We start from the raw sequence: 113,453 nt of genomic DNA on the forward strand, positions 1-113,453 counted from the left end.
GGTTGATGTCATGCGCAACGCCAATCCTGCCTTCCGGTTCGCTCGGTCACGTTGCCGAAATCACCGGTCACGATCCCGAAACGGCCGGTCACGTTCGGCCGAAATACGCACGTCCTTCTTCGACTTCTTCGTTGCTGACCGGGGATCGGCTGAATGCGCTTGTGGACGATGCCAGGGCGCGTGGCCTGACCGTGACGGATAGGCTCGACCGCCTGGCAGTCGAGACGGGGAGCAAGTCTGACGAATAGGAAAAGCATGACTAGAAGGAACTGAATTGCGATTGCCGACAATACTTGAACGTTTTTCGGCGGAGGACCTTGCACGTGGTCGGAAGGTGATCGAACTGAAGCGACACTTCGAGAGCATTGCAAGGCGATGGCACACGCTCAGCCCCGAGGAGCAAGCCCAACTGCGAAAACAGAACGTCGCCCCTCAACAGCTGAGAGATACCAACGCATTTGTGTACGCGTTCGAGCCCGAGTGGTTCATTTTCGCTGCGCTCGGCCTTCAACGATGGCACCACGCCTCGTACGTGGAGACAGACATCAGTGGTATTCGGGTCGTCCCCCCGTGGATTGTGGCCGGAGGCCTGCGCAAAAGAGCGTGGTTCGACCTGGACTTCTCGACGTTCCTGAACCTCGTTCCCAGCTTAGACGCAGCTACTCTGGAGGGAGACGATGGCCACGGTTCGACTACCTCGTGGCTTAAACCGTTTCCGCTGTTGTGGGCTAAGGAAGGGAAGAATCGCATCCAGTGCTATCAGGACACAGAAACAACGCTGCTAACAGATACTCGCACCTGTGATGCCTTGCCGGCCAGTCTACTGCGACTGTATCGCTCAGTGGTCAGCAGTTCCGTCTGGATTTTGCGCTATGTCGGCGGAGACCCGTTTTGGGACCGCAAAGTGGCGGATATGGAAACGGCCATGCGGAGCGGTCGCCCGTTCCGATCTATCCTACCTTTCCCCGAAGTTGGCGTGCCATTGCTCCTGAACTATGGAGTGAAGGTGGATCGCGGGTGGGATCTGCCTTGGCGAATTGGTGAGGCAGCCAAGCAAGAAGAGAGCAGGCGCGTGCGCGCACACGGATGGATTTAGTAGGAGGGCCGGGCTGAGAGAAAGGCGGCGATAGCATACCTCCGCTGGCCGTTTAACCAGACTGTGTTGGGTGCCAGCCGTGACGTAAGCGCGCCCGTAGAGAGCAGGTGGAATGCGACGTTTCGACACATTATTCCGACCTACGCACCGCATTTAACATAAATTGCGTTCTTATCGGCACATGTGCGAAAGCGATGCCGGACCGTGCCGGCCATGATCGCCGAGCGCTGCGGCCTGCTTCGACGGTGGCCTGCATGCGTCCCCTGCACAAGGAGGTTCGCGTCGCGCTCGACGAGACCGGTGCGGCCGGGCAGCGCGGCCCTAGGCAAGCGACGGCGGTGCCGGTATCAGCGGTCGGCACAGGGAAGATGAGAGGGATGGAGGCATTGCTCGCGCAGCAGATGCGCGCGCCAACATGATGCATGCCGATGCTGCCGGCTTGCCGCAGACGATGATCTACTCCGGCGTTCACGAAATTCTCTGCGGCGACGCGATCGACTCCGCCAAACGGGCCCGCGAGGCAGAGGCAGAGGCAAAGGCAAAGGCAAAGACGAGCTACGCGCTCTCGCACACAGTCAGCGAGCTTGCCCTGGTCACCGGCGGATCACGAGGTCTCGGCGCCGCCACCACGGTAGCCCTTGCGGAATAAGGCGCGGATGTTGCGATCCGCTACTTCGCGTCGGCCGCGAAGGCGGAAGCCGTGGTATTCAACCTCAGGGTGAAAGGCGTCCGTGCTATCGCCATTTACGCCGCTCAGGGAGATCCCGCACCTGCCGAACCGCTGATTGCGAAGATCGTCGAGCAGGTCGGCAAGCGGGACAATCTCGTCAACAATGCAGCCATCGCGCTGCAGGACAAGACCATCGATGACCCGGAGATCGACAACGTCGCAATGGATGGGCAGTGGGCGATCAACACGGCGTGATCGCAGCCATCCGCGCGGCGATAAAAATGTTCCCCGAAGAGGGCAGGATCATCTCGGTCGCTCCTGCGTCGGCACGCGCATGCCTTTCCCGGGCTCATTGAGCGCGACCCGCGCGCCCTCGCATCGCATTGAGACCCTGCGCGGCTGACGCTACGTATAAAGCGAGCGAGATTTGAGGAAGTGAGCCACGCCGATTAATGTTCTGCCGTCAGCGGCGAGGGGAGCGGAGCCTAATGGTGGCAGTCCGACAGCAGACGTTTCGAGCGCTATCGCACAGAAACCCATCTTTCGAAAGTCTATTCTTCGCCGCAGGCGGACGCCCAGGAGGAAGGGTTGGATGCTACAGACATCTGGTGCCGGTGCTCATAACGGTTACCCAGTCCCATGTTCCAGGATACGAGATGTTGCATTCTTACTTTTTTGATTCCGCCGCGAGCCACAGTGACAGCCCAGCGTTATGGGTAAAGGACCGTCTATACAGTTACGGCGAGATTGAAACCCGGGCACGTCGTATCTCTGCAGGTCTTACCGCAATTGCGCGGAACAAGGACATTGGACGATGTCTGCTGTTTGGATATCGTAGCGTCGAAGCCTATGCCGGCCTGCTGGGAATTCTCGATGCAGGGATGGCCTATGTGCCTCTCAATCCGAAGATGCCGGCTTCACGTAGGGCGACGATCATCGCGCAGTCTGGTGCGTCGTTGATGCTCGTTGATCGTCGTTGCGCTAGCGGGCTGGAGGAAGTGCTGTCATTGCTTGACGAGCCTCCGCAAATTTTTCTGCTTGACGAGGACGCGCCCGGTTCGCACCTGCCTTCCTTAGCGTCCACCGTGTCTACGCTGCCTGTCGCGCCCTATGTGCGACGGCAAGGTGCCAAGGGCGACGTCGCTTACATACTCTTCACCTCGGGATCGACAGGGACGCCGAAGGGCGTGCCTATTACGCATTCGAATGCCGAGGCGTATATGAAAGGGCAATTGCAACTGCATGAGCGAACGAGCAATGCACGTCATATCCAGCTCTGTGAGTTGAGCTTCGATCCATCCGTGCATGACATGTTCGTATGTTGGGCGAATGGCGGCTGCCTGTACGTGCCAGAAACTGTCGATCCTGTCTATAACGCCGACTTTATTAGGCGTCATGACATTACGCATTGGAGTAGTGTCCCGTCCGTGGTCGGCTTCATGCAGCAAATGCGCAAGCTGACACCGGGTGCCTTCCCGAGTCTTCGAGTCTCGATGTTTGGCGGTGAGCAGCTGCCTCGCTCTCTGGCGTTGGCGTGGACGCGTGCCGCACCGAATAGCAGGCTGTTCAATATGTACGGGCCGACGGAAGGGACCATCGCTTCGACTTGCTTCGAAGTCAGCGCGGAATTTCTCGACAATCCGCAGCACGCGGTCATCCCGCTCGGGGGGGCACTCCCGGGGGTAGAGTTGATAGTCGTTGACGCAGACCTCAGACCTGTCGCCGCCGAGCAGACGGGTGAGTTGCTGATCGCGGGCCCACAGATCGCCGGGGGCTATTTGTCAGCGGACTGCCAATCTGGCAAGGACAGGTTCGTCTCGAAGAGTTATCCGGGCCGTCATGCGCACCGCTGGTATCGGACCGGTGACATCGTGCGAACGACGGAAGAGCATGGGATTGTATTTCACGGGCGCGTGGATACGCAGGTCAAGATTCGAGGTAACCGTGTCGAACTGGAGGAAGTCGAGCATATCGTCCACGCGAGCAGCGGTGCCGCGCTCTGCGCGGTGATTCCATGGCCCCTCGATGAGGTGGGGCGGGCGGCTGGGCTTGTAGCCTTCGTGACAAATCCTCGAGTAGACATCGAGGCGGTCTTACATGCGTGTCGGCAGTGCTTGCCCGACTACGCGGCGCCCCAGCGGGTTGTGTCCCTCGACGCGATGCCGCTTAACGCGAATGGAAAAATTGACAGGAAAGCGCTAGCGGAGCAGTGCGCGCGCACCAAAATTCCTGCCTGAGGTTGACACCATCCCGAGCAGTACTAATCAGCCAACGCTACGTGGGCGTAGATTGGCTATTCCAGTTGGGAGGGAGTCATTGAAAGCCGCTCTGCGTAATATCATCTCGGAAAATGCATGCCTCCATGTCCCGGTCGAAACATTGGCCGATAGCGATAGCTTGTACGACGCTGGCTTGTCCTCCCTCGGTACGGTCCGTGTCCTGTTGGCGGTTGAAGATGCCTTTGGCATAGAAATACCTGGAGAGTTGATATCGTTCGACTTGTTTCGCTGTATCGATTCGCTGGAAAGGTTTCTCGCCCCCCTCATGCCGAACGATTGCCTGGCGGGCGCTGTGTCTCACCGTAAGGAACACCAATGACTGGCAAGCCTACGATGAGACCGGTCACCTTCAGTGGCTGTTTTGGGTGGCTTCATTTACCTGCGGGCGGCCAGGCTGCCACGGGCCTGGTGCTGTGCAACCCGTTCGGCAATGAGGCGCTATCTGTGCACCGCGGATGGCGCGACTTCGCGGAATCGGTAACGGTAGCCTGTGGTATGCCTGTCCTGCGCTTCGATTATCCGGGGACGGGCGACTCCGAGGGCGACGAGGAGGACCCGGAACGCTTTCGCGCATGGGTTGACAGCATCATAGCTGCGGCGGAGTACCTGCGGACCGCTACCGGTGTAACACGGCTCGCGCTCTGCGGCTTACGTCTAGGTGCGACCTTAGCAGTAGTGGCCGCCGAGCAGCTTGCCAATGTCGACAGTGTGATATTGATGGCGCCGGTCATCTCTGGCAAGCGCTACATCCGCGAACTGCGCATGCAGCATCAAAGCTGCCTCAAGGCCTTGGCTGGCCAGGATGCAATGCAGTCGCGGGAGGAAGTGCCGGGAGTGGGCGCGTTAGGGTTCAATCTGTATGCCGACACGCTTGAGCAGCTCGGTTCAATCGACCTCACAGAGCGCCAGCGGTCTCCCGCGCCCCGCGTGCTCTTGCATGATATTTCCGTCAGCGAGTCTGTGGACAGGCTCGTCCAATACTACCGGGGGCACGGTGCGAGCGCAGACGTGCAGATATTTCCAGAATACGATCGTTTTCTCCTGCCGGACCCGACGTTCTGCGTGCCGCCGCGACTGGCCTTCGATAGCGTGCTTGAGTGGCTCGGCTCTCAGCGCGGCACGACGGCGGCGCCTTCCGTCGAAATTCTGCAACCGCCGGCGGATACAAGGATCGACTTCGCGGCGGGTCATGAAGTACCTGTCGTGTTCGGAAACGGACGCTATGTCGGTGTCATTTGCAAACCCCGCAATCCAAACGAGCATGCCCCAGCTGTATTGATCATGAACACAGCGGGCGTTCATCGCGTTGGCTGCGCAAGGCATTCCGTGTTGATGGCTCGGAGGCTTGCGGCACAGGGAATCACCTCATTACGTATGGACTTGGGCGGCGTTGGGGACAGCTTGAATCACGACGATTCGCCGACCATCGAGGCTGTATATGCCCGTCATGCTGTCGCAGACGCGATAGCAGCAGTGGAATGGCTGATCGCGGCTCGACATCCGGGGATTGTCATGTTCGGCGTCTGCGCGGGCGCATACGTCAGCGTTCATACAACGCTAAAGCATCCAAATGTGGTTGGCTGCATGTCTATCAACCTGCCGTTCTTCTTTTGGGGTGCGCCCACGACGAACCCGCGTGCCCCCAGTCAGGTGTACATGCGGTCCGTCTGGAATCCCCATAAATGGCTTCTACTGTTGACTGGCCGCTCGGATCTGCGCAGGATCGCAGTGAGTCTGATACGTCGATGGTACGAGCGCTCTGCTGTCCGCCGACTCCTCGTGGACCTCGAGCGGAGGGACGTACGAACTTCACTGGTGTACGGTCCGCTAGATGCGGGGCTCGACGAACTCCCGAAAGCTAGTTATCTCGGAAAGTTCAAGAACGTCACGGTGACCGTACTGGAGCAGTTGGACCACTCGCTATATTCAAGAACCGCACGCGACGTTGTATCAAACTATGTCGAGGCATTCTTGCATGAGAGGACTTTTTTGGCCGGGCGAGCCAACGTCCCAGGCCACCAAAGCGGCCGCAGGGACTATCGCAACGAGAAGGCCGGCTGGCGGACCACAAGCGCACCTGGCGCCCGTGTAGCAAGGCCGGACTGAGCGGGCGCCGGCGGCATAGGGAAAACAGTCAGGGCCATCTAGCTCTCCTTCAGGAATTCTGTTGCTCGCGTCTCCAAGTCGGCTCCCTAGCATCGTCCAAGACCGACCGCGCATCTGATACGCCGGCATTGGCCTCCACGTCAACGCGCGGCGTGTTCCGCGTCGCAATCCAGTAGAGCATGGAGCTCAACGCCGCAGCAGCCGTGCCCACGATGGCGAGCGCCGTGGCTAGTCCGTTCTGCGGATCAGCCATTCGCTCATTGATCCAGCCCACCGCGAACGGACCCACGCCACCGCTGATGGCATTGGTGAGAAAAACGAGCAACGCGATGGAACGGCCGCGCATCCGGTTGGGAATGGCAATCTGCAGTGGCACCGGCGCGAGCGCCATCACGACGCTGGCGGCGAACGCGCAGACCCCGTACATGGCGAGGGCAAGCATCGCCGAGGGGGCCAGCGGCGCGATGCACGCGGCCGGAACGAGCGCGGTGGCGGCGCACGCGGCGATGCGCAGCACCTTGCGCAGGGCTCCGCGGTCGGTGACCTTTCCCACGAGCAGCGTGGCAGTGATCACGCCCGCCATCCCGCCGAGCATATACATCGGCCCGGCAAGCTTTCCCACTTCGCTCGCACTGAGACCGAACCGTCGAATGACCATCGTGGGAAACCACGCGGCGTGCGAATAGAACAGCAGGATCAGCGCCACATAACCGAAGAAGTAGGGCAGGCAGAAGCGGTTGCGCACGAATAGTTCTCTCAACACCTCACGTAGCGGCGGCGCATCGCCGGCACCTTTCGCATTGCGCGTGCCCTGCCGCGCGGGCTCCTTGATCGTCAGCGCCACGAGCGCGGCAAGCGCGATGCCCGGGAGTCCGACAGTAAAGAACACCATCTGCCAGGGGTGGAGGTCATGCGCGGACAACCACGCTGCCATCGCAGGTTGCTCCATCCATCCGAGCAACGCTCCCCCGCCGAGTAGCGCGACACCGCCCCCTGCATACGGGCCGAGCATGAACGCGCCGCTTGCACGCGCAACTTTGCGAGGGGGGAAGAGGTCGCTGAAGATCGACAACGCGGCAGGACTCAGCGCCGCCTCGGCGATGGCCGTTCCCGCGCGCCAGAGCAGTAGTTCCCAGAACGTCGTGGCGGTGCCGCACATCGCGGTCGAGATGGCCCAGATGGCCACGCAGGCCGCGCTGAGCAGGACGCGATTGGACCGGTCGACAAGCCGCGCCACGAAGACGCCCGCCGTTGCGTAGCACATCGTGAAGGTGATGCCTTGCAGCAGGCCGATCTGCATATCGCTCAGCGAGAGCGACGCCTTGAGCGGCTGAACCAGAATGCTGACCACCTGGCGGTCGATGTATGAAAACGCGAAGCACAGAAAAAACATCCCGACGATGTACGCATGGGACAAAGCGCCATGCGACGTAGCTTCGGTGGAAGGAGTTTGATTGTTCGGCATGTCGTTTGCGGGGGGATGGGTAACGGCAGCGGGATGAATAACGCAATAGGCGGTTGGCTATTGCCAGCGCGCATCGGCCGCCAGCAGGGCAATGCAGTCGCCGGGTTCCACACGTGCAAACGTACGCGCGCAGACCACCATGCCATCGCCGGCGAAATGCAGTTCGCGCGGAGCCTCCCAAGGTGCGTGCGGATCGAAGAGCCGCCCCGCCAGTTGGCCCGCCGCCACGATATCGCCGCGCCGGAAGCAGGGCTCGAACACGCCATGTCGCGGCGCGAAGAGATAGTGACGAGCGCCGTCGACTCGGATCAGCGTGGTGGGGCGCGCCGCCGCCACGGGCCGATCGTCGCGCGTGAGCCCCGTCGCATGAAGGAACCGGCGCAACCCGTCCTCGACGATCTTCACACCGTCGACGCTGCAGGCGGCGCCGCCGCCAAACTCGCCACACAAAAACAGGGTGCCATGGCGCTCCGCCGCCGCGCCATAGGTACGGTCTTCACCAAGCAGATCCATGATCATCGTGTGCGGCGCAGCGAATGCGTCCACCAGTCGGATGTATTCCGAATGTCGTTCCGCATTACCGGGCAGCGCGGCGAGCAGCGTCGGCATATGGTCGAACGATGCGCCACCAGCGTGCAGATCGAACACGATGTCCGCGCGCGGAAACAGCTCAGTATCAACGTAGTGCGCAATCATCGCCGTCAGCGATCCGTTTCGATCGCCGGGGAACATGCGATTCAGATTGCCGCGGTCGATTGGCGAGGTTCGCGAGCCATTGAGGAAGGCGGGGAAGTTCAGCGCGGGGATGACGATCAGGCGGCCATGGATACGCATCGACGGCATGCGTTGGAGCAGTTTCATCAACGCCACCGGCCCCTCGTACTCGTCGCCGTGGTTACCGCCCGTCAGCAGGACCGTGGGACCGTCGCCATGCTTGAGCACGGCAATGGGCGTGGGGATATGGCCGTAGGCCGAGCGATCATGCGAATACGGAATGCGTAACGTGCCCGTCTGGAAGCCCTCGCGGTCATAGTCGATATCCGTGGAAATCAGCGATTTCTGCGATGGCTTGGGGGTGGAGGTGGATGGTTGTGCGTGCATGGGGGATCTCCTTGAAACGGGAACGGGCATGCACAAACTATTGACGATTTGATGAAGGCGGACAATTGCCGTTGATTGCGGCTGCCGATGCCTTTCAGGCATCGCCTCCAACTTTCCCCAACTATTCCGTGCCGGAAATCATCATCGACGAAACTTCACTAGGCTCCGGGGGCGCGCGGTGGCGATACTCATCGTCGTGACACCAAGGATCGAGGAGAGTGAGAGATGAAGCGTCCGACGAAAAACGTCCTGGCCACCGTGGCCACCGTGGCCATCGGCCTGATGGCGCCAGCGCTGTCGGGAATGAGCGTCGCCCATGCCGCGTGGCCAGAGAAGCCTGTCAGGCTGATCGTGCCAACCGCGCCCGGCGGCTCGCCAGACATCGTGGCGAGGCTGTTCGGGGAAGCGCTTTCCCGGCGGCTCGGGCAACCCGTGGTGGTCGAGAATCGGCCGGGAGCAGGCGGCAACATCGGCATCCAGGCGCTGCTGGCCGCACCGGCCGATGGCTATACCGTGGCCTACGGCAACAACGCCACGCTCGCCACGAATCGCTTCCTGTACAGCAAGCTGCCTTACGACCCTGACAAGCTGCTGCCTATCGTCGGGCTCGTGACGACCTTCAGCATTCTCGCTGTCAATCCGTCGCTGCCAGTCAAGTCGGTTCAGGAGCTGGTTAGCTATGCGCGCGCGAATCCCGGCAAGTTGTCGATGGGATCGGCGGGCAACGGCACCACGAGCCATCTGGGCGGGGAATTGTTCAAGGTCATGACGCAGGTCGACGTCACGCATGTCCCGTACAAGGGAAGCACGCCAGCCTTGCAGGACCTCGTCGGCAACAGCGTTCAGCTGATGTTCGATAACGTGCCCTCGATCGGCCCCTATGTGTCGTCGCATCGGGTGCGGGCGCTGGCCGTGACGTCGCGCAATCGCTCGCCCCGTTATCCCGATCTTCCGACGCTGTCGGAAGGGGGGCTCAAGGGCTATGAGGTGACAGCGTGGGCCGGGTTGGTCGCGTCACCGGGCACGCCTCCGGAGGCGGTAGAGCGGCTGAACAAGGAGGTCAACACGATCCTGCGCGATCCGGAATTCCGCGCGCAGCTGGACCGGTTGTCGTTCGAGCCGCTGGGCGGAACCGCGCGCGACTTTCAGGCGCTCATCGCCGCCGAAACGGTGAAATTCGGCGAACTCGTGCGCAAGAGCGGCGCCAAAGTGGATTGAGGCACAGTATGACCATTCAATTCGACACGATCATTCGCAACGGCGACCTCATCGACGGTACGGGCGCGCCGCGGCGATCCGCCGACATTGCAATCCGCGATGGAGAAATCGTCGCGATCGGCGACCTGCGCGATGCACGGGCTGTCACCGATATCGATGCTACCGGGCTGGCCGTAGCGCCCGGCTTCATCGATACGCACACGCACGACGACTTCCTGGTGTTCCAGTCGCCCGAGATGCTGCCGAAGGTAACGCAGGGCGTGACTACAATCATCGCGGGCAATTGCGGCATCAGCCTGTTCCCGCTCGTGACAGAGACGATCCCACCGGCGCCCCTCGATATCCTGCGCGGCGGCTACCGGTTCGAATCCGTGCAGGCCTACCGGGACACGTTCGCCGCGAGTCCCGCAGCGGTCAACGTGGCGGTGCTGGTCGGGCAGTCCACGCTGCGCGCGCGGCATGTCGGCCAATTGGGCGCGGCTGCGAGCGACGCCGAGATCGAACGCATGCGGGAGGATGTGGAAACCGCATTGCAGCAGGGCGCCATCGGCGTGTCGACCGGCACGTTCTATCCGCCATCCGCCGCCGCGCCCGAGGACGAGATCGTGCGCATGTGCGAACCGATGCGGCGGCTCGGCGGGGTACTGGTGTCGCACATGCGGGACGAGAGCGATCGCGTACGCGAGTCGATCGACGAAACGGCGCGTATCGGCAAGGCGCTGGGCGTGTCCACGGTCATCTCGCACCACAAGCTCGTGGGCAAGCAGAATCATGGTCGTAGCCGCGAAACGCTTGCGCAGGTGAACGCGCTTGCGCAGACCATGCCGCTGTGCATGGACTGCTACCCGTACGCGGCCTCGTCGACGATGCTGCGTCCCGAGCGCGTAGACCAGTGCGACCGCATCCTGATCACCTGGTCGGCCACGCACCCCGATGTGGCCGGCCGCTATCTGGAAGAGATTGCCGAGTCATGGGGACGCACGCGCCGCGAGGTGGCGGAGTCGCTGGTGCCCGGTGGCGCGGTGTACTTCATCATGGACGAGGGCGATGTTCGCGACATTCTTGCCTATCCGGACACGATGGTGGGCTCTGACGGCATTCCTTCGGACGAGACGCCACACCCGCGTCTCTGGGGAACGTTTCCGCGCGTGCTCGGTTTGTACTCGCGGGATCTGGGCCTGTTTCCGCTGGAGCGCGCTGTCCACAAGATGACGGGGCTCGCCGCGCTGCGCTTCGGACTGGAACGCCGCGGGGAATTGCGCGTGGGGCACGTGGCTGACATCACCGTGTTCGACCCCGCGACGATCCAGGATCGCGCCACGTTCGACGATCCGGTGCAGCCGTCCGTTGGCGTTACCCATGTGCTCGTCGCCGGCGAGGCGACGTTGCGCGATGGCGCGCCCACGGGGAATCGCCCCGGACGCTTCGTCGGATCGACGCTTGTGAAGAGCGATGCGGTCAAGGCGCCGACAACTCCTCGGAACGTTGTTCGCGCAGCCATGCAATGAATGTATGCATCGCGGGGTGGGTCAGCTTCTCTTCGAGGCAGACGAAGTAGTACGACTTCGGCGACACGTAAGCGGTGGTCGACAGGCGAATCAAGCGTCCCGCGCGAATATCCTCGCCCGTCACGAAGTCGGGCAACAGCGCGACGCCCATGCCGCCCAGCGCAGCCTGCAGGCCCATGGTCAGCAGGCCGTAGCGTGGTCCGTCGCGCTCGGGTTGCCGGATGCCTTGCTGCTTCAGGTAGGAGGGCCAGGCTTCGAGTGCCGCCATCTGATGCAACAGCGGCAGGCGCTTCTTCGTGGCCGTCGCCAGCGTCGCCTCGGCAGGTAGCAACTCCGGCGCGCAGACCGGAAAGAGCTCGAGCGGCATGACCTTCATCGAGTAATGATGCGGCGGCGGGGCAGAGCAGTACATGATCGCGGCATCCTGCTGGGCGTTCTCCAGATCGATGGGTCCGACCTTCGTCGTCACGTTGAGTTGGATCTGCGGCTGTTCTTTTGCGAACCGGAGCAGTCGCGGCAGCAGCCAGATGTTGCCGAGCGATACCGGCACGGAGATATCGAGCCTCCCTCCGGCGGCCCATCCGGATTGCACCTCGCGGGTAGCCTCCTCCAGCATCGCCAACGCCTTGCGCACGGTCTTCAGGTACTCCTCGCCGATTTGTGTGGCGGCCATTGCGCCCTTGCGGCGATTCAGCAATCGCGCGCCGAGGAAGTCCTCGAGCTCCGTGATCTGCTTGCTGACGGCGCCTTGCGTCAGGCAAAGCTCCTCGGACGCGCCCGTCACGCTGCCCAGGCGGGCAGTGGTCTCCAGGGCGACGAGATTGGCCAGCGCGGGCAGGTGGCGTCCAGTAGTGCTTTTCATGGGAGTCGGGTGGCGGCAGTCGCTTTGGCGGGAAGATACAACGTTTCTGCCTGCTTGCACCATGGCGTGACGGTATCATCGCCAGACGATCGCTCCGTTCGGGAACATCATGGAACTTCGGCATCTTCGTTATTTCAGCGCCGTCGCGGAACTGCGCAGCGTGCGCGCTGCATCGGAACAGCTGCACGTGACGCAGCCCGCGATCTCGCGGCAGATCCAGGATCTCGAAGAGTCGATAGGCGCCGCGCTGTTCGAGCGCACCCCACGCGGCCTCAAGCTGACGCCGGCGGGGCAGGCGTACCTCGAGGAGACGCGGGAGATCCTTGCACGCGTCGATGCGGCCAATCGCCTCGCGCGCAGGATCGCGGAAGGCGTGCAGGGCCATCTGCGTATCGGCTTCGTGGAGAACGCGGCCTGGAGTGGCATCGTCTCGGACGCGCTTCATGCGTTCGAACAAGCGGCGCCGGATATCGCCCTCGAGCTCACGCCGATGAACACACCGGAACAGCTGGAGGCGATCTTGGCGGGACGCCTCGATGGAGGCTTCTGCTATCGCTTCGGCACGCTGCCGGAAGGCATCGCGAGCGTTCGCATCCTCGAGCAGAACGTCGTGCTGGCCGTGCCGGCGGCGTGGCCGCTCGCGAGCCTGGACTCCGTCGCCGCAGCCGAGCTGGCGGGGAAACCCTTCATCGCATTTCCACGGCGCGTCTATCCCGCGTATTACGACCATCTGCTATCCACGTGCGCGGCGGCCGGCCTTACGCTCGATATCCGCCAGGAAGCCTCGACGGAGACTGCGATCCTGTCACTCGTGTCGGCGGGCATGGGCGCCGCCATCGTCAACAGCGCCAATCGTGACCGTCCGCCGGCACGCGTGCGCTTCGTGGCGTTGCGTGATCTGTCAGTACCGTTGCCGCTCGAATTCTGCTTTGCCGCTGCGGAGACGAACGCCGCGCTGAAGCGATTCGCCGCGCAGTTCGGCTAGCCTACTAGCCTGTTAGGCATCACCGTCCGGACTGAAAGGCATTGGTAGCGAGCGGCGTCCTGCACGATAGTGAAGGCATGTTTGTCGCTGCCGAGACGCCGCGAGCGTCCATATGTCCATGATGGCCCTTCCACATGTCCACCGAGTGGGCGCCGCAACCATTACCCGCATTGACGAGACGGTCTTTCCGCTGGCCCCTGAACGCCTGTTCCCGGCATGGACCGAGGACCACGGACGCGCGCTGGGGGAGCGCTTCGCCGCCGAAAGCCTCGACCTCACCCTTCGACGCGTACCGCTGAAAACGCACCTGTGGCTCGTCGAGATCGACGGGCACACGATCGTCATCGATACCGGCATCGGGAACGGCAAGTCGCGCCCGTTCAGCGCGCTGTTCGATTGCCTCGACAACCCAGTGCTCGAGCGCCTCGATGCGGCGGGCTTTCGTACGGAGCAGGTCGATTACGTGCTGCTGACTCATCTGCACGTCGACCACGTGGGTTGGAACACGCATCGCCGGGAGGGCAAGTGGGTGCCGCTGTTCGAGCATGCCACGTATGTATTCGGCGAACGTGAGCGCGACTTCTTCGCGACCCCCGAGGGCGTGCCGCGCCGCATGGTGTTCGAGGACAGTGTCGCCCCGGTCATCAGCGCAGGGCAGGCGAGCACGGTGCCCGATGCGGGCGCGGAAATTCTGGACGGGATCCGGTTCATCCCGACGTTCGGTCACAGTGCCGGGCACATGACGATCGAGATCCGCTCGCGCGGCGAAACGGCGCTGTTCTCGGGGGATGTCATGCACAGTGCGGTGCAGGTGCACCATCCTCACTGGAACTCGATGTTCTGCCAGCATCCGGAGCAGGCCCGCGCCTCCCGCCTCGCTTTGCTCGAGCGCGCTGCGGACACGGGAGCCACCGTGTTCGCCGCGCATTTCGCAGAGACGTCGGCCGGCGTCGTCACACGCGCCGGCGACAGATTCGAGTGGACCTACGCGCGGCCCTTGTCGGCCTGAGTCCCGAGTCCCATCTTCTCCAGCGTCAGCGTCTCGTCGGCGCGCCCCCAGCCGCAGTCCGGGACTTCCTCGACGAGCACCATTGAATAGGGGCGGACGCCCTCACCGAAATACTCGACGAACATCGCCGTGGTGCGGTGAAACCGCGGTTTCTCGGCGTTGCGGGTCTGGAGTCACGCAGACCCATCGTGCTCAGCTGCGCCCCGTCCACGCGGTTGACCTGCTGCGGCATGTCGACCGATGGCACCCAGATGAGTGAACCCGAACCCGGCCGAATACTTCAGGCCATAGCCGAGCGCGCGGTCGAAGCCGATGTGCGCGGTCCAGATGATGCCTCCAACAATCGCGGCCGGCATCGACAGGGTAATTCCAGCTGTCAACACCGCCAAGGGACCGAGGAGCGAGTGCGCAAGGTTGTAGACGATCGCGCCCACCCCGGGGCCGGCCAGGTAGCCGAGGAAAGAGAGGTCCGGCACAAAAAAGAGCAGGCCAAACGTCCCCCAACCGACGCCGAACTTTGCATAGGCCAGCAAACTGGCAGCCAGAATGGCCAGCCCTTCGAGACGCAGGAGAACGCGAACGCCGCCCGATACCGCAGTTGTCATGACAAGATCCTCAGGCCACGCAGAGTGCGTGTATGCCGTCAGGTTAGCGCCGAATGAAAATCGCCGTTATCGCACTTGCCATGCAGAAGGCAGCAACGACCGGAAATATCACCGCGGTCGAGCCCGTATGATCCATCAGTCGGCCCATCATCGGTTCGGCGAGCCCTGCGAACAAATAGCTGACGAAGTTGACACAGCCAGTCGCTGTGCCGGCCAGCTTGCGACCGACGATGTCGGGGCACAGCGCCCAAAACGAAGACGCGGGACCGTACACAAAGAAGCCGCAGGCCATGATCGCCACCAACGCCCACGGACTGCCGTGCGGCAACGCGATCATACCCAAAGCAATGACGGTTGCGATGGCCATGTAGCTCACGATCGACAGATAGCGCTTCGAACCAAACAGTGTGTCCGATAGCCAGCCATTGGTAATCGCGCCAATGGCCATCCCGACCGGCAACGCCAGGGTGATCCACATCGGATCGATGCTGTCGGCGTGGGACTTCCACTGCGGACCGAAAAAGTGCACCGGTATCCAGATGAGGAGCGCATAGCGGGCGGCATTCTGAAAGCCGATCGATAGCGCGGTCACATACAGTCGCCAATGAGATAGCACTGCCTTGTAGCGCGCGGCACTGCTGGCATATTCGCGCTCGGCCATCTCGCCCATCCCGCCGGCTGGTTGCTCTGGCGCATGGCCATCACCCGGGCCTTTCAGGCCGAGATCCTCGGGCCGTTCGCGGACAAAAAAGAACATCACCAGTGCGCCCGCTACCATCAGCATTGGCGCATAGCGAAAGATCTCCCGCCAGCCCAGCCCCAGAAGCTGCAGAATGACGATCGGCAAGACATAGGCAATTACCGACGACAGGCTCGACCCGCCGACGTAAAAGGAATAGACGAAGCCTCGCTTGCCGTGGCCCCACCAGTTCGAGATCAGCCGGCTGCCGGGTGCGAATCCCATCGACTGGAAATAACCATTCATCCCCCAGCAGACGATCAGGGACACCAACCCGCTGGCTTCGCTGGTGGCAAGGTTCGCCAGAAACGAGAGCGCGGCCCCAGCCAGCATCATCACACGCCCCCCGAACTTGTCGCCGAGGTTTCCGTTGATCGATTGCCCGAACGCGTAGGCCCACAGCATCGTCGCGCTGACCCATCCGAGCGCGGACTTCGATAGCCCCAGCTCCGCCTGAATGCCCGGTATCGCGAACCCGAACGTCTGACGGCCGGTGTAGTAGAACAGGTAGCAAAACGTCACGCCAAGCAGTGCGCGCCATTGCCACCTGGCGTACAGGCTGGCGCTTGTTGCCGTCTCCTGCGGCATTGCATTGTGCGGCATCACCTCCGGGGGCCGCTCCCGCTGTTGCAACATGTCCATGGTGTTGTCTCCTGCTTATTTTCTTTTGTGAGGGGCGAGCTGTTCCCGCGTCGCACATGGCGACGCTGCGGGAATGCCAACCGTATGGCGGGCGCCGGGGGAATGGCTCGCCTAGTCGGCGTGATTGAGCGCGAGCGAGAGGACGCTGAAATTGCGCAGGCGGGACGCCGGAAGATTCGCCATCCGGCGATTGAAGAGCAGCGGCACCTTTTGCTCCGACAGGCCGCCGTGCGAGCGCAATGGCACATCGAGACCACTGAGGTCATGACGCGCGGGCGTAGTGCCGATGACGGTCAGCCGATCGCTGACCACGACCAGATCGCCGATGCGGTCGGCTGGCAACTCGAAGCGTTCGCACGCGCTGCGCTTGTCCAGCACAAGCTCGATGCCGGGAAGGGCGGCGATCGCCTGATGCACCGTGCGCTGATCGGTGCCAGCTGGCACATACACGGTTGCGTAGGAACCGAGCGCGCCATGGTGGGCCACGTAGGGGTCGGTAATCGGCAGCAGTACGCGCGTGACATCGGCGCCGAACCGGTCGTCCAGCACCTGCTGCAGGTAGAGAATATTGGCCTTGCCGAGTGCGTCGGTCTTGGCGTTCATGCCATGGTCAGCCGTGACACCGATGACCGCCCCGAGCGCTTCGAGGTCGGACAGGTAACCGTCGATCATGGCGTAGAACGCGTTGGCACCGGGCGTGCCCGGTGCGTGCTTGTGCTGAACGTAGTCGGTGGTGGACAGATACATCAGATCGGGCCGGTCGGATTTGAGAAGCGCAACACCGGCGGCAAACACGAACTCCGAAAGGTCCGCGCTGTAGACCGACGGCAGTGGCAGGCCAACCCGGGCCAGCACATCGTCGATGCCATTCTCTTCCAGCGTTGCCTCGTCAGCTTTCTCGGCGGAAAAACAAATGCCCTGGAGGCCATGGCCAAGCAACGCGCGCAGTTTGTCTTTTGCCGTGACGACGGCCACTTTCGCGCCGGCTTGCGCTGCAGCGGCCAGCACAGTAGGCGCGCGAAGATATCGAGCGTCGTTCATCAGGACTTCTTCGCCAGCTTCCGCGTCGTAGAAGAAATTGCCACAGATGCCATGGACCGAGGGCGGCACGCCGGTCACGATCGATAGGTTGTTCGGGTTGGTGAAAGAGGGCACTACGCAATCGCCGGTCAACACCGTTCCGCGCGACGCCAGGCTGGCAAAGAACGGCGCAACACCGGCTCGGACCGCGAGGTTGATGTACTCCTGCTCGCAGCCGTCGATACAGACGATTACGGTGGGACGGGCGGGCAACTGGTAGGTGTGTCCGTTGACTTCGATGCTGGCGCTCATGGGAATCTCGCTTGAGTGTGGAGAAATAAGGCAGATGGCCGAGGGCTTCCGCTTCGAGTCCATGCTATGTTTCCCAATAAACTCACACAAACGAGTTTATTTCCCAATATCTGTCAGGAAAAATCACAGTGCCGCATAAGTTACCGCCGTTGAATGCCTTGCGCATCTTCGAGGTCGCTGTCCGCGCAGGCAGCTATTCCGCCGCTGCGCGCGAGTTGCATCTCACGCATGGCGCGGTCAGCCGGCAGATCGAAATTCTGGAGCAATCGCTAGGGCAACCGCTGTTTATCCGGCAGGGGCAACGCATGGTTCCAACCGTTCATGCGCAGGCGTTCGGCCGCGAGATCAGCGAAGCTTTCGATCACATCAGCGCTGCGTCGGAGCGCTATGGGCGCATTGCGTCGCGCAAGGTGGTGCGCGTCAACGCGCCGGCCACCTTTGCGATGCGCTGGCTGATTCCCCGCCTCGACGATTTTCGGCAGCGGCAACCTGACGTGGATGTGCGGGTATCGACGGCATTCAGCAATGAGGCGGGATTTCCGGGGACTTTCGATGTTGCGATCCGGCGCACGCTGGAGCGTGGTGAACAGTTCGAATGTGTGCCGGTTTTTACCGAGTACCAGACCGTCATCGTCAGCCCCGCGTTGCTTGCTCAGGCGCCCGTGCGCGACGTTTCGGACCTGGCTGACGCGATGCTGCTATACACCGAGACTCGCCCCGGTAGTTGGGAGTCATGGCTGCAACAGGCGGGCCATGCATCGATGCGGCCGGTGCGCACGCTGCGCTTCGATCATTTTTTTGTCACGCTGCAAGCCGTCGTAGACAGTATGGGCTTTGCCATCGGGACGTTCCCCACGCTTGCCGCGGATTTGGTCGCCGGACGAATTGCCACGCCGTTTGGCGACACCCGGGCAGCCGGAAATACCTATCACGCGCTGGTGCCTCGGGATGCGGACAAGCCGCTGCACCTGCGCGCGTTCGTGGAATGGCTTGCCATGCAAGGCAAGGACGAGAATCCCGGCTGAGGAAAACCTGTGAGGCTTGAGTGTGCCGCACCTCTATCAGGCCTTCGTCACAGCCGCATCATGGCTTCGCATCCGATTTTTTCGGAAAGAGAATCTGTTCCTTGATGACGCTGCCTGGCGTCACGCCCTGACCCCACGGTACCTCCCAGCGGGGGCTGTCCGACGCGCCAAGCAGCGATCTCAACTCTTGCATCTTCGCCGGCATGACGGGAGCCAGAAGGTTGGATACGGCATAGAGTCCTTCGAGCAAGGTATAGAGAACCGTGTCGAGCCGTCCCGCCAAGCTGGGGGACTTTGCCAGTGTCCATGGGGCACTACGCGCCGCGTAAGCGTTAAGGTGTTTCACCAGGGACATCACGTGCTTCACAGCGTCGCCGATCTTCATCTCATCGACCAGACTCAACACGAGATCAGGTAGCTCGCCAGCTCGCGCGATAATCTCGTGCTCGGCAGCGTCATAGGCTTGTGCCGCCGGCACCAGGCCATCGCGATACTTTGTCACCATGGCCAACGTACGGGCTGCGAGATTCCCCAGATCGTCGGCCAAGTTGTGGTTCAACCGTTGTTCGATGACCGCATTGCTGATGATGCCATCGAGCCCGAAACTGACCTCGCTGACCAGCGTATAGCGCAATGCATCGACGCCATAGATCTCGGCTGCCTCGAGAGGATCGACGCCATTGCCCAAGGACTTGCTCATCTTGCGGCCATCGGCGCCGAGCAGGTGTCCCGACACGTGCAGACGCTGGTAGGGCTCGATGCCTAACGCATGGGTCATGCTCAGCCAGAAAAGGGTGTGTGTGCGGAGGATGTCTTTGCCGATCACATGCCGCGTGGAGGGCCAATACTCGGTGAACGTCTGCTGATCGGGATAGCCGAGCGGCGACACGTAGCTGAGAAGGGCGTCGAACCACACGTACGTGACGTGTTTATCGTCCCACGGAATTGGGATGCCCCAATCGAGACGCTCGATCGGGCGGGAGATACTCAGGTCGCCAATCGGCTCCTCCAGCAGCTTGAGTATCTCGTTGCGGTAATGCGGTGGGTGGATCAGGTCTGGACTGCCCTCCAGCAGGTTCCTCATCCATTCACGGTGGGCCTCCATGCGGAAGAAGTAATTCGGCTCGCGCCGCGGTACCGGCGGGTCCTTGTCTTCGGGAAGTTTTCCGTCTACCAGTTCCTTGTCGGTGACAAAGCGCTCCTGACCCACCGAGTAGAGGCCTTCGTACTCCGCAAGATAGATGTCCCCGGCCTGATAAAGCTTGGTCAGACAGTCGGACACGACGCGCGCATGCGCGGGCGAGCTCGTGCGAACGAATTGGTCCGGTTCCACCGCCAGACGTCGCCACGCATCTTCGAACGTGCGTGCATGCCGCGCTGCAAACGCGGCGGGGGGCTCGTTGGCCAGCATGGCAGCCTTGGCAATTTTCTCGCCGTGTTCATCGGCGCCAGTGAGGAGGATGACGTCGTCTCCGGCAGCACGACGATAGCGAGCCATGATGTCCGCGTGAATGCTCGCATAAGCATGGCCGAGGTGGGGGCGGTCGTTCACATAGTAGATTGGCGTCGTGATGTATCGGTGGGGCATATCCTCAGCTCCAATAAAAAAGGGACGCCCGCGGCGTCCCTTTTTCTGAAAAACAAAAGCTCTAGCGCCTGGGAGGAGGTCCTTCCAAGGGCATACGCATCGAGCGAAGAGCTTTGTCAGTTCTAACCAGCATTGAATTCAAATCCAGCCAAGAATCGCGGAAGCGATAGGTGGTTTATCGTGCCAGCTAACTTTGTACTTGTCCAGCGTGGCGGCGGCCTAGGCAACCGGCGGCGTCCCTCGCATAGCCCCCGGGGTACCTACTCTTTGACCGCGCCGGTCATCCCGGACACGTAGTACTCCACAAAAAACGAATACACCACCGCCACCGGCAGCGAGCCGAGCAGCGCGCCGGCCATCAGTGCGCCCCAGTGATAGACGTCACCCTCGACCAGTTCCGTGACGATGCCGACCGGTACGGTCTTCACCTCCGATGACGAGATGAAGGTCAGCGCATAGATAAATTCATTCCATGACAGGGTGAACGCAAAAATGCCTGCCGAGATCAGGCCCGGCACTGCCAGCGGAAGGATGATCTTGATCAGAATCTCCCAACGGGTGGCACCGTCGATAAGCGCGCATTCCTCGAGCTCGTAGGGAATTGACCGGAAATAGCCCATCAGCAGCCACGTGCAGAACGGGATCAAGAACGTCGGGTAGGTCAGGATCAGCGCCCAGCGGGTATCGAACAACCCCAGCTGAAACACGATAGAGGCTAGCGGGATGAACAGGATGGACGGTGGAATCAGATAGGCAAGGAAGATCGCGAGTCCCACCTGTTTCGCGCCCTGAAAGCGCAGGCGCTCGATCGAATAGGCTGCCAGCACGCTGGCGGCGAGGGAGGCGAACGTGGACACCGTAGAAATGATTACGGTATTCAGCAGCCAGGCTGGGTATGGCGTGTCGAACAGCAGCTTCTTGAAGTGGGCCAATGTCGGCTTGATCACGATCAGTGGGTTCGCGCTTTGCATCAACAGCTCGCCGTCGGGCTTGAACGCCGTAATGGCCATCCAGTAGAACGGGAACAGCAATACGAAGAGGAAGATGCCGATGGGGATATAAAGCGTGACCCAGCGCCGCGGAATGGACTGTAGATACTCCATCCCCGCCTGTTCGTTTTCGATGGCCGTCGCTTTCACTTGTCACCCCCTTGTTGCCAGGCGCGTCGCTGCAGTCCGAAGTATGAAAACATGATGGCCGCGAGCAGGAACGGCACCATCATCGTGGCCAGTGCCGCGCCTTCACCGAGGGAGCCGCCCGGAATCGCCCGCTGAAAGGATAGCGTCGCCATCAGGTGCGTGGCATTGAGCGGACCACCACGCGTGAGCACATAGATCAGTTGAAAGTCGGTGAAGGTGAACAGCACCGAAAAGGTCATCACCACGGCGATGATTGGCGTAAGTAATGGTAGGGTGATATAGCGGAATTGCTGCCATGGCGTGACCCCATCGATCGACGCGGCCTCGTACAGCGAAGGGGAAATCGTCTGCAGGCCCGCCAGCAGCGAGATGGCGACGAATGGAATGCCGCGCCAGACGTTGGCGGCGATCGTCGAGAATCTGGCCAGCCATGGGTCTCCGAGAAAGTCGATATAGCGGTCAATGAGCCCCAGCCTGACCAGCGTCCAGCTGATCACGGAAAACTGTGCGTCATAGATCCACCAGAAGGCCAGCGCCGACAGCGCCGTCGGCACGATCCACGGCAACAGCACCACCGCGCGAAAAAACGATTTGAATGGCAGGTTTCGATTGAGCAGCAGCGCGAGCCACAGACCGAGCGCGAACTTCAGCACACTGGCAATCAGCGTATAGAAGACGGTGTTGAACAGCGCAAGCTGTGAGATCGAATCGCTGGCAAGGTAGCTGTAGTTTTCGATGCCGATCCACTCGCCGGCGCGGCCGATCTTGGCATCCGTAAAGCCCAGCCACACGCCGAGTCCGAGCGGGTAAGTGAGGAACACCAGCAGCAACAGCGCGGTGGGCAACATGAACAGCAGCCCCAGCGCATGACGGTTGTTTGACAGGCGGGACAGCATGGCTCTCCTTTGGCTGCCGCTGCGACGCGCAGTGCGTCGCAGCGGGTTCCTCCATGACGCGCGTACGGGCTAAGCCTTGTAGTAGCGCGCGGCACGCTGCGCCGCGCGTGCCGCGGCTTCCTTCGGCGTCCTTGAGCCGCTGGCCGCCTCCGCCACCATATCGAGCACGATATAGTCGGCCATCGACGCCGCCGACGCGGTGCCTAGCGGGCCAGCATGCCCGTTGTCGAGCATCAGCGATGCCGCGTCGCGGTAGACCGTGTGCTTGGGATCAGAGGTCCAGATCGGATTCGATTCGTAGGCCTTGAGCGGCTGGCTCACATATCCGATAGCGGCCTCCATCCACGGGTTGTATTGTTCAGGCTCCATCATGAATTGCAGATAGGCCTTGGCGGCGTTCGGGTACTTGCAGTATTTGAACACCATCATCTGGGTGATCTGCATCAACTCGGTCGACTTGCCGCTGGACCCGACCGGAAAATGAGCGTGCTGGATATCACGCGCCATCTCCTGCAACTTCGGCTCCTTCGAATTCTTGGCCGCGTAGTAGACCGAGATGCCGTTGGCGGTCAGGCTGATCTGACCGTCGAGGAAGGCCTTGTTGTTCGACGGGTCCTGCCAGGACAGCGTGCCTGGTACGAACGTCGCGTATAGCTGTTTGGCGTACTCGAGCGCGGCCCAGGTCTCGGGCGAATTGACCACGACCTTGCCCTTGCCGTCGACGAGCATGCCGCCGTGCGACCAAAGAAGCCAGTGCGCCCAGTTGTTGCCATCACCGACGGCTTTGCCGAGTGCGAAGCCGCACGGCGTGCCTTTGGCTTTCAGCGCCTGGCATAGCTTCAGGAAGCCGGCGGTGTCCTTGGGAATCGCCTCGAAGCCCGCGGCCTTTACGTGGCTCTCGCGATAGACCAACGCGTTCCCCACCACGCCGAGCGGCAGCGCGATCCACTTGCCGCTGTGCATGCCGTATTTCCTGCACACGTCGTACCAGCCGCCATGCTTGCCGCCGAGATAGGTTGCCACGTCGCTGACATCGACGAGCTTGTCGGGATATTGCTGTGGATCATCGAACCATCCCAGCACGATATCTGGACCGGTGCCTACGCTGGCGGCCACTGCTGCCTTGGGGCGCACGTCTTCCCAGCCTTCGTTGTCGACGCGTACCTCCACGCCGGTCTGTTCGGTGAATTTCTTCGTATTCGCCATCCACAGATCTTCGTCGCCCTGCACAAACCGCTTCCAGCGCAGGATGCGTAGCTTGGCGTCCGCTTCGGGCTTGTACTGCAATGCGGTGGCGGCTTGCGCGTGGCCGCCCAGTGTCGCGGTGGCCGCCAGCGCCGCGGTGGATACGATGAAGTCGCGCCTTGAGAAGTTACCGGAATTGTTCATTGCTCTTGTCTCCTCTATGTTGACGGGTCATTGTCGAGGCAGCGCCTGTCCCGTCTCCGCATCGAAAAGATGCGTGTGCTTGTGGTCAGGCACCAGATGCAGCGCCTGGCCCGCTTCAAAATCGTGTCGCTCGCGGAACATCGCGATGAGTTCGGTTTCACCAAAGCGCGAATACACCTCGGTATTGGCGCCGGTGGGCTCCACCACTGCGACGCTGGCCGGAATGCCATCGCCCGGCGCGCCACAGCTCAGATGCTCGGGCCGCACGCCATAGATCACCCGCTGGTCGTCAGCGCCGGCACTCGCTGCGAGCCGCGCCGGTGATGGCACCTGCGTGCCGTCGGCGAACTCCACCTTCACCGTGCCGTTCTGGCGGCGTAATACGCCGGGGATGAAGTTCATCGCCGGCGAACCGATAAATCCCGCCACGAACAGATTGTCGGGATGGTCATAGACGGCCAGTGGCCGCCCGCGCTGTTCCACGCGGCCGTCGCGCATCACCACGATCTGGTCCGCGAGGGTCATCGCTTCAATCTGGTCGTGCGTGACATAGACCGATGTGGTGCGCAGCCGCTGGTGCAATTCCTTGATCTCGGCGCGCATCTGCACGCGCAGCTTGGCATCGAGGTTCGACAGCGGCTCGTCGAACAGGAACACCTGCGGATCGCGCACGATCGCGCGTCCCATCGCTACACGCTGGCGTTGGCCGCCGGAGAGCTGGCGCGGATAGCGGTCTAGCAACTGGCCAAGTCCAAGAATGCCGGAGGCCTTGTCCACCTTCTGCTTGATCGTGTCCCTGGGCATGCCGGCCAGCTTCAGCGAGAACGCCATGTTGTCGTAGACGGACATATGCGGGTACAGCGCATAGTTCTGGAACACCATCGCGATGTCGCGCTCCTTTGGCGGGAGGCGGTTGACCACGCGGTTGCCAATGGCGATCTCCCCTGCGGTGATTTCCTCGAGCCCTGCCAGCATGCGGAGCAGCGTGGACTTGCCGCACCCGGATGGGCCCACCAGCACCGTGAACTGTCCGTCCGGAATATCGATGCTCACCCCGCGAATGACCAGCGTGCCGCCGAAGTTCTTCTTCACCTCCCGAATCTGTACCGATGCCATGCGCTCCGCCTCCTTTGTCTCGCGTGGTCTCGCTCTTCTGGACTGGCTAATGATTGTCTTTGGGTACGCCGGCGCCGCTCTTGCCGACCAGGAAGTCCAGGTCGGCGCCTCGGTTGGCCTGCTGCACGTGGTCGAAGTAAAGCCGCGTCCAACCGCGCTCCATCGGCGCCTGCGGCGGTTGCCACGCGGCGCGCCGCCGCGCCAGCTCGTCGTCGCTCACGTGCAGATGGAGCTTGCGAGCTTCGACGTCGAGTTCCACGAGGTCGCCGTCCTCCACCAGCGCCAGCGGCCCACCGGCGGCGGCTTCCGGAGCCACGTGAAGCACCACGGTGCCGTACGCGGTGCCGCTCATGCGCGCGTCGGAGATGCGTACCATGTCGGTAATGCCATTGCGCAGCAGCTTGGGCGGCAGCGGCATGTTGCCGGCCTCGGCCATGCCCGGATAGCCCCGAGGGCCGCAGTTCTTCAGGACCAGCACACAGTGTTCGTCGACGTCGAGCGTTTCGTCGTCGAGCCGCTCATGCATGTGGTCGCTGTTCTCGAACACCACGGCGCGTCCGGTATGCCTGAGCAAGGCGGGCGTTGCGGCCGAAGGCTTGATCACAGCCCCGTCCGGGCAAAGGTTGCCGCGCAGCACGGCAATTCCCGCGTGGGGCTTGAAGGGCGTATCGAAGGCATGGATGACTTCACGGTTCCAGTTCGGCGCGTCCTTGCAGTTTTCCCACAGCGTCCGGCCATTGACCGTCGGCGCATCGCGCGCGAGCAGCGGCCCCATTTCACGGATCACCGCAGGCAGGCCACCCGCATAGTAGAAGTCTTCCATCAGGTGTCGGCCCGACGGCTGAAGATCCAGCAGGCAGGGCAGGGCATGGCCGAGGTGGTCCCAGTCATCGAGGTTCAGCTCCACACCGATGCGCCCGGCGATCGCCAGCAGATGAATGACCGCGTTGGTCGAGCCGCCGATCGCTGCATTGACTTTGATCGCATTCTCGAATGCGGCGCGGGTCAGGATCTTCGACATGACGAGGTTGTCCTTGACCATCTCTACGATGCGTCGTCCCGACGCCCGCGCGAGAATATTGCGGCGCCCGTCTACGGCCGGAATCGCCGCATTGCCTGGCAGGCTCATGCCGAGCGATTCGACCATGCAGGCCATCGTGGAAGCAGTCCCCATGGTCATGCAATGGCCGTGAGACCGGTGCATGCAGCTCTCGGCGTCAAAGAAGTCCTCCTGCGACATGTGTCCCGCGCGGACCTCTTCCGACATCTTCCACACGTCAGTACCGGAGCCCAGTTCCTGCCCGCGGAATTTGCCGCTGAGCATGGGGCCGCCCGAGACACCAATCGTTGGCAGGTCGCATGATGCGGCGCCCATCATCAGCGCCGGCGTGGTCTTGTCGCAGCCCATCAGCAGCACCACGCCGTCGATGGGGTTCCCGCGAATCGATTCCTCGACGTCCATGCTGGCCAGGTTGCGGAACAGCATGGCGGTGGGGCGGAGCAAGGTTTCGCCTAAGGACATCACCGGGAATTCGAGCGGAAATCCGCCGGCCTCCCACACGCCGGTCTTGACCTGTTGAGCGAGCTCCCGGAAATGGGAATTGCAGGGCGTCAGCTCGGAATAGGTATTGCAGATGCCAATAACGGGTCGGCCATCGAACTGGTCATGAGGAATGCCGCGATTCTTCAGCCACGAACGATAGATGAATCCGTCTCGGTCTAACCGACCAAACCAGGCCTGGCTGCGTAGCGCTGGCCAGCTCCGCTTGTCGTCGTTGTCCACTCGGGCCTCCTGCGTTCTGCTTCTTATGGGATGCAGATCCGGATACCCGCGACCACACCGCTGCGCCGCACGCATGCCGAGTCCAAGGCAGTCTAGGTCACGAATTGGTATTACCAATAATGAGTAGTAACCCGTAGTTGCCTCGTTTACTGGCGGCGCGGGCAGTTCATCGACTAGCGCTAAGCCAAAGCACCCCAATGATTTGTCACCCGCATCAGCGAAGCATGTGGCCCCATTTCGCCGAGCTCGGCGGATAGATGTTCAGCCGCAGCGCGCACCGGTGCAGCCAGGTCGCGCAGGCGTGTCATCTTTAGTCGGGTGTCGGGCCCCGATATGCCGATTGCGGCGATGACCGCGCCGGTGCCGTCGAAGATTGGCGCGGCAAGGCCGTTCACGCCCGGGCGCCATTCCCCGCGGTTGATCGCGTAGCCGGCGCGACGCACGCGCTGCATTTCGTGCAGGAAAGCTTCGGGCTCGGTGATCGTGCGCGTCGTGGCGGCACTCAGGTCGTTCGCGATCTCCGCCAGCCATTGCGGATTGCGGAATGCCAGCATCGCCTTACCCGTGGCGACGCAATGTGCCTGCGAGCGGCCGCCGATCTGACTATAGGCACGAATCGGATTGGGGCACTCCACCTTGTGGACGTAGACGACCTCGCGTCCGTCGAGTACCGAAAGGTGGACGGACTCACCCGTGGACTGCATCAGCGCCTCCATCACTGTATCGGCGTGACGTCGCAGATCAAAACTCCATAGCGCCGCGGACCCCAGTTCCCACAGTTTGATGGACACCGTGTAACTCGCTGGCGGCACGCGTACGACGTAACGCTCGTCCACCAACGCCTGCAGCAATCGGTGGGCGCCACTCTTCGGCATGCCCGCAATGACGGCAAGCTCGCTCACGCCGATGGGCTTGCCATGTCGCGCCATGATGTCGAGTAGGTGAAGACCCTTGATCAGCGTGTTGTTCATGGCTGTGAGCATTGAACACCCGGCAAGGCCCGGGCAACCGTTCCAAATTGTAGAACACCCACGTCAAAATAAGGAACGGCTCTAGACTCGGTTGCAACGGCGTACCCCTCACGTCTCACACACGGACGACGAAGACACCACACCATGACCGACATCCGAACCGAAGACCTGCCCCTGCGTGGCATCCGCGTGCTGGAGTTCTGCTCCGTGGCAGCGGGCCCGTTCAGCGCGATGCTGCTGGCCGACATGGGCGCCGACGTGATCAAGATCGAACCGCCCGGTGGCGACGCATTGCGTAGCTGGCCGCCCATCACGGCCGGCTTCAGTGAGAACTTCGCCTCGCTCAATCGAAACAAGCGTTCGGTGGTGCTCGACCTCAAGAACAAGGACGATCTCGACGCCGCGTTGTCGCTGTGTGCACAGGCCGATGTGTTGATTGAAAACAATCGCCCTGGCGTGATGGAACGGCTCGGGCTTGGCTACAAGCAATTGAGCGCGTTGCGACCGCAACTCGTGTACTGCTCGATCTCCGCCTTCGGCCAGAGTGGTCCCCGTGCGGCAGAAGGAGGGTTCGACCTGACCATCCAGGCGGCCGCCGGCGTCATGAGCGTGACTGGCGACTCCGACGCGCCCGTCAAATGCGGCGTGCCGGTTTCCGATTTTGCGTCGGGCCTGTACGGAGCGTTCTCCATTGCCAGCGCATTGCTTCAGGCGCGTGCCCGCGGCCGCGGCATGCACCTCGATGTGCCGATGTTCGGCTGCACGCTTGCCATCGGCGCGCTGCAGACCAGCGAGTATTTCGGCACGGGTCGCAGCCCCGGTAAGCTCGGTTCCGCCCATCCGCGTAATGCGCCGTACCAGGCTTATCGCGCCGCGGACGGTTACTTTGCCATCGCCGCCGGCAATGACAGCCTGTGGCGTGCCGTGCTGCGCGCGGTACAGATGGAGCCGTTTGCCGATGATCCGCGCTTTCTCACGCCAACGTTGCGCGCTCGCCATCAGGTCGAATTGAAGGAGCTTCTCGAAGACGTCTTCGTGCACAAGGACGTCGCGCACTGGATCGATGTGTTCCGTGACGCTGGCGTGCCGCATTCTCGCATCAACGACTATGCGCACGCGTTGGAAGACCCGCAGGTCGATCACATGCGCTGGGTACGCGACCTCGAGTTGCCCGGCGGCACCCGCACGCGCACCTTTGCATCGCCGGTCCGCATCGACGGCAAATCGATTCCGCTACGCACGGCACCGCCATCGCTCGGCGAGCATTCCTCGTCTGCACGCGCATCCTTCGACAACACTGGCACTGATAAACAGGGGTAAACGATGACCTTGGCATCCGCATTGGACAATCAAGCGCTGGCGCGCTTTATCGGCAAGATGGACCAGATCGTGGCGGACGCCCGACAGCCGGAGGAAGAAACGCTCGCGCGCACCGGCGCGGCCTTGCGCGAACTGGTGAGCAGGGACGACTGGCTCGATCCACAGTTCGCCGTGCCGCATCCGCAGTATTACCGCCAGTACCTGCTGCACGCCGATCCGCAAGGTCGCTACAGCGTGGTGAGCTTTGTGTGGGGTCCGGGCCAGAAGACCCCGATCCACGATCATTGCACGTGGGGCGCGATCGGTATGCTGCGCGGCGCGGAAGTCGGGCAGGCCTATACGCCCGGCGATCGCATGGTCGAGAGCGGCGAATCCGAGCGGCTGGAGCCGGGCGACGTGGCGTTCGTCTCGCCCTCGATCGGCGACATCCACGTCGTCCGCAATGCGTACGACGACCGCGTGTCGATCAGCATCCATGTCTATGGCACGGACATCGGCAAGCAGTCTCGGCATGTGTTCGACGCCGACACGGGCGCCGCGAAGAGCTTTATTTCCGGCTACGCCAACGTGGAAACCGCGCCGACATGAACGCATCACTCGTGCTGCAGCGTTGGGATGGTGACCTGTGCCATCTGACCTTGAATCAGCCCGAACAGGGCAATGCGTTGTCCCGCGCGCTGGTTGACGCGCTCGAGGCCGCGCTCGACAACTGCACGCAGCGAGGCGCCACTGCAGTGGTGATCGAGGGAGCAGGGCGGCATTTCTGCACGGGATTCGATCTATCGGGTCTCGAAGACGAAACCGACGACAGCCTGCTTGCGCGCTTCACACGCATTGAACTGATGCTGCAGCGCATCGTTCGCGCACCGTTCCACACGATGGCCGTGGCGCAGGGACGTGTGATGGGCGCCGGTGCGGATCTGTTTGCGGCTTGCACGCGCAGAGTGGCATTGCCCGGTGCGAGCTTCGCGTTTCCCGGCGCCCGAGGCTTCGGTCTCGTGCTCGGCAGCCGCAGGCTGGCTGCGTGTGTGGGCGTGCAGCGCGCGCGCCGCTGGATCGAAAGCGGTTGCACGATCTCGGACACCGAGGCCCTCGCATCCGGGCTGGTTACGGATTGCGTGGCGAACACTGGCGCGATCCCGCCGATCGCGGGGGATCAAACGCCTGACACATTGCTCGCGCGTGCAATCCTTGGCAATGCCGAACTCGACGATGCACGCGATCTTGCCGCGCTGGTGCGCTCGGCAGCGGTAACCGGCCTGCGGCAGCGAGTGGCGGATTACGTGGAGAGACAGAGGCAGGTGCGCAAGACATCAGGCTGAAGAGGCCTTGGACCGAAACTCACGGGCGCTAACGGACAGAGATCCGAACGCGTACCGGTTGGAGGAGATACGATGTACCCCATCATCAAGCGCAGCGCCCATGTTGTCATGCTCGCCGCGGCAAGCATGGTTGCCGCCAACGCCATCGCACAGGGCGACGGCGCCTTTCCGTCGAAGCCGATCCACCTCGTCGTGGGCTATGCGCCCGGTGGCGGCACCGACATCATGGCGCGGCTGATCGGCCAGCGTATCGGCACGGAGTTGGGCCAGCCCGTGGTCGTCGAAAACAAGCCCGGTGCTGGCCAGAACATCGCAGCGAGCTATGTCGCGCGGTCGCCGGCCGACGGCTACACGCTGTTCCTGAGCTCCAACGCGCTCGCCGTGAACATCAGCCTGTATAGCAAGCTCGATTACGACCCGATCAAGAGTTTCGCGCCGATCGCGGTGTTCGGCCAGAGCCCGAATCTCATGGTGGTACCGGCATCGCTGAACGTGAAGTCGGTTAGCGAGTTTGTCGCCTATGCGAAGTCGCACGAAGCGGCGGGCGTGAATTTCTCGTCGTCGGGCGCGGGCAGTTCCCAGCATCTCGGCGGCGAGCTGTTCCGGCAGCAAACCGGCATCAAGGCGAGCCATGTGCCATACAAAGGGTCGGCGCCGTCGATCGTCGCCATTCTCAGCGGCGAAGTGCAATACACGTTTATCAACATTCCGTCGGTGACGGCCGTGAAGTCGAACAATCGCATGCGCGTGCTGGCCATTACGAGCACCAAGCGCTCGCCGGTGATGCCCGACGTGCCGACGATGATCGAGGCCGGCATGCCGAATATGACGATGGCCGCCTGGTATGGCGTACTGGCGCCCGCAGGTACGCCGGCATCTATCGTCAATCGCCTGAATGCGGCGATCAACAAGGCCGTGACCGATCCCGCATTCCGCGAGCGCATGCAGACCGAAGGCGCCGAAACGATGGCGGAATCGCCGGAATACTTCCAGCGATTCCTGGCCAACGACATCGCGCGCTGGCGCGACGTCGTCAAGGCCGGAAACGTAAAAGCCGATTGAACGGGCGCATGACCGCCCACTCCACTTTCTTGCAGGCCCGCTTGCTTCCCTGACCCTCTCTCATCCAACAGGAGAACCGTATGTCCATGTTCATGAACTGGTCCGATCTGCTCAACACGTTGAAGCGCTCGTACAACCGCCTCGGCAATACGAACCCGAAGATGCTCGAAGCTTATCGCAATCTGGCAGCAGCACAGGGCTCGAACGGTGCGCTCGATGCCAAGACGCGCGAACTGATCGCGCTGGCCGTGGCGGTAACGACGCGCTGCGATGGCTGCATCTCGTCGCATGCGGCGGCGGCGGTCAAGGCGGGTGCGACCGACGCGGAAGTCAGCGATGCGCTCGGCACCGCGATCGCACTGAACGCCGGCGCGGCTTACGTCTACTCGCTGCGCGCGATGGAGGCCGTCGGCCAGCTTCGCGAAGCGGCCTGACCGCGGATACGGATTCGATATCGATAAGGAGGAGACACCATGGGAGCGTATGTCATCGACAGCGCGCTGTTCCGTGACCAGTTCAGTACGGCACAGATGCGCGAGATATTCAGCGACGAGCAGACCGTACAGCGATGGCTCGACGTGGAGGCCGCTTTGGCGAAAGTCCAGGCGCGCCTGGGCATCATCCCGCAGGCTGCGGCCGATGAGATTTGCGCCAAGGCGCGCGCGGAACTGATCGACCTGCCCGACTTGAAGCGCGAGATGGACCGCACCAGCCACCCCATCGTGCCGCTGCTGCGCGCGATGAAGAAGGTGTGCTCCGGCGATGCCGCCGAGTACATCCACTGGGGGGCGACGACGCAGGACATTATCGACACGGGCACCATGCTGCAGGTGCGCGATGCGCTGGATATCATCGGCAAGCGCTATGCCGAGATGGAAGGGCACCTCGTGAAGCTGGCGGCAACGCATCGGGACCTCACCATGGTGGCGCGCAGCCATGGGCAGCAGGCGTTGCCGATCACGTTCGGGTTCAAGGTGGCGGTCTGGGTGGAGGAGATCCGTCGCAATCGTGAGCGCTTCGATGCCATGAAGGCGCGCGTGCTCGTGGGGCAGTTCTCGGGCGCCGTCGGTACGCTGGCGGCGTTGGGCGACAAGGGCATTGCCGTGCAGGAGGCGCTGTTCGAAGAACTCGGCCTGGGCTGTCCGCGCATTCATTGGCACGTGTCACGCGACAGCATCGCCGAGCTCGCATGTGTGCTCGCGATCTGCACGGGCACCATCGGCAAGATCGCCCACGAGGTGTACAGCCTGCAAAAGACCGAAACGGCCGAGCTGGAAGAGCCGTTCGCGATGGGCAAGGTCGGCAGCAGCACGATGCCGCACAAGCGTAACCCGCCGACTTGCGAGACCGTGGTGGCGTTGGCGCGCCTCGTGCGTAACACCGCGCCGATGGCGCTCGAGTCGATCATGGCCGAGCATGAGCGCGACAAGATCGTATTGCAGACGGAACGCGAGTTCATCTCGCGGCTCTGCTGCATGTGCGATGCGGCAGCCCTGAAAATGAACTACGTCTGCGCCAACCTGACGGTCCGTCCGGCCAATATGGAGCGGAACCTGTTTATCCAGCGCGGGCTGCTGATGTCGGAAGCGGTCATGATGGGCCTGAGCGACCGGCTCGGCCGCCAGGAGGCGCACGAGATCGTCTACGAGGTCTGCATGGATGTGTTCGAGCGCGGCGGAGATTTCCGTGAGGCGCTGCTAGCCAATCCGAAGGTAGCGGCAGGTATCGATGCCGAGACCATCGACCGCATGCTCGAGCCGCATGGCTACACCGGGATGGCCGGGCTATTCGTGGATCGCGTGGTCGGGAAGGTTGGGGCCGAGTAAAGACTGAGGGGTCAAAAGCTAAAGCGGGTGCGCGAAGATTGTTCGCGCACCCGCTTTTTCCTTGGCGAGATTGTCGTGCAACTAAACCGGTGCGAGGCAGGGGGAGAAGCAGGCCGTGACATCGTCAAGCGCGTCGCACGCCAGCACTGTGCCAATAAGCGCTTCGGCGCGATCGCTGCCCAGCACGGGCGTCAGAAGCGAACGCGCCTTGCTGGCGATGCGGACCTCCTGTCGTGCGAGATCGGTCTTGGCGCGGCTGGCATCAGAATGGCTCGCATATGTACCGCCGTGGGCCAACGTCACCTCTGCGCGCGCGTTGGCACGTGGCATCGCGGCCTCGGCACGCACGACGATGCGGCGGCGTAGCGCGGCGAGCGCGGGGTCATCGAGGGCTGTAGTAAAGCTCCCGGCGTCCACCGTGCTGCGGCCCAACAATGCCAGCGCTGCCATATGAGCCACGCTGAATTTCGCTTCGGACGGCGTGCTCGGATTGGCAATGCAGCAGACATCGAGATATTGCGCTTCGACCGTAATCTCGACCGTGCGGATCTCGTCGGAACTGAACGCGTGATCCTGACGAAGCTGCAGGCAGGCCTCGATGGGCGCCTGCGTGCCATAACAGGACGCGTGGTATTTGTAGACGATGCCATGCACGCGCGGCACCGATGCATCGTGCCAGACGCGGTCGGGTTCCCACTTGCCTGCATACAGCGACGCAAAACCCTGCTCGCGCTCGAGAATGTCCGGCACGGCCGTGAAACCACGCGCCGCCAGCCGGGCGGCACGCAGCCCGACCGCGGCGGCCTGGCCCGCATGCAATGGCTTGCCCATCGTACCGAACAGGGCGCGCATACCACCGGCCTGCGTGCAGGCGACGGCCACCGCATGAGCCGTCCGCTCGGTATCCAGCCGAAGCAGTGCTGCAACAGCGACGGTCGCGCCCAATGCGCCGAGCGTCGCTGTGTTGTGCCAGCCCAGCCGGTAATGATCCTCGCCCATCAATGACGCCACGCGGCTTTGGAACTCGACGCCGGCTGCGAACGCGGCAAGCGCCTCGCGGCCGCTGCATTTGCCTGAGCGCTGGCCAGATTCCGCCTGCGCGAGGATGGCGGGCCACAACGGCACCGAAGGGTGTACACGCGATTGCAGGTGCGCATCGTCGAAGTCGAGAACGTGCGAGGCGGTGCCATTGACCAGCGCGGCTTGCACAGCGCTGCCGCGCGAGCCGTCGAGCAGCGTTGCGCATGGCGTGGCGCCTTCTTCTTGGATTTCCGCCAGCAGGATCTGCACAGGAGGCTCCTGCCACGCAGCGCACGCAACGGCAAACCAGTCGAGCAGGCTATGCCGGCCGATGCGGAAAACGTCCCTAGCCACGTTAGCGGGGAGGGCATCGCCGTGCGCAAGGGCCAGAGCATGCGCCACCAGCTCGCGCGTAAGGCCGTGAGGCAGGGCGGGGGCGGGGCGGGGACTCATTTGACCTCCATCGTCTTGAGCAACGCGTCACTCACGCCGGCGCGATAGCGCGCAATATCGTCAACGATGTACTGGCGAAATTTGTCCATCGGCATATCGACTTCGCGAGCGCCATCCTGGCGGATGACACGGCCGACTTCTTCGTTGGCCAGGCCCTCGGAGACCGCGCGCGAGAGGCGCTGCACGATGGCGTCCGGCGTGCCCGCGGGCGCCACCAGGCCATACCATTGCGTCACAGTGACGTCGATACCGAGTTCGCGGAAGGTTGGCACGTCGGGAAACGCGGGGGTGCGTTGTTCGCCGGTCACCGCCAGCAGCTTCAACTTGCCGCCCTTGACCTGCCCCATGATCGGCGGCGCGGTCGCAAAGAACAGATCGATGTGACCGCCGAGCAGATCAGTGATAGCGGGGCCGGAGCCGCGGTATGGAATTGGTGCGATTTCGATGCCGGCCTTTGTCTTGACCATTTCCATGGTCACGTAGCCGACGCTGCCGGGCCCGGACGAGCCATAGCTGAGCTTGCTCGCTTTCGCGGCGCTCAGGGCCGCCTTGGCGGTTGTGTATCGGTCGGACGAAGCGAACAGCCCGTGCGGCGCCTGGACAAGCATGCCGATGGGTACGAAGTCCTCGGGCACGCGATAGGGCAGTTCCTTGCCACGTATCACGCGCGCCAGCGACATGTTGCTGCTCATCCCCATCAGCAGCGTATAGCCATCCGGCTTGCTGCGCGCCACCTGCTCGGCGGCCATCACGCCACCTGCGCCACCTTTGTTCTCGACGACGACAGGCTGGCCGAGCTTGCGCGACAGCTGGTCGGCAATCAACCGGCCATAGAGGTCACCGCCTCCGCCCGGTGGAAACCCCACCACGAGCTTGATCGGGCGATCCGGATAGTCGGCGTGGGCTAGCGTCGCCATCATCAGGCATAGCAGGCAGCCCAAACAACGCCATGCGCGGCGAAACGCGGCTTGCATCGATCTCATCATCGTCGTCTCCTCTGTATTGATCGTTCGGACCGTCGTAGCGGCCTGAAACAATTCTGGGCGAGGAGAACGGAATCACACGGATGTTCCGCGTTTTGGAACGCAAGCCGAAGCGCACGCTTGCCTTGCGGGCTCAGGCCGCGCTGTTGGCTCGCCGTGCAGCCGCCGCGAACACGCCATCGCCGCCGAACACGAGGGTCGTAAAGCGTTCGCCTATCAGACGATGCGCGTGGCCATCGGGATGCAGCCCATCCGGCATCGGCAACGCTGCATGATCGTCTATGCCGTACAGATCGAGACCATCGAGATAATGAAGATGGGGATCGGACACTGCCCGCTGCCGAACGATGCTTTGTAGTTCCGTGCGGATGGTGGTGAGGGTCAGCTTGCCGTGCCTGACGTCGGCAGGCTCGCCCGTCGCGCGGAAAGAGATCTTGCCGGCGGCGAGCGCCTCCATGTCGAACGCGCCGGGCCCTGGCGTATTCTCGTGGGTGGCGCAATAGAGCGGCGAGACGACCAGTAGCGGCGTGGTGGGGTGCCCCTCGCGGATCGTATCGAGAAAGCCATGCACGGCGGGCGTGAAAGCCCGCAGTCTCATCAGATCGAGATTGACGAGGTTGATGCCGATCTTGATGCTGAGCAGGTCGGCGCGTGTGTCACGCATCGTCCGGGCGGTGAAGGGATCGAGCAGCGAGTTGCCGGCGAGGCCCAGATTGATCAGATCCGTGTCGCTCCGCAGCGCGGCGATGGCGGGCCAGGTCGACGTCGGGCTGTCGGCGTTGGAGCCATGGCTGATCGAGCTGCCATGATGCAGCCATACTGGCCGCGCGTCCGCAACGACGGGTTCGATCGGGGCAGACGCGCGCAACGAGACGAGTTCGGTGACTTCGCCATACGGCAGCCATATCTCGATGTGCTTGTCGTGGTCCGGGAGCGCCGGGAAGGTCAGGGTCGCCGTGGACCCGGCCTGTGCGGAAGCCTCACCGGTTGCCAAATCGATGGTGATGGTGTCCCCACCGTCCGCGCTGCACTGCATGGCGAGCTGGCCATCGACCAGCAGATCGTAGAGGCCGGGCGGCCTGGCCGGAACGCCCGCGTAGTGGCGACGGGTAGGGAACACCGCAAGCTGGATCTCGGTCGCGCGTGTGCGAAACACGAGCCGAACTCCCGCGCCCTGGCTTTCCATCGCGCCAAGCTGCGCATTGGCATACTGGGCAAGCGCCCAGGCGGGCAGGCGGTGCGGCTTTACGCCGCGCGCTGTCTGCTCAAGTTCCGCAGCACCGCGGACGATGTCTTCGGTGATGGGGGCGACGATCCATGCCGTCTGATCTGTTTTCATTGCTGCTGGTGGTGAACGTTACTCGACCTTCTGCTCATTCTCCCAGATGATGGCACGTATGCCGACGGCAGCAAAGGTCATGAGCGCCGCATGCTCGATCTTGACGCAACGATAGACAGCACGGCAGCGACGATCAGACTGCCGCCGACGCATATCATGGCCACGACCAGTGCCCTGGCCAGGGTCAACGGGTCCGGTGAAGTCCCTGCGACACTGAAGAAGACGCCACCGATGACCGCGACACCCAGTGCTGCGCTGATTTGCAATGCCGAATTCGTAATGCCCGCAATCATCCCGGAACCGCTCGCCGGTGCGCGATTGATAATCGAGCGCACCAGCGTCGGCAGTGCCCAGCCCTGACCGAATCCCAGGAGTCCCACGGCCCCGATCAACGGAAGATGAGCCGGCATCTGTCCGGGCGCGCCGGCAACGAGGGCGGCGAGGAGTGCGCAGCCGGCGACCTCGAACATCATGCCGATGGCGGGGACACGGTCGCCAAAGAGCCGGATCGCCATCGGCGTCGTCAGCGGCCCGATAAAGGCGCCGACACCGAACGGCAGAAAGACCAGCCCTGTCTCCAATGGGCTCATCTCAAGCGCCGCCTGAAGGTAGACCGAGAACGTCAGAAAGAAAGCAGAGACAACGTAGAAGAAGAGGACGCCCGTAAGCCCGCTCATCAGGCCGGGCCTCCGGATCAGCTCCACGCTGATCAGGGGCACGCCGCCTCGGCGGGCGTACGCCATTTCATATCGCCAGAAGCCTACCCCAGCGACGGGGCACGCGATCAGCATTGCGCAGGCCCACCACGGCCATCCCAGCTCCCGTCCTTCGATCAAGGGCACGATAAGCAAGCCCAGCGTGAGCGCGCAGAGCAGCACCCCGATTCTGTCTACAGGCGCAGGGCTGTCACCGCGGACGTCGGGTAGCAACGGCAACCCGAAGATCAGGACGGCGATGACTACAGGCAAGTTGATGAGAAAGATGACGCGCCACTCCAGGTGAAAGATGTCCGCGGAGATCAACGCACCCCCGAGCGCCTGCGCGGCTACGGCGGCCAGTCCCACCGCGGCGCCGTAGAGGCCCAAAGCGCGCGCGCGTTCCTTCTCCGGGAACAGCGCGTGAATGGAGGCCAGTCCTTGCGGCGCCATGGCGGCGGCGCTCAAGCCCTGCGCCACACGCCCGAGAATCAGCATGGCGGGTGACGATGCGAGGCCGCAGATCACAGATGTCAGTCCGAAACCCGCGATGCCGATCAGGAAGATCCTCCGCCGGCCGAAGAGATCGCCCAGTCGTCCTCCCGTGATAAGGAAGACCGCGTAGGCCGCGGCGTATCCGGAGATGACGAGTTGCAGCTCTGCTGCGCTCGTGTGGAGGGTGCTTTGGATCGACGGCAGGGCGACGTTCACGATGAAGAAGTCCAGCGGAGGCAGAAATGCCCCCACCAGCAACACCGCGAACGCCGACCATCGACGCGTGGAGGAGGTTGTCAGGGTTGTCGTATGCATGGGTTTCGGCGGCTACGGACCGCGTCAGGCAGGACGGCCGAAGCGTTCCGTTCCCGCGATGGGATGCCAGTTCTGGAGCGGCGTGGCGTAGTGCATGGTGAAGGTGCGCTCCACGAATGCCCAGCGGCCTTCGCGTCGCTGATAGACGTCGCGGTATTGGCCGCTCACCTGGAGCGTGCCCTGATCGACGTCGTAGAAAAGACAGTCCGCCGCCACCAGCCCGTGGCCGTTATCACCGTCCACCGTGATCAGGGCATTCGCCATCCAATGATGCATGTGGGGCATGCGCTTCATGTTGATGCGCGCTTGCGCCAGGATGGCCTCCAGGCCCTCGGAATTGCCGTTCGCGCCCAGGAGCAGTCGCGAGTCGGGATGCCAGAGAGTGGCCAGCAACTCGATGTTCATGGTGTCGAACGCCTCGGCGTAGTTGGCAATCAGCGCATCGATGGCGAAGCGGCTTTCGATGGCGTCAATGCGTGCTTCGAGTTCTTTGGACATTGGCTGTTTCCGTACCGAATGGTACATAAATGGTGAAAAAAATGCGAGGCACATGTGTGTGGTGGCCCCGCGCTGTCCTTGATTTACGTATCGAGTGGTACAAATATAAGGCGGTGAGGAACGCCGTGTCAACCGCTCGTCGCGACTTGCCCGAAAATTGTGTATCGACTAGTATGTATTTTTTTTGGTGCGGAGATGTTTATGGTTCAGCGGGGCCGGCCACGTACGTTCGACCGCGATGCGGCGATCGTTTCGGCGATGCACCTGTTCTGGGAACATGGTTATGAATCGACGTCCTTGTCGCAGCTGAAGGCGGCGATCGGCGGCGGCATTTCGGCGCCCAGCTTCTATGCAGCCTTCGAGTCCAAAGAAGCGCTGTACAAGGAGGCGCTGGAGCGATACATGGAGCTTTATGGCGAGTTGACCCGCAGCCTCCATGACACGTCGCTTCCGCCACGGGAGGGCGTGTACCTGGCGCTGCTCCGATCAGCGAGGATGCAGACTGAGAGCGGCCACCCGAAAGGCTGTATGGTTGCGCTGGGCGTTGTCGGGGCCAGTTCCACTGGCAGCGAAGCCATCACCCAGCTGCTTCGTGACGTGCGTAATCGCACGCGCGCCGGCTTCCGCGCCTGCGTAGCGCGTGGCGTCAAGAGTGGGGAACTGCGCAGCACCACAGATCCGGCATCGCTATCCATCGCGCTCGACTGTTTTTTCCAGGGACTGTCTGTGCTCGCGCGAGATCGCGTCCGACATGCCGTCATCGAGAAGGCCGTGACCGACGCGATGGGGATTTGGGATGCCGCAGTAGACCAGCCAATGCCTAAGTAGAGTTCTTGCTTGTCGTCATCGACGACAGCACGCCATCACGGCGGATCAGCCCGTGAAACAGTGCTGCGGCGAAGTGCAAAAGCAGCACGAGGAACAACGCAAAAGCGCCTACCGTGTGCAGTTGCCGCAGGAATGCGTAAAGCTGCGGGTCGTGCGGCAGGATCGGCGGCAGTTCGGTCGCCCCCCACAGCACGATCGGGAATGCGCCCGCCGACTGCATGCCCCAGCCCATCAGCGGCATGGCGATCATCAGCGCATACAGCAGCAGATGCGAAGCATGCGCGGCGATCCGCTGCGGGGCAGACAGCGAGGCGGGCAGCGGCGGCGGTCGATGCGTCAGGCGGTTGATCACGCGCAGCACGGCCAGCAGGAAGATCGCGATCCCGATCGGGCGGTGCAGCGTCAGCAGCGTGGTGTAACGGCCGGACACCGTCGAGACCATACCGATACCGATGAACAGCATGGCCACGATCAGCACGGCCATGACCCAGTGCAGCAGGCGCGAGATGAAGGAAAAGCCTTGAACCTGGTCGCTCATGATTTGCCTCCGGCATTCACTTCGGTTTCGGTGACAGCGCTAGGCGGCTTGGCCGAGCGCTCGTGCTCGCGCAGCAGGAAGGAGCGCGCATAGGCGGCCGAGCGCGCGGCCGGAATGCCATCGGCCGATACGCTGATGCCTGCCGGCAGCACAGTGGGGTCGAAGGTGATATCGGTGCAGCGCGCACCGGCATTGTCCTCGCTCGCGAGCTTGTCGAGCGTGATGGTGCCGATGTCGACCTGTTTGCGACCTTCAGGCCAAGGCAGATCCGGGCGCACCGGATCGTCCTGATTGCCGATCGTCACGATGACCTTCCACTTGAGCGGCGTGGCCGCATCCGCGATCAGCGCATCGAGCAGATAGTTCTTGTCTGCCTGCTGCGGGCCGACCGGGGCGAACGCCTGTTCGGGGACGACCGACCAACGCACCGGTGCCGAGGCGCCTTCGCGGTCCACGAACAGGAACGTGTTCAGGCCGTTGTAGGTGGTGTTGGCAAAGCCGGACGATTGCTGGCGCTTGGCGACGATGCCCGCCGCCGTGAGGAACTCGGGATGCGCGCCAACGAATGCCTTCATTTTCTCGGGATCGGGCTTGCCGGTCTTCGGATCGGGCACGCGCGTCATCATCTGTGCATAGAACGCGTCCGCGTTGGCGAACGGGAAGACCGGGATATCGATCATCGCCATACGCCATTCCCCACCGCCGTTGGGCTTGATCTGCAGTGCCAGGCTGCGGACAAGCGTCGGGCCGTCGGGCACGTACGGCAAACCGCCCGCAAAGGCGAAGCGGCCTACCACGGGGTAGTGACCGGTTTTCAATAGATCGGCCCGACTGAAGTGCGTGCCGTCGCCGGTGGCATCGAACCAGCCCGTGGCGCAGACGCCCTTGGCATGGTTGCGGCGGAAACCAACGTGTTTGCCACTGGTGGCTTCGAAGCCATCGACCACGCGATGCGGCGAGAGGCGCTCCGGTGTCAGCCATCCGGCCGTGTAGGCAAACGCGCCCGCGAGGCACAGCGTTGCCAGCCCGATCACGCCGAAGCGGATCGCCAGCGCGGCGGGGCCCAGGCTGGGTGGACGCTCCGCAGGGTTCCGCTTGTCTTGGTCCATGGTCACTCCTGCTGAATGGACAGCTTATTTTGTGGGGGTACGATGGAACGTGATTCGATGTGGGAGCGTACGCACCCGCGCGTCGCCAAGTCCTCGCCAAACCTTAAACATTCTGTGAGAACTGACCGACACCATCATCGCAATATAATGTTGGATACTCTTTGAAGAGCATTGCGATGTTTCCAGTATCCATTAAGGGTGTCCTACTTGCCCCATCCGGCGATGTGATTTTGTTGATGAACGAGCGGGACGAGTGGGAACTGCCAGGTGGCAGAGTCGAGGTGGGTGAAGCTTCCGAAGATTGTTTGGCGAGAGAGATTCGCGAGGAGTTGAACCTGCAGGTCAATGTCGGCCGGCTGATCGATTCCTACCTGTTCGAAGTCGTGCCAGAGAAGCACGTTTTTATCACAACGTACGCGTGCGAGATGGCGGGCACATTCTTCCCTTCGCTCAGCCATGAGCACAAATGTCTGGGTTTATTTCACCCTGACGCGCTCCCTCCCAATCTTCCGGATGGCTACAGGAGATCCATTTTGCGCGCCATGAGCATGCGGACGGTTAACGCACGTCCGCATGGAAGCGCCGCGTTTATTCGAGTTTGATGCCGGCTTGCGAGACGATCTCCTTGGCTTTCGTACTGTCGTTTCGCACCAACGCGCCAAATGCCGCGCGAGTTTCCGTGCGCGGTTCCTGGCCCTGGACCACGATGCTGTTACGCACCTCCGGTTCCTGCAACACCTTGTTGATCTCCTTGTTCAGGCGTTCCGCAATTGCCGGCGGCATATTTGGCGGCGCGAATACCCCGTACCACTCGACCTGATGGAAATTCGGGTAGCCGAGTTCGGCCAGTGCCGGCACGTTTGGCAGGACCTGGCTGCGTTTCTGCGATGTCACGGCGAGCGCGCGCACCTTGCCGGACTGGACAAGACTGATGGCCGATGCCACCGAGGTTCCAGCGAGGTCGACATGCCCGCCCATCAGGTCGGCAATGGCGGGCGACGAGCCCTTGTACGGCACGTGTTGAAGCTTGATGCCCGCCGTGTTCTGCAACATCACGCCGGCCACATGCGCGACGCTGCCGGTGCCGGAGGTCGCGAAGGAGACTGGCTTGCCGCTGGCTTTCGCGGCAGCCGCAAGCTCGCCCCAGGTTTTGTACGGCGACGATGCGTTGACGAGCAGCACCATTGGCGCTTCCACCGCAAAGGCGATCGGCGTCAGGTCTTTTACCGGGTCGAACGTCAGCTTCATCAACCAGGGCGCCAGTGCGACGTTGGCGGTCTGGCCAATGACCAGCTCATACCCGTCCGGCTGTGCGCGCGCGGCCTCGGCCAGACCAAGGGTGCCGGCGGCGCCAGGGCGGTTTTCGGGCACCACGCGCCATCCAGTGACTTCGGATAGCCTAACGCTGAGCGTCCGACCGATAAAGTCCGTGCCACCGCCGGGCGTGGACGGAATCACCATTCGGATGGGCTTCGTGGGTTGCCACTCCTGGGCTGCAACGCCGGGAGCAAAGTTGACGAGCATCGCGCCCGCGAGCAAGGCTGGCATCAGGGCATTCTTCATACATTGTCTCCTCGATCGGTGGGGCTTTAGCCCTCGGTGTAGCGAGCTTCCTGCGCGATTGCCTCGTGCAAGCCAACAAAATCGTTGTACTCCTCGAAGGGCGTGAGCATGTGGGCAATGGCGCTGATATCGCCGCCACTGCGCAGGAACGTTTCCATCATGTCTTTCACGGCCTTGTGCATCGCCAGCAGTGGCTCGACGGGACACAGTGCAAACCCAAAGCCGAGTTCCCCAATCTGTTTCAGCGTGAGGCGAGGGCTTTTGCCCGATGTGACCATGTTGAACAACAGCGGCTTGCCAAGCGGCTTGAGCTGGCGGCTGATCTCCTGCATCTGCTCCGTGCTTTCGACCGCATCGGCATAAAGTCCGTCTGCGCCGGCCTCCGCATAGGCGATCAGGCGCGCAATGGCGTCATCCAATCCATTCACTGCGATGGCGTCAGTTCGCCCGACGATGAAGAAATCGGGATCCTGCCGTGCATCGACCATAGCGCGCAGCTTCTGCACCATGTCGTGACGGCTGATGAGTTGCTTGCCCGCGAAGTGCCCACATTTCTTCGGGAGCGCCTGGTCTTCCAGGTGCAGGCAGGAGGCGCCAGCCTCCTCCCACAGGCGAATCGTGCGCTGCACGTCGAGCATGCCGCCATAACCGGTGTCGGCGTCGGCGAAGACGGGGAGGTTGGTGGCGCGGCAAACACGACGGATGTGTTCGAACATATCGCGTTGGGATAGCGCACCCATATCCGGTTCGCCAGCCTCGACGCCGCACGCAACAAAGCCGCTGACAAACAGCGCCTTGGCGCCGGCCGCTTCGGCCAGCTTCGCGGTAATCGCGTCATAGGCACCCATGCAGACAAAGGGGTCGCCGGCCTGAAACAAGGCTCGGAAGCGCTGGTTACGACTCATGGAAGCTCCGGTGTAGGGAAAATGGTAGCGCTATCATAGGTAAGTTTGGTAGCGCTACCATATAAGTGATTTCCCGATAAGGCTTGCTGTTACACTTCGAAATCCGCAAGCGGTCCAGCGTCCACTATCCCCATGTCCGCCCCAGTTGACCCAAAGCAGCCCCAGCCAACGGGGCAACTCTCGATGAAGGAGGTGGCGCGCCTGGCCGGCGTGTCGCCGATGACCGTCTCGCGCGTCCTCAGCGCGCCGCACCTCGTGAAGCCCGAGACCCTCGAGCAGGTGCAGTCCATCATTCGCGCGGTTCGCTATGTACCCAATCGCGTAGCGGGCAGCCTGGCGTCGCGGCGCACCAGCCTGGTGGGCTTGATCATCCCCAGCCTCAGGAACGCGCTGTATGCGGAGACGATCCAGGGGATCTCCGATGTCCTGCAGCGCCATGGCCTGCACCTGATGATTTCGGACAGCGGATATTCGCTGGAGCGCGAGGAGGCGTTGATCTCTGCCTACCTGTCCCAGCGGCCCTGCGGCCTCATCCTGCACAACACCACGCATACGGAAGCGGCCCGCCACCTGCTCCAGGACTCCGGCGTGCCATGTGTGGAAACCGGCAACCTGACGACGCAGCCGATCGATATGGCCGTCAGTTACTCGAATCGGGAAGCGGGGCGGGCCATGGCGGACCACCTGTTATCGCGGGGATATCGCAGGTTTGGTTTTGCCAGTCTTCCCATCAGCGGTAACGAGCGCTTACGCGAGCGGCGCGACGGTTTCTTCGATGGGCTGCGCGCGGCGGGCATCGAGATCGATCCGGCGATGGTGCTGGAAGTGGGCGAGGGCCTGGAAAACGGTAGTCATGCGCTAGCGGAACTCATGCGCCGGGACGCGTCGGTACAGGCCCTGTTCCTGGCCGGCGACGTGCTTGCGGCCGGCGCCATCCTCGAGTGCACGCGCCGTGGTCTGCGCGTGCCGGGCGATATCGCCATAGCGGGGTCTGACGACAACGAACTTATGCAGCAGACGGTGCCACCGATCACCACGGTGCGTTTTCCTCGCTACCGCATCGGCGTCCGTAGTGCGGAGCTGATCGTGTCCCGGCAAGAGGAAGAGCGCTCACAACCGGACACACAATCGGCGACGGAAGACCTGGGTTTCGAGATCGTGCCACGCGGCAGCACATGATGCAAAGCGCATCCGCTACAGGCATCCCAGCGCGCCAACGCTAGCCCCAAACCCTCGTCAGCGCGTCCAGCGCCGCCACGATCAAGGGTTCGTTCTGGCGGGAAGCCTGGCAGACAAACTGCAGCTGGCAGCCGATACGCACACGGTCTGCCACGGCCAGCCCTGAAATCTGGCTCTCGCGTATGGCCGTGGCATCGCGGACGAGGGCAAGTCCGACGCCCGATTTGATCAGATCCAGCATGGACGCCTCCTGATCCACCAGCGCCGTGCGACGGGGCGCCAGTCCCCTTGGATCGAAGACGCGCGCGAGCAAGCGCGAGTGCACAGATTCCGGCGGCGTCGCCAGCCAGGGGAGGTTTGCCAAGGCTTCCCAGTCGGCGCCCGTCACCTGGGAACCCCAGCCCGCAGGCGCGACGACCCGGTATTCGAAGCGGGTCAGCGTGCGGACCATGAGATCCGGCTGCAGCCGTTGCGTGGTTTCCGTATCTGGGCTCAGGTAGAAGCAGACATCCAGGCTGCCCTGCTGCACTTGCGCGAGCACGCTGCCACTCATTCCGTGGCGCAGTTCCGTTTCGATCTGCGGCGCCGATTGAACCAGTTGCCCAAGCCAGTCGCCCAGCCGGGTGAATGACGGCTCCAATATCGTGCCCACGCGAAGCGCGCCCCGCACGGTGCCGTGCAGGCGGTTGACGGCATTAGCGAAGTCCTGGACGGCATTCAAAGTGCGCTCGGCCTGCGGCAGCAGCGCGGCGCCATCGACGCTCAGGACTAGCCCATGAGCGGTACGCTGGAACAGCGTCAGGCCGGTGATTTCGGCTAGCCGCTTGAGCTGGAGGCTGACGGCGGGTTGTGATCGGTGCATCAGCTCGGCCGCCCGCGAAACACTTCCTTCACGCGCCACGGAAACAAACAAGCGAAGCGTCTGCAGGTCGAGATTGGCTGGGTTCATATTTGCGCAATTTATATCTTTGATTGCGGAAACTCAATGGATCCGTCGGGATTCCGAGGACACACTGCGTCCATTCGCCAGTTGAAAGAGCGATTCAAGCTGATTCCGGAGACGCAGCATCGTGCACACCACCGCCACCTCTACCGCCACTTCTGCCGCCACTTCTACCGCCACCACCGCACCCACCTTCGACTACATCGTGATTGGCGCTGGCACCGCTGGTGCTCTGATGGCCAACCGGCTAAGCGCGGACAAGACACGGCGCGTGCTGCTCATCGAAGCCGGCGGCAAGGACAACTATCCGTGGATCCACATCCCGGTCGGTTACCTGTCTTGCATTGGCAACCCACGCACCGACTGGCTCTACAAAACCGAACCCGATCCGGGCCTGAACGGCCGGCAACTGCGCTACCCGCGCGGCAAGACGCTCGGCGGTAGCTCCAGCATCAACGGCATGATCTACATGCGCGGCCAGGCGCGTGACTATGAGCAATGGGCCGAGCTCACCGGCGACGCCACCTGGCGCTGGTCGAACGTGCTGCCGGCGTTCACGCGGCACGAGGATCATTACCTTGGCGACACCGGAGGCAACGAACCGGATTTCGCCGAACACCATGGCCACGGGGGCGAGTGGAGGGTGGAGAAGCAGCGTCTACGCTGGGACATTCTCGACGCCTTCGCCGAAGCCGCTGTCCAGGCTGGCGTGCCGCACACGGCAGACTTCAACCGCGGCAACAACGAGGGTGTCGGGTATTTCCAGGTCAACCAGAAAGCGGGCTGGCGCTGGAATACCGCCAAGGCATTCCTGCGGCCCACTTGCCACGACAGGCCGAACTTCGAACTCTGGACTGGCGCGCAGGTGTCGCGCCTGCTGGTCGAGCGGCAGCCGGATGGGCGCCTGCGGTGTACCGGTGCGCGGGTGTGGGATGGACGGCAGTTCGTCATCGTGCGTGCCGCGCGCGAGGTGCTGCTGTGCGCGGGCAGTATCGGCTCGCCGCAGATATTGCAACTCTCGGGAATTGGCCCTGCCGGACTGCTAGGTGAACACGGCATCGAGGTCCTTGCCGATCTGCCCGGAGTCGGCGAAAACCTGCAAGACCATCTGCAAATTCGAGCGGTCTACAAGATCGAGGGTGCACCCACGCTCAACGTGCTGGCGTCCAGCCTGTGGGGCAAGGCGCGCATTGGCCTGGAGTACCTGCTGTCACGGAGCGGCCCGATGAGCATGGCGCCCTCGCAGCTGGGGGCGTTCACCCGGAGTTCGCAGGAGCACGCCTGGCCGAATATTCAGTTCCATGTCCAGCCGCTTTCGCTGGAGGCCTTCGGCGAACCGCTGCACGCTTTCCCGGCCATCACCGCCAGTGTCTGCAATCTGAATCCCAGCAGCCGGGGCACCGTGCGCATCCGCAGTGCGGATTTCCGGCAGGCGCCGGCGATCGCGCCGAACTATTTATCAACCGCTGGTGACCGACAGGTAGCTGCGGACTCGCTGCGGGTGACGCGGCGCATCGTCGGGCAGCCGGCGCTGGCCCGCTACAAGCCAGAGGAATACAGGCCCGGCCCGCAGTACCAGACCGACGAGGATCTGGCCCGGCTGGCGGGCGATATCGCCACCACGATCTTCCATCCCGTAGGCACAGCGGCAATGGGCGGAGATGGCGACCCCAAGGCCGTGCTCGACAGCCGGATGCGGGTACGCGACGGCCAGGGCAGCCGCATCATCGGGCTGCGCGTGGTCGATGCCAGCGCTATGCCGATGATTACGAGTGGCAACACCAACAGCCCGACCCTGATGATGGCCGAGAAGGCGGCGGAATGGGTGTGTGCGGACGCCGGGCGCGTCTAGCGCGGGCCGCTCAACGCTCGAGAAACAGCCTCAGCTTGTCAGCACGGCTCGGATGCTTCAGCTTGCGCATCGCCTTGGCTTCAATCTGTCGGATCCGCTCGCGCGTCACGTCGAATTGCTTGCCGACTTCTTCCAGCGTGTGCTCGGTGTTGGTATCCAACCCAAACCGCATCCGCACGACCTTGGCTTCGCGCGGCGACAAGTCGCCCAGTGCCGCGTCGATCTGCGCGCGCAGGCCTGACAGAATGGCTGCCTCAGCCGGGGAGCTCGTCGCGCTGTCCTCGATCATGTCGCCGAGCGTTGTGTCACCTTCTTCACCCACTGGGGTCTCCAGCGAGATCGGCTGCTTGGCGATCTTGAGGATGCCGCGCACCTTCTCCTCGGGCAGCTCCATGCGCTCGGCGAGGACCGCTGGATCGGGTTCTTGTCCGGTCTGCTGCAGAATTTCGCGGGAAATCCGGTTCAGCTTGTTGATCGTCTCGATCATATGCACCGGCACGCGAATGGTTCGCGCCTGATCGGCAAGCGCCCGCGTCACGGATTGTCGGACCCACCACGTCGCGTACGTCGAGAATTTCCAACCGCGCCGGTATTCGAACTTGTCCACCGCCTTCATCAGGCCGATGTTGCCCTCCTGGATCAGATCCAGGAACTGCATGCCGCGGTTCACGTACTTCTTGGCGATGGAAATGACCAGCCGCAGGTTGGCTTCGATCATTTCGCCCTTGGCTTGCCGCATCTTGCGCTCGGCGGCACCCATCAGGCGGTTGATCTCCTTGAGCTGCTGGAGCGGTAGTGCGACCTTCGCCTCGATGTCGATGAGCTTCTGCTGACTCGCCTGAATGGCGGGCAGGTGCCGCTCGAGCGCCGGGCCGAACTGCGCTGAAGTGGCAGCCGCACGGAGGGTCCAATCGAGGTCGGTCTCGTGCCCTGGGAAGGACTCGATAAACGCCTCGCGGGGCATGCCGCAGCGCTCGACCGCGATCTCCAGGATGGCGCGCTCGATCGTACGGACTTCCGCTACCTGCTCGTGCACGCTCGCACACAGGCGATCGATCATCTTCGCCGTAAAGCGGATCGGCACGAGTTCGCGCTGGATTTCAGCGCGCACGCTTTCGATCGCTGCGGAACGCGTCTTGCCCGTGGCGGGTACCTTGGGCATCTGTTCGAACAGGGCACGCACGCGCGCAAAAATCACCAGACTGTCGGCGGTGAGCTGTTCCAGACGGGCGGCGTTGGCTTTTTCCGAATCGCCGGCGCCAGCGTCGTCATCGTCCGCGGCATCGTCGCCATCAGACGTATCGGCGTCGGAGTCGTCTGCCTCGGCAACCACGTCTTCGGACGCAAGGGCCGTGTCGCTTGCATCCACGACTTCGCCGTCGATTGCCTCGGTAATGCCGTCGACGAGTTCGTCGATGCGCGCTTCACCGGCAGCGATGCGATCCACATCAGCCAGAATCAGAGACACGACTGACGGGCAGGCGGCGATGGCCTGAATCATGTCGTGCAGGCCACCTTCGATGCGCTTGGCCACCTCGATCTCGCCGGCGCGGGTCAGCAGTTCGCTGGAGCCCATTTCGCGCATATACATCCGAACCGGATCCGTGGTGCGGCCGAACTCGGAGTCGACGGTCGACAGCGCTGCCTCGGCTTCCTCGTCCGCCTGATCGTCGGATGCTGCCGCGGTAGGCGCGGCATCACTCAGCAGCAGCGTCTCTGCGTCCGGCGCCTGCTCGTAGATCGCCACGCCCATGTCGTTAAACGTGCTGACGATGGTGTCCATCGCCGCCGGCGTCACATTATCGGGCAGGTGGTCGTTGATATCCGCGTGGGTGAGGTAACCGCGCTCGCGGCCCAGTACGATCAGCGCACGCATCTGGACCTGGCGATCGGCGTCCTGGCGGGCAATGGATGCCTTGTCCGACAGTGTCCCTACCGCCTGGGTCTTGCCCGTTGGCCGGCGGCGGCTGGGCTTGTCACTGCTCGGAATCGAGCTGGAGGCGTCAAAGTCACGATCGGATTGAGTCAATACATGCTCCTGGGCAGGTGGCCGGCCGTCTTCGCGGTCATGAACGTCGGTCAAGTGAAGTGCAAGCGACATTGCGGGCGGTCGACCGACCGGCACACGTGGTTGCGCCTGGAAGGAAGGCCTTCCGCAACCATCAGTGTGCGCAAAAAATTCGAATCGCGCATGATACTGGTGACGGTGGTGCGGTGCAATAACCGCGGATGGGTCCATTGGCCTGAAGTGGGGTGCAATACCTATTTAAACAAGCCCGGAGACGTCTGTGTTTGAAGGGCGGGGGCTTGTCATGCAACAATGTTGCATCTATGATGTAATGCAACTTAGTTGCATTAAATGCGCGTCGTCGCTCATGACGCCTCATCGACCCCACGTTTCCACACCCATGCTTCCCACCAAGCTACCTGTCACTGTCCTCTCGGGTTTTCTCGGCGCGGGCAAGACTACATTGCTCAATCACATCCTCAATAACCGCGACGGTCTCCGCGTTGCTGTCATCGTCAACGACATGTCCGAAGTGAACATCGACGCTGCACTGGTTCTGGGCGGCGGCGCGAAGCTTTCGCGGACGGAGGAGAAGCTCGTCGAGATGAGCAATGGATGCATTTGCTGCACGCTTAGGGAGGATCTGCTGCTGGAGGTCGATCGGCTGGCCAGGGAGGGGCGGTTTGATCAACTGGTCATCGAATCCACGGGGATTTCGGAGCCGTTGCCCGTTGCGGAAACGTTCACGTTCGAGGGGGAGGATGGCCGCAGCCTCAACGAAGTCGCTCATCTGGACACGATGGTCACCGTGGTCGACGCCTTCAATTTCCTGCGTGACTACGCTTCGCGCGACAGTCTGCAGGCACGTGGCGAGTCGCTGGGCGAGGAGGATGCGCGCACCGTCGTGGATCTGCTGATCAATCAGGTCGAGTTCTGCGATGTCATCGTGCTCAACAAGATCGACCTTATTGGCGAGCAGGACCGCGAGCGCCTGCTGGCGATCCTGCGCACGCTGAATCCTCGGGCGCGCATCGAGATCTCGGAGTTTGGCCGAGTGCCACTCGAGCGGGTCCTGGGCACGGGACTGTTCAACTTCGAGGAGGCATCCAAAGCCCCCGGCTGGCTGCAGGAAATGCGCGGCACCCACGTCCCGGAGACGGAGGAATACGGCATTCGTAGCTTCGTCTACGCAGCCCGCCGTCCGTTCCATCCCCAGCGGTTCGGCGATCTCGTTGCTGCCGAGTGGCCAGGGGTCGTGCGGTCCAAGGGGTTCTTCTGGCTGGCGAGCCATCCAGCGCTCGCGGGAACCTGGTCTCAAGCTGGAGCGGTAGCCCGGCATGGACCGGCGGGCTACTGGTGGGCCGCGGTGCCGCGCGAACAATGGCCAGAAGACCCCGAGTCGATCGCCATGATTCGCACCAAATGGGACGACAGCGTCGGCGATGCCCGCCAGGAAATCGTGCTGATTGGCATGGGCATGGATGAACGAGAACTTCGCAGGAGCCTGGACGCCTGTCTGCTGACCGACCATGAGATGGGGCAAGGCCCTGACCTCTGGGCCACTTGGCACAATCCCTTTTCGGACTGGCCCTGACGCGCCAGCCCGCAAGGAGGTTACTGCGAGGCGCCCGACGCAGGAACGTCTCGCACCACCTCCGTCAGCTTCCCGGAATTTATCTCATAGAAGAACCCGTAAAGCTTGACGTTCTTCGGCACCGCGTTGCTCTCGCGCAGCAGCTTCACGTCATGCCGGATGGAGTCCTCGAAGTGGCCGATCGCAAGGCTGTCGTGATCGAAAATTTCACCGATCTCCGCATGATGATGATCATGGAACTCGCCGATCAGCGTGTCCGGCGTGAACGCCGTCGCGCCGCAGAACGAGTGGTGCACCACCACGACGTTCTGCACGCGGAACAGATAGTCCATCGTCGCTACGGATTGCAGCGCTCCAACGGCTCGGCCGCCGGCGTTGGACACCGCGAACAGCGTGCGCGTATTGCCTACGCGATTGCCGGCCTCATCGAGGATGTTTTCGCCAGGGTAGACCTCGTCGCCGAGATAGTCGGCGACCGCCTGCGGAATTTCCGAGGCGCGCGGGTCGAAGCAGTGGATCACGATCGTCTTCATCGGGATAAACTGGCTGAATCGGCTCGTGCTGTCCGGCGCGAACCACGACTCGTCGAACCACGGTTGCGTCCGGAATTCGTATTCGGTGTACTTCGTCATGCTCTCACTCCACTAGTTTGAAATCGAACGATTGCCCACTGGGCATCAGCTGTCGAACGGCGCATGGTCAAGCAGGTCGCACACGTCGGGGATCTTGCAATCGTGGATATGCCGGCGGCCGATGTCCGCCAGGCCCGTGCCGATGGCCGTGTGAGGCTTCTTCCTAACGACCTCCGCCAGCGCCTCCTGAAACGCCACCTTGAATCCGGCACGCGGATAAAGCTGCAGCACGTCATCGACCAGCGATGGCGCGATCTCGTCGATATGCAGGCCCATCACATCGACATGCGCACCCAGATAGACCAGCGCCACTTCCGGCTCGCGTCGGTCGGCAATCCCCGCGCTGGAGTGCAGGGCAATGCCATCCCATACTAGTTGGGCGCGCGACTCCGGGTAGCCGTTGGCGATAAGAAACTTGCTGGCGGCATCGGCCCCATCGACCTCGAAGCGCTGGTCGGCCATAAATTCCTCGGTCAGGCCAAGGTCATGCAGCAGCGAGGCGAGGTAGACCGCCTCGCGGTCGTAGGAAAGGCCGCGCTTGCGCCCAAGAAGCTCGGCGAACCACCACGTGCGGTGGACATGGTTCAGCATGGCTTTTGGATGCACGCGCTCGACCAGCGAGGCGGCTTTGCGGGTGAGGGTGGAGTCTGGGGCGACGACACCACCGATGGTGATGATTGCGTTCACGTCTGATGCTCGAAACGGGTTGGATGCTCAGAAGTGTAGGCATGCCCGACATGACACAAATGACTGTTTTCAGTCGATTTGTGCCAGAATAAAATGTCCTCGCAAGATCCTGCACCCAATGACGTCCCGAGCACAACGCAGCCGCGCGCGGCCGCTTTCCGAATCCAAGCGCGTAGTCATCCTCGGCCTGCCGCCCGTGGACGCGCTTGACGTGATCGGTCCCGCGGAGGTGTTCGCCAACGCCAACCGCATCCATGGCGGGACGCGGCCGCCGTACGTGCTCGAGCTCGTCTCCGCCAGCGCCGATACACGGCTGGAGAGCGAGACCGGCATTGCGCTGGTCGGGCACCGAACGCTCGATCAGGAGCGCCGGGCGGGCAAGCCTATCGATACATTGATCGTCACCACCGGCTTCAGCGCGATAGGAATTGCCGATCCCGCGGCCATTGCATGGATACAGAAGCGCGCTGCGTCGGTGCGGCGCATGTGTGCCATCTGCGTCGGCGCATTCGCATTGGCGGAAGCCGGTCTGCTGGATGGGCGCCGAGCCACGACGCACTGGCAGGCCACGCAGCAGCTGGCCGAGCGCTATCCCGCGGTAGAGGTGGATCCCACGCCGATCTGGGTCAAGGATGGAAATCTCTATACCTCGGCCGGCGTATCGGCAGGGATCGACCTGGCACTGGCGCTGGTGGGTGAAGATCTCGGCAATGACATCGCGCTGAAGATCGCTCAGGATCTCGTGCTCTACCTGCGCCGCCCCGGCGGGCAGGCCCAGTTCAGCGCCACGCTTCGCTCGCAACACACGCCGGGCTCCAGTCTGGAACGGCTGTGCCGGTGGATCGCGGAGAACCTGAACGCCGACCTGAGCGTGGAAGCGCTCGCCAGCCGCTCGGCCATGAGTGTCAGAACGCTGATCCGCCAGTTCCAGCGAGAGTTGAACACCACGCCGGCAAAGTACGTCGAAGAGGTCCGTATCGAGGCAGTTCGCCGCGCGATCGAAATGGGAGGAAGAACCATCGAGGACATTGCCCGGCGTCATGGCTACCAGAGCGTCGACGTCCTGCGGAAAGCCTTTATCCGGCGGGTGGGAATCAGCCCCAAGGATTACCTGAAGCGCTTCGCAGTCCACCATTAATTTGGATGAGGCAGTGTCAGATTCGGCCCAATGTATGCATCGGGATCGCGACATGCAGGCGGGCCCCGGCATGCCGTAAGCGCGGTATTCACCACGAAATGTGCCAAAAAGTGTGAGAAAACACTCTTTTATCGGCACTCCATGTGTGAACGTTGAAACATTTGAACGTTGCTTCCCTTGTCTGTGTCGCTGACGCAACGCGAATTGCAATGAGAATCGGTCGCATTTATATTCCGCTTCGCCGATCCTCCTTGCCCCCATCAGAACATCATGATTCGCCGCACGCCCGTTGCGACCGCGCTGCTCGCTTTGTTTGCCGCGCCTACTGCTTTCGCTCAACAGGCCCCCACGCCGCCCACCACCGAGGCGACCACCCCATCCCAATCGCAATCGCAATCGCAATCGCAATCGAATACGCCGGTACTGAAAGCCGTGACGGTGCAGGGCGCCGCATCGCGCGACGATTTCAATGCGGGCACCACCTCGCTGTCCAAGCTGCCCGCGGATCTGCGTGACGTGCCGCAATCGATCACGGTCGTGAACAAGGCACTGATGGAATCGCAGGGTGCGACCTCGCTGGTCGACGCGTTGCGCAATGTGCCGGGCATCACCATCGGGGGTGCCGAGGGCGGCCAGATCGGCAATAACATCAACCTGAACGGCTTCTCCGCGCGCACCGATATTTATCTCGATGGTTTCCGCGATCGTGGCCAGTACTATCGCGACACCTTCGCGCTGGATCAGGTGGAAGTGCTGATGGGTCCGTCGTCGATGCTGTTCGGGCGTGGCTCCACCGGTGGCGTGATCAATCAGGTCACCAAGAAGCCAAAGCTGCAGGCCGCCACGGAAGTGTCCGGCTCGGTGACGACGAATGGTCTCGTGCGAGCCACGGCGGACGTGAATACGCCGACCGGCGATACCTCGGCCTTCCGCATCTCCGCGATGGCGCAGGATGGCAAGCCGAGCACGCGCGACGAGATGACCGTGCAGGACTTCGGCATTGCGCCGTCGTGGCGCTATGGCATCGGTACCTCGACCGAAATCACGCTGTCCGCATTGCTCCAGCACAACGAGGACATGCCCGACTATGGCCTGCCCGCGATCAACGGCCACCCGGTCAATGTCGACCGCAACACGTACTACGGGTTCAACAATGACCACACGCGCCAGAACATCGTGTCGCTCAACGGCGGTATCGATCACAAGTTCTCGCCGAACCTGCGCCTGCGCAACTACACCGCGTTCAACTATGTGGAAACCGACGCGCGCGAAACCGCGCCGCAGGCGGTGGGGACGCTCAACGCAGCAGGCGCCTTTACCGCGCTGACCGCATCGAACCTGCCGCTGTCGCAGCTCTTCGTACGCCAGCAGAGCCATGACCGCAGCATCCGCGACTACTCGATCTACAACCAGACCGAGCTGACCGCGAAGTTCGACACCGGTTTCGTCAAGCACACGCTGCTGACCGGCCTGGAATTCGGCCACGACGGTTATAACAACCAGAACTATTATCGCAACGGCATCTGCGGCAGCACGGCGCTGAACCCGGCCGGCGGGACCTCGGGCTACGTCGCTTGCACGCCGGTGGTCAATCCGACTTATCAGGACTCACCGGGCAACGTTCCCACCAGCACCGGCAACCTGCAGGGCGGATCGGCCAACACGGTGGCGGTGTATGCCAACGACTCGATCGAATTCTCGAAGCAGTGGAAGGCGGTGGCCGGCGTACGCTACGACAAGTACATCGCCAGCATCAGCAACTCGATCAACTCCGGCAATACGTCCACCAGTACCGCGCTGGCCAACGCCAACCAGGACATCCACTTCACCAGCGTGCGGGTGGGCGGCATCTGGCAGCCGACCGAGCAACAGTCGTACTACGTTTCCTACGGCACGTCGTTCAATCCGTCGCTGGAGCAGTTGGTTGGCACGGTGGGACAGCAGTCGCTGGACCCCGAGAAGAACAAGGCGTACGAGGCGGGCGGCAAGTGGGATCTGATGAGCGGCAACCTGTCGCTCACCTCGGCGATCTTCCGCATCACCAAGGACAACGCGCGCAGCCAGATCGACGCGACCACGTACGCGCTGACCGGCAAGATTCAGGTGGATGGCTTCCGCGCCGGCGTTACCGGCCGTATCACGCCGAAGTGGCAGGTGTTTGCGGGCTACACGTACCTCGATGCCGAGATCAAGGACGGCATCGCGGCCGGCACGCAGGGCAAGGTGCCGACCAATACGCCGAAACACACCGCTACGGCATGGACTAGCTACTCCGTCCTGCCGAACTGGGAAATCGGCGGCGGGGCGTTCTACATGTCGCAGCGTTTTGCCAACAATACCAACACGACGCAGGTCGGTGGCTTCGTGCGCTGGGACGGCATGGTCGCGTTCCATCAGCCGAAGTACGATGTGCGGCTGAATTTGTTCAACATCTTCGACAAGAAGTATTACGATGCGCTGATCCAGTCGGACGGCGGCCGTTCGGTACCGGGAACGGGCCGTACCGCCATGCTGTCCTTCACGTATCGGATGTAAGCACCGAGCCGGCAGTTGCCGCCGGCACCGGTGGCAACTGTCAGGAAGCGCGCATGCTCATCTCCGTTCCGAAGGTACTCAATGCCGAACAGCTGGCGGTGCTGGTCCAGCAACTCGAACATGCGGGCGATGCATGGGTAGATGGCCGCATCACGGCTGGCTATTCTGGCGCGCCGGTCAAGTTCAACCAGCAGATCGATGAGCGCGCCGAGGTGGCGGCACAGTGCCAGCATCTGATCCTGTCCGCGCTCGAGCGCAATCCGCTGTTTATCAGCGCCGCGCTGCCCAATATCGTCTACCCGCCGATGTTCAATCGCTACAGCGAGGGCATGACGTTCGGCGCGCATGTGGACGGCAGCGTCCGCATTCATCCGCACACCGGCCGCAAGCTGCGCACCGATATCTCGGCCACGCTGTTTCTCTCCGATCCCGCCAGCTACGACGGTGGCGAGCTTCAGGTAGAGGACACCTATGGCCTGCATTCGGTCAAGCTGGCCGCCGGCGATATGGTGGTCTACCCGGCCACCAGCCTGCATCAGGTGGCGCCGATCACGCGCGGCACGCGACTTGCCAGCTTCTTCTGGGTCCAGAGCCTGATCCGCGACGACACGCAGCGCGCGCTGCTGTTCGACATGGACAATGCGATCCAGACCCTCAATCAGACCAACGCCGACGAACGCGCGCGCCGCAGCCTGGTGGGTTGCTATCACAATCTGCTACGGCAATGGAGCGAGACCTGAGGCGACTTGACCGGACCTGACCTCGCACTTGTCGGCGATGCGCTTACTATGGCGAATATCCCCAGGGGAATGACCCATGCCGTCCGAGCAAGCCGATGTCCTGTCCCAAGTCCTCAAGCTGATTCGCCTGCGCGGAGATCGCGTTTTTCACGGCGAGCTGGGTAGCGCCACCGAAGTCTTGTTTCCGCCGGGTCCTGCGACCTTTCTGCATCTGCGTACCGGGGAACTGTCGGTTTCCCAACGTAACGGGCTACCCGTGCTGGTAAGGTCGGGGGACTTCATTCTTCTGCCGCATGCGGACGGACATACCATTCGAAGCGAGCCGGGCAGAAGCACACCTCAACGCTTCGAGCTGCCGGTTGACGCGATCCCGAGCGGAAATGTTCAGCGTTTCAGATGGGGCGGGGAAGATGATATTGCGGGATCCTTTCTCGCAGGCTCGTTCCATTTCGATGGCGCGCCGCTAAGGTCCTTGCTTACCGGGCTTCCGGGGCTGATCCATCTGACTTGCGACAAGGTCAGTGATCCCCCCTGGCTGGCATCCATCTCTCGATTTCTGGAAGTGGAGTCGCAGACCGGTGGCCCGGGGTCGTCGCTGATGATTTCCCGGTTGATCGATCTGCTCGTGGTCCGCACCTTGCGGATGTGGGTCACCCGACAAGGCGATCGCATTGGCTGGCTGTCCGGGCTGAGCGACGAACGTATCGGCCGTGCGTTGACGGCCATGCATCTGGAACCCGAGCGTGCGTGGACCGTTTCGGCGCTTGCCGAGACCGCGATGATGTCGCGATCGATGTTTTCGGATCGCTTTACGGCGGTGGTGGGGCTTTCACCGCTGCGCTATCTCACGCGGTGGCGACTGACGCTCGCGGCCGACTTGCTCCGTGGCGGAAACGTAAAGGTCACCGAGGTCGCCCACGGTGCCGGATATGGCTCGGAGGCTGCATTCAGCCGGGCATTTAAGCAAGAGTTTGGTTATTCACCGAGTGATGCGCATCGCGTCGCGCAGACTGACGTGTTTGTCGCGCGCAGCTCGGAGCATCGCTAACCTCGTGAATACGTCGATCGTACGATAGATCATGTAAACGAGACGCGGAGGTATGGTCGGTTTCAGACCCGTTATTTAGAGTAGACAGCACGGTCTCACCTGTTGTCTCTTCTTAGTCGAGTTGAAACATGACCATATTCGACCGCCTTTCCCAGGCGGGCCTCACATTACCTCCGCCTATCCACCCGCTCGGGTCCTATCGGACCGTCTCCATTTCGGGAAATCAATTATACGTTTCCGGGCTTGGTCCTTTTGAGGACGGCAAGCCAATTGTCGGCATTGTCGGCGGCGATATATCCCTGGAGAAAGCCCGGGACGCCGCGCGTCTGACAATGCTCATGATCCTCGCTTGTATCGATCAGGCATGCGGACTCGACAATATCGAGCGATGCATCCAAATGACGGTCTACATGCGTGCGGAGCAATCCTTCACCCAGCATCCCCAAGTTGCGAATGGCGCCAGCGACGTTCTACTCACGTTATTTGGGCAGGACAAGCTGCCGGCACGCAGCGCGCTGGGCGTATATACGTTGCCAATGGGAATTCCGGTAGAAATCGAAAGTATTTTTGAGTTGAAGCGGTGAATGAAGTCGATCTTTATCTTTTTAGGAACGTCAGTTTTTTAAAATTATGAGATATTTTGTGAACATAGCCATCTCCTCTCTTATTTTTGGTGGACCTGCCATGGCAATAGAAAAATCATCCGGAATGAGCGCCAAGCCAACCATCGCACTGGTTCACGGCGCCTTCGAAGACTCGCACGTCTGGCAAGGGGTCGAGGCAAAGTTGAAGTCCGACGGATATCCGGTGATTGCGGTCGAGCTTCCGGGCCGCCCCGGGGCTCCGATGTCGCCCGCTGACGTGAGCCTGGATCTGTATCGGGACACGATTCTCAAGGCGCTCGCCAAGACCACGCATCCGGCGGTGCTCGTTGGCCATAGCTTTGGCGGGATCACGATCTCGGCGGTTGCCGAAGCCGCGCCGGAGAAGGTCAAGACGTTGGTCTATGTCGCCGCCTACCTGCCGCGTGACGGCGATTCGCTGGTTTCGATGGCCCAGCAGGATCCCGACGCAAAGATCGGCCCGGAATTGCAGATCAAGAAGGAGCAGGGCATCGCCGTGGTGAACTACGCCGCGCGTGCCGACCTGTTCGCCAACGATGGTCCGCCGCAGCTTCGCGCCGCGCTGCCGGACAAGATTCTGGATGAGCCGCTGGCACCGCTGGCGACGCCTGTGCATCTGACGCAGGCGCGCTTCGGTCGAGTCGACAAGGTCTACGTGCACACGAGCAAGGACCAGGTCATCAGCCCGGCGTTTCAGGCTAAGATGGTCGCGGCCACGCCGGTGCGCGCATCCTTTACGCTGCCGACCGGGCACACACCGTTTCTGACGGATCCCGCGGGCCTCGTCAAGGCCATCGAGGCGGCGGCGCACTGATTCGGTTTATTACCGCTTGGGCGCGCCACGGCGCGCCCGAACTCGTTTGGTGGGACGCGATATCCATGAATAAATGGTTGGCTGGCTTTGTGCTCGCGGCAACGTTTGCGACCGGCGCCTTCGCGGCTCCGCCCGGTGCGACCGTTGTTGCCGACGGGCTCGGTTTTCCCGAGGGAACCATCCTGGCGAACAAGGTGCTGTACTTCGTCGACTACCAAGCTTCGACTGTGAACAAGCTTGATGAGAGCAGTCACGCAGTACTCAAAAAACTGCCTGGCTGCGGGGCGAACGGGCTGGTCGTCGTAGGTGGGAATCTATGGGTGGCCTGCTACGACAGCGGGGTGATCGAGCGAATCTCGGCCGATGGTAGCCGCCTGGGAAGCATTGATCATTCCCGCGATGGAGGATCGTTCCATCACCCCAATGATCTGGTTGCGAATCGCCGCGGCGACGTCTATTTCACGGCGTCGGGCGATCTGCCGGGCAGCGGGAAGGTGTTCTTCGTACCGAAGTCCGGCGATATCGCACAAGAAGTCGCGTCGGGCATCAACAACGCCAACGGTATCGCGCTTTCCCCGGACGAAAAGACTTTGTACGTTGGTGAGAGTGGTGCGGACAGAGTCCTCGACTATCAGATCGGCGGCGACGGGACATTGCATAGCGCCCATACATTCGCGCAGCTCGATTCCCTCGCACCGCCCCCGTCCGTGGGGCGTCATACGCCAGACGGCATTCGCGTAGGGCCCGATGGGTCGATCTACATCGCGTTGTTCAATGGCGGCGGAAGTTGGATTCTGAATAGCAAGGGCGCCTTGGTGAAGACGCTCGACGTTCCCGGCGAACACCACTCCAATCTGGCCATTTCCAACGATGGACGCGTGATCTACGTCACATCGATATCGGGCTCATCGGGACGTATCTATCGCTTGTCTCCGTTGCCTAATTAGACGCTTTTTGCTGACCACCAAACGGCTGTGGCTTGAGCGACCTCAGGTACGAGATCAGCGCGCTCATGTCGGTGCTGCTGATATTCTTGTACCAGTCATACGCCATCGGCGGCTTGTAGTGAATGCCGCTGCGGTCGTTGCCGCGAATGGCGGTGGCGATCTGTGCGTCGGTCCAGTTCTTGAGGCCGGTCTCGTCCGGCGTGAGGTTACGCGAGACGCTGGTGCCCCAGGCGCCGTTGAACACCTGTCCGCCCGCGCCGAGGTAGGTCGTGACCAGTTGTCCTTGCTTGCTGCGCGGCGTGTGGCATTCCATGCAATGGCCGATGTCGGCCAGATACTTGCCGTAGCGGATCGAATCCCTGGAGGAGGGCGCGCGGACGTTGCCGACAGGGGGACCGTAATTAGGCGGCAGCGGAATGTGGTACGTCGATGCCTCGACCACATGCTTTACTGCCGGCTGCGCCCTCAGGTCGGCAATGATGGCCGCGAGGTCCGCATCCGAGATGTTCCGATAGAAGCTGATTGGCATGGGCGGACCGATCACGGTACCGTCAGGTCGAACACCCTCGCGAATGGCTTTGCCAATCTGCTCGTCGGTCCATTTACCGATACCGGTTTCGAGGTCGGGCGTGATATTGGGGGCGACCGCGCGAAACGGCGGCTCGTCGAAGACGCGGCCGCCAGCGAGGCTCTTTGAGAAACGCCCCTCGTCCTTGGGGTCGCGTGTGGAGTGACAGTTCGCGCAAGCCACGACGCTCTCCATCAAATACTTGCCGCGTACCAGCAGCGCGCTGTCATCCGCCGAGGCAAGACCGCATCGTGCGATCAGCAGAAGAAAAAACACAATGCGTCGTGCATGCATAGGAAAGTGTGTGCATTCGTCGGACAAGGCTCGAAAGATAGCCGTTATATCGATCGATCACGCCAGCTTATGAACGGATGTTTTCATTGCGAACAGGCGCATTGGCCTAGGGCATCGAGGCCGGGTTGCTAGAATTCGCGATCGATTTACCGACCTGACTGAAATGGCTGGCATGCATACCAAACAAGCGACACTGATCGGGCTCTCCGCCGTGCTCCTCTGGAGCGCGATTGTCGGTCTGATCCGCGGTGTCAGCGAGAGCTTCGGCGCCACCGGCGGAGCGGCCCTGATTTACACGGCCGCCTCGGTGCTGCTCTGGATCTCGGTTGGACCGGTGCGATGGAAGGTATTGCCGCCGTCGTATCGCCTTTGGGGCAGCGTGTTGTTCGTCTCCTACGAACTGTGCCTGTCACTTTCGATTGGCTACGCCAATACGGGGCGACAGGCCATCGAGGTTGGCATGGTCAACTACCTGTGGCCAAGCTTCACGATGCTGGCCGCGATCCTGTTCAACCGGCAGCGGGCCAACTGGCTGATCGTCCCCGGTTTCCTGGTGGCCATTCTCGGTATCGCGTCGGTGCTCGGCGGCGAGCAGGGCCTCGACGTGATCAGCATGGCGGCCAACGTGCGAGACAATCCGCTCAGTTATGGCCTGGCGTTCGCGGGCGCCATCATCTGGGCGGCGTATTGCACGGTCACGGCACGCATCGCGCAGGGCAAGAACGGCGTCACGCTCTTTTTTATCCTCACGGCACTCACGCTGTGGGCGAAGTTCGTTTTCACCGGTGGCGAAGCGATGACCTTCAGCCTCGGCGGCTTGATCTACCTCGCGCTGGCCGCGTGTGCCATGGGCTTCGGCTATGCGGCGTGGAACGTCGGCATCCTGCACGGCAACGTGACGGTGCTCGCCGGCGCGTCGTACTTCATCCCGGTGCTATCGGCCGCGCTGGCGGCCGTACTGCTGCACGCGCCGTTGTCCTTTGCGTTCTGGAAGGGCGCGGCGATGGTGGTCGCGGGTTCCGTCCTCTGCTGGCTTGCAACGCGTGGCAAAGGGAAGCGTGCCGCGCCATCGACCGGGGCGAGCCAGACGACCTAGCGGGTCGCAGGGCGCATACCCCTTGCCTCAGGCGGCGATGCAGGCATCTCTGCGCCAACCTTCCTCGCTGGCGCGAATCACCTCGCCGACCCAGTCCACGAACGCCCGCACCGTGGGGGAAAGATGGCGATTCTTGGGATAGAGCACGGAAAGTGGCACCGCCGGCGAAGGATAGTTGGTCAGCACCGGCTGCAGGCTGCCGCTGAGCAAATGGTGCCGCACCATATAGCTGCCCGCGCGGATCATGCCCAGGCCCTCCAGCGCGCATGCCACATACGCATCGGTGTCGTTGACGATCAGGTGCTCCCGCATTCGGATGCTGCGTTCCTCGCCATCCACCACGTAGTGCCACTCCAGCGTGCGCGCGGTGCGGCTCGATAAATAGCCCACGGCCTGATGCTGCGCCAGATCCTCGAGCGTCTGCGGCGTGCCGTGGTTTGCGAGGTATTCGGGAGACGCGCAGGTGACCCAGTGAAAGGCGCCGACACGCTTGGCCACCAGCGTCGGCGAGTCTTCCGGCGTACCCGCGCGAATCACGCAGTCGATGCCTTCCTGAACCAGCTCGACCGTGCGGTCATTCATCGTCAACGTCAGTTCGACGTCCGGAAAGCGGGACTGGAAATCCTTGATCGCGGGCAGCACCACCAGGCGCGCGAGCGAGAGCGTCATATCGACGCGTAATCGGCCGCGAGGTTGTCCGGCGCTGCCGGGGAAGTTCGACTCGACGGCTTCGATATCCGCCAGCAACTTCCGGCAATGGTCGTAGTAGAGCGTGCCCTCCGCGGTCAGGCTGATATGGCGTGTCGTTCGCTGCAACAGCCGCACGCCAAGGAATGCCTCCAGCTCCTTGACCGCGCGCGTCACCCGTGACGGCGGCAGCGAAAGGCTTTCCGCGGCGCGGCCGAAGCTATGCATTTCGACGACGCGAGCAAAGATCTGCATTGACTGCAGGCGATCCACTACATCACTCCCAGACAGGAAATTTATTGCTTCGGGGGCAATAAGCCGTTGGCGCAACTTGCAACAGGCGCCATTTTATACCGATGGGACGGCAGGTTGATGCGACCATTCTTCTAAATCAGGCAATAAAGTTAGCCAGATTTGGGGCTGGAAGCAGGTGCGGAGCGGGGGCAGACTGCCATCCATTCCATCTTTGCTCCACGACGCATGAACCCCCTCAAGACGCACCACATCGCAGCCGCCGCGGCTGCCATCGCGGTGATCGGCACCGGCAGTGTCCTTTGGAGACATGGCTCCGAAGCCCACGCCACGCCCGCCGCCACGCTCCCCACCGTCAAGTACCAGCCGGCCTTGCAACGGTCGGTGTCGGACTCGCAGGACTACACGGGGCGCCTCGAAGCGGTCGACGTCGTAGACGTCCGTCCGCGGGTGCCCGGCACGCTGCTGACGGTGCATATCAAGGATGGCCAGCATGTCCGCCAGGGCGAGCTGCTGTTCTCGATCGACCCCGCGCCGTTCGAGACTCAGGTGCGTCAGGCGCAGGCCAACGTTGCGGTTGGCGAGGAACGGCAACGACTGGCGATCATCGAGCAGGCCCGCGCAAGGAAGCTGATGGAGTCGAATGCCATCGCGCGCAAGGAGTTCGACGCGCTGGACAACGCCGCGCGTGAGACCGCCGCATCGCTGAAGGGCGCGCAGGCGGCGTTGGCGCATGCGCAGTTGCAGCTTGGCTATACGCAGGTTCGCGCGCCGATTGCCGGGCGCATTTCCCGTGCGGAAATCACCGTGGGCAATGTCGTCGGCGCGGGAGGGGAGGCAGCGCCGCTGACCCGCATCGTCTCCGACGGCAAGCTGTACGCGGCCTTCAACGTGGACGAGCAGAGTTACCTGCGGCTTATTGCGCCGTCGCTGCGGTCCGGCGCGCAACCGGTGGTGAAGGTCGGTCTGGCCAACGATGACGCCTATCCGTACTCGGCCTCGATCGTGGCGCTCGATAACCAGATGGACACGCGCTCGGGCACGGTACGCGTCCGCGCGCGTGTCGACAATGTCAGTCCCGAAATGCTGCCGGGTCTGCAGGCACGCGTGCGTCTGCAGGGCGGCATGCCGTACAACGCGGTGATGGTCAGCGACATCGTCGTCGGCACCGATCAGGACCGGAAGTACGTGCTGGTCGTCAACGCGGAGAACAAGGTCGAGCGGCGTTTCGTCGAGCTCGGCGCGCTGCATGGCAAGGAGCGGGTGCTGCGCACAGGTGTGGCACCGGGCGCGAAGGTCATTGTGGATGGGGCGTTCCGAGCGCCACCGGGCACCGCTGTGACCGCGGTCGCCGCTGATGCGAAGGCGCCCGAGCGTGCCACCGGCGGAGACCGGTCGTGAATATCTCGAAGTTCTTTATCGACCGGCCCATCTTTGCCGGGGTGTTGTCGGCGCTGATCCTCCTTGCGGGGATCGTCTCGGCGCTGCACATGCCGATCTCCGAGTACCCGCAGGTGATACCGCCGTCGGTGGTCGTCCACGCGCAGTATCCGGGCGCCAACGCCAAGACCATCGCGGAAACCGTGGCGGCGCCGCTCGAGCAGTCGGTGAACGGCGTGGAAGACATGCTGTATATGGACTCGAAGGCCAGCGGCGATGGCCATCTGTTCCTCACTGTCACGTTCAAGCTGGGCACCGATCCAGACCGTGCGCAACAGTTCGTGCAGACGCGTGTGTCGCAGGCGTTGCCGCGACTGCCCGAGGACGTCCAGCGGCTGGGGGTCACGGCCATCAAGAGTTCGCCAGTCATTACCATCGCCGTGCACATGGTGTCGCCCAAGGGCACCTACGACAACAACTACATCAGCAACTACGCCATCCTGCACGTGAAGGACCGACTGGCCCGCATCGCGGGAGTAGGGGACGTGGTGCTGTGGGGCCCCGGTGGCTATGCCATGCGCGTCTGGCTGGACCCGGCCGCGTTGACCGAGCGGGGGCTCAGCGCCAGCGATGTCGCCGCCGCTATTCGCCGCCAGAACATTCAGGCCGCGGTGGGCACCATCGGCAGTTCACCAGCGCCGGTCGATGCCGCCTTTCAGCTCAACGTCAATGCCGAAGGCCGTCTCAAAACGCCCGAGGAGTTCAAGGGCATCGTCATCAAGTCCGACGCGCGTGGCGCGATCACGCGGCTGGGTGACGTGGCGCGCGTGGAGCTCGGTGCGGAAGACTACGGCATTCGCGCGACGCTGAACAACCAGCCCGCGATCGCGCTGGCCGTGCAGGAAGCGCCGGGCGCCAACTCGCTGCAGATCTCGCGCGAGGTGCATCAGGCGATGGAGGCGCTCGCCAGGGAATTTCCTGAGGATCTGGTCTATCGCGTCGTCTATGAGCCGAGTCGCGCGGTTCAGTCCGGCATCGATGCGGTCATCGAGACACTGCTGGAGTCCGTGGCGCTGGTGGTGCTGGTGGTGTTCCTGTTCCTCCAGACCTGGCGTGCTTCCATCATTCCGTTGCTGGCGGTGCCGATCTCAATCGTCGGGACGTTCACCTTCCTGCTGCTGGCCGGCTACTCGATCAACACGCTCTCGCTGTTTGGCCTTGTGGTGGCCATCGGCATCGTGGTCGACGATGCGATCGTGGTGGTGGAGAACGTCGAGCGCAATATCGCACGCGGCCTGAGCCCGCGTGAGGCCACGTACCACGCGATGCGCGAAGTGAGCGGACCGATCATTGCCATCGCGCTGACGCTGTCGGCGGTGTTCCTTCCGCTCGCGTTCCTCAGTGGCCTGACTGGCGGCTTCTACAAGCAATTCGCCGTCACCATCGCGATTTCCACGCTGATCTCGGCGGTGAACTCGCTCACGCTGTCGCCGGCGCTATCGGCCTTGCTGCTGAAAGGACATCACGACGCACCCGATGCGGTGACGCGCTTTACGCAGCGTGTGTTCGGCCGTTTCTTCACGCGCTTCAACCGCACCTTCGATCGGGCATCCGAAGGTTATGGCGGCAGCATTGGCGGTTTGCTGAAGCACAAGGGGGCCTTGCTCGTGGTGTATGCGGGCCTGCTTGGGGCCACCTGGTGGCTGACCGACCATGTGCCGGGCGGCTTTGTGCCCGCGCAGGACAAGGAGTACCTCGTGAGTCTGGCGCAATTGCCCGAGGGCGCGACGCTGGACCGCACCGAAGCGACCATGAACCAGATGAACGCCATGGCGCAGAAGCATCCCGCCGTGATGGGTACCTCGAGTTATAGCGGTCTGTCGATCAATGGCGTGACGAAGAGTTCGAGCACCGCACTGAGTTTCGTCTTGCTGAAGCCGTTCAAGGAGCGCGCTGGCATCAGCGCCGATCAGGTCGCGGCCGATCTGACCCGCGAGTACGGCAGCATCGGCCATGCATTCGCCGCGGTGTTTCCGGCACCGCCGGTCTACGGGCTGGGAACGCTGGGCGGCTTCAAGCTACAGATCGAGGACCGCGCGGACCTGGGATACGAGGCGCTCTACACGGCGACGCAGGCCTTTATCAAGAAGGCTTCCGAGGCACCGGAACTCGGCCCGCTGTTCTCGACGTACACGGTCAACGTGCCCCAGCTGAAGGTGGATATCGACCGCGCCAAGGCGCAGCAGCTGGGTGTGGATACGCCGGCGGTGTTCAGCACGTTGCAGGCCTTTCTGGGGTCGTACTACGTGAACGACTTCAACTTCCTCGGGCGTGTATATCAGGTGCGCATGCAGGCGGACGGGAAGTTCCGCGCCAAGCCGGATGATATCGGTCAACTGCATGTTCGCAACGAGTCGGGGCAGATGGTGCCGCTCGCCTCGCTGGCGACGGTCAGCCAGACCTATGGCCCCGATCAGGTGCTTCGCTACAACGGCTTTACCGCCGCCGACGTGACTGGCAGTCCGGCACCCGGCTACTCGTCGGATCAGGCGATGGCGGCCATCCAGCGGATTGCGGACGAAACCTTGCCACCGGGGATGGCCTTCGAGTGGACGGACCTGACTTACCAACAGATCATCGCGGGCAACAGCGCGGTGTGGATTCTGCCGCTGTGCGTGCTGCTGGTGTTCTTTGTGCTGGCTGCCCAGTACGAGAGCCTGACGCTGCCGCTGGCCATCATCCTGATCATCCCCATGAGCATTTTCTCGGCGCTGCTCGGTGTGTGGCTGACCAGGGGCGACAACAATATCTTTACGCAGATTGGACTCATCGTGCTGGTTGGCCTGGCGTCGAAGAATGCCATTCTGATTGTGGAGTTCGCACGCGAGCTGGAGCTGGCGGGAATGTCCACGCTGAAGGCCGTGATCGAAGCCTGTCGCCTGCGGCTGCGGCCCATTCTGATGACGTCGCTTGCGTTCATCATGGGCGTCATTCCTCTGGTCGCGTCGACCGGCGCTGGCGCAGAGATGCGGCAGGCGATGGGCATCTCGGTGTTCTTTGGCATGCTTGGCGTCACGCTCTTTGGCCTGTTCCTGACGCCGCTGTTCTATGTCGTGGTGCGGAAGCTTGGCGGTGGTAAGCCGTTGCACTCGGCCACACATCACGATGCGCCCGCGCTTGCGCCTCATCACCATGAACTGAAGCAGGTGGAGGGGCAGGTATGAAGTCCGCAACGCAAACACGCTTCAAGACTGCCGTGGCCATCGCAGCGGGCGCGCTCGTCCTGTCCGTCCTGTCCGCGTGCTCGCTCGCCCCGGTCGAGCACCGGCCGGGTATCGACGTACCTGCGAAGTATTTGGAGTCCGACAACCGTTTACCCGGCGGGCAGGAACTCGGTCAATGGCAGCCGGCAGAACCATCGGACCATCAGGCGCCGTCTCCATGGTGGCGGGTCTTCGGCGACCCCGTGCTAGTGCGGCTCGAAGAGGAGGCCTTGCAGGCGAATCCCGATGTCTCCATCGCGATGGCGCGGATCAGGCAGGCGAGGGCGCTGACCGCAAGAAGCGAATCGGCGCGTTTCCCCGAAGTTGACGCCGGGTTCGGCCCCAACCGCCAGCGTTCCAGCGGCGCCTCCGACGGGCGCGGGGATGGTTCGCCGGCCACTACGCAAACACTGTGGCGCGCGCAGGTGTCCGTCGCGTACGAAGCCGATATCTTCGGCCGCGTCGCATCGGAGGTCACTGCCGCGCGTGCCGATGCCGCGCAACAGCAGGCGTTGGCGCACCAGATGCTGTTGCTCGTGCAGGCCGACGTGGCCGGCACGTACTTCAGCCTGCGCCAGCTCGAAGGCGAACTGCGCCTGCTGCGCGACACCGTAAAGCTGAGGGAAGACGCGACGGCGCTGCTGGAGCGCAAGCGCGGCGTCGGCGCCGTGGCGCGTCATGTCGTCGATCAGGCCAGAACGGAGCTATTCACGGCGCAGGCCGAGCAACTGGCCGTGGCGCAACAGCACGCGCTGGCCTCGCATGCGTTGGCCATCTTGCTAGGGAAGCCTCCGGCAACGTTCTCGCTCGAGGCGCAGCCCCTGGAGACCGTCACCGTGCAGCTGCCGCCCGGCATGCCCTCGACGCTGCTCGAGCGCCGCCCCGATATCGCGGCCGCGGAGCGTGCCATGGCGGCGGAGAACGCGCGCATCGGCGTGGCCAAGGCAGCGTTCTTTCCGTCGCTGTCGCTGACGGGCTACCTCGGTTACGAGTCCGCGGCGCTCAGGAACCTGACCAACTGGTCGCAGATGACCTTCCTGCTCGGCCCGCTGGTCGGTACGGCGCTGAACATGCCCTTGTTTGACGGAGGACGACGGCAGGCGGACATCGCCCGCGTTCGCGCCGTCTACGAAGAGCGGGTTGCGCAGTATCGCAAGACGGTGCTGCAGGCCTTCCGCGAAGTGGAGGACGCACTGGTCTCCGTGAGAACACTGGACGAGCGCATCGTGCATCAACGCGGCGCGGAAGACGCGTCGGCGAGCGTTGCACAGTCCGCGCAAGCAAGGTTTGACGAGGGCGACGTCGACTACCTCGTGGTGGTCGACGCGGAACGGACGCGGCTGCGCAGTCGCCAGTCGCGGATCCAGTCCGAAGGCGCTCGCGCGCGCGCGACGGTCGACCTGGTGCGCGCGCTCGGCGGCGGCTGGGACGCGCCCGGCGTCGCAATAGCCGGCAATTAATGTCTTTGCTATCAGGAGGTTTTCCTTGTCCGTTTCCGATCTATTCAAACCGCTGACATTGCTGCATGGTCCGGCAATGAAGAATCGCTTCATGCTGGCGCCACTGACCAATCAACAGAGTGATTATGACGGCGCTGCGTCCGAGTACGATCAGGATTGGATCGAGCAGGTGGCACAGGGTGGCTATGCACTGATCCAGACCTGCGCGGCAAACGTCGAGGCCGGTGGCATCGGATTTGCGCGCCAGCTGGGCATCTACAGCGATGCGCATCTGGCCGGCCTGACCAGCATGGCCACGACCATCCGTCGCGGGGGCGGCCTTTCCGCGGTGCAACTGCACCACGCGGGACATCGGGCTCGTCCGGAGGTTGGGGGCATTCCAGCCCCGGCTTCCGACGGAACGCTACCGGGCGTGAAGGCACTGACGACCGAACAGGTCGAGCGCGTTCGCGACAACTTTATCGCTGCCGCCAGGCGGGCGGAACTGGCGGGATTCGATGGCGTGGCGCTCCATGGCGCGTTCGGGTGGATTCTCTCGGAGTTCATGTCGCCGACCTACAACGACCGCACGGACAGGTATGGCGGCAGTGTCGAGAACCGGGCGCGCCTTACGATCGAAGTGATCGAAGGCATCCGCCGGGCCTGTGGTCCCGATTTCCAGATTGGCTGGCGCCTGTCAGTAGAGCGCTATGGACTGCGGCTGGAGGAGCTACGTGACATCGCCGCCGAGATTCTGGAGCGTGAGCTGATCGATTACCTCGATCTGGCCTTGTGGGATTCGGCTCAGATCGTGAAAGAAGGCGCATTCTTCGGCAAGTCCATGCTGAGCGTCTTTACAGACCTGCCTCGGCGCGGCGTACGTGTCGGCACGGCCGGCAGGATCATGAGTGCCCAGCGTGCCGCGCAACTGCTGGATGACGGATGCGATTTTGTGCTGATCGGCCGGGCCGGCATTCTTCAGCGGGATTTTCCGCTGCAGGTGCAGGCCAATCCGTTCTACGACAGTCCGCCGCTTCCCGTCACGGCGGAGTATCTGCGCACGGGGGGATTGAGCGAACGCTTTATCAACCATATGCGGGGCTGGCCAAGCTTTGTTTCTGACTGACAGCGATTGACAGGAGTGTATTCATGACCGACGACGATCCAACTCAGAATTTTCCCTCCGGATACGAAGTTCCCGAGGTTTGGACCTGGGACGAAGACAACGGAGGAGCCGCCTTCGCAAAGATCAATCGCCCGATCGCCAGCGCCACCCATGACAAGGTGCTGCCCGTTGGGAAGCATCCTCTGCAGCTTTACTCGATGGGCACGCCGAACGGCGTGAAGGTTGCGATTCTGCTTGAAGAACTGCTGGCGCTGGGCCACAAGGACGCCGAGTACGACGCGTGGCTGATCGACATCTTCAAGGGCAATCAGTTCGGGTCGGGTTTTGTCGAGCTCAATCCGAACTCGAAGATTCCGGTCCTGTTGGATCGCTCGACGCCTGAGCCGACGCGTGTTTTCGAGAGCGGATCGATCCTGCTCTATCTGGCACGCAAGTTCGACGCCTTTCTGCCGAAGGACCATAAGGGCCATACCGAAGCCATGAACTGGCTGTTCTGGCAGGTCGGGGCAGCGCCGTTTATCGGCGGCGGTTTTGGGCATTTCTACGCCTACGCGCCCATGCGCATCAAATACGCGATCGATCGATTCGCCATGGAGGCCAAGCGCCAATTCGACGTCCTGAACCGGCATCTGGCTCACAACCAGTTTCTGGCAGGCAACGAGTATTCCATTGCCGATATGGCGGCATGGCCGTGGTATGGCGCGCTCATCGGCAACGATATCTATGGCGATGGCGGCAGATTCCTCGCGACCGGTGGCTACGAGCATGTGGTGCGATGGAGCGATGAGATCGCCGCGCGTCCGGCAGTCAAACGCGGCCGCATGGTCAATCGCACGACCGGTGACCCGTCGGAACAAGTCCGCGAACGTCACGATGCGTCCGATTTCGGCATCAGGAGCCAGAACCGGGCCTAGCCGGCGTCTTCCGCGAGACCCTTAAGCCGTCGATAGGCGCCTGGCCCGACGCCATAGACGCGCTTGAAACCGCGGTTGAACGCGGCGTCCGATTGATAGCCCACCGCCTCGCCGATCTCGGCGACGCTCATCTGCGTGCCCAGCAACCACCGGCTGGCCTGCGTCATGCGAATGTGGTTCAGCACATCGCCTGGCGTCGCGCCGGCGACCGCGCGGAACGTTCTCACGAAGGTGGCGCGGGACATGCTGCATCGCTCCGCGAGCGTTTCCAGCGTCCACGCTTCACCCGGTCCATCGAGCATCGCATGCAGGGCATGGTGCAGTCTGGTGTCCGCCGCCAATGCGAAGAGCCCCGAGACCGGTTGCGCCTGCTCGATCCACGCACGAAGCAGCAACAGGAAGAGGGCGGACGCCAGATGCGACACCAGCGCGCTGCTGCCGGGGCGAGCCTCGCTGGTCTCGTCTCGCAAAAGGGTGATCAGTGCCTGCAGGCCCTGAAACTCGGGCCTGCCGGCCGTGCGCACCAGCACGACCTCGGGCATCGCATCCACCAGCGTCTGCGAGCCCGCGATATCGAAATGAAACTGGCCGCACAGGATATCGGTGAGCTGCCCGTCGGCATCGTTCTCGAGCCGCGCGACCAGCGATTCCTTGTACATCGTGTGGGTGCGCGTGGTGCCGTCCGCATCCGGCGTGTACAGCCTGTGCGTGCGCCCATGCGGAAAGACCAGCATGTCGCCCGCTTGCAGTGCGATGGTGTCGTGACCGGCCACGTCGACCAGCGCCCCCCCCTCGACGACCAGATGATAGGGCGCAACCCGCGGCTGGCCGGCAGGATGGACCATTTGCCACGGCGCACGAAAGCGGCAGCGGGTGTCCAGCTCGGTCCTGACCGGGTGCAGGAGCAGGAGTTGGCTGAGCGTATCGTGCGCGTGCAAAGGGTCTCCTTATTCTGTTGTCTGTCGTGCGGCAGCGGGCGCCACAAGCGTGTGCTCGTGGCTGGCTTCGGCTTGCTGACGGGCAGCGTTCGCGTCGGCCGTGCGGACGTGCGGCGTTACCTTGCTGTGCACGGCAAGACTGAAGAGATCCGGGCGCGAATAGTGCCCAACCGTATCGCGGGTGCGCTTGGCGTTCGTCAGTGCCGCGAAATCCAGATCGGCAATCAGGATACCTTCTCCTTCGGTCAAAGGCGGCACGATATGCCGGCCATCCGGACCAATGATCGCCGTCATGCAGCCGCCCGTCAGCACCTTTTCCATGTCGGGAGTGGGTGCGATGCTTGCGCGTTGCTCGTCGGAAAGCCAGGCGGTGGCGTTCACGACAAAGCAACCGCTTTCCAGCGCATGGTTACGGAGCTGGATCTCGGTCTGTTCGCTAAACACCGGGCCGAACACCGAGCCGATAAAGGTGGAGATATGAATCTCCTCGTGCTGTGCGATCAGCGAGAAACGCGCGAGCGGATTGTAATGTTCCCAGCAGGTGAGTGCACCCAGGCGTCCGATGGTGCTGTCCACGGCCTTGATGCTCGTGCCGTCGCCTTCGCCCCATACCAGCCGTTCATGCGGCGCGGGCGAGATCTTGCGGTGCTTCAGGATCAGCGCGCCGTCGATATCGAATACCAACTGCGTGTTGTACACGGAGCCGTGGTCGCGCTCGGTGACGCCCACCGCCACGATGATGCGATGGCGGCGCGCGGCATCGCTGAGCGCCTCGGTGATCGGGCCGGGCACCTGCACGGCGTTCTCATACAGGCGGTTCTGCTCGGCGCCCATTCGCGCGGGCGCCAGCACTACCGAGAAGTATGGGTAGTACGGAATAAACGTTTCCGGGAAGACGACGAGCTGCGCGCCCCTCGAAGCTGCTTCGGCAATGGCGCCGAGGGCGCGTTCGAGCGTGCCGGTGGCGCTGGTCAGATCGGGGGCGTACTGGACGGCGGCAACGCGCACTACCTTGGATGTTGAAGCGGTTTGAGTCATGGCGGGGTGTGTTTCCTTCGGATCGTGGAGTCACGATTCTAGGAACGCCCGATGATTCGGGGAATGCTCGTCCGGTTCACTTTATTGATCTGGCGGCTCAACATCGACTCAATCTATTTTTTATCAAAATCGCATTGGCATATTATTTCAAACCCGAAAATTACATTAACCATAATGATGCCTATATCAATATTCGTCGCGTACTTATAGTCGGAGCCTGATCGAAAACAGGATTTCCGTAATGCAAGTTTCACCGACGCCTATCGACACGCAACGCTACGCCCGCTGCATCGCCAACTCCCGCCGCATCCGCTGGGACATCGACCAGGATGTGATTCGTCAACGCAGGTTCGATCTGGCTCACAAGTTCCTGCCGGAGGGGCTGTCACTTGCCGACGAACTGCCGTTCCTTTTGCCGGACGAGCAACGCTTTCTCAGCCAGATACAGGGCCGCACCTACGCCAATATTTTTCGTCTGGTCGAGCGCTTCGTCGGCGTCAAGATTCTAGATCTCTCGCGTGAACATGCGTTTGGAGATCAGGTCGCAATGGAGGCACTGGTGCGTTTCACCGACGAGGAGTTGAAGCATCAGGAGCTATTCCGCCGCGTCGAACTGCTCGCCGCGGAAGGCATGCCCGAGGGCTATCACTTCGAGCATGATGCCAACGAGGTGGCCGCCTTCGTATTGAGCAAGCGTACGTGGGCCGTCCTCGCGCTCACGTGCCATATCGAATTGGTCTCGCAGGCGCACTATCGCGCCAGCATCGGTACAGCGTCGGGCCTGTCGGATCTGTTCAAGGACATCTTCATGTTCCACTGGCGCGAGGAATCGCAACACGCGATTCTCGACGAGCTCGAATGGGAACGGGAGAACGTCAGGATTACCGACGCGGAGCGTGACGCTGCCGTCGATGACCTGATCGAACTGGTGGGTGCGGTCGACCAGATCCTGCAAAAGCAGGCCGACGCCGATGCCGCGTACTTCATGCGCGTGGTTCGCGGTGACATGCGCGAAGCCAGGCACGCCACCGAGGTGCAGGCGGTGGTGCTCAAGGCTTACCGCTGGACGTACATCGTGTCAGGCCTGCTGGAACCGCGGTTCGCCGGCTTGCTGAACGAGATGACCACCGAAGCGCAGCGCATCCGCGCCGACACGGCGTTGGCACCGTTGATGTACGCGACGCCGGCGTCCGGCGGACCCACGCCGGTCATGGCCGCGTAAGCACGATCGCGCGAGCGGTAGCGATCTCGCCGGTGTCAAGGCATACGACACCGGTGGCGAGCATCTTGTAGATGCGCCACATCGGGATGACATCCACCGCGCCATGGACTGACGCGGAAACAAGTTCGCAGTAGACGGGAGATTGGTTCAGGACGGAGCGGACGATGCGGAGATGAAAACCATTCTTGAGAAGACGAACGAGGCGTTGCTGCTGGCCTGACAATGACATGAAGACACAAAATCGACTATGAAGGGGCGCCACTTTTGCCCAGAGGTCTTTTTTGTGTGAAGCATGTCGTTGTTGCGACCTCGTACATACCGCCTGCGTGTGGGGTTTCGCGCGCAGCGGGGATGTGACCGACGCAAACATCACGACGTGATGTTCGTCGGTTGCGGTGTTTGCCACCGTGGTCAGGAATGCACGAGGTTCCTTGATACCCGGCACATCGTCCGGCTTGCGCAGCAGGCGGAGGAACGTGTCCTGAGCCAGATCGAGCGCTTCCTCACTGCAATCGAGCCGGCGGCGCAACCACTGGCAAAGCCAGTCATGGTTGTCCTCATAAAGCACTCGAATGGTGGTCGACATGGCCGTAAACCCAGGGGCGCGCTACTGAACGGCGAATGATATCGAGAATTGTTCTTATTTTCAACGTGCGCCATCAGGCGTCTGTGCGTTCTGAGCCACGGTTTACGGCCGTCCCAGCCACATTGTGGGTGCCGTCAAATGTCCATACGTTTGCGAATCAAAGTCCGATTCCTATGCTTCGATCCGCGAGCAGGCATCCGCTCGCAATACGTTCTTTAAAGGAGACAAGCGATGAAAGCATTTCAGCTTGGATTGATTGGTGCAGCCATCCTGGCGGCCATTCCATCTTTCGCGTCAGCACAGGGGGACGAGGAATCGAATTTCCGACGAGGGAATTCCACGCAGCTGGCAGCGATGGTCAAGGCGCGGCAATACCTGTTCGGCCCCGAGAACGTCGATGAGCGAACGGGCAAGGTTCGCGACGACAAGGTCATTTTCTCGTGGTTCAGTGTGGCGTCGTTCGCAGTTGCGGCGAAGGGGCGCGTGTTCCTGCTGGACTCTTATATCTATCGGCTTGCGGACAAGCGCGCGTACGTGCCAGTGACCGTGCAGGATCTGGTCGACGTGCGGCCCGAGTTCATCTTCCTCGGGCATGGGCATGGTGACCATGCCGACAACGCGGCGTATATCGCCAAGCTGACCGGTGCCACGATATACGGCGCGGCCGAGCATTGCGATGCCATGCGTGGAGATGCCGTACGGATCTTTGGTGCGGGCACCACCGTGAAATGCGAGTCCATCACGACCGCGGGTTCGGCACCGGGCGCGGAGGTGAAGACGCTGCGGCCGCTGGCGCCGGACCTGTGCATCACGGCGTTCAAGCATGTGCACTCCGCAACGGTGCCGGTCGATCCGTCGCTGCCACCGAATCCGATCAATGCCGTGCGAGATCCTCGAGTAGACACGCTGTTCCCGCCGAATCCGCCGCCGGCGCGCGATACGCGCACAAACGCCGGCGTGGGCGGGCCGATTCCGATCATGTATCAGTTCACCGTTGGCGGATCGGACTTCACGTTCACGTGGCACGACACCGCCGGCCCGCTGAAGGAGCAGGCGCCCGCGCTGCTGCAGTTCTTTACCACGCTGCCGAAGACGGACGTCGAACTTGGCGCGGGGGTCAGCATCGGGGAAGCGAACAACGGCGTGCGCGATATCACGATGTATGTGCAGGCGCTGCAGCCGAAGGTCTTCTTCATGACGCATACCGACAACTTCAATATCGGCGCGTCGATGTTCTATGTGCAGGCCATCCAGCGGCAGTTCGACATTTTCAACATCCCGGCCGCCGATCGCCCGGAAATCCGCGGGCTGCACGATCCGTACGACTATGTGCGGCCGGGCCTGATGACGTTCAATTACCGCGACGACTACTGGCGCGACTCACGCCGCGGCAATCGTCATAGCCGGTATTGCTCGGGTTGAGCCGGCACTAAGCGGAACATAAGCGGCAAACGGAAGGGAGGATGGCCGCGGTGATCCAGTCGAAGGATCACGCGGCCGTTCTAACATTACCCCCGGCGCATTACCCCAGGCACTGGTTGATGGCGGCGGAAGCAGAGCTATCGCTGCCGCGATAACCAATCCACGAGCCCGTGCCCTTGGCCGACTGACGAACGATTGCAGCCTCGCCATTCGGCGGTTGTTGGCCCGGCACGTACACGTCGAAGGCCTGATCGTTGGCCAGCATGTACTGCATCATGACCGTCTGTTGCTTGGCGTTAGCCCATTGCTGCGCGATGCATTGCGTAGCGGCCTTCGGTGGCAGCTTGCTCTCCGAGACGGCTCGCGTCGGCGGATTCGGAGGTGGCGTATAGGGCGACATGGCGCAGCCTGCGAGTGTCGCCACGGCGATAGCGAAGATGATTGGCGTCTTCATGTTATTTCCTCATATCGGATCGCGGGAGGCACCGACGATGCGGTGCGATGTGCACGGAGCGCGGTTGCTGATTCCGTCCCTGTACAAGAAATGAGTCTATGCATCACTACGCGCGTTGCCATCCTTTAATTCACTAACTTCTGCGTAAGTGTTTGTCTGAAATGCGACTTCTCGTCGGTGCGCGCAGCGCCAGGTGTCTCTGTGGTGTCCTTAAGTGGCCGATTTATCCTTCTTGGCGTATTCAAACTCGGGCAACGCCTTGACTGCCGCCTTGGTGGCGCCGGGCAGCACGATCTTGTTGCTCGACAGATCGAACTGATTGACCGGGATGGCCACGTCGTGGCGACCGACGCCGACGAAGCCGCCCGCGCCGATGATTGCAAAAGAGACCGCACGGTTCGGCGCGACGATCAGATCGACGACGTTGCCGACTTTGTCACCCGTTTCGTTATAGACGGGTTTTCCGAGAATCTGCTTCTTCACGCTTGCGCCTTGAATGACGATGCGCAGTTCTTCAACGGAAACGCCAAGCGAAGCCTGGCCCGCAACTTGGGCGTGGACCGGCGCGGCAAGCGCGATCGTGGCGCTGGCGAGGACAAGGGCGAGGGTACGGTTCATCGTGACTCCCATTGGATGGTTTGCGTAAGAGTTATGCCGTAGTAGCTTCCTCGACGCGGTCCTGTACGGAAAAGTCAGCCTGATCTGATTCGCCTGTCAGACGAACGCGGGCAAGCGGGCTCATTGGGTTCTGGCATCCAGCGCGGCGCGGCGGTCGCGCAATGAGCTTTCGTTGCGATGGAACGGGCTTTTCTCCGGCGCCGAGCCGTTTTTCCCGTTCGGCGCCTGGATGGCCTCCTCGGTCGGCTTGTTGACGATCAACGCAAAGGTGCTTGCCACCGTCATCCAGTCGTCGTCGAAATCGCCGTGACGGCGCGCCTCCGAGGTGGGGCCACTTGCCGCACCGTCACCGCCCGGGGCCACCACCAGTTGATTGCGGCCATTGGCCTTGAACAGCCGCAACAACGATTTGTCGAGATAGCGGTGCATGCCGAGGATCGGCTCGCCGTCGCGAAATCCCGGGATTCGCGCCTTGTCTTCGAACGCATTGGACACCAGGTAGAGCAGGGACTTGTTGTAGATTCGCGCGCAGTTGTCGTCCTGCTCGGCCTTGTCGCTGAGCACGAATAGATTGAAACGCCGAATCTGCTTGGTCTGAATCGGCTCCAGATAGTTTTGGTTGAACAGTTCGACGGTGCAGGCTGGCGCCCATAACGTGCACGAGTCGATCAGCAGGCCGTTCTCGAGCAACTGCTTGACCAGTCCGGCGTGCAGGATCGATCCGGCGCTATGGCCGACCAGATGAATCTCCAGACGTTTGCCCAGTGCCTGAGTCTGCTGGGATAGCGTTTTCAGATGTTTGACCACCATTCGCGCCGCGCCTTTGCTGTCCGAAGCGGCGAGGGCGTTTTCCTTCATCTCGCTCCATGACGAGCGGCCCGTCAGCAGCCTTGCCACGGGCTCCAGGGCGTCATCCAGCCGATCGAGCATAAAGTCCTTGGCGGCATCGAGCACGCCCTCTGGACGCCGGCGGCGCATCGCGTCCTGTAGGATATTCGTGATCGTGGTCCAGAAATCTGTGTGCCAGATAAAGGCCAGCGGGTAGACCTGCTGGGGGAGCAGTTTGGGGCGGTAGTCCGCCAGCCTCTGCACCGCGGAGGCTTCGTCGACGAGCCCGCCATGCGCGTACAGCAGAACGCGCACCACGGGCCAGTCGGTCGTCACGCGAGGAATGTCCACGTCGAAGATATGCTGCAAACCTTCGGGGGTTACGCCATAGTCGCCGCCCGGGCTGAGCACGCCATCGTTGCCGACACTGACGATATGCGGGCGTAGATCGGAGTAGGCATAGGCGATGGACTCGCCGGATGACGCCGCGTGGGCCACGGCGGTGGATTCGACCTCGCGCAACGTGACGGGCGCGCCCAGTCTCGCGACCCAGACATCCGTGCCGTTGCGCAGCCAGTCATCGTAGCTCAGGTGTGCAAAGCCGCGTAGGCCCCAGGTCGGCCCCCACGAGTTCTGCAGCCAGAAGCCTTCATCGTCGTACGCGACGATCGCAAAGGCATGCCCGCCGAGCGTCTGATCAGTCAACGCGATGCGCCCATCGGCGCCGATGCTGCGCCAGCCCTGATGCACGACGCAGGTCGCGTAGAGAATGCCGACTTCCGCGATGGCCGCATGCATCGCCACGAGGTCGCGATGATTGACGCGAAAGTAGGCGCCCAGCGGCCGGCGCCGCGCGTCGGACGTACGCTCCGTCGTCAGTCCGTTGCGGTCCTGCGGTTGAGCGGGGTAGAAGTCTTCCTTGCAGACACCGTGCTTGTGCCAGCCTTTCATGGCGCCGCGCGCGCTGGAGCCGGAATAGTCTTCGCCGGGCCATTCGTCGTAACGGCGTGCGAGGTCATAGAACATGCGTGGGCTGACCGGGGTGCAATCGGGGATCACGCGGCGCCGCCGCAGCAGGTAGTTGGCCACCGTGGCGAGCCCGTAGCCTGTGCATGCCCCTTCCTGGCCTTGATCGAGAATCGGGACCTGATAGTCGAGGTAGTCGCCCAACGGGATATGCGTGGGCACCTCGATCAGCGTCGGTTCGAACATGCGATCGCGAAAATCCATGGTGTCGGCGCGCGCGTCGAAGATGCGCTTCAGCGACAGCTTTTTCACCAGACTTGCCGGGGTGGGGAGCTTGTCTTCGGCCTTGATGACCTGCTCGGTGCCACGCGACAGCGCCGCGCGCGGCGCGGGTGTTTCGAGTGTTGCAGCGGCCCGCCGTGCGGCACCCGCGCGGCCCGCGGGGAACGCACTGGCAAGAACCTCCAGCGCTATCCGATGCAGGGCCTCGCGTTCCGCGAGCCCGTTGAGCCCACCGTTGATGCGCTTGGTGATCTTGGTGAAGTCGCCCGCATCGGCCAGTTCATTCAGGCCATTCCGCTGCCAGAACAGCCCCGCGACGCGACAGCCCACCTCGGGCGTAGCCACGCGATCCGGGTCGCCGACGAGGTCCAGCCCGAGCAATTCGCCATAACGCGTGTAATTGGCCCGACCGGTTAGCTGAATCGGCCCGCGCCCCCGAAACAGAAAGCCATCCCCGCGCTGCGTATTGCCAAGCTTCGTCGCCAGATCGCTCGGCGGCTCATAACGCTTCTGCGCAGCGGTCGGGCCCCAGATCTCTTCCATAAACTGGAGCTGCCCAGACTCATGCGCCAGCTGCGCGATAAACGCCGCGGCACGCGGCAGCGTGTTGATGGCGAACTCCACCATGGCGTCGTTCAACGGCTGCACACACTGCGCGAGCCTGGACCCCGACGCATTGCGCATGATCTGCCGCAGCATGTCTCTGGTCACGGTCATGGTGTTTATCCCCCAACGAATCTTTGGAGGATAGTGAAACGAGCGGCTTTGCCGTTTCATCCAGAAGTACTACAGGCGCCTCGAAAATGGCGCTGCCAACGCTTCGCGTAGTAAAAGATTTTGATCGTTGATATAAAGACGTGCGTTGCAGGGGTTTCCATCGATTGAGTTTTTCTCAAGCGGGCTTCACAATCCGCGCCATGGATCGACTGCCTCCGCTTAACGCTATTCGCGCTTTTGAGATCGTGGCGCGCCGGCTCAGTATTACTGTGGCGGCCACCGAACTGCATGTCACCGCAGGGGCGGTGAGTCGGCAAATTCGGACGCTGGAGGACTCGCTTGGGGTGCCACTGTTTGTGCGAGGGCATCGGGAGATCACGCTGACGCGGGAAGGGGAGGAGTATTTCCGCGCCGTGACGAGTTCGATGGATGGGCTGCGCAAGGCGACCAGTCGCTTGATGCAGCGTACGCGTCGAACGCAGCTCAAGGTGCGGGCGTACACGACCTTTGCGATGCGCTGGCTGATTCCGCGGCTGTCCAGTTTTCATGCGGCCAACAAGGGTATCGAGGTGCTGCTGACCGCTTCGCTCGATCCGGTCGACTTCCGGCGCGAAGACATCGATGGCGCGATTCGGCTTGGCGATGGCAAGTGGCAGGGCGCCAATGCCTATCGGCTGGTGTCGAACCTGCTGGTGCCCGTCTGTAGCCCGGCCGTGGCCAAGGGTGTGCGCGGTGTGGCCGATCTGCAGCGGCAGGTGTTGCTGCATTCGATCGCGCGGCCCGATGACTGGGCGTGCTGGCTGACCGCGGCAAAGGCCGACGAGCGGGTCGATTCGCGCAGTGGCATGACGTACCAGAGTTCCGCCATGGCGTATGCGGCCGCACTCGAGGGGCAGGGGTTCGCCATTGCCCAGCGCTTTCTGGTCGAGGATGACCTGGCCTCGGGCAAGCTTGTCACGCCGTTCCGCAAGGTCGTCGATATGGGCGACTTCACCTATTACCTGCTCACACCCGCCGATCGCGCGGAGAGCGCCAGCATGGCCACGTTTCGTAAATGGTTGCTGGCGCAGTTCGAGCAGGAGCCGGTCTAGCAGCGGATCGCATGGCGGCTGGCCATCGCGACAATCTCCTTTTCCTCGAATCCAAAGTCTCGCAGCACTGCCGCGGTATCCTGCCCGCAGGCCGGCGCCGGGCGATGCTGGCGATCGTTGACACTCGCACTGCAAACTGGAAACCCCGGCATGCGAATCGTCCCGAAGACCGGATGGGGCGCTTCCGCAATCATGCGATTCGCCGCCACCTGCGGGTGTGCCGCAACGTCGTGGTACGTGGCCACGCGAGCGCACAGAACGTCAGCGTCCTGCAACAGCGGCAACCACGCCGCCGTGGTGCGCGTAACGAAAACTGCCGTCAACGCCTCGACCATCGCGTCGCGATTCGCCACGCGCAGGGGCGATGTCGCAAAGCGCGGATTGTTGTGCAGTGCCGGCAAACCCAGCGTGTCGCACAGCTTGCGCCACCGGTCCGGCATATAGGCCGCCACCATGATCCAGCCATCCTGCGTGCGAAACGCCTGATTGGGCGCGGAGTAGGGTGCCGCACTGCCGGCCCGTACCGGCAGTTCGCCATCGGCGAGGTATCCCGTCAGTGCCGATTGCTGCAACGCCAGCGCCGCGTTCAACAGGTTCACATCGAGATGCCCGCCCTGGCCATCGCGTTGCCGTTGCGTCAGTTTGGCGAGGATGCCCATCACCGCCACGTAACCCGTCATCACATCGACGACCGGTGATTGCACCTTGCACGGTTCGAGCCCCTCGATGCCGATCAGGCTCATCAGCCCGGAATCGGCCTGCAGGATGCCATCCACGCCGGCGCGATCGGCGTAGGGGCCGGTCTGGCCATAGGCCGAGATCGAGCAGTAGACCAGTGCCGGATGATCGGTAGCCAGTTGCGCGTAGCCGAGCCCAAGCCGAGCCATCACGCCCGGACGCATGCTCTCCACCACGATGTCGGCGCCGGCGATCAGGCGCCGCGCCACGGCCACGCCTTCCGCCGACTTCAGATCCAGCGCCACCCCGGACTTGTTACGGTTAAACGCGTGGAACAGCGTGCTGTCGTCACCGAGCCATCCGGGCCCGAGCCCGCGCCCGAGTTCGCCATCGAGTGGCTCGACCTTGATCACGCGCGCGCCCATGTCCGCCATCAGCATGGTGGAGATCGGCCCGGCCGCGATCTGCGTGAAATCGATCACGGTGAGCCCTTCGAGTGCATTGCCTAACATGATGGGCTCCCGATCACAGCGCGACCTTGATGTTGTTCTCCGAGATCACGCGCTGCCAGCGCTGCAACTCCCCGCCGATATACGTCTTGAGTTCATCGGGCGACGAGCCCTTGACCTCGAACCCCTGATTGCGGAATTGCTCGGCCAGATCGGGCGCCTTCAACGCGGTGAGCAACGCGGCATTAAGCTTGTCCACCACCGCGCGTGGCGTCTTGGCGGGCGCCAGCATGCAGTACCACAGCTCGACGTCATAGCCCTTGAGTCCGGCCTCGGTAAAGGTGGGCAGCTCTGGCATCAGCGACGTCCGCTGCTGCCCCGCGATACCCAGCGCGCGCAGCTTGCCCGTCTTGACGTATTGCGCCGCGGACGCGTACGTGGCGAATGACACCTGCACCTGATTGCCCATCAGGTCGGCAATCGACGGACCGGTGCCCCGATACGGCACATGCAGCAGTTCGGTCTTGTTGAGCCGTGCAAACACCTCGCCGGCCAGATGCTGTGGCGTGCCCGGACCTGGGCTGCTGTAGCTCACCTTGCCCGGATTGGCACGCGTGTAGTCGATAAACTCCTTCAGCGTGCGATAGGGCTGCTCGGGGTTGGCCACCAACACCAGCGGCACGGAGCCGATCTTGCCCACCGGCTCGAAGTCGCGTTCGATATGGAAGGGCACCTTCATGCCGAGATATGGGTTCATGGTGATCTGGCTCGAGGCAATCACCACCGTGTACCCATCGGGCGCGGCATGCGCGACATAATCCGCGCCGAGATTGCCACCGGCACCGGGCTTGTTCTCGATGACGATGGGCTGGCCAAGCTGTTGGCTCATCTTCGGCGCGATCAGGCGCGCGAGGATGTCGTTACCGCCGCCGGGGGCAAACGGCACGACCAGCGTGATCGGCTTGGTGGGGAAGGTGGGCTGCGCCGAGACCAGCGTGCTGGCACAGGCCAGCGTTGCGATGGTGCAGGTGGTCATTGCGCGCATCAGGCGTGGCAGTGCGTTCATGGTTGTCTCCGTTTATTGGTTTGTGGTCGGGCTGATTGAACCGCTATCGCCCCGTAAAGCTTGGCGCGCGCTTCTCCGCGAATGCCTGTCGTCCTTCGATACGATCCGCCGTGTCGTGCAGCGCGCCCCAGTAGAGCTCGGTCATCTCCTGCGCATCGGCATCGCTGAAGTGTGCGGTCTGGCGCGCGAGCTTCCTCACCGCCTGCACCGCCAGCGGCGCGTTGCCGGCCACCTTGTGCGCGAGCGTCATCGCGCGCTCGATCAATCGATCCGGCGCGGTCGTCTCTGAGATCAATCCGATGCGCGCGGCTTCCGCGGCATCGATGCGTTCGCCGGTCAGCACCATCTGCATGGCATACGCGGACGGCACGGCCTTGAGCAGCCGATGCAGGCCAGACACGCCAGGAATCGAACCGACGCGCACCTCGGGCAAGCCGAACGTGGCCTCGGTGGAAGCGATGCGCATATCGCACTGCAACGCTATCTCCAGCCCGGCACCCAGACAATGCCCGTTGACCGCGGCAATCACCGGCTTCCAGCATTGCAGATTGCCGAGATCCATCAGACGCAGGTAGAGCCCGATCTCGGCGGCGGGGGCGGGCGCATGGAACAGTGCCTCGGCATAGGACGCCGTGGAGGTCTGCGCACCCTTGAGATCCGCCCCCGCGCAGAACGCTCGCATGCCGCTGCCGGTCAGCACCGCCACACGCAGATCGGGCCGGTCCCGCACCTCGCACAGGATCTCGCGCAAGGTGTTCAGCGTCGCCACATTGAGCGCGTTGAGCGCTTCAGGACGGTCGATCGTCAGCAGCGCGACGGGTCCATCGATTTGAAGTTGTACGGTCATGGTCGCCCCTACACACTTGGCGACGACAGGCTGCGCCCGCCGCAGACATAGAGCGTTTGCCCGGTCACGTACGACGCTTCGGTACTGGCAAAGAAGCTCACCGCATTGGCGATATCCTCGGCGGTACCGATGCGCTGTACCGGTACCGACTTCTGCAGGCGCGCCTGCACGTCCGGCGCGAACTCGCGGAACAGCGGCGTATCGACGATTCCCGGCGCGATGGCATTGACGGTGATGCCCTTGCTCGCGAACTCGATCGCCAGCGAACGCGTAAGGCTGACCACGCCACCCTTGGCCGACGAGTAGTTGGCCTGCCCGAACCCGCCCAGCCACGCACGCGACGAGATATTGACGATGCGGCCGTAGCCACGCTCGACCATGCCCGGCAACGCGGCGCGGCAGCACAGGAACGGCGCGCGCAGGTTGGTATCGACCACCACGTCCCAATCCTCGTCACGCATTTTGAGGAAGCGCATATCGCGCACCACGCCGGCGTTGTTGACCAGGCAGTCGATGCGGCCCAGCGTGGCCTCGATATGCGCGAACGCGGCATTGACCGCGGTGGAGTCGGTCAGGTCGACCGTGACGCCCATCGCGTGCCGATCCGCGTGGATCAGCCCGGCAACGGCATCGGACAGTGCGGTGGCATCGCGGTCCAGCAGCGCCACGGCCATGCCTTGCGCCGCGAGACGCGTGGCGATACCGAGCCCGATACCGCGTGCCGCGCCGGTGATCACCGCAACCTGGCGGGGGATGGATTCGCTCGTCATTTCACACTCCCAGAATATGCACCGACGAGGCTGCGTGATCCACGCCCGCGATGCCGCCGCCCGTGCATTGCGTGAGTCCGATCCGCGCATCTGCAACCTGCCGGCTGCCGGCGCGGTCCTGCAGGTGCCACATCACCTCGACCATCTGCGCGATGCCGGTGGCGCCCAGCGGATGCCCCTTGGCAAGCAGCCCGCCGCTCGGATTCACGGGCACGCGCCCGCCCAGCCGCGTGGCGCCGGAGCGCAGCAGCGGCACGGCCTCGCCAGGCGCGGCCAGTTGCAGCGCTTCGTAATAGAGCAGCTCGGCAATCGTGAACGCGTCGTGCAGTTCCACCACATTGATATCGCGCGGACTCACGCCAGCCTGTTCGTAGGCCTGCCGCGCGGCACGTGCGGTGATCTCCGCATCGAGGATGTCATCGTCAGCCGCTTCGCGCATGCCCGACACCACGACCGACGACAGCACCTTGACCGCCTTGCGTTGGGTAGGGCGCCTGGTGGTCATGACCACGGCCGCCGCGCCATCAACCTGCGAAGGGCAGCATTGCAACAGCGTCAGCGGATCCGCGATCATGCGCGACGCCAGCACCTCCTCGACGGTGGTCTCGCTGCGTTGCTGCGCATATTCGTTCAGCGAACCGTGATGGCGGTTCTTCACCGCCACCGTGGCCAGATCTTCGCGGCTCGCGTCGCGCTCGTGCAGAAAGCGCGTGCCCCGCATGGCGTAGACCGCTGGCAGCACCATGCCGGCCGTGGCATAGAGGTCGGTCTTGACGTCGTTGCGCTGCATCGGAATCGTGCCGCCGCCGAGCGCGGTGAGCTGCTCGATGCCGAACACCAGCACCGTGGAATACTCTCCGGCCAGCAGCGCATGGCGCGCCAGATGCACGCCGGTCGCGCCGCTGGCACACGCGTTCTCGACGTTGTAGACCGGGATGCCGCGCAGCCCGAGATCGCGCACGATCAGTTGGCCGAGGATCATCCCACCCAGTACGTTGGCGCAATACACGGCCTCGATGTCCTTGAGTTCGACGCCCGCGTCATCGATCGCCTTCAGAATGGCCGATTGCGCCAGTTCGGGGGCCAGCACACCGGGGTGGCGGCCAAACGGCGTCATCGCGCCGCCGGAAATGTAGATGTCTCGCATGATGGTTGTCGCGCCTCAGGCCTTGATTGCGTGAAATACGTAGCCGTAGGTATCGTCGGCCCGCGCTACATACCGGTCGCCGATGGCGGGGCGATCCTGGCCTTGCAGACGACCGAAGATGCGCACCGGACCGTCGAAGTCGACATAGCCCAGCGCATACGGCGGCTGGCCGGTCTTCGGGGCGGGATGGATGACCGTGAAGCTGTAGACGATGCCAACGCCGGACACCGGCACGGTGGCGTGCCGGGCGGCCAGCGGCGAGTGCCCGGGCACGGTGGGGAACACGTACTCGCCAGTGGCGCAATCACGCGACGCCAGCAGGGCGGGGGGATCGTCCGGACTCCAGAGGTTGGGATGAGCGACTGACATGAGCGTCTCCTTTATCGGTCTTGGTAGAGGGCAGCGTGGCTGCGTGGGTTGACTCGATATTGGTGGCCGCAAGGCCTGGCGACAAACGAGATTTCCGCCGGCTTCGCTTGCATTTTTCTCAAGCGAAGGGCGTGCTGACACCTGTCGATCCCCGCTGAAACTCGCATTGACATATGTTGTGGCTCGCATATATATTGGCTTCACGTATTTACCAATAGTTAAATAACGTGACGCCACGGATGCGTCCCGGCTGCTTCTGCCGAAGCGGTCAGAAACATAACGACGAAGGAGACTGCATGACCGAATCGACATTCGAGGGCGGGCGGCGCAGGTTGCTCAAGGCGCTGGCCGCAGGGGGCGTGGTCGGGTTGGGCGAGGCCGCACTGCCATCGCTGGTGCGTGCGCAAGGCACCGACAATATCCGCGTGGGCTTCCCGGTGCCGTTGACCGGCGCGTTTGCCGCCGAGGCACAGGCGGTGGTGCGTGGCGCGGAAGTCGCGATCAAGGAATTCAACGACGCGGGCGGGCTAGGTGGCCGCAAGGCCGAGCTGCTGGTCCGCGACGACAAGCTCAATCCGCAGGAAGCCGCCACGCGCACGATTGAACTGATCGACAAGGACCGCGCCCACTTTATCGTGGGTTCCGTCTCCGCGGCGGTGCAGCTGTCGGTCAACAACGTGACGCGCCAGCGCAAGGTGATCTACAACTCGATCAGCCAGTCCGATGCGATCAACGAGGTCAAGGACTGGAGCCGCTATACGTTCCACGAATGCCTGAACCCCCATATGACGGCCGGCGCGGTCGCGCGTTACACCGTGCCAAAGCTCGGCAAGCGCGTGGTGTTCCTCACCGCCGACTATGCCTATGGCCATGAAATGGTGCGCGGCTTCCAGACCGCGGGCAAGCCGCTAGGATTGGAAGTACTGGCCGATATCCGCCATCCGCTCGGCACCACCGATTTCTCGAGCTACTTCCCGCGCATCCTCGCGCTCAAGCCAGATTTGCTGGTGGTCTGCAACTTCGGCCGCGACCAGCAGATCGCGTTCCGCCAGGCCAACGACTTCGGCGTGAAGAAGCAGATGCGCATGGCGGCACCGCTGCTGATGCACAACGGACGCCTCGTCGATGGTCATAAATCGTACGAAGGCGTGATCGGCGCGACCGGCTATTACTGGGGCCTTGAATCGAACCTGCCGTCGGCCAGGCGCTTCAACGACGTCTTCAAGGCGCAGCACAAGGGCATGTACCCGACCGACTATGCCGGGCTCGGCTACGTCGGCGTGCGCAATGTGCTGGCGGCGGCCAAGGCAGCGGGCACCACCGATACCGAGAAGGTAGTCGACGCGCTGCGCGCGCTGAAGGGCGACTACTACAAGGGGCAGGAGTACTACCGCGCCTGCGACCATCAGGCCGTGCAATCGGTGCTGATCATCGAGTCGAAAGACAAGTCGGCGGCCAGCAACGATCAGGACATCTTCAAGGTGCTGCAGGTGGACAACCTCGACGAGAGCCGTCTGCGCACCTGCTCGGAGCTCGGTCTCCAGGCCTGAGCGTTCATCACGGGCGCGCTAGGGAGTGTCCATGGAAGTGTCTTTCAATCTCATCGCGCAGCAGCTCGTCACCGGCCTTGCGCTGGGCTCGATCTACGTGCTGATTGGCGTGGGCCTGTCGCTGGTGTTCGGCCTGCTGACCGTGGTGAACTTCGCGCACGGCGCGTTCTTTATGGTCGGCGCCTATATCGGCGTGCTGGTCTACGCCAGGACCGGGAATTTCTGGCTGTGCATGCTCGTGGTGCCGATCGCGTCCGCGGCACTCGGCATGCTGGCCGAGCGCTTCCTGATCCGGCCGCTGTATGGCCGTGGCATCGACTACCCGCTGCTGCTGACGTTCGGCCTGGCTTACGTGCTGATGGACCTCGTGCGGATGGGCTTCGGCGTGCAGGGCGAGCAGATGGAAACCCCGGAGCTGCTACAGGGCGCCGTCGATATCGGTATCGGCATGTTCCCGCTCTACCGGCTGTTCCTGATCGGCGTGACGGCGTTCGTGCTGCTTGCGCTCTGGCTGCTGCTCGAGAAAACGCGGTTCGGACTGATCGTCCGCGCCGGCGCGCGCGATCCGCTGGTTCTGCGCACACTCGGCATCAATATGTCGACGATCTGGCTGACGATCTTCGGTGCCGGCACCGCCATCGCGGGGTTGGCCGGTCTATTGGCGGCGCCGATGCGTGGCGTCTCGCCGGAGATGGGCGTGCCGGTACTCGTGGAAGCGTTCGTGATTACCGTGGTAGGCGGCATGGGCTCGCTTGGCGGCGCTGTGGTTGCCGGTCTGCTGGTTGGCGTGGTGGTCAGCTTCACTACGCTGTTTCAACCCGAGTTCGCCGATTTCTCGATGTTTGCGCTGATGGCGATCATGCTGATCGTCAGGCCGAACGGCCTGTTCGGCCGAAAAGGATTGATGGCCTGAAATGGACAAGATCACTTCGCGCTTCATAAATCGGGCGGATGGACGAGCAGGTGCGGTGCCGGCGGATTCGGCACGCGCGTCGCTCATGCAGGCGGTGGCCCGCGCCCCGGTACTGGCTACCGTGGCGGTGCTGGCCGTGCTACCGCTTATCTTTCCGTTCTACTCGCTCGCGACCAATATCATCATCTTTGGGCTGTTCGCGGCCGGCTACAACCTTACGTTCGGCTACACCGGCAAGCTCTCGTTCGGGCACGCCGCGTTCTTCGGCAGCGGCTCTTACGGATGCGGCATCCTGATCGCACAGTACGGCCTCGCCTGGCCGCTCGCGCTGGTGTTCGGCATCGTGCTGGCCGGTGTCTTCGCGCTGGCCATGGGCCTGCTCGCCAGCCGCACGCGCGGCATCTACTTCGCGATGGTCACGCTGGCGCTGGCCCAGTGCGTCTACTACCTGTTCTTTCATGCGTCCTCGCTGACCGGCGGCGACAACGGCCTGCGCGGCGTCAACGTGGAATCGATTCCGCTGGGCTTTACCACGCTCAATCTGCTGGATCCGCTGGTCAAGTACTACTTCACGCTGGTGTTCGTGGCGGCCGCGCTCGCGGTGCTGGCGCGTCTGCTGCAATCGCCGTTCGGCGCGGTACTGGAAGCGCTGCGCGAGAACGAGCATCGCGCGCGTGCCTGCGGCATCGACGTGGAGCGGGTGCGGGTACTGTCGCTGGTGATCTCGGGCATGATCTGCGGCCTCGCCGGCGCGCTGAACGCCATCAATCTCTCCACGGTCTCGATCGACAGCCTGTCGTATCACACCTCGGGGCAGGTCATGATGATCACGCTGCTCGGTGGCATGGGCACGTTCTTCGGGCCGTTTGTCGGCTCGGGCGTGTTCCTCGGCATCGAGCACATCGTCACCAGTTTCACCGAACGCTGGCAGCTGATCGTCGGCCTGGTCTTCATCGTGCTGGTGCTGTTCTTCCCGAAGGGCATCTGGGGCACGGTTCTGGGATGGATCCGCAAATGAGCGCCACGCCAATCCTGCGCACGCGCGGCATTACCAAGCGCTTCGGCAGTTTCACCGCGAACCAGGACATCTCGGTCAGCCTGGAGACCGGCAAGCTGACCGCGATCATCGGCCCCAATGGGGCAGGGAAGTCGACGTTCTTCAATATGATCTCGGGCGGCATCGCGCCCACCGAGGGCGAGATCATGTTCGATGGCAAAAGCCTGATCGGCCTGCGCACGCACGAGTTCGCCAAGGCCGGCATTTCCAAGTCGTTCCAGATCACCAATCTGTTCCCCGCGCTGTCGGTGCTGGAGAACGTGCGCGTGGCGGTGCAGTGCCTGCACCGCACGTTCGATCTGTGGACGCCACGCCATCGTCACGCGGAGTGGAGCGAGAAGGCCGAGGAATTGCTGGAACTGGTCGGCCTGCAGGACAAACGTCATGTACCTGCCGATAGCCTCGCGCATGGCGAGCAGCGCAGCCTCGAGATCGCCGTGGCACTGGCTGGCGATCCGCGTCTGTTGCTGCTCGATGAACCCACCGCCGGCATGAGTCCGGAAGAGACGCGCGCGGTCATGGACCTGATATTGAAGCTGCTCGAATCGCGCACGATCGGGCTGGTCGAGCACAAGATGAAACTCGTCATGGGCGTCAGCGACAGCATCATCGTGCTGCACCAGGGCAGCCTGCTCGTGCAGGGCAAGCCGGACGACATTCGTGCCAACGAGGACGTCAAGCGCGTTTATCTGGGCAAGGGGAACCACTGATGACCACGCAGCCGATTCTCGACGTCACCGGACTGCATGCCTGGTACGGCCGCAGCCATATCCTGCAGGGCGTGGACTTTCATGTGATGCCCGGTGAAGTGGTGGCCCTGATCGGCCGCAATGGCGCCGGCAAGACCACGTCCATGCGCAGCATCATGGGATTGATGCCGCGCACCGCGGGTTCGGTGCGCTTTCAAGGCAACGAGATCCTCCAGGAACCCCCCCACACGCGCTTCCATCATGGTCTTGCCTACGTGTTCGAGGAGCGGCGCATCGTGCCGGGTCTTACCGTCATGGAAAACATCCAGCTGGGCGTGCTGGCGGCGCGCGGCAATCGCGCCGTGCACGCGCAGGATGCGGTCGAGGAAATCGCTGAAACCTTCCCGCGACTGAAGGAGCGCCTGAAGCAGGAGGCCGCGACCATGTCGGGCGGCGAACAGCAGATGCTCGCGATCGCGCGCGCCATGGCCGCCCGGCCGACCATGATCATGCTGGACGAGCCGAGCGAGGGGATCATGCCCAAGCTCGTGGACGAGATGTTCGAGTACTTCGATGCGCTCAAGCGCAAGGGCGTGACGATCCTGCTGGTGGAGCAGAGCGTCGAGCATGCGCTGCAGATTGCGGATCGCGCCTACATCATGGATCAAGGCGAGATCGCGCATACCTCGTCGGCGCGTGCCTTGCTCGACGATGCGGCGATGCAGGAGCGTTACTGTTCGGTGTAAGCCTATTCGGTGTAACGCTCCTGTATGGAGCAGTCAGATCCGCCCGAGCGCGCGCAGGATTTTCTCGGGTGTGATCGGCTGCGAGGTCACCCGCGCGCCGAGCGGTTGCAATGCGTCGTTGATCGCATTCATCACCGCGGCGGGCGCGCCAGCCGTACCCGCTTCACCGGCGCCCTTGGCACCGAGCTGCGAGGTCGCCGTCGGCGTTTCGATATGGGACAGCTCGATATCGGGCATCTCGGCCGCCATCGGCACCAGATAATCCGCCATGCTGCCGTTGCGCAGCGAGCCATCCTCGTCGTACAGGCACTCTTCGAACAGTGCGCCGCCAATTCCCTGCACGATGGCGCCGCGCATCTGCTCGTCCACCAGCAGCGGGTTCAATACGCGGCCGCAATCCTCGACCGCCCAGTGCTTGAGCAGCTTGACGAAGCCGGTCTCGATATCGACCTCGACATACGATGCCTGCACGCCGTTGGTGAATGCGAACGGGTAGCCGGTCTGCGCGTACGAGCGCGTGACCACCAGTTCCGGCAGCGGGCCGCGCGGCAGCGTATCGGGGCGGAAGTAATAGATGCGGCAGACTTCGGCCACCTCCATCACGAACTCGCGCTCGCGCCGCCCGACGATGCGGCCCTCGGACACATCGAGATCGCGTGCATCGCATTGACGGATCGTCGCAGCCAGCCGCAGCAGGTTCTCGCGGAGTGCCAGGCCCGCCTGCAATACCGCTTCGCCGCCAATGCCGGCACCGCGCGAGGCCCACGTACCGCCGCCATAGGGTGTGACCTCGGTATCGCCGGTGACCACCTTGACGCTGTCCATCGGCACGCCCACCGCATCGGCGGTGATCTGCGCGAACACGGTCTCCGTGCCCTGGCCCTGTTCGCCGACGCCAACGAGGCAGGTGACCACGCCGCTCGCATCGAAGCGCACTGTGGCGGTATCCTGCGCCGCGATCCTTGCACCGCCCACGCCATAGAACGCCGCGCCCGGATTGGTCAGCTCGATCAGTACCGCCAGGCCAATGCCGCGATAGATGCCTTGCTCGCGCAACGCTGCCTGCTCGCGGCGCAGGGCAGGGTAGTCCATCATCGTCTCGATGCGGTCCAGACATTGCTCGTGCGATAGCGCTTCCAGCTGGATACCGGATGCACCGTTGCGCGGATAGCCGCGGTCCGGCATCACGTTGCGCCGGCGCATTTCGAGCGGATCGATCCCCAGCCGCTGGGCCGCATGCTCGACGATGGCCTCGGTGACCGCGCACGCGATCGGATGACCCACGCCGCGATACTGGCTGGTCGGGGTCTTGTGCTGAAACAGCACGTCGAGCGTCGCGCGATAGTGGCTGTGCCGGTAAGGCCCGCCAATCAGGTTGATGACCTGATTGCCTTCGATCGCGCTCGTGCGCGGATAAACCGAGTAGGGGCCGATGCCGGTCCGATCGACCACATCGAAACCGATGATCTCGCCGTCATGGTTCAGGGCGATGCGCGCGTCGACATGATGCTCGCGCGCATGAATATCGGTCAGGAACGATTCGAGCCGGTCGGCGACGAACTTGACGGGCCGCCGCAGCATGATGGACAACGCGACGGTGGCGAAGTCTTCCGGATACGAATGCACCTTGATACCGAACGAGCCCCCCACGTCGCGGCAGATCACGCGCACCGCGTGTTCCGGCAGGCCGAAATGGCGTGAATACAGGTCCTGCATCATATGCGGAGCCTGATGGCCTTGATACACCGTGAGCTTGCCGTCGGCGCGGTTGTAGTCCGCAAGGACGGCGCGCGTCTCCATGGTCACGCCGGTATGGCGGCCAAACGTGTAGGTTTCCTCGACGACCAGATCGGCTGCGGCAAACGCTGCGTCGACGCTGCCGGTATCGATTTCGCGATGAAAGCACACGTTGTCGCCGAGCGCCGGATGGATCGGCGGCGCGGTGAGACTCGCGGCCATGCTCGTGACCGTGGGCAGTTTCTCCCACGCGACCACTACCGTCTGCAACGCATCCTCGGCCTGCTGGCGCGTCTCGGCAACCACGGCCAGCACGGCCTCGCCTTGCCAATGTACCTCGTCGATCGCGAGCGGATACTGTGGCGCGGATTTCATACCCTTCAGGTGCGCCAGCGTCGCGACCCATGGCTGGCAGAGCGTGGCAATCTGCGCGCCGTCGACTATCGCCACCACGCCGGGCATGCCGCGCGCGGTGTCCGCATCGATGTGGGTGATGCGCGCATGGGCCATCGGACTGCGCAGAAACACCACGTGTGCGGTGCGTGGCAGCACAACGTCGTCGGTGTACACGCTGCGCCCTTCGAGATGGCGCTTCGCGTTGGGGCGTTTTACGCCCACGCCGATATAACGCTGCTCGACACCCACGCCCTTGGCGACGGCGTCGACTTCATTGAACTCGTTGCGCGAGAAGTCGTTCATGATTGCGGCACCAGGTTTGCACTGCGCCGTTGTTGCAGGACATCGCAGATCGCATCCACGATCGCCTGATAGCCCGTACAGCGGCAGTAGTTGCCGGAGATGTATTCGCGCACCTGCTCGCGTGTGGCATCGGGATGCTCTTCGATCAGCGCCGCCGCGGTCAGCAGCATGCCCGTCGTGCAGAAGCCGCATTGCAGCGCATTGCGCGCGTGAAACGCCTGTTGCAGCTCGCGCAGATCACCGCGGTCGCTGACGTGATCCAGCGTCTCCACTTCATGGCCATGAGCCTGCGCCGCAAGTACCAGACAGCCACGCACGATGTCGCCATCGAGCCGCACGGTACACGCGCCACACACGCCGTGCTCGCAACCCACGCGCGCGCTGCGCAGGCCAAGATCGTCGCGCAGAAAGTCGACCAGATGCGTGCGCGGCTCCACCTGCCGCTCGTGCTCCTGCCCGTTGACGTGCACCATGATGGGCATCGTTTTACGCATGGCGACCTCCGTGATCTGGTGTGGTGCCGGCCGCAGTGGCGACGAGCCGTTGCGCGAGCCGGCTCATCAATACCGACGCGAGGTGCAGCTTGGCTTCGGGGGAGTGGTAGAGGTCGGCTACCGGCGCCAGCTCGGTCGCCAGCGCCAGACGCGCGGCTTCGAGGCGAGCGCCCTCGGGCGGCCCGCCTTCCAGCGCTGCCTCGGCAGCGCGGGCGCGCATTGGGATATTGCCGGTGCCGAGGAACACCAGCCGCGCATCGCGCAGCGTGCTACCTTCCACGCGCGCGCTGGCAGCAAGGCCCACGATCGCGTAGTCGCCATGACGTCGAGTGAGTTCGTCGAAGACATAGCGGCGATCGGGCTCCGGCAGCGGAAACTCGCACGCGGTGATGATCTCGCCGGATGCCAGCGCCGTGGTGTAGAGGTCGAGAAAGAAGTCGGCGGCCGGAATCCTGCGTTCGCCTTGCGGTCCGATTACCACGATGCGCGCATCGAGCGCCACCGCGCAGGCCGGCCATTCCGCCGCCGGATCGGCAAACGCGATCGAACCGCCGAGCGTGCCGCGATTGCGGATGGCACGGTGCGCCACGTGCGGTGCGGCCATGGCCAACAGCGGCACATGCTGGCGCACCACCATCGAGTCTTCGATATCGCCATGGCGGGTGAGGGCGCCGATGCGTACGTAACCGTGCTGCAGCGAGATGCCGCTCAGGCCCGGCACATCGTTGATATCGACGAGCACGCGCGGCTCGGAGAGGCGCATATTGAGTGTGGCCAGCAGCGTCTGCCCGCCGGCCAGGATGCGCGCGTCGTCACCGTGTTGCGCCAGCAGCGACAGCACCTCGGGGACGGAACTCGCGCGCACGAAATCAAAAGGAGGTGCTTTCACGTCGTCACACCGCCCAGTGCATGACCGCGAACGTGAACACCGCGCCCAGGACGAACCAGAATGCACGCTGCAGTTCGCCGCGGAAGCCCGGCGCCAGCGCGTTGCCGGCGGCAGCGGAGTTAGCGGATGTAGAGGCTGTAGGGGTCGATAGCGGGGAAGGGCGCGCGATCTCGGCCGGCCGAACGGTGTCCGATGCGCTCGCCGCTGGCGCGTCGCCGCGCAGGGCCACATCAAACGCCGTAAAGAACTCGTCGGCCATTTTGCGGGCTGATGCATCGATCAAACGCCCACCGATCTGCCCGAGCTTGCCGCCCACGGCGGCCTGCACCGAATAGCGCAGACGCGTATCGGCGCCACTATCGGCCAACTCCACCATCGAACTGCCCTTGGCAAAGCCGGCGGCGCCACCGGCGCCCTCGAACGTGAGCCGGCAGCGGTCGGGCGCCTCGATATCGGACATCAGAATCTTGCCGCCAAAGCGCGCGCGAACCGGCCCCACCTTGATCTGCACACGGGCCTGCGTCTCCGTGTCGGAGACACGGTTCACTTCCTCGCAGCCCGGGATACACCGCGACAGGATCGCCGGGTCGTTGAGCGCTGCCCACACCTTCTGGCGTGGGGCATGGATGATCTGTTCTCCGGCAAGCTCCATCCTGGAATCCTTGTCTCCGTGCGACTTGTCTTGTTTTTGGTTTGTTGATCTTTGATTTCAGTATTTACCTGTTGGTCAATAAAGTCAAGAGCATGCCCCGTGGGATATCATTGCCGCATCTTTTCACGCCAATCCAGCCACCTCCCTATGTCCGACATTTCATCGCCCGTCACCGACGACGACAAGAAGGTGCGGCGTCGACTCAAGCCGGAGGAGCGCGAGCTGCAGATCCTGCAGGGCGCGGTGAAGTTCTTCTCGGAGCGGGGACTGGAAGGGCAGACGCGCGATCTGGCCAAGGAGATCGGCGTTACCCATCCGCTGCTGTACCACTACTTTCCGACCAAGCAGGCGTTGATCGAACGTGTGTACGAGACCGTGTATCTGGGCCGCTGGACCCATGCGTGGGAGGATGGGCTCGACGACAAGTCGCTAGGGCTGCAGGAAAAACTGACGCAGTTCTACCTCGACTACGCCAAGGCAATCCTCACGCCGGAATGGGTACGAATTCTGGTGTTCTCGGGGCTCAGCGACGGCTATATCCCCGATCGCTATCTGGCGTTGCTCAGGGAAAAACTGTTCCCGCGCATCATTCGCGAGACGCGCCGCCATCTGGACTTGTCGGTGCGCGCGAAGATCACCGAGCGTGAAAGCGAGCTCGTGTGGGGCCTGCACGGTGGCATCTTCTATCTGGGCATCCGCTGCTGGGTCTACAAACAGGGCGCGCCCGAAGACTGGGAGCAGGTGATCCGCGACCGCGTACGCGCGTACGTGGTGGCCGCGGAAGACCTGTTCGGCAACGCACGCTAAGGCGCACGTTTGCGGCAGCGAAAACTCAGGGCTGCGCGAGCTTTGCGAAGTCGCGATCGAGCCGGGTCAGCGACCCATCGATACGCGTACGCTTTTCCTGAATCCACGCGGCCTGTTGCGCAAGGGTCTGCTTCGCTTCCTTGAGCATGCGATCCATCTCCGCGGGCTGAGGGCCGCCAACCGTCGCGCGATGGTTCACCACGGCCACCGGATTGAGCGTCTCGCGGAACTCCTGCTCGCTCATCGGCAGCTCGGCCGGGCCCGTGGTCGCTGCGCTCGCGTCGGTATTGAACTCCCTGATCGCCTGCGCGTAGATGCGGCGCGCTTCCGCATACGGGAAATCGCTCGGCCGGATATTGTTGGCCTTCGCATAGTCCACGACTTCCGACGCGAAGTGGTGGCCCACGCGGAACGGCAGCTTGTACTTGCGCATCAACACATCGGCGAGCTCCTGCGAAGCGGTCCAGTCGCTGTTCAGCTCATCGAGCGCGCGATCCGAGTCGATGACCAGTGCCTTGAGAATGCGATCCCAGCCGCGCAGGACCTTGATGGCGCTCTCCACCAGCTCCTTGTTCTGCTTGACCTCCTTGGCGTCGGCCATGCCGGGCGGCAGATTGTGCGCGCGCATGATGGGGCCCATCGCCAGCGTGATGGCGGTGGAGGCATCGGCGCGCGTGCCATTGAGCAGGCCCGGGTTGCGCTTCTGCGGCATCGCGCTCGACACGTAGGTATTGCCATCGCCTTCGCGCAGCAGAATCCACGGCCGTGAGTTCGCGTATTGCGTCATCACGTCCTCGATAAAGCTGCCCGCGTGCAAGGCGATGCTGGTGACAATGGCGCCGGCTTCCACCGGTTGATCCACGGCCGCGATCTGGTGCGCATCGTAGGCGTTGTTCACGATGGTCGCAAAGCCCAGATAGTTGGCCATGCGCGTGCGGTCGAGCGGCCAGCTGGTACCGTTCAGGACCGTCGTACCCATCGGCGATTGATCGATGCGCGCGTAGGCTTCGCGAATGCGCTGCGCATCGCGGTCGAGCGCGGCGGCGAAACCCAGCAGGTAATGGCCGTAGCTGTTGGGCTGGGCCGCGACGCCATTGGTGTAATTCGGCACGATGGTCTTGGCATGCTGCTCCGCGAGTCGCACGACGGTGCTGGCCGTCGTATTCAGTTGGGCGGCGAGCTTGAGCATGTCGTCACGGAGGATCGCCGCGCGGTAGGTCGCATGCATGTCCTGGCTCGAGCGGCCCGCATGCAGCAATGTCACCTCGACGCCAGCGGCCTTGATCAGCAGCGGCTCGAACGTGATAACCGTGGAGGGGCGCTTGCCGCCCGCTTGGTCGCCGTCCTTGAGCACCTTGTCGAGGCCCACGGCAATGCGGCCCGCCATGCGCTTGTCGAGCAGGCCCTGCTCGGAGTTGATGACGGCGGTGGCCTTGTTGATCTCACCGAGCCAGTAGAACTCGTCTCGCTCCCTGGCCTGCTGGGCGTGGGCCGGTACGGCCTGCATCAGCATCAGGGTGGCAATGGCGATAAGTTTTGTCTTGAACATGGGGTGTGCGTGCGCTGGCGGATAGCGTATGACTATATCGCATTCCCATACGGTGACAAATATCGATATGGAGGTTTGCCATACGTTCAGCGTATGGAGCGTCCGCCGTGCTACAATGCGCTTCCTGCATGCATCTTGCAGCAGGGCGCCCGAACACCAACATCAAAATATCGTTCGGGGCTTATTGGCGCTACGCCATCCCAACGCCGCGTGGAAGAGCATTATCGGTAGCAGCAGTGACCGCTGCACCGCTCACCACCCGGCGCTCATCAAGACCGCGCGTGACAGTAGTGAATCCGCGCCGGTCCCAAATCACTTTCAGCCACACAGTCAGGACGGCATCCGTCGAATCGACGATGCGCTCGGCCGTGTGCGAGGACAACATTTGAATCAGAACAACGCTTTTACCGTTTCCATCTACCCCATCCAGCAGGAGCCGGGCGTATGGTTCGCCAACTATACGATCTCCGAGTATCGCAACGGCGCCGAGCGCGTCGTGGCAAACGTCTCGATGCGCCATGCCACCCACGCCAGCGAGGCGGTGGCCAAGAAGGCCGCACGGCACGCCGGCGAACAAGCCGCCGCCAGATTCCGTCTGCGCACCCGATAAATCCATCAGCAGGAAAGCAATGTCGACGATTGAAGAGTGGGAAGAACTGCATCTGACGGCCAAGGGCTGGGTCAATGGCACGTATCGCATCGAGCCGTGGCTCGAGGTGGTTGCACCGAAGCCGGATGAAGCCGTCCTGACGACGCGGCGCCGCGTCACGGCCACGTATGGCGGCAGGTCCGAGGTCGTGGAGGTGCGCTCGCCGCACACCACCGATCTCGACCTGATCGCTTCGCTGCTGCAGAACCATGGAGATGCGGTGTTCCGCATCTGACACGCAGTCATAAAAAAAGGGCACGACTGAGTCGTGCCCTTTTTTATTGCCGCGGCGAGATCAGATCTCGTCGACCTTCTTCGGCTTTTCCGATGCCGACGTCGGCAGCGCGGTGATCTTGCCGGCCTTGGCCAGCTTGACCAGGCCTTCGCCGATCTTGGCCGTGTTGCTCAGTTGCGAGCTCACCGACGATGCCACATCCTTCAGCGCGCCCAGACGGGGGATCAGCATCGGGTTCGACGACACGCCGGACACCAGCGCGGTGCTGCCTTCGGCCAGTTGCTTGTCCTTGAGCACGCCCAGCATGAACGTGAAGGCGGCATTGCCGAACGAGGCCATCTGCGCCTTGTTCATGGTGCTTAGCTTGTCTTCGCCTTCCTTGCTGGCCAATACCTTCTGCACAATCGTTGCTTCGTCGCTCTTGATCTTGTTGAGCTCAGCTTCCTTCTCGGCCGTGTTGGCAATCGCGTTCGCGGTCGCCAGGCGGGCTTCCAGCGCGGCGATGTCTTCCTTGCTGGCCAGCGCCTTGAAGATATGCGACGACGACGTGCTGATCATCAGGTTGGCATCGTTCGCGGTCTGGATGAACGCGTCGATATCGCCAGCGGAAACGGCAGCGGCGGAGCCACCGCCAACGCCCGGGATCGCGGACGTGATATTGCCGAGGCCGAATGCCATCGCGGCCGGGGCCGCAGCGAACAGGGTGCTGCCGACGAGAACGGCCAGTGCTACAGAAGTCTTCTTCACGTTTGACGTTTCCTTTTTCTTCGTCAGTTGGGATTCAACAATTGCTTCATGACGCCATCCAGGCTTGAACGCGTATCGCGATCGAGGTCCATCGCCTGCAAGGCGTTGACATCGTTCGCTTCGGCGACCGCCGGATAGCCATTGGAGACAAAGCCGTGCTCGAGGATGGCCTGTCCCACGACGCTGCCGCCGGCGCGCTGCCGATAGGCCAGCCGGACGTTGTAGCCCTGCGCGCAGAGCCCGTCCTCGCATTTGCGTTCACGCGGATCGACGCGGTACAGCGCTTCCAGGCAGCGGTCGTAGGTACCCGGCCGCAGCGACAGTTCGCGTGCAAAGCCCGATTGGCCGCCCACGCGTCCCTTGACGAGGTCCGCCAGCGCGGGATTGATCATCACCACCTTGGCCGATGCCGCGCCGGCATAAGCGAGCAGATTGAAGCGATCCAGTGCAACGCTGCCGATCTGGCTCTTGTCCGCGGGGCAGAACGCCATCCGCTGTCCACCACCGTTGGCGCCGGCCACGCTATCCACCAGCACCACATCGCCGGCCTCGGGGCGCGGCGGCTTGCCGGCAATGGGCAGCACCGGGGTTGCGGTGACGCGGGACCCGTCGCGCGCGGCGACGGTTGCCTCCCACGTCGGCACCAGTGCCTCTTCGGTCAACGGGCCCGGCTTGCCAATGCCGTGATAGACGCGAATGGTGTCGCCGGCCTGCAGCGCGCCCGCGGCATCATCGATCTGGAAGTTGTCGGCCGCGGCGGCGGTGACCTTCAGCGTCAGCGGCTGGAAGCGGACTTCCTTGCCGAAGCGCTCGGCGAGGTCATTCAGCGCGTTCTTGAGCACCACCTCGCGTCGATCGGCCGCGTTGAAACCAGCCTTGTCGGTGACGGTATCGTCGATGCGCTGCGTCACGTCCGCGGCATAGAGCACACGGCCGTCACGAGACAGCAATTCCGCGAAGGCCCATGCCTGATAGCTCTGCAGCGTCTTGTAGGCAAGATTCGTGGGCAGCGTGTACTGACGCGCGGGCGGCACCACCATGCGGATGAAGTAATCGGGCAGGGCGCGCTTGCCGCTGACCTCGTGCCCGATGCTGGTGTTGCTGTCGATCGACGCCTGCACCTGGCTGAAGTTGCCGTTGAGGGGCAACGTCGCAAAGGGCGCGCCACTGCCGAGCTTGTCCGTGAACAGCTGCGCGCTGACCGCGTCGGACAGGTCGCCGTTGCCATCGCTGACCAGCGCCAGCACGCGCGGCTTTTTGACGTCGGACAGCGCCATCGTGCCGGCGCGACTGAATACCGCGCCATCCTTCGGCGTGCCCAGCACCGGCACCGCCACCGCATAGTCGGCACCGGCATGTTCCACGCGAATCTCGCTGGTCGCGTCGTTCATGACGTCGCCCTTGCCGATACCCGCGCGGTAGCCCTTGTCGAGGATAACGAAACCACGCCAGGTATCGGCCACGCGCGTTTCCACCACGTACGGATTGAACTGGCGCGCGGCAGAAGCCAGCATGGTATCCATCAGCGTCGTAAAGCCGCTGCGATAGGCGTTGGCCACACTGGTGTCGATGGCGGCCTTGCCAAGCGAGCGCGAGACGGTCATGACGTCATAACGCGTCTGGCTGAACGATTGCAGCACCTCGCCGGTCATCGGGTTGCTGAAGTACAGACTCAGCGTGAGCGGCAGATAGATATCCGTGGTGCCATCGGACTTGTCGATCTGGTAGCGCGACGCGCGCGTGACCTGCATCGACAAGGCCAGCGTGCGCAGGCGATTCTTGCTGTCGATGGTTGGCGTCAGCGTCTTGAAATGCGCCTGCGCGCGTTCCTGCAACTGCGTCACGCTCTGCCGCAGATCCAGCGCGGGACGGAATGCGGGGTCGATCTTGCTGCTGCCGTTGCCCGCATCGTCGAAGAAGATGCCGGGGACCACGTAGAGCCCGACGCCAGCGGCAGCCGCGCTCCCGCTGGCGATGATCAAGGCCGCCGCGGCGGCCGTCAGCAATGGGGTACGCATATCAGCGAGCGGCCTTGACCTTGGCGCAACCGTTCATGCAGAGCGTGACGATATTGCCGTCGACCATCGAGTCCAGCCCCGCGAACATCGGGTTGCTGCCCAATGCCATGGCCACAGCCTGATCGAGCGGATCGGTGCCACGATAGGTGGCCACCACCTCGAACTTGTCGGTACCGGCCTGACGTTGCGTGGCCTTGTCCAGGCCCGGCACGTTCTTCAGCGCCTGATTGAACGCGGTGCGATTCATCAGCGTGAGGGCGCCGCCGGTCAGGCGAATCACGTACTCGGCGCCGTACATGGTGCGGCGCTTGACGAAGTCCTGAATCCGCTTGCCCACCTGATTGCCGAGGCTGGCGGCGAGCTTGCCCGCGAGCTTGGCGCGGCAGTCGTCGGAAGAGATGCCGATGGCCGCTTCCGATTGCGTGGCGGAGCCGATGTCCTCACCGGTCTTGGTGGAGAACGTCTTGGTGCTGGCCACGCCCGTGCAGGCGGGCTGTCCCGAGTTGCGGTCCACGCCCACGTCGTAGATCACGGACGAACCGATCATCAGGTAGTCCGCGGTCGCTTCCTGCCGCGCGAACTCGGTGTACTTGGCCAGATCGGCACCGTTCTCGAGCTGGTCGAGCGTAATGGCGCGGTTGCCGAAGTACTTGCTCTTGAACAGCGCGTTGTCGATGACCTTGATATCGAGGTCGTTCAACTGGCCCTTGAGCTCGTTATAGGTGTAGTTCTTCTTGTCCGGCCCGGTGTTCTGCGGCTGGTACTTGACCAGCTTGCGGAAGTACGTGTTGTTGTGGTCCTCGGCACTGACGTCGCGCGCATAGGCCTGCTGCGACGACGATGCCGACGCCACGTTGCTGCTGCTGGCGGCGGCCACCTGACGCGAGGCCGCGCCGGCCGCCTGACGGCTGCTGGCACTGGCTGCGTCATAACGCCCGCTGTCGCGGCCGGCGACCGCGGCCTCGCCGCCATAGCCATCGCGCGCGGCACCGACCACCTGCGTATCGCGGGCCGCGCTCACGCGACCGGCGGCGCTTTCCTTGACCGCGTAGGCGGCTTGTTCCTTCGATGCGTACGCCGAATTGTTGCTGGCGGCGTAGGCGGCCTTGCGCGAGCTCGACGATGCTTCCTTGTCGTTGTAGCTGCTACCTTCCTCGTGGCGGAACTCGGTCAGTTCTTCCAACGGCGCGCGCAGGTTGGTCGGCGTGGTGAAGAACTCGTCCATCATCACGAGAATCGGCTGGCTGCGCGTGGCGGTGGTGTTGAGCGCCAGGCCGAGATCGCTGATCTGCGTGCGCAGTTCCTTGTCATCCATGCGCAGCGTGATGCTGATGCGATACTGTCCATCGACCGCGCTCGGGGCAGGGCTGAAGAACGCTTCCTCGCCGACCTGGACCACCAGATCGTCGAGCTTGGCCTGTACGTCCGGATTCTTGCTGGTGCCGGCACCGACCACCTTGTCCAGCGCGGCGAGCACCGCATTGCGCTTGGCCTGACGCAGCGCCGACGTGCGTACGGAGGCAAGATCGTCCGTAATCGTCGCGCTGCCCACGCCGCGCGCTTCGATATCCATGGCATATGCGATGGGCATGGCCATCGTCAGGGCGAACGCTACCCCAGCCAGTCGAACTGGCTTTTTGTCAGAAATCATTGTGTGCTCTTCAGTGAGTGCGCGGCGTGCGCTATGAATCGATGCCGCGACAGGATGCAAGAGCAACCGTGTCCAGGGCACCGAAAACGTGCATTAATGATACGGATTTCGTGTGATTTATGCGATGCAATTTCGCCCCTACTAGAGAGGGGCGTAGATCCGCGCGCGCGTGCCGATAAATGGACCGATGAGGGCTAGCGCGTTGCGCTCATGCCGTTCACATACACGTCGAACGTGGTCACCACGTTGCTGACCGCCTGATCGAGATCGTCGGCCGATGGGTCGACATCTGGCGTGGGCATCGTTGCTGCCGGCGTGTTCAACGTCGTCGTCAGCCCAATCGCGATTGCATCGTATCGATCGGCACGCTGCCGGTCGCGCGCGCCCGGCTCGCCAACGCGCAATACTTCGATCACCGCGGCGGCGCCGCAGACGATGCGAATCGCGCCAATCAGCTCACGCAACTGCTCCAGATGCTCCGAGCGCCAGCGGCCTTCCATCAGCATGCGTTCGCGCGCGGTTTCCAGGCGCGTACTGGCCAGACCGGCCTCGCTTTGCAGATGATCGAGCGCGGCGGCATCGCCCACACCCAGCCTGCGTACGGCGGCGGCAAACTTCAGGTTGGCGGACAGCGCGGCCGAGAGGGCGCCGATGACGCCGTTGTTGGCGCGCTCCGGCCACAGCAGGAAACTTGCCGCCACGCCGACGCACGCGCCCACGAACTCGTTGATCAGGCGCGCCATGATCAGACCTTCCGCAGGGCGGATAAAGTCAGACAGCAGCATGAACATCGGCGTTAGAAACACGACGAACAGGCCATAGTTCACCAGTCGCAGCGAGACGGTCACCGCGGCCAGCGGCAGGATGGCCAGCGTCATCGCTACCGGGCCGGACAGATGCGTGAGCAGAAACGCCGCGAAGATGCCGCCGATAAAACTGCCGATCGCGCGTTCGAGCACGCGCAGCCACGTGTTGGCCGAGATCGGCTGCGTCACGACAATCGCGGCGATTGCACCCCAGTAGGCGAACGTCACGTTGAGCCACGTGCAGATCAGATAGGCCAGCGTAGACGCGGCGGCCACGCGCAACGCATGACGCCAGACCAGCGTGTCGATATGGAAGGGCGTTGGCGGCGTGGCAGCCGGGGAGGGGAGCGGTGCCGCCGCAAATGCGGGGATATGGGCGGTCAGGCGCATGATGGCGTTCGCGGCGAAAGCCACGGCGCGGGCGACCTGATCCTTGCGACCTGCTGTTTGCCGCAACAGCGCATTGGCTTGCGCGATAGGCACATCGGCCATTGGCCGCTCCTGCTGCGCGAGATCGCCGAGGCTTTGCAGCAGTTGTCGCAAGCCCTGGAGCAGTGGGCGCCAGTCCTCGTGAATCGTGACCGCCGGGTTGCGGCGCGAATGGCCAATGGCGATCAGCGCGGAGAACACCCGGCCTGCCGTGTCGATGCCCGGACCCAGCACCGGGCTCGTCCGCACGTCATGCGCCGCCAGTGCGCGACCGCGTTCGATCGCCATGCGCACACCGCGGCGATACACGGTATCGAATTCGTCCCAGCCGTCCCTGTCCATGCCTGGGCGGGCATCGAGCGTTTCCAGATGGCCCGCCATAGCATCGAGCCGGGTGAAGACCGCGGCGAGCGTGAAGCAGGCCGATTGGCGGAATGGAATCGGCCAGAGCACGATGCAGAACAGCATGGCCCAGAAGGAGCCGAGCAGGAAATAACCGCCTTGCGCCAGCGCGCCTGTCAATGGCTCCGGCGAGGCGATACCGATCACGACCGCCAGCGAGGCAATCAGCCCTGCCTGGGCCGGCCCCGGGCCGAGCGATGGCTTATAGGAGCGTGTAAGCCCACACAGGAAGACGAGCACGAACAGCGTAACGACGCTGGCGGCGTAGCCCCAATGCGCGAGCCAGGCTGAAAGCGGCAGCACCACGACGCCTAACGCCGTAAACACGCCCATGGTTTTGAGCCGCTCGGCCTTGGCGCCCTGTGGATCGCACAGGCAGTTCCAGAACGCGGCCACCGCGCCGAAGGCGATTTCCGGTCGTGCGAGCAACACCGCCGCACAGAGCATCGGAGCCATCGCCAGCGCGGCATGAATCCCTTCCGCGATCGCAATGCGTTCCGGCGTCACGGCAAAAACATGGCCTTCCGACCGCAACGTGCGCCGGCTGACCAGAGAGACAAGCTTGCCGATAAGGGCCATGGGACCTTCGCATGTGGCTGCTACCTCATTCTAGATACCCATGAGATTCCAGCAAGCTCGACTTTGGTCGGGGTCGATACCGTCAGAATCAGCAATAGCCCTTCACCACGACACTGGCATGCCTTGCTTCCTGTGCCTGCATAAAGGCGTGCGCTGCATCGAGCCGTTCCGATCTGAGATAGGCCGCCACCAGTGTGAATGCCACAAGATCACGCTGCGCCCGGCTGCCGCCGATGCAGACGGTCTGCGGCCATGCCTGTTCGAGCGCCTGGATGGCACCCTCCCAGTCTTCGGCGGCGTAGGCGGCGAAGCCATCGGCGATAAGGACGACGACCTCCGTGGCGGGATAGGACATGCCCTCGATCAGGTCGCGAATCTCCGCAAGGCGGCCCTGCAACGCCTCGAAATCGTCAGCGGCGATACAGGCGATCATTGCGTGAACGTCGGCATAGCCGAGACCCGCCTTGGGATAGCAGCGCGCGGCATGTTCCCGTAGCGCCTGCCAGGCATCGATGTCACGCGACCACCCGGCAAGCTCCGCGCGCCAGAGGAATGACACGCTATCCGTGACCACGTTGATGGGCGGTCCCCACGCGCCGCCGGGACGTACGCTGGTGCGAAATACCTGCCAGGCACGTTCGGCCTTGCCCAGGGCCAGCGCGGCGAGCGCAACATGCCAGGACAGATGGCAGTGCGTAAGGCTGCGAGGGTCGTGCTGCGGCATCCACCCCTCGAGAAAATCCAGTATCTGCGCGGTTTCTCCGCGTTCGTACATCACGTGTGCACGGAAGTGTGCGGCGTGGGCATGGCGCGGATTGGCGGCAAACGCGCGATCCAGCAGGCGCCACGCTTCATCTAATCGACCAGTCTCACAAGCCGCGAAACCGAGCATCGCCTCGAACCACCAGTCCTGACCGTAGTCAGGCGCGAGCGAGGACAGGAACGCGTAGAGCGCTTCCTCGTGAGCCGGATCGCCGCTGAAACCATAGAGTCCGAACACGCTCGTGGCCGGCGCCAGCACCATAGCGTCTCTCGGCCAGTCGCGGAGATGATCGTGCATGGCGCGCATCGCTTCGCGTGGCTTGCCCTGGATACCGAGGGCCAGAACGTTGGCGTGACTGCGTTCGCGCGGCGTGGCATCGGCGACCAGACTGACGGCGTCCGCGGCCAGCTCACGCGCGGCTTTCACCTCACCGTCAAGAAAGATGCCGCGCGCGAGGGCGATCTTCGGCAACGCGAACGAAGGGTCGCGATCCACGGCCTCGGCGAGATGCGCGCGATACCCGGCCACGCCGGAAATCACGCTATCGACCCCGGCCACGTAGGCATCGCGAGCAGCGGGCGATGTCGTGGATACCTCCAGCCCGTATCGATCAGTCAGCATATTCGGCTCCTGACACTCAGGCCGCGAATACGGCCGTGCGATTATGAAACTGTAGTTGTCAGCCTATCAACCTGGATCGCTCTACTGATCCGGGCTCGCAGTACTTATATTCGTCGGACTCAATCGGTACATCAAGAAAGGTCCGTTCCCATGTTCAACTTCAACCTCCACGCGCCGACCAAAGTCCTGTTTGGCAAGGATCAGATCGCCGGTATCGCCGCCGAAATTCCCGCGGAAGCGCGTGTGCTCATCACTTACGGCGGCGGCAGCATCAAGCGCAATGGCGTGCTGGATGCCGTACGCAAGGCGTTGGGCGACCGCGTCGTGTTTGAATTCGGTGGTATCGAGCCGAACCCCGATTACGCCACGCTGATGAACGCCGCAAATCTGGGTCTGGAGAAGCAGGTGGACTTTCTGCTTGCGGTCGGCGGCGGATCCGTGGCCGACGGCACCAAGTTCATCGCCGCGGCCATGCGCTTCAAGGGCGACGCGTGGGAGATTCTCGCCAAGCGTAGCGTTGCCGCCAGCCTCGAATCGGCTGTGCCCATCGGCGTGGTGCTGACGCTGCCGGCCACGGGCTCGGAAATGAATGCCGGCGCTGTGATCAGCCGGCGCGAAACCGGCGACAAGCTCGATTTCCACTCGGCGCATGTGTTTCCCCGTTTTGCGGTGCTCGATCCTGTGACCACCTTCACGTTACCGGAGCGGCAGACCATCAACGGTGTCGTCGACGCGTTCGTTCACACGACCGAGCAATACCTGACCTATCCGGTCAACGCCAAAGTGCAGGACCGCATGGCGGAAGGCATCCTGCTCACGCTCATCGAGGATGGTCCGAAGGTACTCGCGCATCCCGAAGACTATGATGCGCGCGCCAACGTGATGTGGGCTGCCACGATGGCGCTCAATGGATTCATCGGCGCCGGTGTGCCGCAGGACTGGGCCACGCATATGGTGGGTCACGAACTGACCGCGATGCATGGTCTGGACCATGCGCAAACGCTCGCCATCGTGCTGCCGTCGATGCTTGCCGCGCGTCGCGAGCAGAAGCGCGAGAAGCTGCTTCAGTATGCCGAGCGCGTATGGAATATCCGCGAGGGCAGTGAAGCGGAGCGGATCGACGCGGCCATCGAAGCCACGCGTGCATTCTTCGAACGCATGGGTGCGTCGACTCGGCTCTCCGGGTATGGCATCGACGCCAGCCGCATCGAGGATATCGTCAGCAAGCTCGAAGAGCACGGCATGACGGCCCTCGGCGAGCATGGTGACATCACGCTCGATATCAGCCGCAAGGTGCTACTGGCTGCGGCCTGACGCATTGGCTGTCTACCGAGCCTGGAGCCGGTCGAGTCTGAGCCTGTGGCGCGCATCGGTCAGTCGCCACAGAGCCAGCCACGCCGCCAGTACCACGGCGAGGATGCTGCCGCCCGAGAGCAGGAACATGAGGAGAATCTGGTAGCGGGCCGCTTCGATCGGGTCCATGCCGGCGAGGATCTGTCCCGTCATGATGCCGGGCAGGGTGATGATGCCCGCGGCTGCCATCGTATTGATGGTGGGCAGCAGGCCGCTCCGGACCGCTTGCCGCAGGATCGGGCGCAATGCGGTCTGACGGTCCGCGCCGAGGGCCAGCCGCGCGTCGATTGCCTGCCGTTGGTGCCAGGCCGTATTGAACGTGGTTTGCAGGGTCAGGCTGGCGGCGTTCATCGCGTTGCCGAGGATGATGCCGGCGAGGGGAATGGCGTGGCGCGCGTCATACCAGGGGGAAGGGCGCAGGGCGGTGACCAGTGCAAGCACGGTGACCACGATGGTGGGGATGCTGACCGAGGCCAGCCCAAGTAGCCATTGCCAGCGCCCGTCCAAACGTCGCTCCTGCCGGCTTCCGGCTTCGCGTGCGGCGGCCAGGATCATCGCGACAACCAATATCAGCGTGAGCCAGGGCGACGCAATCGAGAACGCGATGCGCAGGACGAAACCGACCAGCAACAGCTGTACGACCATGCGAATCGCGGCGACCAGCAGGGTGCGATGAATGCCCAGGGACATCGCCAGCGAGAGCAGGGCGCCAGCGACGATCAGGCCGCTGGCGAGCACGAGGTCGCTGGTGGAAAGCAGAATCGGATTCATGCGACGACGACCTCCAGCCCCGCGGCACAAAGGCGGAGGTGCTTGCCTTGCAAACGCGCGGCTTGCTCTGTGTTGTGGGTGACGACGAGCAGTCCCATGCCAGCCGTCATCCGATCATTCAATATCGCTTCGACGGCAAGCGTTGAGTCGCGATCGAGTCCCGACGTTGGCTCGTCCAGCAGCAGGAAACGTGGGCGAAGGGTAATCGCGCGCAGCAACGCCAGCCGCTGACGCTCGCCGGTCGACAGGTGACTGACCTGAGCATCAAGAATGTCGTCGCGCAGATGTAGCGCCCGCAGGAGCGCTGGCAACGCCAGATTGAGCACGTCGCGGATTTCAAAATGGCTGCGCACATCGTCCGCCCACCAGCCGGACTCGGCGGCCACGTAGACGACCTCCCGCCGCCACGCCGGGCCGCTCAGGCTTTCTCGTGACGTGCTGCCAATCCGGACGTCCCCAGAACTCGGAATCAGATCCGCAATCATGCGCAAGACGAGGCTCTTGCCACTGCCGGAGGCGCCGGACAGAACGGTGCAGCGTCCGGGCGGAACATCAAAGTCGAAAGGACCTCGACCATGACCAGCAAGCTGGCGAATCTGGAGGCAGCCGTCCATGGGTGGCGAAGTGTAGTGGGGTCGCGGACGAGGATACCGACGTTCGCTTAAGCGCGGATTAGTCGGGGGTGGCCATCATTCCGGTGCGCACATCATTTAACATAATAACTGTTGTATCAACATTCGTTTGTTAGGGCCAATTTAGAATGTCCGCACCCCCTTTGAGGCAATTAAAAATGTCGTAACTTGCCCCAAGCGTAGAAGGATTTGCCAGCTGGGCCTCAGTTACCGCCACGATAACGTCACGCCCGGAAGCCGATCCCGGCATATAGTGGAGACGCCATTCACAGCAAGACCTGATGAGGAGTCTCCTATGACTGCGTCTGTCTTCTTTCGCCGCGCCGCATTGCTCGCTTCGGTATCCCTGCTCGTGCTATCGGGCACCGCCAATGCCCAGATCGGCGATATGCTGAAATCATCGCCATTAGGCGGCAGCTCCGGTCAGGGTGCCTCCGGTGGACTCGGCGGGCTTGGTTCGCTCGGCGGGTTGTCGGCGTCGTCGGTCAGTTCCGGCTCGGCTGGCAATGCGGCTGGCGTCATCGAGTTCTGCGTCAAGAACAACTATCTGAACGCCGACTCCGCAACGTCCGCGGTCAAGGACAAGCTGCTTGGCTCAGTCTCGGGCGGCACCAAGGACAGCGGCTACAGCGATGGCTCGCGCGGCGTGCTATCCACGAGCAGTGGCAGCAAGCTCGACCTCAGCGGCGGCGGACTCAAGGCGGAAGTCACCAAGCAGGTCTGCGACAAAATCCTGGCGCAAGGCAAGTCCATGCTTTGAGCAGCGCGCGGTCTCGACCGCGCCTCCGATTGTTTCCCGGCGCGCACCATAGTGTGTTCATTGGCATGCCTACCGAGCGATGACTCGGCTGCCTAAGCTCCTTCTCACAAGACGTTGTGAGAAACAGGAGTCAATCATGTGCCTTTGCCACGGATCACTTTACCCTGAGCACGATCTGGTTCCGTCGCATTACGCGACGCGTATCGGTGACATCGATGTAATGGTCATCAGCGATGGGGCGATACCCGTACCCGCCGACGTTCTGGGTACGAACGTTGACGCGGCCGACCGGGACGCCACGCTGCGCGGCAGATTCCTGCCGGACGTGATCGATTGGGGATTGAATGTCGTCGTGGTGCGTAGCGGCGGCCGGACGATTCTCATCGATGCTGGGATGGGTTCGGAAATGCCGGAATCCAAGCGGACCGGACGGTTGGCCCTGCGATTGCAAAGCGCCGGCATCGATCCTGGGACCATCACCGATGTCATCGCGACCCACATTCACATGGACCATATCGGCGGCCTGCTCGACGAACGGCTGAGAAGCCAGATGCGCCCGGACCTGCGGATCCATGTGTCGCACACCGATGTCGAGTTCTTCGAGTCGCCCGATTTCTCCCACAACACATTCAATGGGATTCAGGACATCATCCGCACCAGCTCCCGCAAGTTTCTGGACGCGTACAAGAACGAGTTGCAGCCGTTCGACAAAGAGTACGAGGTGGCGCCGGGAGTCGTCGCCACACTCACCGGCGGCCACACACCCGGGCACAGCGTGGTCCGCGTGTCGTCCGGCGGTGAGCGGATGACGTTCGCTGGTGACGCATTGGTGCCGGTCGGGATCGAATGCCCTGAATGGCAAAATGCCTTTGATCACGAACCCGAGGAGGCGACTCGCGTCCGCGTTCGCCTCTTGCGCGAAGCTGCGGAGACTGGCGAGCTGTTTCTGGCCAGCCACCTATCGTTCCCGTCGCTCGGGCACGTCGCGGTCGATGGCAAGGCCTTCCGCTATGTGCCAGCCAACTGGGCATATTGAATAAGCAGTACGCGCGCCAGCAGGTTGCTGCTAAGCGCCGCTTCACCATCGATTACGCCCCAGACCGGAGATTTGCCATGAAATATCGCATCGCCGCCCTGCTGTTCGCGGCCCTGCCGCTGCAGGTCGCCCTCGCCCAGGATCATTCGGCGCATCAGTCAGCCGCCGCCCCAGGCACGCTCGCCACGAAGAGCACCGGGGTCAAGGTCACACCTGTGTATCAGCAAGCTATCCCGAACCTGCCGGGCAAGAGCATCAAGGGTGTGCTTGTCGAGTACGAGCCCGGCGCCGTCAACGCCGCGCATACGCATGCCAAGTCGGCGATCATTTATGCGACCGTGCTGGAAGGCTCGGTGTTGAATCAACTCAATGGCGGGCCGCTGCGTACCTTCACCAAGGGGCAGAACTTCACCGAGATGCCGGGCGATCGGCATGATGTCAGCGCCAACGCGAGCAAAACGGAACCGGCGAAGCTGCTCGCGGTGTTCGTGGTGGACACCGATGATGTCGTGCTGACGACGCCGCTGAAGCCATAGGCAGAATCAAAGCACCAGCCCCACCCCGCCGGATGCCCGCTGTATGGCCTGCGGCGATTGGCCGAACGCGCGAAGAAACGCCTGCCGCATGCGTTCACGATCACCGAAACCAGTTTCGCGCGCTATGACTTCGATCGGGTGCCTCGTCGTCTCCATCAGCAACCGCGCGGCCTCGACGCGGAGGCGTTCGATGGCCTTGGCGGGAGACTGGCCGGTTTCTTCACTGAAGACGCGACTGAACTGTCGTGGGCTCAGCCGCGCGACTTCCGCCAGGGACTCGATCGACAGGTCACCGTTCAGGTTCTCCCTCGCATAGGCAAGAACCATCTGCACCCTGTCGGACTTTGCATCCAGTTCAAGAAGCGCCGAGAACTGTGATTGGCCGCCACCGCGCCTCTGATACACCACGAGCTTGCGCGCCACCATACGCGCCGCCTCGAGGCCGAAGTCTTTCTCAACGATGGCCAATGCGAGGTCAACCCCCGCCGTCATTCCCGCCGAGGTCCAGATGTCGCCATCGACCACGAAGATGCGATCTTCGTCGACCTGAACATTGGGGTACTGCTTCCGAAACTCCTGAACATGCAGCCAATGGGTCGTCGCACGCTTGCCGTCGAGCAGACCCGCTGCCGCGAGCACAA

105 protein-coding genes (1 of these 105 running past the window's edge) are annotated in these 113,453 nt (G+C 62.9%); 51 read left to right on the forward strand and 54 right to left on the reverse strand.

Annotated features, from left to right (window positions below; genetic code table 11):
* From LDO41_RS22170 to LDO41_RS22200, 7 genes are all read left to right on the forward strand, one after another.
* On the forward strand, positions 1-248 hold a 248-nt coding region (locus tag LDO41_RS22170), incomplete at its 5' end, for a hypothetical protein (RefSeq protein WP_223992114.1).
* Between the two features lie 86 nt (positions 249-334).
* Positions 335-1,096, forward strand: coding sequence for a hypothetical protein (locus tag LDO41_RS22175; protein WP_223992116.1), 762 nt, complete (start codon positions 335-337; stop codon positions 1,094-1,096).
* A gap of 415 nt (positions 1,097-1,511) precedes the next feature.
* Positions 1,512-1,745 carry a hypothetical protein gene (locus LDO41_RS22180; RefSeq protein ID WP_223992119.1) on the forward strand — a complete coding sequence of 78 codons (234 nt, stop codon included), beginning with the start codon at positions 1,512-1,514 and terminating at the stop codon, positions 1,743-1,745.
* A gap of 51 nt (positions 1,746-1,796) precedes the next feature.
* On the forward strand, positions 1,797-2,021 hold the full coding sequence (locus LDO41_RS22185; RefSeq protein ID WP_223992121.1) for a hypothetical protein: 225 nt from the start codon (positions 1,797-1,799) through the stop codon (positions 2,019-2,021).
* A gap of 401 nt (positions 2,022-2,422) precedes the next feature.
* Positions 2,423-4,003: an amino acid adenylation domain-containing protein gene (locus LDO41_RS22190; protein WP_223992123.1), complete on the forward strand. Its 1,581-nt coding sequence runs from the start codon at positions 2,423-2,425 to the stop codon at positions 4,001-4,003.
* Positions 4,004-4,082: 79 nt separating this feature from the next.
* Positions 4,083-4,364, forward strand: coding sequence for an acyl carrier protein (locus tag LDO41_RS22195; protein WP_223992125.1), 282 nt, complete (start codon positions 4,083-4,085; stop codon positions 4,362-4,364).
* Positions 4,361-6,151, forward strand: coding sequence for a serine aminopeptidase domain-containing protein (locus tag LDO41_RS22200; protein WP_223992127.1), 1,791 nt, complete (start codon positions 4,361-4,363; stop codon positions 6,149-6,151). The genes LDO41_RS22195 and LDO41_RS22200 overlap by 4 nt, the downstream gene beginning before the upstream one ends.
* Before the next feature lie 49 nt (positions 6,152-6,200).
* Here LDO41_RS22200 and LDO41_RS22205 read toward each other — a convergent pair whose 3' ends face one another.
* Positions 6,201-7,616, reverse strand: a complete 1,416-nt coding sequence (locus LDO41_RS22205; protein WP_223992129.1) for an MFS transporter — start codon at positions 7,614-7,616, stop codon at positions 6,201-6,203.
* A gap of 57 nt (positions 7,617-7,673) precedes the next feature.
* Positions 7,674-8,717, reverse strand: a complete 1,044-nt coding sequence (locus LDO41_RS22210; protein ID WP_223992130.1) for a succinylglutamate desuccinylase/aspartoacylase family protein — start codon at positions 8,715-8,717, stop codon at positions 7,674-7,676.
* 225 nt (positions 8,718-8,942) lie between these two features.
* Between LDO41_RS22210 and LDO41_RS22215 the strand changes: the two genes are divergently transcribed.
* Positions 8,943-9,935 carry a Bug family tripartite tricarboxylate transporter substrate binding protein gene (locus LDO41_RS22215; RefSeq protein ID WP_223992131.1) on the forward strand — a complete coding sequence of 331 codons (993 nt, stop codon included), beginning with the start codon at positions 8,943-8,945 and terminating at the stop codon, positions 9,933-9,935.
* A 14-nt stretch (positions 9,936-9,949) separates the two neighbouring features.
* On the forward strand, positions 9,950-11,443 hold the full coding sequence (locus tag LDO41_RS22220; RefSeq protein WP_223992798.1) for an N-acyl-D-amino-acid deacylase family protein: 1,494 nt from the start codon (positions 9,950-9,952) through the stop codon (positions 11,441-11,443).
* Here LDO41_RS22220 and LDO41_RS22225 read toward each other — a convergent pair.
* Entirely contained in the window at positions 11,394-12,305 is a 912-nt protein-coding gene (locus tag LDO41_RS22225) for a LysR substrate-binding domain-containing protein (protein WP_223992132.1), read from the reverse strand. The genes LDO41_RS22220 and LDO41_RS22225 overlap by 50 nt on opposite strands.
* A gap of 109 nt (positions 12,306-12,414) precedes the next feature.
* Here LDO41_RS22225 and LDO41_RS22230 point away from each other — a divergent pair, with 109 nt between their 5' ends.
* Positions 12,415-13,290, forward strand: coding sequence for a LysR family transcriptional regulator (locus LDO41_RS22230; protein WP_223992133.1), 876 nt, complete (start codon positions 12,415-12,417; stop codon positions 13,288-13,290).
* A 118-nt stretch (positions 13,291-13,408) separates the two neighbouring features.
* Positions 13,409-14,299: an MBL fold metallo-hydrolase gene (locus LDO41_RS22235; RefSeq protein ID WP_377742791.1), complete on the forward strand. Its 891-nt coding sequence runs from the start codon at positions 13,409-13,411 to the stop codon at positions 14,297-14,299.
* On the opposite strand, the gene LDO41_RS22240 is transcribed toward LDO41_RS22235, so the two are convergent.
* The 4 genes from LDO41_RS22240 to phnA all read right to left on the reverse strand — a co-directional run bounded on the left by LDO41_RS22240 (position 14,275) and on the right by phnA (position 17,617).
* Positions 14,275-14,424, reverse strand: coding sequence for a hypothetical protein (locus LDO41_RS22240; RefSeq protein ID WP_223992135.1), 150 nt, complete (start codon positions 14,422-14,424; stop codon positions 14,275-14,277). The two genes, LDO41_RS22235 and LDO41_RS22240, sit on opposite strands and share 25 nt — an antisense overlap.
* 48 nt (positions 14,425-14,472) lie before the next feature.
* The gene (locus LDO41_RS22245; RefSeq protein ID WP_223992136.1) at positions 14,473-14,904 is read right to left on the reverse strand and encodes a DUF4260 domain-containing protein; all 432 of its coding nucleotides are present in this window, start codon (positions 14,902-14,904) and stop codon (positions 14,473-14,475) included.
* 43 nt (positions 14,905-14,947) lie between these two features.
* Positions 14,948-16,231, reverse strand: a complete 1,284-nt coding sequence (locus tag LDO41_RS22250) for an MFS transporter (RefSeq protein WP_377742787.1) — start codon at positions 16,229-16,231, stop codon at positions 14,948-14,950.
* A gap of 165 nt (positions 16,232-16,396) precedes the next feature.
* Entirely contained in the window at positions 16,397-17,617 is a 1,221-nt protein-coding gene (gene phnA / locus LDO41_RS22255; RefSeq protein WP_223992138.1) for a phosphonoacetate hydrolase, read from the reverse strand.
* 128 nt (positions 17,618-17,745) lie between these two features.
* Between phnA and LDO41_RS22260 the strand changes: the two genes are divergently transcribed.
* The gene (locus LDO41_RS22260) at positions 17,746-18,642 is read left to right on the forward strand and encodes a LysR substrate-binding domain-containing protein (RefSeq protein ID WP_223992140.1); all 897 of its coding nucleotides are present in this window, start codon (positions 17,746-17,748) and stop codon (positions 18,640-18,642) included.
* A 58-nt stretch (positions 18,643-18,700) separates the two neighbouring features.
* Here LDO41_RS22260 and LDO41_RS22265 read toward each other — a convergent pair whose 3' ends face one another.
* From LDO41_RS22265 to LDO41_RS22295, 7 genes are all read right to left on the reverse strand, one after another.
* On the reverse strand, positions 18,701-20,230 hold the full coding sequence (locus tag LDO41_RS22265; RefSeq protein ID WP_223992148.1) for a class I tRNA ligase family protein: 1,530 nt from the start codon (positions 20,228-20,230) through the stop codon (positions 18,701-18,703).
* A gap of 260 nt (positions 20,231-20,490) precedes the next feature.
* Positions 20,491-21,333, reverse strand: coding sequence for a carbohydrate ABC transporter permease (locus LDO41_RS22270; protein WP_223992150.1), 843 nt, complete (start codon positions 21,331-21,333; stop codon positions 20,491-20,493).
* Positions 21,334-21,365: 32 nt separating this feature from the next.
* Complete coding sequence (locus LDO41_RS22275; protein ID WP_223992158.1) at positions 21,366-22,265, reverse strand: carbohydrate ABC transporter permease; 900 nt, start codon at positions 22,263-22,265, stop codon at positions 21,366-21,368.
* Positions 22,266-22,334: 69 nt separating this feature from the next.
* Positions 22,335-23,654 (reverse strand): ABC transporter substrate-binding protein, encoded by a 1,320-nt coding sequence (locus tag LDO41_RS22280; protein ID WP_223992160.1) that lies wholly within the window; start codon positions 23,652-23,654, stop codon positions 22,335-22,337.
* Positions 23,655-23,681: 27 nt separating this feature from the next.
* Positions 23,682-24,770 (reverse strand): ABC transporter ATP-binding protein, encoded by a 1,089-nt coding sequence (locus LDO41_RS22285; RefSeq protein WP_223992163.1) that lies wholly within the window; start codon positions 24,768-24,770, stop codon positions 23,682-23,684.
* 46 nt (positions 24,771-24,816) lie between these two features.
* Complete coding sequence (locus tag LDO41_RS22290) at positions 24,817-26,553, reverse strand: IlvD/Edd family dehydratase (RefSeq protein ID WP_223992164.1); 1,737 nt, start codon at positions 26,551-26,553, stop codon at positions 24,817-24,819.
* A gap of 179 nt (positions 26,554-26,732) precedes the next feature.
* Entirely contained in the window at positions 26,733-27,524 is a 792-nt protein-coding gene (locus tag LDO41_RS22295) for an IclR family transcriptional regulator (RefSeq protein ID WP_223992166.1), read from the reverse strand.
* Positions 27,525-27,668: 144 nt separating this feature from the next.
* Here LDO41_RS22295 and LDO41_RS22300 point away from each other — a divergent pair, with 144 nt between their 5' ends.
* The 6 genes from LDO41_RS22300 (at position 27,669) to purB (ending at position 33,054) form a co-directional block, all read left to right on the forward strand.
* Positions 27,669-28,844 (forward strand): CaiB/BaiF CoA transferase family protein, encoded by a 1,176-nt coding sequence (locus tag LDO41_RS22300; protein ID WP_223992168.1) that lies wholly within the window; start codon positions 27,669-27,671, stop codon positions 28,842-28,844.
* A gap of 3 nt (positions 28,845-28,847) precedes the next feature.
* The gene (locus LDO41_RS22305; RefSeq protein ID WP_223992170.1) at positions 28,848-29,432 is read left to right on the forward strand and encodes a cysteine dioxygenase family protein; all 585 of its coding nucleotides are present in this window, start codon (positions 28,848-28,850) and stop codon (positions 29,430-29,432) included.
* Positions 29,429-30,166, forward strand: coding sequence for an enoyl-CoA hydratase/isomerase family protein (locus LDO41_RS22310; RefSeq protein ID WP_223992171.1), 738 nt, complete (start codon positions 29,429-29,431; stop codon positions 30,164-30,166). Before LDO41_RS22305 ends, LDO41_RS22310 begins: the two co-directional genes overlap by 4 nt.
* 72 nt (positions 30,167-30,238) lie before the next feature.
* Positions 30,239-31,228: a tripartite tricarboxylate transporter substrate binding protein gene (locus LDO41_RS22315; protein WP_223992172.1), complete on the forward strand. Its 990-nt coding sequence runs from the start codon at positions 30,239-30,241 to the stop codon at positions 31,226-31,228.
* A gap of 86 nt (positions 31,229-31,314) precedes the next feature.
* Positions 31,315-31,662 carry a carboxymuconolactone decarboxylase family protein gene (locus tag LDO41_RS22320; protein WP_223992800.1) on the forward strand — a complete coding sequence of 116 codons (348 nt, stop codon included), beginning with the start codon at positions 31,315-31,317 and terminating at the stop codon, positions 31,660-31,662.
* A 39-nt stretch (positions 31,663-31,701) separates the two neighbouring features.
* Positions 31,702-33,054, forward strand: coding sequence for an adenylosuccinate lyase (gene purB / locus LDO41_RS22325; RefSeq protein ID WP_223992173.1), 1,353 nt, complete (start codon positions 31,702-31,704; stop codon positions 33,052-33,054).
* 81 nt (positions 33,055-33,135) lie between these two features.
* On the opposite strand, the gene LDO41_RS22330 is transcribed toward purB, so the two are convergent.
* From LDO41_RS22330 to LDO41_RS22350, 5 genes are all read right to left on the reverse strand, one after another.
* Positions 33,136-34,527 carry an MmgE/PrpD family protein gene (locus tag LDO41_RS22330; protein WP_223992174.1) on the reverse strand — a complete coding sequence of 464 codons (1,392 nt, stop codon included), beginning with the start codon at positions 34,525-34,527 and terminating at the stop codon, positions 33,136-33,138.
* Complete coding sequence (locus tag LDO41_RS22335) at positions 34,524-35,513, reverse strand: Bug family tripartite tricarboxylate transporter substrate binding protein (RefSeq protein WP_223992175.1); 990 nt, start codon at positions 35,511-35,513, stop codon at positions 34,524-34,526. The genes LDO41_RS22330 and LDO41_RS22335 overlap by 4 nt, the downstream gene beginning before the upstream one ends.
* A 130-nt stretch (positions 35,514-35,643) precedes the next feature.
* Positions 35,644-36,849, reverse strand: coding sequence for an SGNH/GDSL hydrolase family protein (locus LDO41_RS22340; RefSeq protein WP_223992176.1), 1,206 nt, complete (start codon positions 36,847-36,849; stop codon positions 35,644-35,646).
* A gap of 77 nt (positions 36,850-36,926) precedes the next feature.
* Entirely contained in the window at positions 36,927-38,354 is a 1,428-nt protein-coding gene (locus LDO41_RS22345) for an MFS transporter (protein WP_223992177.1), read from the reverse strand.
* Positions 38,355-38,378: 24 nt separating this feature from the next.
* The gene (locus tag LDO41_RS22350; protein WP_223992179.1) at positions 38,379-38,852 is read right to left on the reverse strand and encodes a nuclear transport factor 2 family protein; all 474 of its coding nucleotides are present in this window, start codon (positions 38,850-38,852) and stop codon (positions 38,379-38,381) included.
* A gap of 201 nt (positions 38,853-39,053) precedes the next feature.
* On the opposite strand from LDO41_RS22350, the gene LDO41_RS22355 reads away from it, so the two are divergent.
* A complete protein-coding gene (locus LDO41_RS22355) occupies positions 39,054-39,680 on the forward strand; it encodes a TetR/AcrR family transcriptional regulator (protein ID WP_223992181.1) in 627 nt (208 codons plus the stop codon).
* Here LDO41_RS22355 and LDO41_RS22360 read toward each other — a convergent pair.
* Together LDO41_RS22360 and LDO41_RS22365 are read right to left on the reverse strand one after the other, a co-directional pair.
* Entirely contained in the window at positions 39,673-40,218 is a 546-nt protein-coding gene (locus LDO41_RS22360; protein ID WP_223992183.1) for a cytochrome b, read from the reverse strand. The genes LDO41_RS22355 and LDO41_RS22360 overlap by 8 nt on opposite strands.
* On the reverse strand, positions 40,215-41,327 hold the full coding sequence (locus LDO41_RS22365) for a catalase family peroxidase (protein WP_223992184.1): 1,113 nt from the start codon (positions 41,325-41,327) through the stop codon (positions 40,215-40,217). The genes LDO41_RS22360 and LDO41_RS22365 overlap by 4 nt, the downstream gene beginning before the upstream one ends.
* A 161-nt stretch (positions 41,328-41,488) precedes the next feature.
* Between LDO41_RS22365 and LDO41_RS22370 the strand changes: the two genes are divergently transcribed.
* Positions 41,489-41,929 carry an NUDIX hydrolase gene (locus LDO41_RS22370; protein ID WP_223992186.1) on the forward strand — a complete coding sequence of 147 codons (441 nt, stop codon included), beginning with the start codon at positions 41,489-41,491 and terminating at the stop codon, positions 41,927-41,929.
* Here the strand turns inward: LDO41_RS22370 and LDO41_RS22375 are convergent.
* Complete coding sequence (locus tag LDO41_RS22375; protein WP_223992187.1) at positions 41,916-42,890, reverse strand: Bug family tripartite tricarboxylate transporter substrate binding protein; 975 nt, start codon at positions 42,888-42,890, stop codon at positions 41,916-41,918. The two genes, LDO41_RS22370 and LDO41_RS22375, sit on opposite strands and share 14 nt — an antisense overlap.
* Before the next feature lie 26 nt (positions 42,891-42,916).
* Positions 42,917-43,795, reverse strand: a complete 879-nt coding sequence (locus tag LDO41_RS22380) for an isocitrate lyase/PEP mutase family protein (RefSeq protein ID WP_223992189.1) — start codon at positions 43,793-43,795, stop codon at positions 42,917-42,919.
* 132 nt (positions 43,796-43,927) lie between these two features.
* Between LDO41_RS22380 and LDO41_RS22385 the strand changes: the two genes are divergently transcribed.
* Positions 43,928-44,974, forward strand: coding sequence for a LacI family DNA-binding transcriptional regulator (locus LDO41_RS22385; RefSeq protein WP_223992191.1), 1,047 nt, complete (start codon positions 43,928-43,930; stop codon positions 44,972-44,974).
* 40 nt (positions 44,975-45,014) lie between these two features.
* Here the strand turns inward: LDO41_RS22385 and LDO41_RS22390 are convergent, their stop codons facing one another.
* Positions 45,015-45,923, reverse strand: a complete 909-nt coding sequence (locus LDO41_RS22390) for a LysR family transcriptional regulator (RefSeq protein WP_223992193.1) — start codon at positions 45,921-45,923, stop codon at positions 45,015-45,017.
* Between the two features lie 229 nt (positions 45,924-46,152).
* Here LDO41_RS22390 and LDO41_RS22395 point away from each other — a divergent pair, with 229 nt between their 5' ends.
* Positions 46,153-47,769: a GMC family oxidoreductase gene (locus tag LDO41_RS22395; protein WP_253074803.1), complete on the forward strand. Its 1,617-nt coding sequence runs from the start codon at positions 46,153-46,155 to the stop codon at positions 47,767-47,769.
* 10 nt (positions 47,770-47,779) lie between these two features.
* Here LDO41_RS22395 and rpoD read toward each other — a convergent pair whose 3' ends face one another.
* Positions 47,780-49,645 (reverse strand): RNA polymerase sigma factor RpoD, encoded by a 1,866-nt coding sequence (gene rpoD / locus LDO41_RS22400; RefSeq protein WP_253074804.1) that lies wholly within the window; start codon positions 49,643-49,645, stop codon positions 47,780-47,782.
* 532 nt (positions 49,646-50,177) lie between these two features.
* On the opposite strand from rpoD, the gene zigA reads away from it, so the two are divergent.
* A complete protein-coding gene (gene zigA / locus LDO41_RS22405; RefSeq protein WP_223992200.1) occupies positions 50,178-51,371 on the forward strand; it encodes a zinc metallochaperone GTPase ZigA in 1,194 nt (397 codons plus the stop codon).
* A 20-nt stretch (positions 51,372-51,391) separates the two neighbouring features.
* Here the strand turns inward: zigA and LDO41_RS22410 are convergent, their stop codons facing one another.
* Both LDO41_RS22410 and LDO41_RS22415 read right to left on the reverse strand, forming a co-directional pair.
* Positions 51,392-52,003 (reverse strand): carbonic anhydrase, encoded by a 612-nt coding sequence (locus LDO41_RS22410; protein WP_223992202.1) that lies wholly within the window; start codon positions 52,001-52,003, stop codon positions 51,392-51,394.
* Between the two features lie 45 nt (positions 52,004-52,048).
* Positions 52,049-52,690 carry an HD domain-containing protein gene (locus LDO41_RS22415; protein ID WP_223992204.1) on the reverse strand — a complete coding sequence of 214 codons (642 nt, stop codon included), beginning with the start codon at positions 52,688-52,690 and terminating at the stop codon, positions 52,049-52,051.
* Between the two features lie 118 nt (positions 52,691-52,808).
* Here LDO41_RS22415 and LDO41_RS22420 point away from each other — a divergent pair, with 118 nt between their 5' ends.
* From LDO41_RS22420 to LDO41_RS22450, 7 genes are all read left to right on the forward strand, one after another.
* On the forward strand, positions 52,809-53,828 hold the full coding sequence (locus tag LDO41_RS22420) for a GlxA family transcriptional regulator (protein WP_223992206.1): 1,020 nt from the start codon (positions 52,809-52,811) through the stop codon (positions 53,826-53,828).
* Between the two features lie 270 nt (positions 53,829-54,098).
* A complete protein-coding gene (locus tag LDO41_RS22425; RefSeq protein ID WP_223992208.1) occupies positions 54,099-56,363 on the forward strand; it encodes a TonB-dependent receptor in 2,265 nt (754 codons plus the stop codon).
* A 53-nt stretch (positions 56,364-56,416) separates the two neighbouring features.
* On the forward strand, positions 56,417-57,103 hold the full coding sequence (locus tag LDO41_RS22430; RefSeq protein ID WP_223992210.1) for a Fe2+-dependent dioxygenase: 687 nt from the start codon (positions 56,417-56,419) through the stop codon (positions 57,101-57,103).
* A gap of 76 nt (positions 57,104-57,179) precedes the next feature.
* The gene (locus LDO41_RS22435; protein ID WP_223992211.1) at positions 57,180-58,151 is read left to right on the forward strand and encodes an AraC family transcriptional regulator; all 972 of its coding nucleotides are present in this window, start codon (positions 57,180-57,182) and stop codon (positions 58,149-58,151) included.
* Between the two features lie 128 nt (positions 58,152-58,279).
* The gene (locus tag LDO41_RS22440) at positions 58,280-58,735 is read left to right on the forward strand and encodes a RidA family protein (protein WP_223992213.1); all 456 of its coding nucleotides are present in this window, start codon (positions 58,280-58,282) and stop codon (positions 58,733-58,735) included.
* A 124-nt stretch (positions 58,736-58,859) separates the two neighbouring features.
* Positions 58,860-59,588: an alpha/beta fold hydrolase gene (locus LDO41_RS22445; protein ID WP_223992215.1), complete on the forward strand. Its 729-nt coding sequence runs from the start codon at positions 58,860-58,862 to the stop codon at positions 59,586-59,588.
* A gap of 65 nt (positions 59,589-59,653) precedes the next feature.
* Positions 59,654-60,535: an SMP-30/gluconolactonase/LRE family protein gene (locus LDO41_RS22450; RefSeq protein WP_223992217.1), complete on the forward strand. Its 882-nt coding sequence runs from the start codon at positions 59,654-59,656 to the stop codon at positions 60,533-60,535.
* On the opposite strand, the gene LDO41_RS22455 is transcribed toward LDO41_RS22450, so the two are convergent.
* On the reverse strand, positions 60,528-61,379 hold the full coding sequence (locus tag LDO41_RS22455; protein ID WP_223992219.1) for a c-type cytochrome: 852 nt from the start codon (positions 61,377-61,379) through the stop codon (positions 60,528-60,530). The genes LDO41_RS22450 and LDO41_RS22455 overlap by 8 nt on opposite strands.
* 181 nt (positions 61,380-61,560) lie before the next feature.
* Between LDO41_RS22455 and yddG the strand changes: the two genes are divergently transcribed.
* Positions 61,561-62,493: an aromatic amino acid DMT transporter YddG gene (yddG, locus tag LDO41_RS22460; RefSeq protein ID WP_377742695.1), complete on the forward strand. Its 933-nt coding sequence runs from the start codon at positions 61,561-61,563 to the stop codon at positions 62,491-62,493.
* Positions 62,494-62,520: 27 nt separating this feature from the next.
* On the opposite strand, the gene LDO41_RS22465 is transcribed toward yddG, so the two are convergent.
* On the reverse strand, positions 62,521-63,435 hold the full coding sequence (locus LDO41_RS22465; protein ID WP_223992223.1) for a LysR family transcriptional regulator: 915 nt from the start codon (positions 63,433-63,435) through the stop codon (positions 62,521-62,523).
* Positions 63,436-63,660: 225 nt separating this feature from the next.
* Between LDO41_RS22465 and LDO41_RS22470 the strand changes: the two genes are divergently transcribed.
* Genes LDO41_RS22470 through yghU form a run of 5 tightly spaced genes read left to right on the forward strand, consistent with a single transcriptional unit; the run spans position 63,661 to position 71,554 of the window.
* Positions 63,661-64,833, forward strand: a complete 1,173-nt coding sequence (locus LDO41_RS22470) for an efflux RND transporter periplasmic adaptor subunit (protein ID WP_223992224.1) — start codon at positions 63,661-63,663, stop codon at positions 64,831-64,833.
* Complete coding sequence (locus LDO41_RS22475) at positions 64,830-68,036, forward strand: efflux RND transporter permease subunit (RefSeq protein ID WP_223992225.1); 3,207 nt, start codon at positions 64,830-64,832, stop codon at positions 68,034-68,036. The genes LDO41_RS22470 and LDO41_RS22475 overlap by 4 nt, the downstream gene beginning before the upstream one ends.
* On the forward strand, positions 68,033-69,535 hold the full coding sequence (locus LDO41_RS22480; protein ID WP_223992226.1) for an efflux transporter outer membrane subunit: 1,503 nt from the start codon (positions 68,033-68,035) through the stop codon (positions 69,533-69,535). The genes LDO41_RS22475 and LDO41_RS22480 overlap by 4 nt, the downstream gene beginning before the upstream one ends.
* A 25-nt stretch (positions 69,536-69,560) precedes the next feature.
* Positions 69,561-70,640 (forward strand): NADH:flavin oxidoreductase, encoded by a 1,080-nt coding sequence (locus LDO41_RS22485; RefSeq protein WP_223992227.1) that lies wholly within the window; start codon positions 69,561-69,563, stop codon positions 70,638-70,640.
* Positions 70,641-70,663: 23 nt separating this feature from the next.
* Positions 70,664-71,554, forward strand: coding sequence for a glutathione-dependent disulfide-bond oxidoreductase (gene yghU / locus LDO41_RS22490; RefSeq protein WP_223992228.1), 891 nt, complete (start codon positions 70,664-70,666; stop codon positions 71,552-71,554).
* Here yghU and LDO41_RS22495 read toward each other — a convergent pair.
* Both LDO41_RS22495 and LDO41_RS22500 read right to left on the reverse strand, forming a co-directional pair.
* Entirely contained in the window at positions 71,551-72,492 is a 942-nt protein-coding gene (locus tag LDO41_RS22495; protein WP_223992230.1) for an AraC family transcriptional regulator, read from the reverse strand. The genes yghU and LDO41_RS22495 overlap by 4 nt on opposite strands.
* A gap of 9 nt (positions 72,493-72,501) precedes the next feature.
* The gene (locus LDO41_RS22500) at positions 72,502-73,530 is read right to left on the reverse strand and encodes a nitrilase-related carbon-nitrogen hydrolase (protein WP_223992232.1); all 1,029 of its coding nucleotides are present in this window, start codon (positions 73,528-73,530) and stop codon (positions 72,502-72,504) included.
* Positions 73,531-73,771: 241 nt separating this feature from the next.
* On the opposite strand from LDO41_RS22500, the gene LDO41_RS22505 reads away from it, so the two are divergent.
* A complete protein-coding gene (locus tag LDO41_RS22505; RefSeq protein WP_223992233.1) occupies positions 73,772-74,752 on the forward strand; it encodes a hypothetical protein in 981 nt (326 codons plus the stop codon).
* Here the strand turns inward: LDO41_RS22505 and LDO41_RS22510 are convergent.
* Positions 74,739-75,338: a sigma factor gene (locus tag LDO41_RS22510; protein ID WP_223992234.1), complete on the reverse strand. Its 600-nt coding sequence runs from the start codon at positions 75,336-75,338 to the stop codon at positions 74,739-74,741. The genes LDO41_RS22505 and LDO41_RS22510 overlap by 14 nt on opposite strands.
* A 231-nt stretch (positions 75,339-75,569) precedes the next feature.
* Between LDO41_RS22510 and LDO41_RS22515 the strand changes: the two genes are divergently transcribed.
* A complete protein-coding gene (locus tag LDO41_RS22515; protein WP_223992235.1) occupies positions 75,570-76,760 on the forward strand; it encodes a hypothetical protein in 1,191 nt (396 codons plus the stop codon).
* A gap of 100 nt (positions 76,761-76,860) precedes the next feature.
* Here LDO41_RS22515 and LDO41_RS22520 read toward each other — a convergent pair whose 3' ends face one another.
* The 3 genes from LDO41_RS22520 to LDO41_RS22530 form a co-directional block, all read right to left on the reverse strand.
* On the reverse strand, positions 76,861-77,214 hold the full coding sequence (locus tag LDO41_RS22520) for a hypothetical protein (RefSeq protein ID WP_223992236.1): 354 nt from the start codon (positions 77,212-77,214) through the stop codon (positions 76,861-76,863).
* Between the two features lie 210 nt (positions 77,215-77,424).
* Positions 77,425-77,832, reverse strand: a complete 408-nt coding sequence (locus LDO41_RS22525; RefSeq protein WP_223992237.1) for a PRC-barrel domain-containing protein — start codon at positions 77,830-77,832, stop codon at positions 77,425-77,427.
* 120 nt (positions 77,833-77,952) lie between these two features.
* A complete protein-coding gene (locus tag LDO41_RS22530) occupies positions 77,953-80,625 on the reverse strand; it encodes a glycoside hydrolase family 19 protein (RefSeq protein ID WP_223992238.1) in 2,673 nt (890 codons plus the stop codon).
* A gap of 200 nt (positions 80,626-80,825) precedes the next feature.
* Between LDO41_RS22530 and gcvA the strand changes: the two genes are divergently transcribed.
* Positions 80,826-81,716: a transcriptional regulator GcvA gene (gene gcvA, locus LDO41_RS22535; protein ID WP_223992240.1), complete on the forward strand. Its 891-nt coding sequence runs from the start codon at positions 80,826-80,828 to the stop codon at positions 81,714-81,716.
* On the opposite strand, the gene LDO41_RS22540 is transcribed toward gcvA, so the two are convergent.
* Genes LDO41_RS22540 through LDO41_RS22565 form a run of 6 tightly spaced genes read right to left on the reverse strand, consistent with a single transcriptional unit; the run spans position 81,713 to position 87,042 of the window.
* On the reverse strand, positions 81,713-82,906 hold the full coding sequence (locus LDO41_RS22540) for a CaiB/BaiF CoA transferase family protein (RefSeq protein ID WP_223992242.1): 1,194 nt from the start codon (positions 82,904-82,906) through the stop codon (positions 81,713-81,715). The two genes, gcvA and LDO41_RS22540, sit on opposite strands and share 4 nt — an antisense overlap.
* Positions 82,907-82,919: 13 nt before the next feature.
* The gene (locus LDO41_RS22545) at positions 82,920-83,909 is read right to left on the reverse strand and encodes a tripartite tricarboxylate transporter substrate binding protein (RefSeq protein ID WP_223992243.1); all 990 of its coding nucleotides are present in this window, start codon (positions 83,907-83,909) and stop codon (positions 82,920-82,922) included.
* A 43-nt stretch (positions 83,910-83,952) separates the two neighbouring features.
* Positions 83,953-84,756, reverse strand: a complete 804-nt coding sequence (locus LDO41_RS22550) for an enoyl-CoA hydratase/isomerase family protein (RefSeq protein ID WP_223992245.1) — start codon at positions 84,754-84,756, stop codon at positions 83,953-83,955.
* An 8-nt stretch (positions 84,757-84,764) separates the two neighbouring features.
* On the reverse strand, positions 84,765-85,526 hold the full coding sequence (locus tag LDO41_RS22555) for an SDR family NAD(P)-dependent oxidoreductase (RefSeq protein ID WP_223992252.1): 762 nt from the start codon (positions 85,524-85,526) through the stop codon (positions 84,765-84,767).
* A gap of 1 nt (position 85,527) precedes the next feature.
* Positions 85,528-86,673, reverse strand: a complete 1,146-nt coding sequence (locus LDO41_RS22560; protein ID WP_223992254.1) for a thiolase family protein — start codon at positions 86,671-86,673, stop codon at positions 85,528-85,530.
* 15 nt (positions 86,674-86,688) lie between these two features.
* Complete coding sequence (locus tag LDO41_RS22565; protein ID WP_223992255.1) at positions 86,689-87,042, reverse strand: Zn-ribbon domain-containing OB-fold protein; 354 nt, start codon at positions 87,040-87,042, stop codon at positions 86,689-86,691.
* Positions 87,043-87,338: 296 nt separating this feature from the next.
* Here LDO41_RS22565 and LDO41_RS22570 point away from each other — a divergent pair, with 296 nt between their 5' ends.
* Genes LDO41_RS22570 through LDO41_RS22590 form a run of 5 tightly spaced genes read left to right on the forward strand, consistent with a single transcriptional unit; the run spans position 87,339 to position 91,997 of the window.
* Positions 87,339-88,592 carry an ABC transporter substrate-binding protein gene (locus tag LDO41_RS22570; RefSeq protein ID WP_223992257.1) on the forward strand — a complete coding sequence of 418 codons (1,254 nt, stop codon included), beginning with the start codon at positions 87,339-87,341 and terminating at the stop codon, positions 88,590-88,592.
* A gap of 31 nt (positions 88,593-88,623) precedes the next feature.
* Positions 88,624-89,505 (forward strand): branched-chain amino acid ABC transporter permease, encoded by an 882-nt coding sequence (locus LDO41_RS22575; protein WP_223992259.1) that lies wholly within the window; start codon positions 88,624-88,626, stop codon positions 89,503-89,505.
* Position 89,506: 1 nt separating this feature from the next.
* On the forward strand, positions 89,507-90,523 hold the full coding sequence (locus LDO41_RS22580) for a branched-chain amino acid ABC transporter permease (protein ID WP_223992261.1): 1,017 nt from the start codon (positions 89,507-89,509) through the stop codon (positions 90,521-90,523).
* Positions 90,520-91,272 (forward strand): ABC transporter ATP-binding protein, encoded by a 753-nt coding sequence (locus LDO41_RS22585; RefSeq protein WP_223992263.1) that lies wholly within the window; start codon positions 90,520-90,522, stop codon positions 91,270-91,272. Before LDO41_RS22580 ends, LDO41_RS22585 begins: the two co-directional genes overlap by 4 nt.
* Positions 91,272-91,997 carry an ABC transporter ATP-binding protein gene (locus tag LDO41_RS22590; protein ID WP_223992265.1) on the forward strand — a complete coding sequence of 242 codons (726 nt, stop codon included), beginning with the start codon at positions 91,272-91,274 and terminating at the stop codon, positions 91,995-91,997. The genes LDO41_RS22585 and LDO41_RS22590 overlap by 1 nt, the downstream gene beginning before the upstream one ends.
* A gap of 33 nt (positions 91,998-92,030) precedes the next feature.
* On the opposite strand, the gene LDO41_RS22595 is transcribed toward LDO41_RS22590, so the two are convergent.
* The 4 genes from LDO41_RS22595 to LDO41_RS22610 are packed head-to-tail and all read right to left on the reverse strand — an operon-like array spanning position 92,031 to position 96,468.
* A complete protein-coding gene (locus tag LDO41_RS22595) occupies positions 92,031-94,433 on the reverse strand; it encodes a xanthine dehydrogenase family protein molybdopterin-binding subunit (protein WP_223992267.1) in 2,403 nt (800 codons plus the stop codon).
* Positions 94,430-94,927, reverse strand: a complete 498-nt coding sequence (locus LDO41_RS22600) for a (2Fe-2S)-binding protein (RefSeq protein ID WP_223992268.1) — start codon at positions 94,925-94,927, stop codon at positions 94,430-94,432. Before LDO41_RS22600 ends, LDO41_RS22595 begins: the two co-directional genes overlap by 4 nt.
* Positions 94,920-95,816 carry an FAD binding domain-containing protein gene (locus LDO41_RS22605; RefSeq protein WP_223992269.1) on the reverse strand — a complete coding sequence of 299 codons (897 nt, stop codon included), beginning with the start codon at positions 95,814-95,816 and terminating at the stop codon, positions 94,920-94,922. The genes LDO41_RS22600 and LDO41_RS22605 overlap by 8 nt, the downstream gene beginning before the upstream one ends.
* Positions 95,817-95,820: 4 nt before the next feature.
* Entirely contained in the window at positions 95,821-96,468 is a 648-nt protein-coding gene (locus LDO41_RS22610; protein WP_223992270.1) for an SRPBCC family protein, read from the reverse strand.
* Between the two features lie 147 nt (positions 96,469-96,615).
* On the opposite strand from LDO41_RS22610, the gene LDO41_RS22615 reads away from it, so the two are divergent.
* Positions 96,616-97,275 (forward strand): TetR/AcrR family transcriptional regulator, encoded by a 660-nt coding sequence (locus tag LDO41_RS22615; protein ID WP_223992271.1) that lies wholly within the window; start codon positions 96,616-96,618, stop codon positions 97,273-97,275.
* A 25-nt stretch (positions 97,276-97,300) separates the two neighbouring features.
* On the opposite strand, the gene LDO41_RS22620 is transcribed toward LDO41_RS22615, so the two are convergent.
* Positions 97,301-98,824: an argininosuccinate lyase gene (locus tag LDO41_RS22620; protein WP_377742636.1), complete on the reverse strand. Its 1,524-nt coding sequence runs from the start codon at positions 98,822-98,824 to the stop codon at positions 97,301-97,303.
* A gap of 28 nt (positions 98,825-98,852) precedes the next feature.
* Between LDO41_RS22620 and LDO41_RS34375 the strand changes: the two genes are divergently transcribed.
* Positions 98,853-99,434 (forward strand): hypothetical protein, encoded by a 582-nt coding sequence (locus LDO41_RS34375; RefSeq protein WP_377742632.1) that lies wholly within the window; start codon positions 98,853-98,855, stop codon positions 99,432-99,434.
* A 19-nt stretch (positions 99,435-99,453) separates the two neighbouring features.
* The gene (locus tag LDO41_RS22630) at positions 99,454-99,708 is read left to right on the forward strand and encodes a translation initiation factor 1 (RefSeq protein WP_223992272.1); all 255 of its coding nucleotides are present in this window, start codon (positions 99,454-99,456) and stop codon (positions 99,706-99,708) included.
* A gap of 60 nt (positions 99,709-99,768) precedes the next feature.
* On the opposite strand, the gene LDO41_RS22635 is transcribed toward LDO41_RS22630, so the two are convergent.
* From LDO41_RS22635 to LDO41_RS22655, 5 genes are all read right to left on the reverse strand, one after another.
* Positions 99,769-100,455, reverse strand: coding sequence for a hypothetical protein (locus LDO41_RS22635; protein ID WP_223992273.1), 687 nt, complete (start codon positions 100,453-100,455; stop codon positions 99,769-99,771).
* A gap of 23 nt (positions 100,456-100,478) precedes the next feature.
* Entirely contained in the window at positions 100,479-102,473 is a 1,995-nt protein-coding gene (locus LDO41_RS22640) for a hypothetical protein (protein ID WP_223992275.1), read from the reverse strand.
* A 1-nt stretch (position 102,474) separates the two neighbouring features.
* Positions 102,475-104,124, reverse strand: coding sequence for a hypothetical protein (locus LDO41_RS22645; protein WP_223992277.1), 1,650 nt, complete (start codon positions 104,122-104,124; stop codon positions 102,475-102,477).
* A gap of 194 nt (positions 104,125-104,318) precedes the next feature.
* Positions 104,319-106,340 carry an FUSC family protein gene (locus LDO41_RS22650; protein WP_223992279.1) on the reverse strand — a complete coding sequence of 674 codons (2,022 nt, stop codon included), beginning with the start codon at positions 106,338-106,340 and terminating at the stop codon, positions 104,319-104,321.
* An 88-nt stretch (positions 106,341-106,428) separates the two neighbouring features.
* Positions 106,429-107,724, reverse strand: coding sequence for a hypothetical protein (locus LDO41_RS22655; RefSeq protein ID WP_223992281.1), 1,296 nt, complete (start codon positions 107,722-107,724; stop codon positions 106,429-106,431).
* Positions 107,725-107,874: 150 nt separating this feature from the next.
* On the opposite strand from LDO41_RS22655, the gene yqhD reads away from it, so the two are divergent.
* The gene (yqhD, locus tag LDO41_RS22660; RefSeq protein ID WP_223992283.1) at positions 107,875-109,038 is read left to right on the forward strand and encodes an alcohol dehydrogenase; all 1,164 of its coding nucleotides are present in this window, start codon (positions 107,875-107,877) and stop codon (positions 109,036-109,038) included.
* A gap of 12 nt (positions 109,039-109,050) precedes the next feature.
* On the opposite strand, the gene LDO41_RS22665 is transcribed toward yqhD, so the two are convergent.
* Both LDO41_RS22665 and LDO41_RS22670 read right to left on the reverse strand, forming a co-directional pair.
* Positions 109,051-109,848, reverse strand: coding sequence for an ABC transporter permease (locus tag LDO41_RS22665; protein ID WP_223992284.1), 798 nt, complete (start codon positions 109,846-109,848; stop codon positions 109,051-109,053).
* Positions 109,845-110,462, reverse strand: coding sequence for an ABC transporter ATP-binding protein (locus tag LDO41_RS22670; protein ID WP_223992286.1), 618 nt, complete (start codon positions 110,460-110,462; stop codon positions 109,845-109,847). Before LDO41_RS22670 ends, LDO41_RS22665 begins: the two co-directional genes overlap by 4 nt.
* A 313-nt stretch (positions 110,463-110,775) precedes the next feature.
* Here LDO41_RS22670 and LDO41_RS22675 point away from each other — a divergent pair, with 313 nt between their 5' ends.
* From LDO41_RS22675 to LDO41_RS22685, 3 genes are all read left to right on the forward strand, one after another.
* Positions 110,776-111,240, forward strand: a complete 465-nt coding sequence (locus LDO41_RS22675; protein ID WP_223992288.1) for a DUF2501 domain-containing protein — start codon at positions 110,776-110,778, stop codon at positions 111,238-111,240.
* Positions 111,241-111,376: 136 nt separating this feature from the next.
* A complete protein-coding gene (locus LDO41_RS22680; protein WP_223992289.1) occupies positions 111,377-112,276 on the forward strand; it encodes an MBL fold metallo-hydrolase in 900 nt (299 codons plus the stop codon).
* A 77-nt stretch (positions 112,277-112,353) separates the two neighbouring features.
* Positions 112,354-112,812: a cupin domain-containing protein gene (locus LDO41_RS22685; RefSeq protein ID WP_223992291.1), complete on the forward strand. Its 459-nt coding sequence runs from the start codon at positions 112,354-112,356 to the stop codon at positions 112,810-112,812.
* 6 nt (positions 112,813-112,818) lie between these two features.
* Here LDO41_RS22685 and LDO41_RS22690 read toward each other — a convergent pair whose 3' ends face one another.
* Positions 112,819-113,453 carry the 3' portion of a GlxA family transcriptional regulator gene (locus tag LDO41_RS22690; RefSeq protein ID WP_223992293.1) on the reverse strand. It continues 313 nt past the right edge of the window, so only the last 635 of its 948 coding nucleotides appear in the window; its start codon lies off the right edge, out of view — the gene reads right to left on this strand; the stop codon is at positions 112,819-112,821.

Origin of the sequence: Cupriavidus pampae, assembly GCF_914271485.1 — a bacterium.
Taxonomy (GTDB): domain Bacteria; phylum Pseudomonadota; class Gammaproteobacteria; order Burkholderiales; family Burkholderiaceae; genus Cupriavidus; species Cupriavidus pampae.

Excerpts from the sequence above, each read along its gene's own strand:
- LDO41_RS22180 (WP_223992119.1), top strand. The coding sequence starts at position 1,512 with ATGATGCATGCCGATGCTGCCGGCTTGCCGCAGACGATGATCTACTCC.
- LDO41_RS22190 (WP_223992123.1), top strand. The coding sequence starts at position 2,423 with ATGTTGCATTCTTACTTTTTTGATTCCGCCGCGAGCCACAGTGACAGC.
- LDO41_RS22200 (WP_223992127.1), top strand. The coding sequence starts at position 4,361 with ATGACTGGCAAGCCTACGATGAGACCGGTCACCTTCAGTGGCTGTTTT.
- LDO41_RS22205 (WP_223992129.1), bottom strand. The coding sequence starts at position 7,616 with ATGCCGAACAATCAAACTCCTTCCACCGAAGCTACGTCGCATGGCGCT.
- LDO41_RS22210 (WP_223992130.1), bottom strand. The coding sequence starts at position 8,717 with ATGCACGCACAACCATCCACCTCCACCCCCAAGCCATCGCAGAAATCG.
- LDO41_RS22215 (WP_223992131.1), top strand. The coding sequence starts at position 8,943 with ATGAAGCGTCCGACGAAAAACGTCCTGGCCACCGTGGCCACCGTGGCC.
- LDO41_RS22225 (WP_223992132.1), bottom strand. The coding sequence starts at position 12,305 with ATGAAAAGCACTACTGGACGCCACCTGCCCGCGCTGGCCAATCTCGTC.
- LDO41_RS22230 (WP_223992133.1), top strand. The coding sequence starts at position 12,415 with ATGGAACTTCGGCATCTTCGTTATTTCAGCGCCGTCGCGGAACTGCGC.
- LDO41_RS22235 (WP_377742791.1), top strand. The coding sequence starts at position 13,409 with ATGATGGCCCTTCCACATGTCCACCGAGTGGGCGCCGCAACCATTACC.
- LDO41_RS22240 (WP_223992135.1), bottom strand. The coding sequence starts at position 14,424 with ATGTTCGTCGAGTATTTCGGTGAGGGCGTCCGCCCCTATTCAATGGTG.
- LDO41_RS22245 (WP_223992136.1), bottom strand. The coding sequence starts at position 14,904 with ATGACAACTGCGGTATCGGGCGGCGTTCGCGTTCTCCTGCGTCTCGAA.
- LDO41_RS22250 (WP_377742787.1), bottom strand. The coding sequence starts at position 16,231 with ATGCCGCAGGAGACGGCAACAAGCGCCAGCCTGTACGCCAGGTGGCAA.
- phnA (WP_223992138.1), bottom strand. The coding sequence starts at position 17,617 with ATGAGCGCCAGCATCGAAGTCAACGGACACACCTACCAGTTGCCCGCC.
- LDO41_RS22265 (WP_223992148.1), bottom strand. The coding sequence starts at position 20,230 with ATGCCCCACCGATACATCACGACGCCAATCTACTATGTGAACGACCGC.
- LDO41_RS22270 (WP_223992150.1), bottom strand. The coding sequence starts at position 21,333 with ATGGAGTATCTACAGTCCATTCCGCGGCGCTGGGTCACGCTTTATATC.
- LDO41_RS22275 (WP_223992158.1), bottom strand. The coding sequence starts at position 22,265 with ATGCTGTCCCGCCTGTCAAACAACCGTCATGCGCTGGGGCTGCTGTTC.
- LDO41_RS22280 (WP_223992160.1), bottom strand. The coding sequence starts at position 23,654 with ATGAACAATTCCGGTAACTTCTCAAGGCGCGACTTCATCGTATCCACC.
- LDO41_RS22285 (WP_223992163.1), bottom strand. The coding sequence starts at position 24,770 with ATGGCATCGGTACAGATTCGGGAGGTGAAGAAGAACTTCGGCGGCACG.
- LDO41_RS22295 (WP_223992166.1), bottom strand. The coding sequence starts at position 27,524 with ATGAACAACACGCTGATCAAGGGTCTTCACCTACTCGACATCATGGCG.
- LDO41_RS22300 (WP_223992168.1), top strand. The coding sequence starts at position 27,669 with ATGACCGACATCCGAACCGAAGACCTGCCCCTGCGTGGCATCCGCGTG.
- LDO41_RS22305 (WP_223992170.1), top strand. The coding sequence starts at position 28,848 with ATGACCTTGGCATCCGCATTGGACAATCAAGCGCTGGCGCGCTTTATC.
- LDO41_RS22310 (WP_223992171.1), top strand. The coding sequence starts at position 29,429 with ATGAACGCATCACTCGTGCTGCAGCGTTGGGATGGTGACCTGTGCCAT.
- LDO41_RS22315 (WP_223992172.1), top strand. The coding sequence starts at position 30,239 with ATGTACCCCATCATCAAGCGCAGCGCCCATGTTGTCATGCTCGCCGCG.
- LDO41_RS22320 (WP_223992800.1), top strand. The coding sequence starts at position 31,315 with ATGTTCATGAACTGGTCCGATCTGCTCAACACGTTGAAGCGCTCGTAC.
- purB (WP_223992173.1), top strand. The coding sequence starts at position 31,702 with ATGGGAGCGTATGTCATCGACAGCGCGCTGTTCCGTGACCAGTTCAGT.
- LDO41_RS22330 (WP_223992174.1), bottom strand. The coding sequence starts at position 34,527 with ATGAGTCCCCGCCCCGCCCCCGCCCTGCCTCACGGCCTTACGCGCGAG.
- LDO41_RS22335 (WP_223992175.1), bottom strand. The coding sequence starts at position 35,513 with ATGATGAGATCGATGCAAGCCGCGTTTCGCCGCGCATGGCGTTGTTTG.
- LDO41_RS22340 (WP_223992176.1), bottom strand. The coding sequence starts at position 36,849 with ATGAAAACAGATCAGACGGCATGGATCGTCGCCCCCATCACCGAAGAC.
- LDO41_RS22345 (WP_223992177.1), bottom strand. The coding sequence starts at position 38,354 with ATGCATACGACAACCCTGACAACCTCCTCCACGCGTCGATGGTCGGCG.
- LDO41_RS22350 (WP_223992179.1), bottom strand. The coding sequence starts at position 38,852 with ATGTCCAAAGAACTCGAAGCACGCATTGACGCCATCGAAAGCCGCTTC.
- LDO41_RS22355 (WP_223992181.1), top strand. The coding sequence starts at position 39,054 with ATGGTTCAGCGGGGCCGGCCACGTACGTTCGACCGCGATGCGGCGATC.
- LDO41_RS22360 (WP_223992183.1), bottom strand. The coding sequence starts at position 40,218 with ATGAGCGACCAGGTTCAAGGCTTTTCCTTCATCTCGCGCCTGCTGCAC.
- LDO41_RS22365 (WP_223992184.1), bottom strand. The coding sequence starts at position 41,327 with ATGGACCAAGACAAGCGGAACCCTGCGGAGCGTCCACCCAGCCTGGGC.
- LDO41_RS22375 (WP_223992187.1), bottom strand. The coding sequence starts at position 42,890 with ATGAAGAATGCCCTGATGCCAGCCTTGCTCGCGGGCGCGATGCTCGTC.
- LDO41_RS22380 (WP_223992189.1), bottom strand. The coding sequence starts at position 43,795 with ATGAGTCGTAACCAGCGCTTCCGAGCCTTGTTTCAGGCCGGCGACCCC.
- LDO41_RS22385 (WP_223992191.1), top strand. The coding sequence starts at position 43,928 with ATGTCCGCCCCAGTTGACCCAAAGCAGCCCCAGCCAACGGGGCAACTC.
- LDO41_RS22390 (WP_223992193.1), bottom strand. The coding sequence starts at position 45,923 with ATGAACCCAGCCAATCTCGACCTGCAGACGCTTCGCTTGTTTGTTTCC.
- LDO41_RS22395 (WP_253074803.1), top strand. The coding sequence starts at position 46,153 with ATGGCCAACCGGCTAAGCGCGGACAAGACACGGCGCGTGCTGCTCATC.
- rpoD (WP_253074804.1), bottom strand. The coding sequence starts at position 49,645 with ATGCGTGCGCTGATCGTACTGGGCCGCGAGCGCGGTTACCTCACCCAC.
- zigA (WP_223992200.1), top strand. The coding sequence starts at position 50,178 with ATGCTTCCCACCAAGCTACCTGTCACTGTCCTCTCGGGTTTTCTCGGC.
- LDO41_RS22410 (WP_223992202.1), bottom strand. The coding sequence starts at position 52,003 with ATGACGAAGTACACCGAATACGAATTCCGGACGCAACCGTGGTTCGAC.
- LDO41_RS22420 (WP_223992206.1), top strand. The coding sequence starts at position 52,809 with ATGACGTCCCGAGCACAACGCAGCCGCGCGCGGCCGCTTTCCGAATCC.
- LDO41_RS22425 (WP_223992208.1), top strand. The coding sequence starts at position 54,099 with ATGATTCGCCGCACGCCCGTTGCGACCGCGCTGCTCGCTTTGTTTGCC.
- LDO41_RS22430 (WP_223992210.1), top strand. The coding sequence starts at position 56,417 with ATGCTCATCTCCGTTCCGAAGGTACTCAATGCCGAACAGCTGGCGGTG.
- LDO41_RS22435 (WP_223992211.1), top strand. The coding sequence starts at position 57,180 with ATGCCGTCCGAGCAAGCCGATGTCCTGTCCCAAGTCCTCAAGCTGATT.
- LDO41_RS22440 (WP_223992213.1), top strand. The coding sequence starts at position 58,280 with ATGACCATATTCGACCGCCTTTCCCAGGCGGGCCTCACATTACCTCCG.
- LDO41_RS22445 (WP_223992215.1), top strand. The coding sequence starts at position 58,860 with ATGAGCGCCAAGCCAACCATCGCACTGGTTCACGGCGCCTTCGAAGAC.
- LDO41_RS22450 (WP_223992217.1), top strand. The coding sequence starts at position 59,654 with ATGAATAAATGGTTGGCTGGCTTTGTGCTCGCGGCAACGTTTGCGACC.
- yddG (WP_377742695.1), top strand. The coding sequence starts at position 61,561 with ATGGCTGGCATGCATACCAAACAAGCGACACTGATCGGGCTCTCCGCC.
- LDO41_RS22465 (WP_223992223.1), bottom strand. The coding sequence starts at position 63,435 with ATGCAGATCTTTGCTCGCGTCGTCGAAATGCATAGCTTCGGCCGCGCC.
- LDO41_RS22470 (WP_223992224.1), top strand. The coding sequence starts at position 63,661 with ATGAACCCCCTCAAGACGCACCACATCGCAGCCGCCGCGGCTGCCATC.
- LDO41_RS22480 (WP_223992226.1), top strand. The coding sequence starts at position 68,033 with ATGAAGTCCGCAACGCAAACACGCTTCAAGACTGCCGTGGCCATCGCA.
- yghU (WP_223992228.1), top strand. The coding sequence starts at position 70,664 with ATGACCGACGACGATCCAACTCAGAATTTTCCCTCCGGATACGAAGTT.
- LDO41_RS22500 (WP_223992232.1), bottom strand. The coding sequence starts at position 73,530 with ATGACTCAAACCGCTTCAACATCCAAGGTAGTGCGCGTTGCCGCCGTC.
- LDO41_RS22505 (WP_223992233.1), top strand. The coding sequence starts at position 73,772 with ATGCAAGTTTCACCGACGCCTATCGACACGCAACGCTACGCCCGCTGC.
- LDO41_RS22510 (WP_223992234.1), bottom strand. The coding sequence starts at position 75,338 with ATGTCGACCACCATTCGAGTGCTTTATGAGGACAACCATGACTGGCTT.
- LDO41_RS22515 (WP_223992235.1), top strand. The coding sequence starts at position 75,570 with ATGAAAGCATTTCAGCTTGGATTGATTGGTGCAGCCATCCTGGCGGCC.
- LDO41_RS22520 (WP_223992236.1), bottom strand. The coding sequence starts at position 77,214 with ATGAAGACGCCAATCATCTTCGCTATCGCCGTGGCGACACTCGCAGGC.
- LDO41_RS22525 (WP_223992237.1), bottom strand. The coding sequence starts at position 77,832 with ATGAACCGTACCCTCGCCCTTGTCCTCGCCAGCGCCACGATCGCGCTT.
- LDO41_RS22530 (WP_223992238.1), bottom strand. The coding sequence starts at position 80,625 with ATGACCGTGACCAGAGACATGCTGCGGCAGATCATGCGCAATGCGTCG.
- gcvA (WP_223992240.1), top strand. The coding sequence starts at position 80,826 with ATGGATCGACTGCCTCCGCTTAACGCTATTCGCGCTTTTGAGATCGTG.
- LDO41_RS22540 (WP_223992242.1), bottom strand. The coding sequence starts at position 82,906 with ATGTTAGGCAATGCACTCGAAGGGCTCACCGTGATCGATTTCACGCAG.
- LDO41_RS22545 (WP_223992243.1), bottom strand. The coding sequence starts at position 83,909 with ATGAACGCACTGCCACGCCTGATGCGCGCAATGACCACCTGCACCATC.
- LDO41_RS22550 (WP_223992245.1), bottom strand. The coding sequence starts at position 84,756 with ATGACCGTACAACTTCAAATCGATGGACCCGTCGCGCTGCTGACGATC.
- LDO41_RS22555 (WP_223992252.1), bottom strand. The coding sequence starts at position 85,526 with ATGACGAGCGAATCCATCCCCCGCCAGGTTGCGGTGATCACCGGCGCG.
- LDO41_RS22560 (WP_223992254.1), bottom strand. The coding sequence starts at position 86,673 with ATGCGAGACATCTACATTTCCGGCGGCGCGATGACGCCGTTTGGCCGC.
- LDO41_RS22565 (WP_223992255.1), bottom strand. The coding sequence starts at position 87,042 with ATGTCAGTCGCTCATCCCAACCTCTGGAGTCCGGACGATCCCCCCGCC.
- LDO41_RS22570 (WP_223992257.1), top strand. The coding sequence starts at position 87,339 with ATGACCGAATCGACATTCGAGGGCGGGCGGCGCAGGTTGCTCAAGGCG.
- LDO41_RS22575 (WP_223992259.1), top strand. The coding sequence starts at position 88,624 with ATGGAAGTGTCTTTCAATCTCATCGCGCAGCAGCTCGTCACCGGCCTT.
- LDO41_RS22580 (WP_223992261.1), top strand. The coding sequence starts at position 89,507 with ATGGACAAGATCACTTCGCGCTTCATAAATCGGGCGGATGGACGAGCA.
- LDO41_RS22585 (WP_223992263.1), top strand. The coding sequence starts at position 90,520 with ATGAGCGCCACGCCAATCCTGCGCACGCGCGGCATTACCAAGCGCTTC.
- LDO41_RS22590 (WP_223992265.1), top strand. The coding sequence starts at position 91,272 with ATGACCACGCAGCCGATTCTCGACGTCACCGGACTGCATGCCTGGTAC.
- LDO41_RS22595 (WP_223992267.1), bottom strand. The coding sequence starts at position 94,433 with ATGAACGACTTCTCGCGCAACGAGTTCAATGAAGTCGACGCCGTCGCC.
- LDO41_RS22600 (WP_223992268.1), bottom strand. The coding sequence starts at position 94,927 with ATGCGTAAAACGATGCCCATCATGGTGCACGTCAACGGGCAGGAGCAC.
- LDO41_RS22610 (WP_223992270.1), bottom strand. The coding sequence starts at position 96,468 with ATGGAGCTTGCCGGAGAACAGATCATCCATGCCCCACGCCAGAAGGTG.
- LDO41_RS22615 (WP_223992271.1), top strand. The coding sequence starts at position 96,616 with ATGTCCGACATTTCATCGCCCGTCACCGACGACGACAAGAAGGTGCGG.
- LDO41_RS22620 (WP_377742636.1), bottom strand. The coding sequence starts at position 98,824 with ATGTTCAAGACAAAACTTATCGCCATTGCCACCCTGATGCTGATGCAG.
- LDO41_RS34375 (WP_377742632.1), top strand. The coding sequence starts at position 98,853 with ATGACTATATCGCATTCCCATACGGTGACAAATATCGATATGGAGGTT.
- LDO41_RS22630 (WP_223992272.1), top strand. The coding sequence starts at position 99,454 with ATGTCGACGATTGAAGAGTGGGAAGAACTGCATCTGACGGCCAAGGGC.
- LDO41_RS22640 (WP_223992275.1), bottom strand. The coding sequence starts at position 102,473 with ATGCGTACCCCATTGCTGACGGCCGCCGCGGCGGCCTTGATCATCGCC.
- LDO41_RS22645 (WP_223992277.1), bottom strand. The coding sequence starts at position 104,124 with ATGATTTCTGACAAAAAGCCAGTTCGACTGGCTGGGGTAGCGTTCGCC.
- LDO41_RS22650 (WP_223992279.1), bottom strand. The coding sequence starts at position 106,340 with ATGGCCCTTATCGGCAAGCTTGTCTCTCTGGTCAGCCGGCGCACGTTG.
- LDO41_RS22655 (WP_223992281.1), bottom strand. The coding sequence starts at position 107,724 with ATGCTGACTGATCGATACGGGCTGGAGGTATCCACGACATCGCCCGCT.
- yqhD (WP_223992283.1), top strand. The coding sequence starts at position 107,875 with ATGTTCAACTTCAACCTCCACGCGCCGACCAAAGTCCTGTTTGGCAAG.
- LDO41_RS22665 (WP_223992284.1), bottom strand. The coding sequence starts at position 109,848 with ATGAATCCGATTCTGCTTTCCACCAGCGACCTCGTGCTCGCCAGCGGC.
- LDO41_RS22670 (WP_223992286.1), bottom strand. The coding sequence starts at position 110,462 with ATGGACGGCTGCCTCCAGATTCGCCAGCTTGCTGGTCATGGTCGAGGT.
- LDO41_RS22675 (WP_223992288.1), top strand. The coding sequence starts at position 110,776 with ATGACTGCGTCTGTCTTCTTTCGCCGCGCCGCATTGCTCGCTTCGGTA.
- LDO41_RS22680 (WP_223992289.1), top strand. The coding sequence starts at position 111,377 with ATGTGCCTTTGCCACGGATCACTTTACCCTGAGCACGATCTGGTTCCG.
- LDO41_RS22685 (WP_223992291.1), top strand. The coding sequence starts at position 112,354 with ATGAAATATCGCATCGCCGCCCTGCTGTTCGCGGCCCTGCCGCTGCAG.